This window comes from Stutzerimonas kunmingensis (assembly GCF_002929225.1).
Taxonomy (GTDB): domain Bacteria; phylum Pseudomonadota; class Gammaproteobacteria; order Pseudomonadales; family Pseudomonadaceae; genus Stutzerimonas.
The window spans coordinates 1-114,689 of the sequence record NZ_PISM01000014.1 but is presented as its reverse complement, the minus strand read 5'-3'; the positions used below and the strand labels follow the sequence as shown (position 1 = coordinate 114,689).

At 61.4% G+C, this 114,689-nt stretch carries 103 protein-coding genes, 3 tRNA genes and 2 pseudogenes (1 of these 108 running past the window's edge); 41 read left to right on the top strand and 67 right to left on the bottom strand.

The features are described 5' to 3' along the window. The 8 genes from sucC to sdhC form a co-directional block, all read right to left on the bottom strand. Window positions 1-789 carry the 5' portion of an ADP-forming succinate--CoA ligase subunit beta gene (gene sucC, locus CW305_RS07130; RefSeq protein WP_014820474.1) on the bottom strand. 378 nt of this gene lie to the left of the window's left edge, so the window shows 789 of its 1,167 coding nt (coding positions 1-789); it begins with the start codon at window positions 787-789; its stop codon lies off the left edge, out of view. A gap of 192 nt (window positions 790-981) precedes the next feature. Then, a complete protein-coding gene (gene lpdA / locus CW305_RS07125) occupies window positions 982-2,418 on the bottom strand; it encodes a dihydrolipoyl dehydrogenase (protein WP_045666740.1) in 1,437 nt (478 codons plus the stop codon). A gap of 95 nt (window positions 2,419-2,513) precedes the next feature. Beyond that, window positions 2,514-3,734: a 2-oxoglutarate dehydrogenase complex dihydrolipoyllysine-residue succinyltransferase gene (gene odhB / locus CW305_RS07120; RefSeq protein ID WP_014820476.1), complete on the bottom strand. Its 1,221-nt coding sequence runs from the start codon at window positions 3,732-3,734 to the stop codon at window positions 2,514-2,516. A 69-nt stretch (window positions 3,735-3,803) separates the two neighbouring features. Next, window positions 3,804-6,635, bottom strand: coding sequence for a 2-oxoglutarate dehydrogenase E1 component (locus CW305_RS07115; protein WP_014820477.1), 2,832 nt, complete (start codon window positions 6,633-6,635; stop codon window positions 3,804-3,806). A gap of 292 nt (window positions 6,636-6,927) precedes the next feature. Next, complete coding sequence (locus CW305_RS07110; RefSeq protein WP_003302396.1) at window positions 6,928-7,632, bottom strand: succinate dehydrogenase iron-sulfur subunit; 705 nt, start codon at window positions 7,630-7,632, stop codon at window positions 6,928-6,930. A gap of 10 nt (window positions 7,633-7,642) precedes the next feature. Beyond that, window positions 7,643-9,415: a succinate dehydrogenase flavoprotein subunit gene (gene sdhA, locus CW305_RS07105; RefSeq protein WP_014820478.1), complete on the bottom strand. Its 1,773-nt coding sequence runs from the start codon at window positions 9,413-9,415 to the stop codon at window positions 7,643-7,645. Between the two features lie 3 nt (window positions 9,416-9,418). Then, complete coding sequence (gene sdhD, locus CW305_RS07100) at window positions 9,419-9,787, bottom strand: succinate dehydrogenase, hydrophobic membrane anchor protein (RefSeq protein ID WP_014820479.1); 369 nt, start codon at window positions 9,785-9,787, stop codon at window positions 9,419-9,421. Continuing rightward, window positions 9,781-10,155 carry a succinate dehydrogenase, cytochrome b556 subunit gene (sdhC, locus tag CW305_RS07095; RefSeq protein WP_104097476.1) on the bottom strand — a complete coding sequence of 125 codons (375 nt, stop codon included), beginning with the start codon at window positions 10,153-10,155 and terminating at the stop codon, window positions 9,781-9,783. The genes sdhD and sdhC overlap by 7 nt, the downstream gene beginning before the upstream one ends. 360 nt (window positions 10,156-10,515) lie before the next feature. On the opposite strand from sdhC, the gene gltA reads away from it, so the two are divergent. Further along, entirely contained in the window at window positions 10,516-11,787 is a 1,272-nt protein-coding gene (gene gltA / locus CW305_RS07090) for a citrate synthase (protein WP_003294794.1), read from the top strand. Between the two features lie 252 nt (window positions 11,788-12,039). Here gltA and CW305_RS23685 read toward each other — a convergent pair whose 3' ends face one another. Beyond that, window positions 12,040-12,291 carry a hypothetical protein gene (locus CW305_RS23685; RefSeq protein WP_104097475.1) on the bottom strand — a complete coding sequence of 84 codons (252 nt, stop codon included), beginning with the start codon at window positions 12,289-12,291 and terminating at the stop codon, window positions 12,040-12,042. Between the two features lie 128 nt (window positions 12,292-12,419). Between CW305_RS23685 and CW305_RS07080 the strand changes: the two genes are divergently transcribed. Both CW305_RS07080 and ppnP read left to right on the top strand, forming a co-directional pair. Continuing rightward, window positions 12,420-12,761, top strand: a complete 342-nt coding sequence (locus CW305_RS07080) for a DMT family protein (RefSeq protein ID WP_104097850.1) — start codon at window positions 12,420-12,422, stop codon at window positions 12,759-12,761. Between the two features lie 77 nt (window positions 12,762-12,838). Next, window positions 12,839-13,120: a pyrimidine/purine nucleoside phosphorylase gene (gene ppnP / locus CW305_RS07075; RefSeq protein WP_003302386.1), complete on the top strand. Its 282-nt coding sequence runs from the start codon at window positions 12,839-12,841 to the stop codon at window positions 13,118-13,120. Between the two features lie 55 nt (window positions 13,121-13,175). On the opposite strand, the gene CW305_RS24035 is transcribed toward ppnP, so the two are convergent. From CW305_RS24035 to moaA, 10 genes and pseudogenes are all read right to left on the bottom strand, one after another. Next, window positions 13,176-13,469 (bottom strand): flagellar protein FliT, encoded by a 294-nt coding sequence (locus CW305_RS24035; protein ID WP_104097474.1) that lies wholly within the window; start codon window positions 13,467-13,469, stop codon window positions 13,176-13,178. 42 nt (window positions 13,470-13,511) lie between these two features. Continuing rightward, the gene (gene fliS, locus CW305_RS07065) at window positions 13,512-13,898 is read right to left on the bottom strand and encodes a flagellar export chaperone FliS (protein ID WP_104097473.1); all 387 of its coding nucleotides are present in this window, start codon (window positions 13,896-13,898) and stop codon (window positions 13,512-13,514) included. A 106-nt stretch (window positions 13,899-14,004) separates the two neighbouring features. Beyond that, window positions 14,005-15,480: a flagellar filament capping protein FliD gene (fliD, locus tag CW305_RS07060; RefSeq protein ID WP_104097472.1), complete on the bottom strand. Its 1,476-nt coding sequence runs from the start codon at window positions 15,478-15,480 to the stop codon at window positions 14,005-14,007. A 75-nt stretch (window positions 15,481-15,555) separates the two neighbouring features. After that, window positions 15,556-15,915, bottom strand: coding sequence for a flagellar protein FlaG (locus tag CW305_RS07055; RefSeq protein WP_104097471.1), 360 nt, complete (start codon window positions 15,913-15,915; stop codon window positions 15,556-15,558). A 74-nt stretch (window positions 15,916-15,989) separates the two neighbouring features. Continuing rightward, window positions 15,990-16,337: pseudogene (locus tag CW305_RS23960) on the bottom strand (flagellin); the annotation flags it as partial. Between the two features lie 597 nt (window positions 16,338-16,934). Next, window positions 16,935-17,867: pseudogene (locus CW305_RS23955) on the bottom strand (flagellin N-terminal helical domain-containing protein); the annotation flags it as partial. A gap of 402 nt (window positions 17,868-18,269) precedes the next feature. Further along, window positions 18,270-20,636, bottom strand: coding sequence for an NAD-dependent DNA ligase LigA (ligA, locus tag CW305_RS07045; RefSeq protein WP_104097470.1), 2,367 nt, complete (start codon window positions 20,634-20,636; stop codon window positions 18,270-18,272). Window positions 20,637-20,939: 303 nt separating this feature from the next. After that, window positions 20,940-21,761 carry a cell division protein ZipA gene (gene zipA / locus CW305_RS07040; protein WP_023446294.1) on the bottom strand — a complete coding sequence of 274 codons (822 nt, stop codon included), beginning with the start codon at window positions 21,759-21,761 and terminating at the stop codon, window positions 20,940-20,942. Between the two features lie 181 nt (window positions 21,762-21,942). Continuing rightward, complete coding sequence (smc, locus tag CW305_RS07035) at window positions 21,943-25,431, bottom strand: chromosome segregation protein SMC (protein ID WP_104097469.1); 3,489 nt, start codon at window positions 25,429-25,431, stop codon at window positions 21,943-21,945. 206 nt (window positions 25,432-25,637) lie between these two features. After that, window positions 25,638-26,633: a GTP 3',8-cyclase MoaA gene (gene moaA / locus CW305_RS07030; protein WP_023446296.1), complete on the bottom strand. Its 996-nt coding sequence runs from the start codon at window positions 26,631-26,633 to the stop codon at window positions 25,638-25,640. A 189-nt stretch (window positions 26,634-26,822) separates the two neighbouring features. Here moaA and CW305_RS07025 point away from each other — a divergent pair, with 189 nt between their 5' ends. Continuing rightward, window positions 26,823-27,674: an ion transporter gene (locus tag CW305_RS07025; RefSeq protein ID WP_104097468.1), complete on the top strand. Its 852-nt coding sequence runs from the start codon at window positions 26,823-26,825 to the stop codon at window positions 27,672-27,674. 121 nt (window positions 27,675-27,795) lie between these two features. Further along, window positions 27,796-28,209 (top strand): CopD family protein, encoded by a 414-nt coding sequence (locus CW305_RS07020; protein WP_104097467.1) that lies wholly within the window; start codon window positions 27,796-27,798, stop codon window positions 28,207-28,209. A 121-nt stretch (window positions 28,210-28,330) separates the two neighbouring features. On the opposite strand, the gene CW305_RS07015 is transcribed toward CW305_RS07020, so the two are convergent. After that, entirely contained in the window at window positions 28,331-28,807 is a 477-nt protein-coding gene (locus tag CW305_RS07015) for a DUF2231 domain-containing protein (protein WP_003285475.1), read from the bottom strand. Between the two features lie 147 nt (window positions 28,808-28,954). Here CW305_RS07015 and coxB point away from each other — a divergent pair, with 147 nt between their 5' ends. The 4 genes from coxB to CW305_RS06995 are packed head-to-tail and all read left to right on the top strand — an operon-like array spanning window position 28,955 to window position 33,568. Beyond that, window positions 28,955-29,845, top strand: a complete 891-nt coding sequence (gene coxB / locus CW305_RS07010; RefSeq protein WP_104097466.1) for a cytochrome c oxidase subunit II — start codon at window positions 28,955-28,957, stop codon at window positions 29,843-29,845. Continuing rightward, window positions 29,842-32,370, top strand: a complete 2,529-nt coding sequence (ctaD, locus tag CW305_RS07005; RefSeq protein WP_104097465.1) for a cytochrome c oxidase subunit I — start codon at window positions 29,842-29,844, stop codon at window positions 32,368-32,370. The genes coxB and ctaD overlap by 4 nt, the downstream gene beginning before the upstream one ends. Then, window positions 32,370-32,729, top strand: coding sequence for a hypothetical protein (locus CW305_RS07000; protein ID WP_041014116.1), 360 nt, complete (start codon window positions 32,370-32,372; stop codon window positions 32,727-32,729). Before ctaD ends, CW305_RS07000 begins: the two co-directional genes overlap by 1 nt. An 11-nt stretch (window positions 32,730-32,740) precedes the next feature. Then, a complete protein-coding gene (locus CW305_RS06995) occupies window positions 32,741-33,568 on the top strand; it encodes a cytochrome c oxidase assembly protein (RefSeq protein WP_104097464.1) in 828 nt (275 codons plus the stop codon). A 29-nt stretch (window positions 33,569-33,597) separates the two neighbouring features. On the opposite strand, the gene tusA is transcribed toward CW305_RS06995, so the two are convergent. Together tusA and rlmM are read right to left on the bottom strand one after the other, a co-directional pair. Further along, window positions 33,598-33,849, bottom strand: a complete 252-nt coding sequence (gene tusA / locus CW305_RS06990) for a sulfurtransferase TusA (RefSeq protein WP_014820499.1) — start codon at window positions 33,847-33,849, stop codon at window positions 33,598-33,600. Between the two features lie 65 nt (window positions 33,850-33,914). Continuing rightward, window positions 33,915-34,964 (bottom strand): 23S rRNA (cytidine(2498)-2'-O)-methyltransferase RlmM, encoded by a 1,050-nt coding sequence (gene rlmM / locus CW305_RS06985; protein ID WP_104097463.1) that lies wholly within the window; start codon window positions 34,962-34,964, stop codon window positions 33,915-33,917. A gap of 173 nt (window positions 34,965-35,137) precedes the next feature. Between rlmM and acnA the strand changes: the two genes are divergently transcribed. Next, on the top strand, window positions 35,138-37,813 hold the full coding sequence (gene acnA / locus CW305_RS06980) for an aconitate hydratase AcnA (RefSeq protein WP_104097462.1): 2,676 nt from the start codon (window positions 35,138-35,140) through the stop codon (window positions 37,811-37,813). 341 nt (window positions 37,814-38,154) lie between these two features. Further along, a complete protein-coding gene (locus CW305_RS06975; RefSeq protein WP_042922756.1) occupies window positions 38,155-39,723 on the top strand; it encodes a methyl-accepting chemotaxis protein in 1,569 nt (522 codons plus the stop codon). Between the two features lie 44 nt (window positions 39,724-39,767). On the opposite strand, the gene CW305_RS06970 is transcribed toward CW305_RS06975, so the two are convergent. Then, a complete protein-coding gene (locus CW305_RS06970; RefSeq protein ID WP_101275581.1) occupies window positions 39,768-40,460 on the bottom strand; it encodes an alpha/beta family hydrolase in 693 nt (230 codons plus the stop codon). A gap of 63 nt (window positions 40,461-40,523) precedes the next feature. On the opposite strand from CW305_RS06970, the gene ccoN (CW305_RS06965) reads away from it, so the two are divergent. The 12 genes from ccoN (CW305_RS06965) to CW305_RS06910 all read left to right on the top strand — a co-directional run bounded on the left by ccoN (CW305_RS06965) (window position 40,524) and on the right by CW305_RS06910 (window position 52,600). Then, complete coding sequence (gene ccoN, locus CW305_RS06965; protein WP_041014122.1) at window positions 40,524-41,948, top strand: cytochrome-c oxidase, cbb3-type subunit I; 1,425 nt, start codon at window positions 40,524-40,526, stop codon at window positions 41,946-41,948. Window positions 41,949-41,961: 13 nt separating this feature from the next. Then, the gene (ccoO, locus tag CW305_RS06960) at window positions 41,962-42,573 is read left to right on the top strand and encodes a cytochrome-c oxidase, cbb3-type subunit II (protein WP_044316406.1); all 612 of its coding nucleotides are present in this window, start codon (window positions 41,962-41,964) and stop codon (window positions 42,571-42,573) included. Window positions 42,574-42,667: 94 nt separating this feature from the next. Beyond that, entirely contained in the window at window positions 42,668-43,603 is a 936-nt protein-coding gene (gene ccoP / locus CW305_RS06955) for a cytochrome-c oxidase, cbb3-type subunit III (protein ID WP_044316407.1), read from the top strand. Between the two features lie 352 nt (window positions 43,604-43,955). Continuing rightward, window positions 43,956-45,383 (top strand): cytochrome-c oxidase, cbb3-type subunit I, encoded by a 1,428-nt coding sequence (gene ccoN / locus CW305_RS06950; RefSeq protein ID WP_104097461.1) that lies wholly within the window; start codon window positions 43,956-43,958, stop codon window positions 45,381-45,383. Between the two features lie 11 nt (window positions 45,384-45,394). Continuing rightward, the gene (gene ccoO, locus CW305_RS06945) at window positions 45,395-46,006 is read left to right on the top strand and encodes a cytochrome-c oxidase, cbb3-type subunit II (RefSeq protein ID WP_041014125.1); all 612 of its coding nucleotides are present in this window, start codon (window positions 45,395-45,397) and stop codon (window positions 46,004-46,006) included. A gap of 6 nt (window positions 46,007-46,012) precedes the next feature. After that, a complete protein-coding gene (locus CW305_RS06940) occupies window positions 46,013-46,198 on the top strand; it encodes a CcoQ/FixQ family Cbb3-type cytochrome c oxidase assembly chaperone (RefSeq protein WP_003301805.1) in 186 nt (61 codons plus the stop codon). After that, the gene (gene ccoP, locus CW305_RS06935) at window positions 46,199-47,116 is read left to right on the top strand and encodes a cytochrome-c oxidase, cbb3-type subunit III (RefSeq protein ID WP_023446314.1); all 918 of its coding nucleotides are present in this window, start codon (window positions 46,199-46,201) and stop codon (window positions 47,114-47,116) included. A 135-nt stretch (window positions 47,117-47,251) separates the two neighbouring features. After that, the gene (gene ccoG / locus CW305_RS06930) at window positions 47,252-48,664 is read left to right on the top strand and encodes a cytochrome c oxidase accessory protein CcoG (protein WP_044315940.1); all 1,413 of its coding nucleotides are present in this window, start codon (window positions 47,252-47,254) and stop codon (window positions 48,662-48,664) included. 12 nt (window positions 48,665-48,676) lie between these two features. Then, on the top strand, window positions 48,677-49,177 hold the full coding sequence (locus CW305_RS06925) for a FixH family protein (protein ID WP_044315939.1): 501 nt from the start codon (window positions 48,677-48,679) through the stop codon (window positions 49,175-49,177). A 7-nt stretch (window positions 49,178-49,184) separates the two neighbouring features. Beyond that, window positions 49,185-51,599 (top strand): heavy metal translocating P-type ATPase, encoded by a 2,415-nt coding sequence (locus CW305_RS06920; RefSeq protein WP_104097460.1) that lies wholly within the window; start codon window positions 49,185-49,187, stop codon window positions 51,597-51,599. Window positions 51,600-51,678: 79 nt separating this feature from the next. Beyond that, window positions 51,679-51,891, top strand: coding sequence for a cbb3-type cytochrome oxidase assembly protein CcoS (gene ccoS, locus CW305_RS06915; RefSeq protein WP_044314028.1), 213 nt, complete (start codon window positions 51,679-51,681; stop codon window positions 51,889-51,891). Further along, window positions 51,884-52,600, top strand: coding sequence for a sulfite exporter TauE/SafE family protein (locus tag CW305_RS06910; RefSeq protein ID WP_044314029.1), 717 nt, complete (start codon window positions 51,884-51,886; stop codon window positions 52,598-52,600). Before ccoS ends, CW305_RS06910 begins: the two co-directional genes overlap by 8 nt. An 18-nt stretch (window positions 52,601-52,618) precedes the next feature. Here the strand turns inward: CW305_RS06910 and nadE are convergent, their stop codons facing one another. Further along, window positions 52,619-53,446 carry an ammonia-dependent NAD(+) synthetase gene (nadE, locus tag CW305_RS06905; protein WP_014820515.1) on the bottom strand — a complete coding sequence of 276 codons (828 nt, stop codon included), beginning with the start codon at window positions 53,444-53,446 and terminating at the stop codon, window positions 52,619-52,621. A gap of 206 nt (window positions 53,447-53,652) precedes the next feature. On the opposite strand from nadE, the gene hemN reads away from it, so the two are divergent. From hemN to CW305_RS06885, 4 genes are all read left to right on the top strand, one after another. Beyond that, on the top strand, window positions 53,653-55,029 hold the full coding sequence (gene hemN, locus CW305_RS06900; RefSeq protein ID WP_104097459.1) for an oxygen-independent coproporphyrinogen III oxidase: 1,377 nt from the start codon (window positions 53,653-53,655) through the stop codon (window positions 55,027-55,029). A gap of 117 nt (window positions 55,030-55,146) precedes the next feature. Continuing rightward, window positions 55,147-55,881 (top strand): fumarate/nitrate reduction transcriptional regulator Fnr, encoded by a 735-nt coding sequence (gene fnr / locus CW305_RS06895; RefSeq protein WP_014820517.1) that lies wholly within the window; start codon window positions 55,147-55,149, stop codon window positions 55,879-55,881. Window positions 55,882-55,908: 27 nt separating this feature from the next. Continuing rightward, complete coding sequence (locus tag CW305_RS06890) at window positions 55,909-56,457, top strand: adenine phosphoribosyltransferase (protein WP_014820518.1); 549 nt, start codon at window positions 55,909-55,911, stop codon at window positions 56,455-56,457. Window positions 56,458-56,504: 47 nt separating this feature from the next. After that, window positions 56,505-57,107: an SCO family protein gene (locus CW305_RS06885; RefSeq protein ID WP_104097458.1), complete on the top strand. Its 603-nt coding sequence runs from the start codon at window positions 56,505-56,507 to the stop codon at window positions 57,105-57,107. Between the two features lie 28 nt (window positions 57,108-57,135). Here CW305_RS06885 and CW305_RS06880 read toward each other — a convergent pair whose 3' ends face one another. From CW305_RS06880 to pdxB, 8 genes are all read right to left on the bottom strand, one after another. Then, complete coding sequence (locus CW305_RS06880) at window positions 57,136-57,840, bottom strand: type 2 periplasmic-binding domain-containing protein (RefSeq protein ID WP_104097457.1); 705 nt, start codon at window positions 57,838-57,840, stop codon at window positions 57,136-57,138. A gap of 9 nt (window positions 57,841-57,849) precedes the next feature. Beyond that, window positions 57,850-58,623, bottom strand: coding sequence for an ABC transporter permease (locus tag CW305_RS06875; RefSeq protein ID WP_014820521.1), 774 nt, complete (start codon window positions 58,621-58,623; stop codon window positions 57,850-57,852). Next, the gene (locus CW305_RS06870) at window positions 58,620-59,366 is read right to left on the bottom strand and encodes an ABC transporter ATP-binding protein (RefSeq protein ID WP_104097456.1); all 747 of its coding nucleotides are present in this window, start codon (window positions 59,364-59,366) and stop codon (window positions 58,620-58,622) included. The genes CW305_RS06875 and CW305_RS06870 overlap by 4 nt, the downstream gene beginning before the upstream one ends. 103 nt (window positions 59,367-59,469) lie before the next feature. After that, on the bottom strand, window positions 59,470-60,459 hold the full coding sequence (locus CW305_RS06865) for an ABC transporter substrate-binding protein (RefSeq protein ID WP_014820523.1): 990 nt from the start codon (window positions 60,457-60,459) through the stop codon (window positions 59,470-59,472). A 145-nt stretch (window positions 60,460-60,604) separates the two neighbouring features. Beyond that, the gene (recR, locus tag CW305_RS06860) at window positions 60,605-61,204 is read right to left on the bottom strand and encodes a recombination mediator RecR (protein ID WP_014820524.1); all 600 of its coding nucleotides are present in this window, start codon (window positions 61,202-61,204) and stop codon (window positions 60,605-60,607) included. A gap of 162 nt (window positions 61,205-61,366) precedes the next feature. Further along, window positions 61,367-61,693 carry a YbaB/EbfC family nucleoid-associated protein gene (locus CW305_RS06855; RefSeq protein ID WP_003294866.1) on the bottom strand — a complete coding sequence of 109 codons (327 nt, stop codon included), beginning with the start codon at window positions 61,691-61,693 and terminating at the stop codon, window positions 61,367-61,369. 18 nt (window positions 61,694-61,711) lie between these two features. Next, window positions 61,712-63,724, bottom strand: a complete 2,013-nt coding sequence (gene dnaX, locus CW305_RS06850) for a DNA polymerase III subunit gamma/tau (RefSeq protein ID WP_104097455.1) — start codon at window positions 63,722-63,724, stop codon at window positions 61,712-61,714. Between the two features lie 88 nt (window positions 63,725-63,812). Beyond that, entirely contained in the window at window positions 63,813-64,958 is a 1,146-nt protein-coding gene (pdxB, locus tag CW305_RS06845; RefSeq protein WP_104097454.1) for a 4-phosphoerythronate dehydrogenase PdxB, read from the bottom strand. A gap of 121 nt (window positions 64,959-65,079) precedes the next feature. On the opposite strand from pdxB, the gene CW305_RS06840 reads away from it, so the two are divergent. Beyond that, window positions 65,080-66,474, top strand: coding sequence for an MATE family efflux transporter (locus CW305_RS06840; RefSeq protein ID WP_104097453.1), 1,395 nt, complete (start codon window positions 65,080-65,082; stop codon window positions 66,472-66,474). Between the two features lie 26 nt (window positions 66,475-66,500). Here the strand turns inward: CW305_RS06840 and CW305_RS06835 are convergent, their stop codons facing one another. From CW305_RS06835 to CW305_RS06815, 5 genes are all read right to left on the bottom strand, one after another. Continuing rightward, complete coding sequence (locus CW305_RS06835) at window positions 66,501-67,604, bottom strand: cyclic nucleotide-binding domain-containing protein (protein ID WP_041014193.1); 1,104 nt, start codon at window positions 67,602-67,604, stop codon at window positions 66,501-66,503. Between the two features lie 18 nt (window positions 67,605-67,622). Next, on the bottom strand, window positions 67,623-68,573 hold the full coding sequence (locus tag CW305_RS06830; protein ID WP_042922736.1) for a 1-aminocyclopropane-1-carboxylate deaminase/D-cysteine desulfhydrase: 951 nt from the start codon (window positions 68,571-68,573) through the stop codon (window positions 67,623-67,625). A gap of 5 nt (window positions 68,574-68,578) precedes the next feature. After that, window positions 68,579-69,937: a chromosome partitioning protein ParA gene (locus CW305_RS06825; RefSeq protein WP_104097452.1), complete on the bottom strand. Its 1,359-nt coding sequence runs from the start codon at window positions 69,935-69,937 to the stop codon at window positions 68,579-68,581. Window positions 69,938-70,133: 196 nt separating this feature from the next. After that, entirely contained in the window at window positions 70,134-70,556 is a 423-nt protein-coding gene (locus tag CW305_RS06820) for a nuclear transport factor 2 family protein (RefSeq protein ID WP_104097451.1), read from the bottom strand. 31 nt (window positions 70,557-70,587) lie between these two features. Next, window positions 70,588-72,618, bottom strand: coding sequence for an NADPH-dependent 2,4-dienoyl-CoA reductase (locus tag CW305_RS06815; protein WP_104097450.1), 2,031 nt, complete (start codon window positions 72,616-72,618; stop codon window positions 70,588-70,590). Between the two features lie 187 nt (window positions 72,619-72,805). Here CW305_RS06815 and CW305_RS06810 point away from each other — a divergent pair, with 187 nt between their 5' ends. Together CW305_RS06810 and CW305_RS06805 are read left to right on the top strand one after the other, a co-directional pair. Continuing rightward, entirely contained in the window at window positions 72,806-73,819 is a 1,014-nt protein-coding gene (locus tag CW305_RS06810; RefSeq protein ID WP_104097449.1) for a carbon-nitrogen hydrolase family protein, read from the top strand. Then, window positions 73,816-74,853, top strand: coding sequence for an AraC family transcriptional regulator (locus CW305_RS06805; protein WP_104097448.1), 1,038 nt, complete (start codon window positions 73,816-73,818; stop codon window positions 74,851-74,853). Before CW305_RS06810 ends, CW305_RS06805 begins: the two co-directional genes overlap by 4 nt. 284 nt (window positions 74,854-75,137) lie before the next feature. Here CW305_RS06805 and CW305_RS06800 read toward each other — a convergent pair whose 3' ends face one another. Genes CW305_RS06800 through CW305_RS06790 form a run of 3 tightly spaced genes read right to left on the bottom strand, consistent with a single transcriptional unit; the run spans window position 75,138 to window position 77,752 of the window. Beyond that, window positions 75,138-75,302 carry a DUF2474 domain-containing protein gene (locus CW305_RS06800; RefSeq protein WP_023446339.1) on the bottom strand — a complete coding sequence of 55 codons (165 nt, stop codon included), beginning with the start codon at window positions 75,300-75,302 and terminating at the stop codon, window positions 75,138-75,140. Beyond that, window positions 75,302-76,309 carry a cytochrome d ubiquinol oxidase subunit II gene (gene cydB, locus CW305_RS06795; RefSeq protein WP_104097447.1) on the bottom strand — a complete coding sequence of 336 codons (1,008 nt, stop codon included), beginning with the start codon at window positions 76,307-76,309 and terminating at the stop codon, window positions 75,302-75,304. Before cydB ends, CW305_RS06800 begins: the two co-directional genes overlap by 1 nt. Before the next feature lie 3 nt (window positions 76,310-76,312). Then, window positions 76,313-77,752 carry a cytochrome ubiquinol oxidase subunit I gene (locus tag CW305_RS06790; RefSeq protein ID WP_003301388.1) on the bottom strand — a complete coding sequence of 480 codons (1,440 nt, stop codon included), beginning with the start codon at window positions 77,750-77,752 and terminating at the stop codon, window positions 76,313-76,315. A gap of 200 nt (window positions 77,753-77,952) precedes the next feature. Between CW305_RS06790 and CW305_RS06785 the strand changes: the two genes are divergently transcribed. Together CW305_RS06785 and CW305_RS06780 are read left to right on the top strand one after the other, a co-directional pair. Continuing rightward, window positions 77,953-78,996 (top strand): M4 family metallopeptidase, encoded by a 1,044-nt coding sequence (locus CW305_RS06785; protein WP_104097446.1) that lies wholly within the window; start codon window positions 77,953-77,955, stop codon window positions 78,994-78,996. A 9-nt stretch (window positions 78,997-79,005) separates the two neighbouring features. Then, window positions 79,006-79,335, top strand: a complete 330-nt coding sequence (locus CW305_RS06780; RefSeq protein ID WP_014820538.1) for a protealysin inhibitor emfourin — start codon at window positions 79,006-79,008, stop codon at window positions 79,333-79,335. Here CW305_RS06780 and CW305_RS06775 read toward each other — a convergent pair. The 3 genes from CW305_RS06775 to wrbA all read right to left on the bottom strand — a co-directional run bounded on the left by CW305_RS06775 (window position 79,332) and on the right by wrbA (window position 83,603). Further along, the gene (locus CW305_RS06775) at window positions 79,332-81,467 is read right to left on the bottom strand and encodes a putative bifunctional diguanylate cyclase/phosphodiesterase (protein ID WP_104097445.1); all 2,136 of its coding nucleotides are present in this window, start codon (window positions 81,465-81,467) and stop codon (window positions 79,332-79,334) included. The genes CW305_RS06780 and CW305_RS06775 overlap by 4 nt on opposite strands. A gap of 283 nt (window positions 81,468-81,750) precedes the next feature. Continuing rightward, window positions 81,751-82,980: an MFS transporter gene (locus tag CW305_RS06770; protein WP_104097444.1), complete on the bottom strand. Its 1,230-nt coding sequence runs from the start codon at window positions 82,978-82,980 to the stop codon at window positions 81,751-81,753. Continuing rightward, window positions 82,977-83,603, bottom strand: a complete 627-nt coding sequence (wrbA, locus tag CW305_RS06765; RefSeq protein ID WP_104097443.1) for an NAD(P)H:quinone oxidoreductase — start codon at window positions 83,601-83,603, stop codon at window positions 82,977-82,979. Before wrbA ends, CW305_RS06770 begins: the two co-directional genes overlap by 4 nt. 101 nt (window positions 83,604-83,704) lie before the next feature. On the opposite strand from wrbA, the gene CW305_RS06760 reads away from it, so the two are divergent. Further along, window positions 83,705-84,613 (top strand): LysR family transcriptional regulator, encoded by a 909-nt coding sequence (locus tag CW305_RS06760; protein ID WP_104097442.1) that lies wholly within the window; start codon window positions 83,705-83,707, stop codon window positions 84,611-84,613. 103 nt (window positions 84,614-84,716) lie between these two features. Here CW305_RS06760 and CW305_RS06755 read toward each other — a convergent pair whose 3' ends face one another. Continuing rightward, window positions 84,717-85,763, bottom strand: a complete 1,047-nt coding sequence (locus tag CW305_RS06755) for a threonine aldolase family protein (RefSeq protein WP_104097441.1) — start codon at window positions 85,761-85,763, stop codon at window positions 84,717-84,719. Window positions 85,764-86,105: 342 nt separating this feature from the next. On the opposite strand from CW305_RS06755, the gene CW305_RS06750 reads away from it, so the two are divergent. Next, entirely contained in the window at window positions 86,106-86,942 is an 837-nt protein-coding gene (locus tag CW305_RS06750; RefSeq protein ID WP_104097440.1) for an isocitrate lyase/PEP mutase family protein, read from the top strand. A gap of 143 nt (window positions 86,943-87,085) precedes the next feature. Here CW305_RS06750 and CW305_RS06745 read toward each other — a convergent pair. Next, window positions 87,086-87,162, bottom strand: a tRNA-Asp gene (locus CW305_RS06745). 37 nt (window positions 87,163-87,199) lie between these two features. After that, window positions 87,200-87,275 (bottom strand) — tRNA-Val (locus tag CW305_RS06740). A 257-nt stretch (window positions 87,276-87,532) separates the two neighbouring features. Between CW305_RS06740 and CW305_RS06735 the strand changes: the two genes are divergently transcribed. Next, the gene (locus CW305_RS06735; protein WP_104097439.1) at window positions 87,533-88,177 is read left to right on the top strand and encodes a type II secretion system protein N; all 645 of its coding nucleotides are present in this window, start codon (window positions 87,533-87,535) and stop codon (window positions 88,175-88,177) included. A 3-nt stretch (window positions 88,178-88,180) separates the two neighbouring features. After that, window positions 88,181-90,118 carry a type II secretion system secretin GspD gene (gspD, locus tag CW305_RS06730; protein ID WP_014820546.1) on the top strand — a complete coding sequence of 646 codons (1,938 nt, stop codon included), beginning with the start codon at window positions 88,181-88,183 and terminating at the stop codon, window positions 90,116-90,118. A gap of 68 nt (window positions 90,119-90,186) precedes the next feature. Here gspD and CW305_RS06725 read toward each other — a convergent pair whose 3' ends face one another. The 14 genes from CW305_RS06725 to leuC form a co-directional block, all read right to left on the bottom strand. After that, entirely contained in the window at window positions 90,187-91,398 is a 1,212-nt protein-coding gene (locus tag CW305_RS06725; RefSeq protein WP_023446349.1) for an O-succinylhomoserine sulfhydrylase, read from the bottom strand. 48 nt (window positions 91,399-91,446) lie between these two features. Beyond that, the gene (gene purF / locus CW305_RS06720) at window positions 91,447-92,952 is read right to left on the bottom strand and encodes an amidophosphoribosyltransferase (RefSeq protein ID WP_023446350.1); all 1,506 of its coding nucleotides are present in this window, start codon (window positions 92,950-92,952) and stop codon (window positions 91,447-91,449) included. 71 nt (window positions 92,953-93,023) lie between these two features. Further along, a complete protein-coding gene (locus tag CW305_RS06715; protein ID WP_281257253.1) occupies window positions 93,024-93,569 on the bottom strand; it encodes a CvpA family protein in 546 nt (181 codons plus the stop codon). A gap of 98 nt (window positions 93,570-93,667) precedes the next feature. Beyond that, on the bottom strand, window positions 93,668-94,288 hold the full coding sequence (locus CW305_RS06710) for an SPOR domain-containing protein (RefSeq protein WP_041014212.1): 621 nt from the start codon (window positions 94,286-94,288) through the stop codon (window positions 93,668-93,670). Beyond that, window positions 94,289-95,575 (bottom strand): bifunctional tetrahydrofolate synthase/dihydrofolate synthase, encoded by a 1,287-nt coding sequence (gene folC, locus CW305_RS06705; protein WP_044315767.1) that lies wholly within the window; start codon window positions 95,573-95,575, stop codon window positions 94,289-94,291. Then, window positions 95,572-96,465 (bottom strand): acetyl-CoA carboxylase, carboxyltransferase subunit beta, encoded by an 894-nt coding sequence (accD, locus tag CW305_RS06700; RefSeq protein ID WP_104097438.1) that lies wholly within the window; start codon window positions 96,463-96,465, stop codon window positions 95,572-95,574. The genes folC and accD overlap by 4 nt, the downstream gene beginning before the upstream one ends. Before the next feature lie 203 nt (window positions 96,466-96,668). Next, entirely contained in the window at window positions 96,669-97,292 is a 624-nt protein-coding gene (locus tag CW305_RS06695) for a phosphoribosylanthranilate isomerase (RefSeq protein WP_014820552.1), read from the bottom strand. An 89-nt stretch (window positions 97,293-97,381) separates the two neighbouring features. Further along, window positions 97,382-98,209, bottom strand: a complete 828-nt coding sequence (truA, locus tag CW305_RS06690) for a tRNA pseudouridine(38-40) synthase TruA (protein WP_418643113.1) — start codon at window positions 98,207-98,209, stop codon at window positions 97,382-97,384. A 35-nt stretch (window positions 98,210-98,244) separates the two neighbouring features. Continuing rightward, window positions 98,245-100,995: a motility hub landmark protein FimV gene (locus CW305_RS06685; protein WP_104097436.1), complete on the bottom strand. Its 2,751-nt coding sequence runs from the start codon at window positions 100,993-100,995 to the stop codon at window positions 98,245-98,247. 144 nt (window positions 100,996-101,139) lie between these two features. Next, entirely contained in the window at window positions 101,140-102,150 is a 1,011-nt protein-coding gene (locus CW305_RS06680) for an aspartate-semialdehyde dehydrogenase (RefSeq protein WP_104097435.1), read from the bottom strand. Between the two features lie 135 nt (window positions 102,151-102,285). Further along, window positions 102,286-103,398, bottom strand: a complete 1,113-nt coding sequence (asd, locus tag CW305_RS06675) for an aspartate-semialdehyde dehydrogenase (RefSeq protein WP_003301359.1) — start codon at window positions 103,396-103,398, stop codon at window positions 102,286-102,288. A 54-nt stretch (window positions 103,399-103,452) separates the two neighbouring features. Beyond that, a complete protein-coding gene (gene leuB, locus CW305_RS06670) occupies window positions 103,453-104,535 on the bottom strand; it encodes a 3-isopropylmalate dehydrogenase (RefSeq protein ID WP_104097434.1) in 1,083 nt (360 codons plus the stop codon). A 96-nt stretch (window positions 104,536-104,631) separates the two neighbouring features. After that, window positions 104,632-105,279 (bottom strand): 3-isopropylmalate dehydratase small subunit, encoded by a 648-nt coding sequence (gene leuD, locus CW305_RS06665; RefSeq protein WP_104097433.1) that lies wholly within the window; start codon window positions 105,277-105,279, stop codon window positions 104,632-104,634. An 11-nt stretch (window positions 105,280-105,290) separates the two neighbouring features. Beyond that, the gene (leuC, locus tag CW305_RS06660; RefSeq protein ID WP_023446358.1) at window positions 105,291-106,718 is read right to left on the bottom strand and encodes a 3-isopropylmalate dehydratase large subunit; all 1,428 of its coding nucleotides are present in this window, start codon (window positions 106,716-106,718) and stop codon (window positions 105,291-105,293) included. Window positions 106,719-106,871: 153 nt separating this feature from the next. Between leuC and CW305_RS06655 the strand changes: the two genes are divergently transcribed. Then, window positions 106,872-107,747, top strand: a complete 876-nt coding sequence (locus tag CW305_RS06655) for a LysR family transcriptional regulator (RefSeq protein ID WP_003301352.1) — start codon at window positions 106,872-106,874, stop codon at window positions 107,745-107,747. A gap of 57 nt (window positions 107,748-107,804) precedes the next feature. Here the strand turns inward: CW305_RS06655 and CW305_RS06650 are convergent, their stop codons facing one another. Beyond that, window positions 107,805-108,251: an Hsp20 family protein gene (locus tag CW305_RS06650; protein WP_375664562.1), complete on the bottom strand. Its 447-nt coding sequence runs from the start codon at window positions 108,249-108,251 to the stop codon at window positions 107,805-107,807. A gap of 130 nt (window positions 108,252-108,381) precedes the next feature. On the opposite strand from CW305_RS06650, the gene CW305_RS06645 reads away from it, so the two are divergent. Next, window positions 108,382-109,128 carry an SDR family oxidoreductase gene (locus CW305_RS06645; protein WP_104097848.1) on the top strand — a complete coding sequence of 249 codons (747 nt, stop codon included), beginning with the start codon at window positions 108,382-108,384 and terminating at the stop codon, window positions 109,126-109,128. Window positions 109,129-109,133: 5 nt separating this feature from the next. Here the strand turns inward: CW305_RS06645 and CW305_RS06640 are convergent, their stop codons facing one another. The 3 genes from CW305_RS06640 to CW305_RS06630 all read right to left on the bottom strand — a co-directional run bounded on the left by CW305_RS06640 (window position 109,134) and on the right by CW305_RS06630 (window position 110,836). Continuing rightward, complete coding sequence (locus tag CW305_RS06640) at window positions 109,134-110,108, bottom strand: tRNA dihydrouridine synthase (protein ID WP_104097431.1); 975 nt, start codon at window positions 110,106-110,108, stop codon at window positions 109,134-109,136. Window positions 110,109-110,187: 79 nt separating this feature from the next. Continuing rightward, on the bottom strand, window positions 110,188-110,487 hold the full coding sequence (locus tag CW305_RS06635; protein ID WP_044315759.1) for a hypothetical protein: 300 nt from the start codon (window positions 110,485-110,487) through the stop codon (window positions 110,188-110,190). A 28-nt stretch (window positions 110,488-110,515) separates the two neighbouring features. After that, on the bottom strand, window positions 110,516-110,836 hold the full coding sequence (locus CW305_RS06630; RefSeq protein ID WP_104097430.1) for a hypothetical protein: 321 nt from the start codon (window positions 110,834-110,836) through the stop codon (window positions 110,516-110,518). A gap of 151 nt (window positions 110,837-110,987) precedes the next feature. Here CW305_RS06630 and CW305_RS06625 point away from each other — a divergent pair, with 151 nt between their 5' ends. Together CW305_RS06625 and CW305_RS06620 are read left to right on the top strand one after the other, a co-directional pair. Continuing rightward, window positions 110,988-111,170 carry a hypothetical protein gene (locus CW305_RS06625; RefSeq protein ID WP_104097429.1) on the top strand — a complete coding sequence of 61 codons (183 nt, stop codon included), beginning with the start codon at window positions 110,988-110,990 and terminating at the stop codon, window positions 111,168-111,170. Window positions 111,171-111,235: 65 nt separating this feature from the next. Further along, window positions 111,236-111,312: transfer RNA gene (locus CW305_RS06620), tRNA-Met, on the top strand. Window positions 111,313-111,375: 63 nt separating this feature from the next. On the opposite strand, the gene CW305_RS06615 is transcribed toward CW305_RS06620, so the two are convergent. Further along, complete coding sequence (locus tag CW305_RS06615; protein ID WP_000610830.1) at window positions 111,376-112,653, bottom strand: ISL3 family transposase; 1,278 nt, start codon at window positions 112,651-112,653, stop codon at window positions 111,376-111,378. A gap of 12 nt (window positions 112,654-112,665) precedes the next feature. Next, entirely contained in the window at window positions 112,666-113,700 is a 1,035-nt protein-coding gene (locus CW305_RS06610) for a permease (protein WP_000098298.1), read from the bottom strand. A gap of 111 nt (window positions 113,701-113,811) precedes the next feature. On the opposite strand from CW305_RS06610, the gene CW305_RS06605 reads away from it, so the two are divergent. After that, window positions 113,812-114,126, top strand: coding sequence for an ArsR/SmtB family transcription factor (locus CW305_RS06605; RefSeq protein ID WP_000349485.1), 315 nt, complete (start codon window positions 113,812-113,814; stop codon window positions 114,124-114,126). Between the two features lie 181 nt (window positions 114,127-114,307). Here CW305_RS06605 and CW305_RS06600 read toward each other — a convergent pair. Further along, window positions 114,308-114,689: ArsR/SmtB family transcription factor (locus CW305_RS06600; RefSeq protein WP_219819252.1), on the bottom strand; the 382-nt coding region annotated here is incomplete at its 5' end.

Genomic DNA, 114,689 nt, shown 5'->3' with positions numbered 1-114,689 from the left:
GACCATGCAGCCGATGTTGCCGTCGAGCGCTACGTAATTGAGCTCCCACTTGGCCGCATGGGCCTCGCGCGGATCATCCTGAGACGGATCGGCCATGTCGCGCAGTTTGGGTTGACGATAGATGGCGTTGCTGTCGATGTTGATCTTGGCGTCCAGGCAATGCAGGTTGCCGTCCTTCTTGATCACCAGCGGGTTCACTTCGAGCAGGGCCAGGTCATAGTCCTGGAACAGCTGGGCAAGGCCGACGAAGATATGGACGAACTGCTTGACCTGATCGCCCTTCAGGCCCAGCTGGAATGCCAGCTCGCGCGCCTGGAACGGCTGCGCGCCGACCAGCGGGTCGATGGTGGCCTTGAGGATTTTCTCAGGCGTGTCGTGAGCGACTTTTTCGATATCCACGCCACCTTCGGTGGAGGCCATGAACACGACCCGGCGACTGGCGCGATCAACCACGGCGCCCAGATAGAGTTCCTTGTCGATATCGGTGCAAGCCTCGACAAGGATCTTGCTGACTGGCTGACCATTGGCGTCGGTCTGATAGGTCACCAGGCGCTTGTCTAGCCACTGCTGGGCAAACGCCCGTGCTTCATCCTTGCTGCGAACCAGCTTTACGCCACCTGCCTTGCCACGTCCACCGGCATGCACCTGGGCTTTGACCACCCATTGCGTTCCACCGATCTTGTCGCAGGCTTCCGCTGCTTCCTTCGGGCTATCGACTGCGTAACCCTTGGACACGGGCAGACCGTATTCAGCGAACAGTTGTTTACCTTGGTACTCGTGAAGATTCATGCTTTCTACCGTCTGGTTTGGTATTGGCGCATTTACGGCACGACGAGCCGCCGTGCCCCCTCACAAGTCGCTGAAAACTATCTGCGAATTCACGATACCTCTCAGCGACCTGCAATCCTTTTCGAATCTGCAGTTTGCAAAAGGCCCGGCGTATCCGCAGATACGTCGGGCCCGGGTACAGCACGAAACCGATTAGCGCTTCTTGCGATTGGCGATGTGGATGGCGTGGCCATTCACTGCCAAGGCCGCTTCATGCAGCGCTTCGGACATCGTCGGGTGCGAGAACACCATCATGCCCAGATCTTCGGCACTGGTGCCGAATTCCATGCCGATCGCGCCTTGCTGAACCAGCTCGGCAGCGCTTGGGCCCATGACATGAACGCCCAGCACGCGGTCGGTCTTGGCATCGGCGATGACCTTGACCAGGCCAGCGGTGTCGTTGGCAGCCATGGCACGTCCGCTGGCAGCGAACGGGAAGGTACCGACGTTGACTTCAACGCCTTCAGCCTTGAGCGCCTGCTCGGACTTGCCGACCCATGCGATTTCCGGGTGAGTGTAGATGACCGACGGAATCAGGTCATAGTTCATCTGGGTCTTGTGACCAGCGATACGCTCGGCAACCATCACGCCCTCTTCCGAGGCCTTGTGGGCCAGCATGGCGCCGCGAACAACATCACCAATGGCGTAGACGCCAGGGACGCTGGTCGCGCAGTAGTCGTCAACGAAGATGAAACCGCGCTCATCCATATCGACACCAGCATCGGCAGCCAGCAGCTCGGAGGTGACCGGACGACGGCCAACTGCGACGATCAGCTTGTCGAAGGTCATCTGCTGCTCGCCTTCGGCGCTGGTGAAGTTGACGGTCACTTGATCGCCCTTCACTTCCGAACCGGTCAGACGAGCGCCCAGCAGAATCTTCAGACCCTGCTTGGAAAGAACCTTGAACGCTTCCTTGGAGATTTGCTCATCGGCAGCTGGCAGGAACTTTTCCATGGCTTCGATAACGGTCACTTCCGCGCCGAGGCGCGCCCAGACCGAACCCAGCTCGAGGCCGATCACGCCGGCACCGATGACGCCGAGCTTGCCCGGAACGCTCTGAAAGTCCAGTGCGCCGGTGGAATCGACGATGACGTTCTGATCGACCGGCGCCGGCGGAATGTTTACCGGAGTCGAGCCGGAGGCAAGGATGACGTTCTCGGCAGCCAAAGTCTGCACGTTGCCGTCCAGGCCGGTCACTTCAACCTGCTTGCCGGCCAGCAGCTTGCCGTGGCCTTCGAATACGGTCACACCGTTGGCCTTCAGCAGAGCCGAAACCCCACCGGTAAGGTTCTTAACGATCTGGTCCTTGCGCGCGACCATGGTCGGAACGTCCATGGCCACTTCGCCAGTGCTGATGCCATGAACCTTGAAGCTCTCGTGGGCTTCATGAAACTTGTAGGAGCTGTCCAGCAGCGCCTTGGAAGGAATGCAACCTACGTTCAGGCAGGTGCCGCCCAGAGCGGTCTTACCATCCTTGCCCTGGTATTTTTCGATACATGCGGTCTTCAGACCCAGCTGGGCTGCACGAATGGCGGCCACATAGCCGCCAGGGCCGGCACCGATGACGACGACGTCGAATTTCTGGCTCATTACGAATCCTCTTCAAAAGCAGCTAAAAGCCAAAGGCTGCAGGTAGCACGGCCGGCTTTCACCTGACCTGCCAGCTGCAGCCCGTGACGTTTCTATCAGATATCCAGCAGCAGACGGGCCGGGTCTTCCAGCAGGTCCTTCATGGTAACCAGGAAGGTCACCGCTTCCTTGCCGTCGATCAAGCGATGGTCATAGGACAGGGCCAGGTACATCATCGGCAGGATGACCACTTGACCGTTAACGGCCATCGGGCGTTCCTGGATCTTGTGCATACCGAGGATGGCGGTCTGAGGCGGGTTGACGATCGGCGTCGACAGCAGCGAACCAAACACACCACCATTGGAGATGGTGAAGGTGCCGCCAGTCATCTCTTCGATGGTCAGCTTGCCGGCCTTGGCCTTCTTGCCGAAGTTGTTGATGCCGCCTTCGATCTCGGCCAGGCTCATGTGCTCGGCGTTGCGCAGGACCGGAACCACCAGGCCCCGGTCGCTGGAAACGGCGACGCCGATATCCTGATAACCGTGGTAGACGATGTCATTGCCATCGATGGAAGCGTTGACGCCCGGCTGGCGCTTGAGTGCTTCGACCGCGGCCTTGACGAAGAAGGACATGAAGCCCAGGCGCACGCCGTTGTGAGTCTTCTCGAACAGGTCCTTGTACTTGGAACGCAGCTCCATGATCGGCTTCATGTTGACTTCGTTGAACGTAGTCAGCATCGCCATGGAGGATTGCGCTTCGACCAGACGCTCGGCGACCTTCGCACGCAGGCGGGTCATCGGAACGCGCTTCTCGACACGATCGCCTTCGGCGAAGATCGGAGCGGAGGCAGCTGGAGCAGCCGGCTTGGCAGCAGCAGCCGGAGCGGATTTCTTGGCTTCGACGGCGGCAACGACATCTTCCTTGGTCACACGACCATCTTTACCGGTACCGGCGATGCTGTTCGGATCGATGCCGTTCTCTTCGGCCATCTTGCGCGCAGCAGGAGCCAGGATTGGCTCTTCACCGGCGGTTGCGGCAGCAGCCGGGGCAGCAGCTTGAGCCGGGGCAGCAGCCGGCGCAGGTGCGGCGGCGGCAGTAGCACCAGCCTCCAGCTTGCCGAGCAGCTCGCCGCTCAGCACGGTGTCGCCTTCGTTCTTGACGATCTCGGTCAGCACGCCGTCAGCTTCGGCGAGCACTTCCATCACCACCTTGTCGGTTTCGATGTCGACGATCAGCTCATCACGCTTGACCGCGTCGCCCGGCTGCTTGTGCCAGGTGGCAACGGTGCCGTCGGCAACCGATTCCGGGAATGTAGGGGCTTTGATCTCGATAGCCATTATTCAGGGGTCCTATTGATTCGGTTTCTACATCGAGGCCGCGATATCGCGGCCCCTTGCACGAAATGGTTAAACGGTGAAGGCGTCCTGCAGCAGTTTTTCCTGCTGTTCGGCATGCATGGAGGCGTAACCGACCGCCGGCGCCGCTGAAGCATCACGACCCGCGTACTGAAGGAACAGTTCCTTCTTGTGTGCGGTGGCCACACGGCGCATGTGATGCTGGCTGCAGTACCAGGCACCCTGGTTCATCGGCTCTTCCTGGCACCAGACGATGTGTTTGAGATTCTGGTAAGGCGCGAGCGCTTCGGCCAGATCCTCTTCCGGGAACGGATACAGCTGCTCGATACGCACGATGGCGATATCTTCGCGGCCTTCGGCACGACGCTTGTCCAGCAGGTCATAGTAGACCTTGCCGCTACACATGATTACACGCTCGACCTTCGCCGGATCGATCGCGTCGACTTCCGGGATAACGGTCTGGAAGGAACCCTGGGTGAGCTCTTCCAGTGTCGAGGTCGCAAGCTTATGACGCAGCAGCGACTTGGGTGTCAGCGCAACTAGCGGCTTGCGCAGCGGGCGAATCGCCTGGCGACGCAGCATGTGGTAGACCTGCGCCGGAGTCGTCGGCACGCAAACCTGGATATTGTGCTCGGCGCACAGCTGCAGGTAACGCTCCAGACGAGCGGACGAGTGTTCCGGGCCCTGCCCCTCATAGCCATGTGGCAACAGCATGGTCAGGCCACACAGGCGACCCCACTTGTGCTCACCGCTGGTGATGAACTGGTCGATCACTACCTGGGCGCCATTGGCGAAGTCGCCGAACTGCGCTTCCCACACGACAAGCGCGTTGGGCATGGTGGTGGCGTAACCGTATTCGAAAGCCAGAACCGCTTCCTCGGAAAGGAACGAGTCGTACAGATCGAAACGCGGCTGACCTTCATAGAGGTGCTGCAGCGGAATGTAGGTACTGCCGTCCTTCTGGTTATGCAGCGCAGCATGGCGGTGCGAGAAGGTGCCGCGGCCGACGTCCTGACCGGAGATACGTACCGGGTGGCCTTCGAACAGCAGCGTGGCGTACGCCATGACTTCCGCGTAGCCCCAGTTGATGGTGAGCGCGCCCGCACCCATCTTCTGGCGATCTTCGAGAATCTTCGAGACCTGACGCTGCACCACGAAGCCTTCCGGCGTCTGCAGCAGCTTGTTGGACAGATCCTGCAAGGTCTTCAGATCGAAGCTGGTGTCATGACGGGCAGTCCAAGCATGACCCAGATACGGACGCCAGTCAACGAAGAGTTCTTTATTCGGCTCTTTGACCAGGCTCTTGACTACGTGCAGCCCATTGTCGAGCGCCGTACGGTACTCGTCGATCTTGGCCTGAACACGCTCGTCGTCCAGCACCTTGGACTGGATCAGCGAATCGGCGTACAGCTCACGAGTGGTGCGCTGCTTGGCGATCTTCTGATACATCAACGGCTGAGTGCCGCTCGGCTCGTCCGCCTCGTTGTGACCACGACGGCGGTAGCAGATCAGGTCGATGACGATGTCGCGCTTGAACTGCATCCGGTAGTCGACAGCGAGCTGGGTGACGAACAGCACCGCCTCGGGATCGTCTGCGTTCACATGGAAGATCGGCGCCTGGATCATCTTCGCCACATCGGTTGCGTACTCGGTGGAACGAGCATCTTCCTGCTTGTTGGTGGTGAAGCCGACCTGGTTGTTGACCACGATGCGAATGGTGCCACCCGTGCGATAAGCACGGGTCTGCGACATCTGGAAGGTTTCCATCACCACGCCCTGACCGGCGACAGCAGCATCGCCGTGGATGGTTACCGGAAGCACCTTGTCGCCGACCGGATCACAACGGCGATCCTGACGAGCCCGCACCGAACCCTCGACCACCGGGGAAACGATTTCGAGGTGGGACGGGTTGAACGCCATGGCCAGGTGAATTTCGCCACCCGGGGTCATCACGTTGGAGGAGAAGCCCTGGTGATATTTCACGTCACCTGAACTCAGGCCCTCGACCTTCTTGCCTTCGAACTCGTCGAAAAGGTCGCGCGGATTCTTGCCAAAGGTGTTGACCAGCACGTTCAGGCGGCCACGGTGGGCCATGCCGATTACGATTTCCTTAGTGCCATAAGAGCCAGAACGCTGGATGATCTCGTCAAGCAGCGGAATCAGGCTCTCGCCACCTTCGAGACCAAAACGCTTGGTGCCCGGATACTTGGTACCCAGGTACTTTTCCAGGCCTTCGGCGGCAGTCAGGCGCTCGAGCAGATGGCTCTTGATCTCCGGCGAGAAGTCCGGGCGGCCACGCACGCTTTCCAGGCGCTGAACGAACCAGCTGCGCTGCTCGGAATCGACGATGTGCATGTACTCGGCGCCGATGGTGCGGCAATAGGTTTCTTGCAGCGCCTGCAGGATTTCGCGCAGAGTACCTTGTCCGTTGACCATGGCCAGGTCGGCGGTGCGGAACACGGTGTCGAGGTCGGCGTCGGTCAGACCGTAGTTATTGATCGCCAGATCGGCAGGAACGGTGCGCTGTTGCAGGCCAAGCGGATCGAGCTGTGCTGCCTGATGGCCACGCACCCGATAGGCCTGGATCAGGCGCAGGACTTCGATCTGCTTCTTTTCGTGCTCACTGCTGACGCTACCTGCGGACACAGGCTGAGCACGACGCTGGTTCTTGCCCAGCAGGACGAAGTGGTCGCGAATAGTCGAGTGCGATACATCGGCTGAAGCGCTGCCACCGGAGGGCAACTTCTGGAAGTAAGTGCGCCACTCTTCGGGCACAGCGTTGGGATCGTGCAGGTAGAGCTCATAAAGCTCTTCCACATAGGCAGCGTTACCACCGGATAGGTGGGCACTGTCCCACATGCGCTGCATTACGCTTTCTTGCATGTCTGGTCACCTTCGATAAGGAGACACCACCAGCGTGGAAACCGCAGCATGACTTCCCAAGTTCTGAAGCAGCGACTCAGGTAAAGCCACTACGGACCGCGCAGATAGTTCCCGGGCACAAGCCGGGTGCTCCTGCTGGTCATCAAATTTTCAGAGTGGAATCCCGGCTTTGTGAGCTGGGATTCCTACTAAAACTACGGCGCCGAGCTTCAACTTCGGCGCTGCAGGTGTAACGGGTAACGCAATCCGGCCTTTCCAGGCTAGCGCATAACCTTTCGCGACCGGGGTGTCATCAGGTGCCGCTCTGCAGCAGCATGTTGCGTATGTGACCGATTGCCTTGGTAGGGTTCAATCCCTTCGGACAAACGTCAACGCAGTTCATGATACCGCGGCAGCGGAACACGCTGAACGGATCGTCCAAACCTGCCAGACGGTTCTCGGTTTCGGTGTCGCGGCTGTCGGCCAGGAAACGATAAGCCTGCAGCGACGCGGCCGGACCGAGGAACTTGTCCGGGTTCCACCAGAAGGACGGGCAGCTGGTCGAGCAGCAAGCGCACAGGATGCACTCGTACAGACCGTCCAGCTTCTCGCGATCTTCCGGACTTTGCAGACGTTCGATAGCCGGTGGCGGCGTATCGTTCATCAGATACGGACGCACTTTCTCGTACTGCTTGTAGAAGATGCTCATATCGACGGCCAAGTCACGAATAACTGGCAGACCGGGCAGCGGACGTACGACCAGCTTGTTGTTCTTGACCACGGCGGACAGCGGCGTGATGCAAGCCAGACCGTTCTTACCGTTGATGTTCATCCCATCGGAGCCACACACGCCTTCGCGGCAGGAGCGACGATAGGAGAAACCCTGATCCTGTTCCTTGATCAGAGCCAAGACGTCCAGAACCATCAGATCTTTACCATCGGTATTGACCTGAAAATCCTGCATGAACGGCTTTTCGTCCTGATCGGGGTTGTAGCGATAAACACTCACTTGCAACATATCGTCGACCTCAATAAGTCCGAACCTTGGGCTCGAATGCCGGAACGGTCTTCGGAGCGAAGTTCACGGCACGCTTGGCAACGCGCTTGTCACCCGGGAAGTACAGGGTGTGGCACAGCCAATTCTCGTCATCACGCTCTTCGAAATCTTCGCGAGCATGCGCGCCACGGGATTCCTTGCGGTTCTCCGCGGCAATAGCAGTAGCCTCGGCAACTTCCAGCAGGTTCTGCAGCTCGAGCGCTTCGATGCGCGCGGTGTTGAACGCCTGGCTCTTGTCCGAGATCTTGACATTGGCGATACGCTGACGCAGGTCCACCAGCTGAGCGATACCCTTCTGCATGTACTCGCCGGTACGGAATACACCGAAGTAGTTCTGCATGCAGTTCTGCAGTTCTTTGCGCAGCGGGGCGACGTCTTCACCAGTGGTGCGCTCGTTGAGACCGGCAAGACGGCTCAGGGCGACGTCCAGATCGGTTTCGCTGGCACCGCGATGTTCGATACCTTCCTTCAGCGCTTTCTCCAGGTGCAGACCTGCGGCGCGACCGAACACAACCAGATCCAGCAGCGAGTTGCCGCCCAGGCGGTTGGCGCCATGCACCGATACACAAGCCACTTCGCCTACCGCGAACAGGCCGTCGATGATGGTGTCGTTACCATTGGCGTCTTGAGTGATGGCCTGACCATGAATATTAGTGGCGATACCACCCATCATGTAGTGACAGGTCGGCACGACCGGTACCGGAGCGGTCACCGGATCGACATGCGCAAAGGTCTTCGACAGTTCACAGATGCCCGGCAGGCGGCTGTGCAGCACTTCTTCACCGAGGTGATCCAGCTTCAGCATCACGTGGTCGCCATCCGGGCCACAGCCATTGCCAGCCAGGATTTCCTTGACCATCGAGCGCGCAACGACGTCACGACCAGCCAAGTCTTTCGCATTAGGAGCATAGCGCTCCATGAAACGCTCGCCGTGCTTGTTGATCAGGTAGCCACCTTCACCACGGCAACCTTCGGTTACCAGCACACCCGCGCCGGCGATACCGGTCGGGTGGAACTGCCACATCTCGATGTCTTGAACCGGCACGCCTGCGCGCAGCGCCATGCCCACGCCGTCGCCGGTATTGATCAGAGCATTGGTGGTCGATGCATAGATGCGACCAGCACCACCAGTCGCAAGAACAGTGGCCTTCGAACGAATGTAAACGGTTTCACCGGTTTCGATGCAGATGGCGATAACACCAACGACCGCACCATCCTGGTTCTTAACCAGATCGACTGCATACCACTCATTGAGGAATACGGTGTCGTTCTTCAGGTTGCCCTGATAGAGGGTGTGCAGCAGTGCATGACCAGTACGGTCGGCGGCAGCGCAGGTACGAGCAGCCTGCCCGCCCTTGCCGAAATCCTTGGACTGACCACCGAACGGACGCTGATAGATACGACCCTGCTCGGTACGGGAAAAAGGCAGGCCCATGTGCTCGAGCTCGAACACAGCTTCCGGGCCGACGGAACACATGTACTCGATAGCGTCCTGGTCACCGATATAGTCGGAACCCTTGACGGTATCGTACATATGCCAGCGCCAGTCATCATTCGGATCGGCCGAAGCGATGGCGCAGGTGATGCCACCCTGAGCGGAAACGGTGTGCGAACGAGTCGGAAAAACCTTGGTGACCACAGCGGTCTTGTGACCGGACTGGGACAACTGCAGCGCCGCGCGCATACCGGCGCCACCGCCACCAACGATGATGGCGTCAAAAGAAAGCGTACGAATGTTAGCCATGAATCAGATACCCCAAAGAATCTGCACGCCCCAGACGAAGAAGGTGAACATGGCAATGCCACACACCGCCTGGAACAGGAAACGAACGCCGGTAGCCCACTTGCCGATCGCCATGTTGGTCAGGTAGTCAGTGGAAATCGTCCACATACCAACCCACGCGTGCACACTCAGGGCAACCAGCGCCAACAGGCTGAATATCCGCATCCAGTTGGCCGAAAACAGCTCATGCCACTGTGCATACTCCAAATCCGGGTTCGCAATCAGGTACCCAAGCAGGAACAGAAAATAAGCCGCAAGAACCACTGCAGAAACGCGCTGTGCCATCCAGTCGTACAGACCCGAGCGCGAAAAGTTGGTGACATTGGTTACCATATCCACACCCCCGCCAGAACGATCAGCACCGCCGACACGGCGATTACGATTTTCGAGCCCAGCTTGCCGCCTTCCAGCGTCTCGCAATGCCCAGTGTCCATGATCAGGTGACGCACACCCGCCACCAGGTGATACAGCAGTGCGGACAGCAACGCCCAGCTCACCAGCTTGGCCAGGGGACTGCTCAGATACGCACGAACATCCTCGAAGCCTTCTGGCGAAGACAGCGAGGTATCGAGCGCAAGCAGCAGCAAGGCGACACCGACGAACAGGATGACACCGGATACACGGTGGAGAATCGACGTGTAAGCAGTGATGGGGAGTTTTATTGTCCTAAGATCTAGGTTTACAGGTCGTTGGCTTTTCACGGCTTTTTTTCACACTTGAGAGCCCCAGAGCGCAGGGCAAAGTTGTTGGGAAGAGTACGCAGCAGTACCCGCTACCCACGAGTGACAACCTACAGAATACTGCCTGTAAGGCCCCTGCCGGTCGGTGTCCGAGTATAAACAGTTAGGTCACTAATGACAATGTGGTGAAGTGCCACTAAAGGCTGATAGCAGCCCCTATATAAATGCCGTAAACAGTGCACCCAAGCTGTACGCATCCCCCTGCAGAGCCCTCTACGGCATGGGTTCACGCAAATTGACTTTGCGATTTATCACTCTATAGTGATGCGGGCCCTGCGTGGGGGGCCATGATGATTCCAAGCACAAAACAGGAGGCCATACATGGCTGACAAGAAAGCGCAGTTGATCATCGAGGGCGCTGCCCCCGTCGAACTGCCCGTTTTAACCGGTACCGTAGGGCCTGATGTAATAGACGTACGAAGCCTGACCTCCACGGGTCACTTCACCTTCGATCCCGGCTTCATGTCGACCGCCTCTTGCGAGTCCAAGATCACCTACATCGACGGCGACAAGGGCATCCTGCTGCACCGCGGCTACCCGATCGAACAGCTGGCAGAGAAATCCGACTACCTGGAAACCTGCTACCTGCTGCTGAATGGCGAGCTGCCTACCGCCGAGCAGAAGGCACAGTTCGTCAGCACCGTGAAGAACCACACCATGGTTCACGAGCAGCTGAAGTCCTTCCTTAATGGCTTCCGTCGTGACGCTCACCCCATGGCCATCATGTGCGGCGTAGTCGGCGCACTCTCGGCCTTCTACCACGACTCCCTAGACATCAACGACCCGCACCATCGCGAGATTTCCGCGGTGCGCCTGGTCGCGAAGATGCCGACCATTGCTGCAATGGTCTACAAGTACTCGATCGGTCAGCCGCTGATGTATCCGCGCAACGATCTGAGCTACTCGGAAAACTTCCTGCACATGATGTTCAACACCCCGTGCGAGATCAAACCGATCAGCCCGGTGCTGGCCAAGGCAATGGATCGCATCTTCATCCTGCACGCCGACCATGAGCAGAACGCCTCGACTTCCACCGTACGCCTCGCCGGCTCCACCGGTGCCAACCCGTTCGCCTGTATCGCGGCCGGCATCGCCGCTCTGTGGGGACCGGCACACGGCGGCGCGAACGAAGCCGTACTCACCATGCTGGACGAGATCGGCGACGTATCGAACGTCGAGAAATTCCTGGCGAAGGCCAAGGACAAGAACGATCCGTTCAAGCTGATGGGCTTCGGGCATCGCGTCTACAAGAACTTCGACCCGCGCGCAAAGGTCATGAAGCAGACCTGCGACGAGGTGCTGGGCGAGCTGGGTATCAACGATCCGCAGCTGGATCTGGCGATGAAGCTGGAAGAGATTGCTCTCAACGATCCTTACTTCGCCGAGCGCAACCTTTATCCGAACGTGGACTTCTACTCGGGCATCATTCTCAAGGCTATCGGCATTCCGACCAGCATGTTCACCGTCATCTTTGCCTTGGCGCGTACTGTTGGCTGGATTTCCCACTGGAAGGAAATGATCGCCTCCGGCCAGAAGATCGGCCGCCCGCGTCAGCTGTATACCGGCCACACCAAGCGCGACCTGCCGCGTTAAGCGACAACCAGCGCAAAATAAGGCTGCCCTTGGGCAGCCTTTTTTATTCCCCCTGGGCCGACTGAATATTTATCCCTTCCATTCGATTCACCAAAGGTCGACACAGGTGAGCGATGGCCATCGAGCGCAATCAGCAATCTTCCGGCCTGACGTCATTGATCAGCTCTCAGCAGACATACCGGCGCAGCCAGCAACTCATAGCCCGACGAGCAGTTGAATACGCAATCTTGGACTAAACAAGCGCAGACTTGCCTACGCAGTCGCTTGCTCCAGCCAACCCAACAATCGAATCGCATCCTCCCTAGTTTCACCACAGCAAACAGGGTCCGCCGAAAAAGCCGAGCAGACAACCGGCCGCCGCGGATCGCCGAACAGCAAACAGAGAAAGTCAGCGCTTAATTGAATACAGCGCTCCCCAGCGCGCTTGCCATGAGGCATGCCAGGCATCGAGGAGCTAATGGAGGGCGCGATACAGCATGCACCGCAACCAGGGCGACAATCCATAAACTGCCACTCAGTGAAAAAACGGGCGCGATAATAATCCGGCCAAAGCAAAGACACCAGATGCGCCATTGCAGGCGACCGCAGGTGCAAATACGCTAGTGCGTCGCTATTTCGAGCCCACAGCCATCATGCCTGTCTGGTTGCAAACCGCCGTCCTACTCTGCTGCTCCAACCTCTTCATGACCTTCGCCTGGTACGGCCACCTGAAGAGCCTGAACGGCAAACCCTGGCTGATCGCCGCACTGATCAGCTGGGGCATCGCCTTCTTCGAATACATGCTGATGGTGCCGGCTAACCGCATCGGCTATACCGAGCTGTCGATCGGCCAGCTAAAGATCATGCAGGAGGTGATCACGCTGATGGTGTTCGTGCCCTTCAGCGTGTTGTACATGCAGCAGCCATTGAAGCTGGACTATCTATGGGCAGGGCTTTGCATGGTCGGAGCGGTCTACTTCATTTTTCGCAGCTAGCACTTCTGCCAGGTGACGCCAGGCCTGGCGCTTGGGCATACTGGCGACCCTTTTCCCGACCCTGCAAAGGAATCCAAATGTTCAAGGTCAATGAGTACTTCGATGGCACCGTCAAATCCATCGCCTTCGACATGACTGAAGGCCCGGCCACGATCGGCGTCATGGCGCCAGGTGAATACGAGTTCGGCACCGCCCAACTGGAAGTCATGCACGTAGTTGCCGGCAGCCTGGACGTGAAATTGCCGGGTAGCGATGCCTGGGAAACCTTCGCCAGCGGCAGCCAGTTCACCGTACCGGCGAACAGCAAGTTTCAGCTGAAGGTAAAGGTAGACACCGCCTATCTGTGCGAGTACCGCTAAGCATTACAAGCGCAAGGTGGAAAGTCTCCAGAGACGTTCCACCACTGAGCTGCTTTCAGCCGAGTGTCTTGTACGCTTGATCCGCCCGCCTCGACTGATTGAGCTGAGCCAACTCAGCAGCGACTCGCTCACGCTCCGCTCTCGCTGCCTGTTGTAGATCCGCATACAAACTAGACAAGGCGCCAACCTCATCGCGGAGCGCTGAATCACCCCAAGAATCCATCGCAACAATCTCTGCTACAAGCGCACGACAGCGAGGATCAAGCTCGCTGACTGCACCCCAATCACGGCGTGACAGCGCGTCATGGAGCTCGACCTGAAGCACCTTGAGGGAGCCGATAAGCGTCATAAAAATACCTTGGCCTGGGTGACGCGAGGGCTTAATTAGATCTTACGCGTATTGTGCGATGCCATCCCAGCCGGCCTTGACTTCCTGAAGCAAAGCCGCGACCTCTGTAAGCGCATCGGCATCATTGTTGCGGTTAGCTTCCGTCAGCCGCCTGATCATGTATTCATAGAGCCGGTCAAGATTCGCTGAAATCTCGCCGCCCACTTCATGATCAAGGGCCTCGCGCAAGCCACCAACGATGGAGATACTCTTGCCGATAAGCTCGCCCTTTTCGGCCAGCCGGCCAAATTGGATGGCACCCCTGGCCTGATATATGCGGTCTAGGCCGCCCTGCATGAGCATCTGTATCAAGCGATGGGGACTAGCCTCAGCAACCTGAGTCTGCACCCCAACACGTTGATACTGCTTCATTGCGGACATTGCGTTCATGGTGGGCTCCAAGCGTTTAGCGATACTGTTCAAGTTATCGACAAACAATCAAAGAGCTTTAGCAGCTTTTTCCAACACTTAAAGCAAAGCCTTGGCAGTCATCCGGTCAATCTTTCTGCGTAACAAACCCAGGCATGCTGTCAAAAAGCTGCGTGAGGCTATCGCTTGTGCGAGTAAGCTGGGCCACCAGGGTATCCATCGCATTGAACTGCTTATATAAGCGCTCTTCCAGCGCCGCAATCCGCTTTGTTAATTCCGCTTTCTGCGTGTCGACCTTATCGATAGTCCCCTGTAATGCATCCGTTCTGGACTCCAATATTCCGCCAGCATCGGTATAGGGCTTCAGCCGAGCACCTAAGCGGCTCGCTAATCCATTGTCCCCAGTAAAGTAGGCGGCGACTTCTTCGAAATTCGACGTAATCGCCTTGCTGACCTTGGCCGCGTCCATTTCGAGAGTGCCGTCTTTCTTGGTAGTGACGCCCATGTCAGCCAAGGCTCGCATCGCGCCCCCCCCCTGAGGCGATACCAGCTCTGATCGAATGGAGTTGATCAGCGAACGAACAGAGCTATCACCCACCAAAGCCCCGGTCACCGGCGCATCGGTTTCGGTAACCGTGGTGACCTTCGTCTCGGTATTTATAAAGTTCATCAAGGTGTTGTAGGCATCCACGAACTTTTTGACGTTGCCCTGCACTCCGGCCTCGTCGCGAGTAATCGTCACGCTACTGGTACCTTCAGACTTGAGCTCAAAACTGACGCCACTGACCACATCATCGACACTATTGCTCTCGCGGGTAACCGAAAGGCCATCGATTGTGAACTTCGCACTCTGCGCAACAGCAAGCGTCTTGGCCGAGCCCGGGCTAGCAATCTGGGCGTCATACGTGGCCTTGGCCTCGACATACTCCGGGTCTGTTTCTCCAGAGTAGTCAGCTAAATTAGGGGGGGCGCTATACGTTAATGCCCCGAGCGAAACGTTGCCTTCGGCAGGGTCGGCATCCGTCCCCACAACGGAAATGTCATTGCCATCCCCCGTCTTGCTGCTGCTCAACACAAGGCGAGAGCCCTGATCATCGGTGATGATGGTTGCGCTGACGCCCGCGCTTGCGCCTGCCTTGTTTATGGCATCACGAACGCCCGCCAGCGTGTTATTGGTCGAGTCGACGGTGACATCGAGCGCGGCCGAGCCTCCCACCTTGATGCTCAAGGTGCCGGCGTTCAGTTTGGTTTCATCATCAGCAGGCACGGCAGCCAAGGCGACCTTACTACTACTTGCCAGCTTTTCGACTTCCAGCTTATAGCTCCCCGCCACAGCGCTTTGGCTGGCCGTAGCGGTTACCACATTGCTTTCAGAAGAGGACGCCTTACGCGCTAAGAATGAAGAGGGGCTATTGAGAGCAGACAACGCCGTTTGAAAATTGCTGATGGCACCTTTCAACTGTCCTAGCGAGGTCAGCTGGGTAGTCGTCTTGGCTTCCAGCCGCTTCAGCTGACTTTCCTTCGGCGCCTGCTCGGCTGATGAAATGGCCTTAACCATCGCATCAATATCCATACCGGATCCGATGCCTGTGATACCTGCCATACGACACCTCGTCAAAAATATGCCTGAAAGCCAGGCTGAGCTGGCGATTCAGGAAGTCCATCCAATAATCGTGCCTTAGGCTTCAGCTTTGAACAGCAAACTACGCATGTCCTCAAGCCGCTCGGAAAGCCGTAAAAGATCTTCTGAAGGTATTTGGCGTATCAGCTTGCCCGACTCGCCATCCATGACCTTCACAACAACCTGCCCGCTAGCATCATCCACGCTGAAATCGAGATTACGCTGCAGGTCCTGCACGATGGTCTTGAACCTTTCCACTGCCGAGGTTGCACTCTCAGAAGCGGAAACCGATTTTTCATCGGTCTTAGCACCACCATCGACCGGCACAGTTTCAGCAGAAGCGCTAGGGCTCAGCGATGGCACTTCGCGCCGAAATGTATTTGGCTGCGACACAGAAGTGAGAGTTACCGTTTCCATATCTAATACCTCACAACGCAAAAAGGAGGAAGGAGCCTAAGCCCCATCCCCCTGTTAGCCAGACGGCTTTCGCCTTACTGGAGCAGCGACAGTACAGACTGCGGAAGCTGCTTGGCTTGGGCCAGGATCGCAGTACCGGCCTGTTGCAGCACCTGATTCTTCGACAGGTTGGCGGTTTCTGCAGCGTAATCGGTGTCCATGATCCGGCTGCGAGCAGCCGAGGCATTTTCCGAAATGTTCTGCAGGTTGTTGATGGTGTTATCAAAGCGATTCTGTACCGCACCGAGGTCAGCGCGCTGGGAATCGATGCCAGCCAGGGCGCTGTCGATAACGGCCAAGGCACGCTGGGCACCGTCGGCACTAGAAATATCGATATCGTTAACGTTTGAAAGCGCCGCCTTCGAACTTCCGAACAACTGCGAGGAGTTCGCGGTAGTTGCTGTATCCGCAGTCAAGGCACCGTCCGCCAAAGCAGCAGCCGCACCAAATGTGGTTACACCCGCAGTAGTAGATGCCAAAGAACGCTGGATTGCAGTACCGGCAGAAGCAGACACCGTGACTGTTGCCGAGGTGCTTAATTTAACACTATTCCCAGCAGGATCACTGATGAGTTCGACGCCCTCAAAACCTGCAGCTACCAACTTATCGTAAAACTTCTTCGCATTGGTGTTTTCACCGTCAACAGTACCACCTGCCACGAAATCTGCGGCAGCAAACGCGGCGGTTTTTCCATTTGAGTCAGTCAGTGTAAAGGCAGTGGTTGCCGAAGCTGCAGCAAAGTTAAAAATCGAAGTCGTCACACTTACCGCGTCAGTTTTGTTAGCGATCGCGAAGCTTGTAGGGGAGTTAAGCTGTAAGGCCCCCACTACCGTACCGCCAACCGGCGCGACACTAGAACTAGCAGCTTTAAAATTCCCGTCCGAGTCTTGAACATTCACTTTTAGGCTGGAAGCTGCTGCAAGAGCACCTGCTTGGTTCCTGATGGCCCCAAAAGACACGTTCTCGCCAGTGGCCGACTCAACTGTCAGCACGCCATCATTAAGGTTGGCCTTGATTCCAAGCTTAGCAGCGTTTGAATTCAATTGATTCGCAAGATCCTCCGTAGACGTTACCCCGATAAGATCGACACTCTCCGACCCGACCTTAACAGTAAAGTTAAGATTCTGGTCTGCACTGGTAACCCCTACCTCGGCCTTGAATACTGTACGAGCAGTTGCTGAAAGCCCAGATATTGCACCATCAAATTTAGTTGCCAGTTCTTTTGCGCTTTCACTGCCGGTCACGGTGATATCAGCACTTTGGCCATTACCAACGACTGAAAGCTTACCAGCACTAGTCAACTGAGGAGCCGTTCCAGCCGTCCCAAAGCCCGCAGGCACCGCCAAGTTATTGACCAACCCAGAAGTTACGGTTGTGCCGGCCTTGCTGCTGGTTTGGAATGATCCAATAGCATTTGCAGAAGCATTCTTGACAGTTACATCAATCGTCTCATATGCATTGGATCCTACTTGGAAGCTCGACGTGCCAAATGACCCGTCCATCAGCTTGCGCCCGCCGAATGTAGTAGTTTCCGCGATACGAGTAAGCTCAGTCTGCAGAGCAGATACTTCTTTTTGTAGCGCCGAGCGATCCGCATCACTGTTCGAGCCATTGGCGGATTGGATAGACAGGTCACGCATCCGCTGCAGAATATTGGTGGACTGCTGCAGCGCCCCTTCAGCGGTCTGAGCGAGGGAAATACCATCGTTAGCGTTACGCACAGCTACGTTCAAGCCGCTGATCTGATTGGTCAGACGGTTGGAGATCTGCAGGCCGGCGGCATCATCCTTTGCACTGTTGATGCGGCTACCGGTGGACAGGCGCTGCATGGAGGTGTTCAGGGCGTTGGACGTGTTGTTGATGTTGCGCTGGGTATTCAGCGACGGGATGTTTGTATTGACGGTAAGAGCCATGATGAGCCTCCAAGGGCGCTAGTTACTTTGGTTGCCTGAGCTTGCGACTCCGGGCCGGCTTGTGCCCAGGCACCCATTGAGTTCGCATTCGATTAGCTTATCGGCGCCGTTTGGGTTGGCTTTAGGGCAGATTTCGAACTTTTTCGTGAGCCCGGTGCCACTCCAACGCTACGCCAGCGCATCCATACTGCGGACTTGCTTGACTAGCTTTTCGGGTGAAGCGGGGAAAACTTTAGGGGATGGCTGAAGCCGTTTCCCTGACCTGGAGTCAAAGGGAGCTCGCTCACTGCTGGTGAGCTTTGCTAACGCATTCCCGGCGAAGGCCGCTCCCACCAATTCAGTGAAACATTTGGGGAGCGGGTATGACAGCGAGGCTCTCTGGGATGAGGCGTTGCTGACGTGCTATGAACCAAGCTGTGCGAGGTGCTCGAGGAATTGCGATTCGTCGAGCACCGTCACGCCGAGTTCGTTGGCTTTGGCAAGCTTCGAACCCGCGCCGGGCCCCGCCACCACACAGGACGTCTTGGCCGACACGGAACCGGCAACCTTGGCCCCCAACGCCTCCAGCCGCGCCTTGCCCTCGTCGCGGCTCATTGCTTCGAGCGTGCCGGTCAGCACCCAGGTCTGCCCGGCCAGCGGCAGACCTTCCGCGGACTTCCGTTCGCTCTCCCAATGCATACCGAATTCCCGCAATTGCGCTTCGATAGCGCGGGCGCGTTCGGTATTTTCAGGTTTGTCGAAGTAATCGCGCAGCGAGCGTGCGGCCTTTTCGGTAAGGCGTTCAACCTGGCGCAGATCGAGCCAGTCGGCGGCGATGATCGCGTTCAGGCTGCCGAAACGTTCTGCCAGGCGCTGGGCGCCGGTGCGGGCGATATAGGGGATATTGAGCCGGTCGAGCAGGTCCGCCAGCGTCGCGCAGGCGGCGAATTCAGGGTGAAGGACGCCCTCCTCCTGTGGTTCGACGCCGCGTTCGCGCAGCAGCGCGATGACCGTGCGGTTATGTTCGTCCTCGAAGAAGGTGTGGATCTCATGAGCGACTTCCAGGCCGACATCGGGCAGGTAAACAAGCACATCAGGCAGCGCGCGACCTATGCGATCCAAGGAGCCCAGCGCTCGTGCCAACAACTTGGCGGTTTCCTCGCCGACATCGGGTATGCCAAGGGCGTAGACGAAACGCGCGAGGCTTGGTTTGCGGCTGGCGTCGATGGCGTTAAGCAAGTTGCGCGTGGAAATCTCGGCGAACCCCTCCAGCTCAATGACCTGATCATGGGTCAGGCAGTAAAGATCCGCCGGCGATTTGATCAACCCCCTGTCGACCAGCTGCTCGACGATCTTGTCGCCCAGGCCGTCGATATCCATCGCTCGGCGCGATACGAAATGGATGATTGCCTGCTTAAGCTGAGCCTGGCAGGCCAGACGACCGACGCAACGGTAGATCGAGCCTTCGCTCACCGACTCACGGCCCTTGCTGCGCTTGATCAGCTGGGTGCGCTCCACGGCGGAACCGCACACCGGGCACTGCTCCGGCACATGCACGGCGCGCGCGTCGGCCGGGCGGCGTTCGGCGATTACGCCGAGAATCTGGGGAATCACGTCGCCTGCACGTCGCACGATCACCGTATCGCCGATCATCACGCCCAGGCGCGCCACTTCGTCCATGTTGTGCAGCGTCGCGTTGGAAACCGTAACGCCCGCCACCTGCACCGGCTTCAACCGGGCGACCGGGGTGATCGCGCCGGTACGGCCGACCTGGAACTCTACATCGAGCAGCTCGGTGATTTCTTCCCGCGCGGGAAACTTGTGTGCGATGGCCCAGCGCGGCTCCCGCGCACGGAAGCCCAGTTCACGCTGCTGCGCGACCGCGTTGACCTTGAACACCACACCGTCAATCTCATACGGCAGCGCGTCGCGCTTTTCACCGATGGCGTCGTAGTAAGCCCGGCATTCGGCCACGCCCCTGGCCAGTTTCAGCTCACGACTGATGGGCAGGCCCCAGCTTTTCAGCGCTTCGAGAATACCGATGTGCGTGCCCGGCAGCTCGCCGTCGCTACGTCCGACACCATATGCACACAGCTCAAGCGGACGACTTGCGGTGATCTTCGAATCCAGCTGGCGCAGGCTTCCAGCAGCGGCGTTGCGGGGATTGGCGAAGGGTTTGCCGCCGCTTTCCAGCTGCCGCGCATTCAGCGCTTCGAACCCCGCCTTGGGCATGTAGATTTCGCCGCGCACCTCAAGTACCGCAGGCCAGCCACTGCCATGCAGCTTCAATGGAATGTTGCGCACGGTGCGCACGTTGGCGCTGATGTCCTCACCCGTGCTGCCATCGCCCCGGGTGGCGCCGCGCACCAGATGGCCGTTCTCATAAAGCAGGCTGACCGCCAGGCCGTCCAGCTTGGGTTCGCAGCTGTACTCGACCACAGCGCCATCGCTGAACAGGTCGCCCGCCGGCAAATCCAGTCCTTCGCGCACACGACGATCGAAGTCGAGCAGATCCTGCTCATCGAAGGCGTTGCCCAGGCTCAGCATCGGCACTTCGTGGCGTACCTGACCGAATGCCGCGAGCGCCGCTCCTCCAACCCGCTGGGTTGGCGACTCAGGCGTCACCAGTTCCGGGTGCTCTGCTTCGAGCGCCTTGAGCTCGTTAAACAGGCGGTCGTACTCGGCGTCAGGAACGCTCGGCTCGTCGAGCACGTAGTAGCGATAATTGTGGGCGTCAATTTCGCCGCGCAGTTCGGCGATGCGCTCGGCGGCGGTTTGGGCGGAAGGCATAAGACGGAGCCGTGGCTGGGGCTGTGCTGATTCAGACCGTATCAGCGCGCCTTGGTTGATAGTGAGGCGTCGGATTCTAGCCGAATGCGCAATCGAAGGCAGGTTCGCGGCTTTGGCTAGTCGGAGGCTGGAAGCGCAGCGGGACGGCCTCAGCCATCCCGAATCAAACTGCTCACTGATGGACAGAGGCGGAGCGCGCCCGTCAATGGAATGCCTGCACTGGAGACAGGAGCATGAGACGGCGCGAGCAAGCCACGTCTGCTAACACACAACACCGGGCGCAAGGCCCGGTGCAAATATCACTCAACGCTGCTTGATGGTCATCTGCCGGCGCTCGAACTCGACGATGCGCTGGCGGTAGTGCTCGATGGTCTGGGCGGTGAGAACGCTGCGCTGGTCATCCTTCAGCTCGCCGTTGAGCTCCTGGGACAGCTTGCGCGCCGCAGCAACCATGACATCGAAGGCCTGCTTGGGATGGCGTGGGCCGGGCAGACCAAGGAAGAAGCTCACGGCCGGCGTGGTGAAGTGATCGATGTCGTCCAGATCGAAAGTACCAGGCTTGACGGCATTGGCCATGGAGAACAGCACCTCGCCATTGCCGGCCATGCTTTCGTGGCGATGGAAGATGTCCATTTCGCCGAAGCGCAGGCCACTCTCGAGAATGTTCTGCAGCAGCGCCGGACCACGGAAACCGTGAGGATCACGGCAAATGACGTTGATGACGAGTACTTCCTCGACGGGCGCCAGTTCCTTCTGCGGCTGGTCTTTCCCTTCCTCGTCATCACCAACAACCGGATCGAGCAGCGTCGGTACGGGCTCGTCGCTGTTGAGCTGGAGGTCGCCCTGAAAGGGTTCGTTCTGCCGGCGCTTCTTGCCGGACTCGCGCGCGCTCATCGTCGGCATGTCGCCCTCATCCAGAGAAGGCTCATGATCTCGATTAACCACGCGCGCCGGGCCTAGAAGCTCCGGAGAATCGTCGGCATCGGGAAGGTTGGAGAGGCTGCGGTCCAGCTTGAATTTCAGCTTGCCCTTGCCACCGCGCATGCGACGCCAGCCGTCGAACAGAATGCCGGCAATGACAATGATGCCGATGACGATCAGCCACTCGCGCAGACCGATATCCATTAATGCTTTAACCTCTGAATTCGATGATAAAGACGCAACGAGCAGTCACTTGGGACTGCTTCAAGCGCATCGCAAAAATTGTGCTCTAAGCTAGCACGACGAACGGTAACTTTGCACCGTGCGGTAGTTCTCTTTTTATAGCGTTCCTTGTATCAAAAATGCTCAAACACGCGGCTTAATCCTAGGCTTCGGCGAGTGCAACGGCCTGTTCGACGTCGACCGTCACCAGACGTGAGCAGCCCGGCTCATGCATGGTCACACCCATCAGCTGATCGGCCATTTCCATGGCGATCTTGTTGTGGGTGATGTAGATGAATTGCACTTTCTCCGACATCTCCTTCACCAAGCGCGCGTATCGACCGACGTTCGCATCATCCAGCGGTGCGTCAACTTCATCGAGCATGCAGAACGGCGCGGGGTTGAGCTGGAAGATGGCAAAAACCAGCGCCAACGCCGTCAACGCCTTTTCGCCACCGGAAAGCAGGTGAATGGTGCTGTTCTTCTTTCCGGGCGGACGCGCCATGATCGCCACCCCGGTATCGAGTAAATCTTCTCCGGTAAGTTCCAGATAGGCATTGCCGCCGCCGAACACTTTCGGGAAAAGCGCCTGTAGGCCACCGTTGATCTGATCGAAGGTCTCTTTGAAGCGGTTGCGAGTTTCCCGGTCGATCTTGCGGATGACGTTTTCCAGCGTATCCAGCGCCTCGACCAGATCATCGTTCTGCGCATCGAGGTAACGTTTGCGTTCCGATTGCTGCTGGTACTCATCGATCGCCGCGAGGTTGATCGGGCCCAGGCGCTGAATGCGCTGACCAAGGCGCTCCAGCTCCGCCTCCCAACTCGGCTCGTCTGCATCGGCAGGGAGTGTGCCAAGCACGCCATGCAGATCGTAGCCGTCCTCCTGCAGCTGGTCCTGCAACGCCTTGCGGCGGACGCTCAGCCCTTGCCAATCCAGCCTTTGCTGCTCCAGCTGCCCGCGTAGCAGCTGCGCTTGCTGCTCGGCCTGAGTGCGGCGTTTTTCGGCATCACGCAGCTCGCGGTCGGCGTCTTCCAGGGCCAGTCGCGCATGCTTGAGTTCGTCTTCGACACCCATGCGCCGCTCCAGCAGCTCTTCGAGCTTCATGCGCAGCTCTTCCAGCGGTGCCTCCCCCTCCTCCAGGTTCAGCGTCAGCTGCTCGCGGCGCTCGATGGCACGTTCGAATTGTTGCTCCAATCGTTCCAGCGCCTGCCGGGTGGACTCGTGCTGCGCCTTGAGTGAACCGACCCGCAACGCCAGCTGATGCGCCTGGTCCTTGTGCTGACGGGCATCCTGGCGAATGCGATCGAGGCGCTCGCGAATGCCGTCGCGACTGGCCAGCAATGTCTCGCGCTGCTCGGTGTCCTGGGCCATCGCATCCAGCGCGTCCTGTAGTTGCAGACGCGCCTCGCCGAGCTGTTCGGTCTCGATCTCGCGCTGTTCGTTCTGCTCGGAAAGCTCTTCATCCAGACGCTGGCGGCGCAGCGCCAACTGCTCGAGGCGCGCTTGCCCGGCAGATAGCTGCGCCTTGAGATCGCTATGGCTGCGAGCTTCCTCCTGCTGCCGACGACGCTGCTGCTCGCGCTCGTCTTCGAGACGGGCCTGATCGCTACGCAACTCAGCGATGCGCTCTTCAATTGCCGCCAGGGCGGTTTCACGCTCTTCGCGCTCTGCCTGTAACCGCTCCAGTTCCTGCCCGCGGGCGAGCACACCGGATTCGGCCTCGCTGGCGCGCCGCACCCGCAGAAAATGCCGACCGACCCAGTAGCCGTCGCGGCTTACCAGGCTTTCGCCATCGTTGAGACCCGAGCGCGCGGCCAGCGCCTGCTCCAGCGAATCGACCGGATGCACGTTGTCCAGCCAGGGCGACAGATCCAGAGCAGACTCGACCAGATCAAGCAAGCTACTAGCGCGGCGCGCACCGCCATTTGCAGGGCTGACCAACCGCAGGTCGCCCTGCTCGAAGCCCTCGAAGTCGATCGCCGCAAAATCATCCAGCAGCACGGCATGCAGATCGGCGCCCAGCACGGTTTCCACCGCCACTTCCCAACCGGGCTCGACACGCAGCCCTTCGGCGAGGCGTGGGCGCTTTTCCAACCCTTGCTCACGCAGCCACTCGCCGACACCTTTGCCGGGATCCATCGCCGCCTGCTGCAGCGCCTCCAGCGAGGCAATGCGGCCATTCAGACGCTGCAGATCACCCTGCGCCTGCTGCTGCGTCTGGGTCGCCTGCTGCAACGCTTCACGCAATTGCTCCAGGCGTTCATTGAGCGCATCGCCGGCCGCGGCGAGCGCTTCGAGATCGAGTTCACTGGCGGCAAGCTGCTCGCCCAGCTCGAGAATCGCCACATCTTCAGGATCGGTAACCAGCAGCGCACGTTCGTCATCCAGCCGACGTTGACGTTCGGCCAACCGTTCCAGACTCTGCTCCAGCTGCTGGATGCGCGACTGCTGGACCTCAGCCACGCGGCGTGGCTCAGCGCTGAGCTGATTGAAGCGTTCCCATTGTTCCTGCCAGCCCTGCATGGCCGCTTCAGCCTCTTCCAGCTGGACGGCAGATTCCTCCGCGGCGGCGCCGGAGAGCTCCTGCTCAGGCTCGAGCATCGCCAATTCCTCGCCGAGCGTGGCCAACAGCGTGCGGTCGTGACCGAGGTGTGATTCGGTCTCCAGACGCGCCTGCTCCGCCTCGCGCAGATCGTCCTGCAACTGACGCAGGCGCTGCTGGCCGTGCTGGATGCTTTGCTCGACCCGGGCGATATCGCCGCCAACCGAGTAGAAGCGACCCTGCACCTGGTTGAAGCGCTCGGACAGTTCGTGGTGGCCGTCACGCAGGCGTTCGATGCTCGCGTCGGCGTTGCGCTGCTCGGCGACCAGCGCTTCGAAGGCGACTTCCTGATCGCCAATGACCTGCTCGCGCTGGCCGACCTGCTCGTTCAAGGCCTGCCAGCGCAGTGCCGACAGCTGCGCCTTAAGCTGACGCTCTTCGGCCTTGTATTCCTGATATTTCTCCGCCGACTGCGCCTGACGGTGCAGACGTTCGAGCTGGCGTTCCAGCTCTTCGCGCAGGTCGGTCAGGCGAGCCAGGTTCTCGTGCGTCCGACGAATACGGTTCTCGGTTTCGCGCCGGCGCTCCTTGTACTTGGAGATGCCGGCCGCTTCCTCGATGAAGTTGCGCAGGTCCTCGGGCTTGGCCTCGATCAGTTTGGAGATCATGCCCTGCTCGATGATCGAGTAACTACGCGGCCCGAGCCCGGTGCCGAGGAAGATATCGGTAATATCGCGGCGCCGGCACTTCACGCCGTTGAGAAAGTAGGTGTTCTGCGAGTCGCGGGTGACGCGGCGGCGGATGGAAATTTCGGCGAAGGCTGCGTACTCACCGGTCAACGTGCCGTCGGAGTTATCGAAGATCAGCTCGATGCTCGCCTGGGTTACCGGCTTGCGCGTGTTCGAGCCATTGAAGATGACGTCCGTCATCGACTCGCCACGCAGGTTCTTAGCCGAGCTTTCGCCCATTACCCAGCGCACGGCGTCGATGATGTTGGATTTGCCGCAGCCGTTCGGCCCGACCACCGCCGCCATGTTGCTCGGAAAGCTGACCGTGGTGGGATCGACGAAGGATTTGAAGCCGGCGAGTTTGATGCTTTTCAGTCGCATGCGGCCTATCCGTGGCAGTCAGCGTGGGAACGAACAAGCGGGGTCGCCGTGAACATCGGAAATCCTGGCATCGAATGGGTACTGGCAAGAAGCCAGGGAGTTTATCACGCAGCCTGGCTCCGCTCGCAGCGTGGCGGCGCACAGAACGGTGTGGCAGGTGAAGGCATCAGAAGTGCAAGCGGCGCTCGGGCTGGAAAGACGATTCGTCAGCCGCCCGTCATGCTCATGAAGCGCACCACCTGAACCTGCTCATCAGTGCGGAAGTGATGTTTCTCCGGCTTGAGTTGCAGTGCGTCCACCAGCGCATTGCGCAGGCGTTCGCCATCGCCCGGATGCCGGCGCATCAGGCTTTTCAGATCCAGCGCACCCTCGTGGCCGAGGCATAGCACCAGCTTGCCTTCGGCAGTCACGCGGACGCGGTTGCAACTGCCGCAGAAGTTGTTGCTGTGGGGCGAAATGAAGCCGACCTGTGTTTCGCTGCCCGCTACCTGCCAGTAACGCGACGGGCCGCCGGTAGCGTGACTGCTGCGCACCAGGGTGTGCCGCGCCTCGATCCGTTCGCGCACTTCGTCACTCGAGCAGAAGGTGATCTGGCGCTGATGACTGGACACGCTGCCCAGCGGCATCTCCTCGATGAAGCTGATATCCAGGCCGCGCTCGATGGCGAACTCCACCAGATCGAGAATCTCGTCGTCGTTGCGCCCCTTCTGCACCACGCTGTTGAGCTTGATCCGCTTGAAGCCAGCAGCGCGTGCAGCCTCGATGCCTGCCAGTACCTGATCGAGGCGGTCACGGCGGGTCAGTTCGGCGAAACGGTCGCGCTTGAGCGAGTCGAGGCTGATGTTCAGGCGCTTCACGCCGGCATCACGCAGCGCCGGCGCCAGACTTGGCAGCTGTGAACCGTTGGTGGTGATGGCCAGGTCTTCGAGCTCGCTGCGCGCGCCCAGTTGCGCCAGCAGGCCGGTCAGACCCTTGCGCACCAACGGTTCGCCGCCGGTCACGCGAATGCGTTTGACACCGAGACTGATGAAGGCATCGGCCACGGCATAGAGCTCTTCGAGGGTAAGTATCTGCGCGCGGGGAGCGAAGACCATGTCTTCGCTCATGCAGTAGGTGCAGCGAAAATCGCAGCGATCGGTTACCGATAACCTCAGGTAGGTGATGCGCCGGCCGAACGGGTCGACCAACTGGGAATCGGGCATGGAACTCTCCAACTGCTGGCTGCGCCTGTATTCAGACTATGCGCTAAGCGCGAATCAGGCAAAGTGACGTTACCAACGGCGAGCGGTCCGCGCCACCGCTGGGCATGCAGCATCACGGTCGCAATGCTTTAATGGGCCGCTTTGGCAGGCGACCCGCTCGACCTGCAACCATGCGAGAGACCACGGCGAATGGATAACGACTCCTTGAAAGCGATGAGCTGGCGTGAACGGCTATACGTCATCATCTTTTTCATCAATACCCCAGCGGGAAAACGCTTCGATACCTGGCTGCTGGTGATCATCCTCGCCAGTCTGGTCGTGGTGATGTTCGACAGCATCGCCTCCTTCAATGAGCGCCACGGGGAGCTGCTGACCACTCTGGAATGGGGATTCACCACGATATTCGCCCTGGAATACCTGGTGCGCATCTACACCCACCCCGAGCCACGCAAATACATCTTCAGCTTCTACGGCGCGGTGGACCTGCTCTCGGTGCTGCCGGCCTTCATCGCCCTGCTGCTACCCGATGCGCAGTACCTGCTGGTGGTACGCATCGTCCGCATGCTGCGGATTTTCCGTGTACTCAAGCTCACGCCCTACCTAAGCCAGGCGAACTTCCTGCTGGTGGCGCTGCAGGGCAGCCGGCAGAAGATCATCGTCTTCCTCGTCAGCGTAACCACCCTGATCATCGTTTACGGCACGCTGATGTATGTGATCGAAGGGCCAGGCAATGGCTTCACCAGCATTCCGATAAGCATCTACTGGGCGGTGGTCACACTGACCACGGTCGGCTTCGGCGATATCGTTCCGCATACGCCGTTGGGCAAGGCGCTGGCGACGATGGTGATGATCACTGGTTATTCGATCATCGCCGTGCCGACCGGCATCTTCACCGCCGAGCTGGCGAATGCCATGCGCCAGGACAGCCTGCGCCACAGCTGCCCGACCTGCGACAAGCTCACCCATGAGCCCAATGCGGCCTTCTGCAGTCGCTGCGGCAGCCAGCTGTTCGAGCGACGCGAAGGCGAGGCGCGCGACTGACACGAGCCAACCGTCGCGCGGGCTGGGTTGCCGACCCGCTGCATCGCCAACGGCATGGCGAACTGCCCTGAAGCAGGGCTGTCACATCCTCTGACTCGCGTCAGGCAGGATGGAGACCGGCATGCCCTTGCTCAAACTGCTGCACTTCGCTGCCCTGCTCTGCTGGTGCGGCTCGCTGCTTTATCTCCCGGCGCTGATCGCGGCGGGCACCAAGCGTAGCGATCAGCTCTTCTACCGTGACCATGCACACCTCACCCGCATGGTCTTCACCCTCATCAGCACCCCGGCTGCGCTGCTGGCGATCGTCTCCGGCACGGCGCTGTTCCTGCGCGACGGCACGCTGGCAGGCTGGCTGATCATGAAGCTCACGGTGGTGACGGCGATGGCGCTCTGTCATGCGCTGTGCGGCGTTCTCGTCCTGCGCATCGAACGCGAGCCGGAGCGTGGCGTCACATACCAGTGCATCACCTTGGGCGTGATGGTGCCCGTGCTGATCGCCCTGACTCTGTGGCTGGTGCTGGCCAAGCCCTTCTGACCTCAAGGAACGACCGCCTCGCATGACCGACTCTCCGGCCCGATTCGTATACCCTCAGCGCCATTGCGCGGCGCAGCCCGGCAGGTCGCCAGGAGACGACTCGATCAGTTGCGACTCGCGCTTACGGCCCATCACCTTCAACGTCCACACCAACCGCGTGCTCGTAGACCAGGCGCCCGCCGAGAAAGGCCGCCAGCGAGATCAGCACGGCGGTCAGCAGCGACAGGTAGAGACCCCACATGGCATCGCCGTCACCGCGATCCATGCCCTGGTAGCGCAACAGCCAGTTCAGCGAGGCCAGGGAAAGCATCATCACCGCCAGGATCGCATGGCACCACGCGGTCACCTTGCGGCGAATCTGCTGCACGGTGACCAGATCAATCACGCCGGCGACGCTGGCGATCCAGCCGCCGATCGCACCCACACCGGAAAGCCAGAGGCCAGCGCGCCACCAGAATTCGTCAAGCGTCCACAGGTAGGCGAGATCCGCCGGCACCAGGCCGATCAACGCCGCGACGGGGAAGTGAATCATCATCGGGTGCAGCGGATGGCCGGCAATGGCGGCGTTGCTGTTGATCGACTCGCGTTCTGTGGCCATCCGGCCCTCCCAGGCACTGAAGTGAAACGGGCCGCCCAGTGGTCGAGACGAGGCGGCAACCCTTTCAAATGGACCACGCTGGCGCTGGCAGTTCCTTTACTCGCGGCCTGCGACGGTCCGCAATCGGCGCTTTCACCGGCCGGCCCGATGGCCCGCGACGTGGCGAACGTCTGGTGGGCGATGTTCGGCTTTTCCGTGGTGGTGCTGCTGGTAGTGAGCGCGCTGTGGATCTACGCGATGCTGCGCCGCCCGCGAACGCACACCGCCGAAGAAGCCAAACGGATCAATCGTCGCTGGATCATCGGCGGCGGCCTGATCCTGCCCACCGTCACCATCATCGCCCTGCTGGCGTTCGGCATTCCCACCGGGCGCGGCATGCTGCCACTGCCGCTCGAGGGCGAGCAGCCGCTGCGCATCCAGGTCATCGGCCACCAATGGTGGTGGGAGGTGCGCTACCCGGAAAGCGGGGTGGTGACGGCCAACCAATTCATCCTGCCGGTCGATCGCCCGGTGGACGTCGAGGTCACCAGCGCGGACGTGATCCACTCGTTCTGGGTGCCACGCCTGGGCGGCAAGCTGGACATGGTTCCCGGCCGGACCAACACCCTGCGTGTGCAGGCCGCGCAGAGCGGGATTTTCCGCGGGCAATGCTCGGAGTTCTGCGGCAGTCAGCATGCGCACATGATTCTGCACGTAGAGGCGCTGGAAGCTGACGCTTTTGCCAGCTGGATCGAGACCCGCCGTGAGCTGCAGCACCAGCCACCCAGCGGCGATGCCGGTCGCGTCTTCGCTGAGCGCTGCGGGCAATGCCACCGCGTCACTGGCGTCAGCGAGGGCAATCGCGCACCGGACCTGAGCGATCTCGCCACCCGTCCGAGCCTCGGCGCCGGCGTGATCGCCAACGATGCGGACGGCCTGCGCCGCTGGCTGAGCGATCACCAGAGCCTCAAGCACGGCAACGCCATGCCGCGGCACGACGACATTCCCGAAGAAACCCTCGGCCAGCTTGCCGACTGGCTGGAGACACTCGCTCCATGACACCGACCCCGAAGAGCGGCGCGCCCGCCACCGATCTCGACCAGTTGCAGGACCAGTTCAACGAGGTCTGGGGCAACCCCCGTGGTTGGCGTGCGCTGACCATCGTCAACCACACCAGCATCGGTCTGCGCTTTCTGGTCACCGGAGCCTTCTTCTTCCTCGTCGGCGGCCTGCTGGCGATGCTGATCCGCACCCAGCTCGCCCTCCCCGGCTACGAGCTAATGGAGCCGGACGTCTACAACCAGGTCTTCACCATGCACGGCACGGTGATGATGTTCCTCTTCGCGGTGCCGATGATGGAGGGGTTGGCGGTCTACCTGATCCCGAAGATGATCGGTGCCCGCGACCTGGTTTTCCCGCGCCTTTCCGCCCTGGGCTACTACTGCTACCTGTTCGGCGGGCTGATCCTGCTGTCGAGCATCTTTCTCGACGTCGCGCCCAAGGCCGGCTGGTTCATGTACACGCCGCTGTCCAGCTCGGCACATACGCCGGGGGTGAACTCGGATTTCTGGCTGCTGGGCATCACCTTCGTCGAAATTTCCGCGGTATCCGCCGGCGTCGAGCTGGTGGTATCGATCCTGCGCACCCGCACCAACGGCATGGCGCTGCACAAGATGCCGCTGTACGCCTGGTACATCCTGGTGATGGCGATGATGATCGTGGTCGGCTTTCCGCCGCTGATCCTCGGCTCCATCCTGCTGGAACTGGAACGCGCGGCCGGCATGCCGTTCTTCGATGTCGCCCGCGGTGGCGATCCGGTGCTCTGGCAGCACCTGTTCTGGCTGTTCGGTCACCCGGAGGTGTACATCATCTTCCTGCCCGGCGCCGGCATCGTCTCCACGCTGATTCCAGTGTTCTGCCAGCGCCCGCTGGTGGGCTACCGCTGGGTCGTGCTGGGCGTACTGACCACCGGCTTCATCAGCTTCGGACTCTGGGTGCACCACATGTTCACGGTGGGCATCCCGCAGCTGGCCACGGCGTTCTTCTCGGCGGCGAGCATGCTGGTGGCAATCCCCACCGGCGTGCAGGTTTTCGCCTGGCTGGCGACGCTCTGGCTCGGCAAACCGGTGTACAGAGTGCCAATGCTCTGGCTGGTGGGCTTTCTGATCGTCTTCGTCGCAGGCGGGCTGACCGGGGTGATGCTGGCGCTGGTGCCGTTCGACTGGCAGGTACACGACACCCATTTCGTCGTCGCGCACATGCACTACGTGCTGGTGGGCGGCATGTTGTTCCCGCTGATGGCCGGTCTGTACTACTGGCTGCCGCACTTCTCCGGGCGCATGCCGTCGGAAAAGCTCGGCCGCTGGGGCTTCTGGCTGTTCTTCATCGGCTTCAACGTGACCTTCATGATCATGCACTGGACGGGCCTGATCGGCATGCCTCGGCGTGTCTACACCTATGACACCGGCCTCGGCTGGGACATGCCCAACCTGGTGTCGTCGATCGGCAGCTTCATCATGGCGGCAGGCGTCGCCACTATCCTGCTGGACATCATCCTGCATTTCCGCTTCGGCATCCCGGCACCGGAGAATCCCTGGAAAGCCGATACCCTCGAGTGGGCCACCAGCCTGCCGCCCAGCGCGTACAACTTCGTCAGCCTGCCCGACGTGACGGACCGTCATCCGTTGTGGAAAGACCCGAACCTGCCCGACAGCATCGCCCGCGGCGAACATGCGCTGACGGTGATCGACCACGGTCGACGGGAGACCTGGGGCAGTGATCCGCTGACGGGCAAGGTCCGCGAGATCATTCATTTGCCTGGCAACAGCTGGCTGCCGTTCATTGCCTCGGTGTTCCTTGCGGTGCTCTGCCTGAGCCTGCTGAACAAAGCGTACATCCTCGCGATCATCGCCACCGTGGCAACGCTGATCGTGCTGCTGCGCTGGTCCTGGGAAAACGGCGCCCATCCTGCTGCCGCGCCGGACGCCCATACCCAACCGGGCGAGCCACCGCTGCACTCCCGTACGTTCGACGGCCCGGGCCTGTGGGGCATGGGCGTGACGCTGCTGGCCAATGGCGCGCTGTACCTTTCGCTGCTGTTCGGCTGGTTCTATCTGTGGACCGTGTCGCCGCAATGGCAGGTGCCGGACAGCGGGATGAATGGCTGGCTGATGCTGGCCAGCGCGTTGTTGCTGAGTGCCGGCACGCTCTGGTTGCACCGGCTGATCAAGCGTCTGCGCGCCGGTATGCATCGCGGGCTGATGGGGCAACTTGCCGTGTTGGCGATCGTCGCCTTCATTCAATCGGCGCTGCTGCTCTGGCTGATGCTGTCAGCCGGCCTGGCGCCGACCGAAACCGCCCACGATGCGGTGATCTTCGTGATGCTGGCGTACAACCTGATTCACTGCACGCTGGCAGCCGTGGTGACCGGACTGCAGGCGTGGCGGGTAGCCCTCGGTTACGTGGGCGACAAGGCGCCATACGAGCCCATCGTGGTCGAGCAGCTCTGGTACTACAACCTGGGTGTGCTGTGGGTCAGCTATGCGGCGATCGTGTTGTTCCCGGCGACCTGGGGGGGTGCCTGATGGCCTATGCACGCACGTCACCCTTTCACCCGGTGCAGATCCCGATCGGCCTGATCATCTGGAGCCTGTGGTTTGTCGCGATGTACGGTGGCCAGGCGGTGATCTGCAAGGTAAGCCCACCGGACCCCGCGGACGGGGTGTGGAACTGGCTGAACGGCAGCCTCGGCGTGCTGACCCTGCTTACCCTTGCACTACTGTTCTGGCTGGCGCGTTACTTCTGGCGCCTGTCGCGACCACCGCATGAGCTGAACGAGCGGCAGCAGTTCGTCACCAAGCTGGCTGCCGGTATTCACTTCATTGCCGCGCTGGCCACCCTGTTCGTCGGCATTCCGCTGCTGCAGATTCCGCCATGCCTGTAATCCGGCCGTCGATGCGCTGGACAGCCGCTGCAGCCTTGACCGCCATCTTCCTGCCGGTATCGGCGCAGGCCCATGGCCTTTTCGATGCCCACCTGCTGGACCGCGCGCCATTGCTGCTCACGGCGGTGCTGGTCGCGGCCGCCTGGCTGCTCTATGTGCTGGGCGCCCGCAAGGTACCGCCGCGGCGGAGCGAGGCCCTCTGCTTTCACAGCGCCATGCTGCTGGCGGTGTTCTCGGTTTTCGGCCCCATCGACGACTGGGCGGAAAGCAGCACCAGCTGGCACATGACCCAGCACATGCTGTTCATCATCGTGATCGCGCCGCTGTGGGCGATGGCCCGGCCGCTGCCGCAATGGCGCGGCGTCACCGGCCGCTTTGCCCAGCCGCTGTGGACCGGCATTCTGCGCGCCGGCCGCTACCCCACGCTGCTGGCGCTGCTGCATGGTGCGATCATCTGGATCTGGCACACGCCGAAGCTCTATGTGCTGGCGCTGGACAACCTCTGGTGGCACGCCTTCGAACATGCGTGCTTCCTGTTCACCGGTTGGCTGTTCTGGTGGTCGGTGCTGCGCGCCAATCCGAAGCAGGTGCCCCAGGCGTTGATGGCCGTGTTGCTGACGCTGATGCACACCGGCCTGCTGGGCGCCCTGCTAACCTTCGGCACCGTCTCGTTCTATGGCGAAGGTCGCTCGGTGGACGACCAGCAACTCGCCGGCCTGATTATGTGGGTACCCGGTGGGCTTATCTATCTGATCGGTGGCGGCTGGATCACCTGGCGCTGGCTGACCCGCATGTGGCGGCGCCAGCAAACGGGTGCGGCCCGAGAGGAGCTGGGCTGAGGCTGCGAACGAGCGTGCAGCCGCGTCGCTCACTCGCTCTTCTTACGAATCCAGTAGAGGTAGGTGCCAGCCGCTTCCTGCTGCTCGACCAGGTCATGGCCAAGAAAGATGCAGAACTTCGGAATATCTCGCTGGGTCGAGGGATCGGTCGCGATCACCTTGAGCAGCGCACCACCGGCCAGATCGCGCACCTTGTTGTGCAACATCATCACCGGCTCGGGGCAGTTCAGGCCGCTGGCATCGAGCACGGCATCGACGGACATTTCAGCTGATTGGGTCATCTTGGGCTCCGGAAAACTGGCGTGCATTGTTACGCATGCGCGCAGGCGGGTCATCCGCTGGCTGATCAGAGACGCCGCAGGTGGCAGGTCACCTCTTCGCGGTCGTGGTACAGCTGCTTGCAGCCGATGCTGGCCTTGACGCCGCGCGCGGCCAGGCCATCGGCGATGCGCTCCAGCAGCCGCTTGACCTCGGCGTAGCGCTGCTTCATCGGCAGCTTGAGGTTCACCACCGCCTCGCGGCACAGGCCCTCGCCGATCCAGGTTTCCAGCAGTGCAGCATTGCGCGCCGGCTTCTCGACGATGTCGCAGACCATCCAGTCCACCGGCCTTTTCGGGCGAAAGGTAAAGCCGTCGGCGCGAAAATGTTCCACCAGCCCGGAATCCATCAGGTCGGCGTTCATCGGCCCGTTGTCCACCGCGCTGACCTTGATATGCCGGTTGACCAGCTGCCAGGTCCAGCCGCCCGGCGCCGCGCCGAGATCGACTCCGGTCATGCCCGCCGCCAGCCGCGTATCCCACTGCTCTCGCGGGATGAAATGGTGCCAGGCCTCCTCCAGCTTGAGCGTCGAGCGGCTGGGTGCCTGGCGCGGAAACTTCAGGCGCGGGATGCCCATCGGCCACAGCGCACTGTTGTTCGCCTCGGCGATGCCGACGAATACTTCGCGACCGCTCTTGAACGTGAGCAGAAGGCGCGGCCCCTTGCCCTGCTCGTCGAGGCGCCCGGCCTTGACCAGCGCCTTGCGCAGCGGCGCCTCGAACTTGCGGCAGAAGTTGGAAAGCTCCTTGCCATCGTTGGTATCCAGCACCTCCAGCCACAGGCTGCTGCACACCGGGTAGTCCGCCAGGTGCGCCAGCAACACGCTGATGCGATCGGTTTCCGGAAGCTGCAGGTAGTCGCCACGTGCCCATTGCCGCGGAAAGATTAGCTCGGCGAAACGCAGCTTGCGCATCAGCCGCTCGGCGCCGCCACTTTCGCTGCAGATGAACTCCGCACAGGCGCTCTCTGGCCGTGCCTTGGCGTAGCCGGCCACGTCCAGGATGGCGGCGTGCTCGCTGATTTCCGCGCAGACCTCGCCCTCGAAACCAGGGCGGCAATGCAGCAGCAATGTGTTCATGTTAGAATCCTGTCAGCGGTCGGGCATGCGCCAAAGCCGCGCATCATAGCCGACCACGGGAACCCTCGCCCGCATGGCCCGGTCCAGTGCAGTAGCGAAACACCTGCCCTAGGGCTAGTTTCAAAGCTCGTTCATCAGCCAGCCCTCACCGTGTGGGCACAAGGAGATGAGGAATGCCTTCCCTGGATAGCCTGAAATGTCGCCGCAGCCTCGAGGTTGCCGGCAAGACCTACCACTACTACAGCCTTCCCGACGCAGCCGCCCAGCTGGGCGACATCAGCCGACTGCCCACCTCCCTGAAGGTGCTGCTGGAGAACCTGCTGCGCTGGGAAGACGACGTGACCGTACGCAGCGACGATCTCAGATCGCTGGTGAGCTGGCTGCAAACCCGCAGCTCGGACCAGGAAATCCAGTACCGCCCCGCCCGGGTGCTGATGCAGGACTTCACCGGCGTCCCGGCAGTAGTCGACCTCGCGGCCATGCGCGATGCCGTGGCCAGGGCCGGCGGTGATCCGCAGAAGATCAACCCGCTGTCGCCGGTGGACCTGGTGATCGACCACTCGGTGATGGTCGACCGCTTCGGCAGCGACCAGGCTTTCGAGCAGAACGTCGAGATCGAGATGCAGCGCAACGGCGAACGCTACGAGTTCCTGCGCTGGGGCCAGCAGGCCTTCGACAACTTCAGCGTGGTGCCGCCGGGTACCGGCATCTGCCACCAGGTCAACCTGGAATACCTCGGCCAGGTTGTCTGGACCCGCGAAGAGAACGGCGAAACCGTCGCCTACCCGGACACCCTGGTCGGCACCGATTCGCACACCACCATGATCAATGGCCTCGGCGTGCTCGGCTGGGGTGTCGGCGGCATCGAGGCCGAAGCGGCGATGCTCGGCCAACCGGTGTCGATGCTGATTCCCGAGGTGATCGGTTTCCGCCTCAGCGGCAAGCTCAACGAGGGCGTCACCGCCACCGACCTGGTGCTGACCGTGACGCAGATGCTGCGCAAGCACGGCGTGGTCGGCAAATTCGTCGAGTTCTACGGCCCGGGGCTGGATCACCTGCCGCTGGCCGACCGTGCCACCATCGGCAACATGGCGCCCGAGTACGGCGCTACCTGCGGCTTCTTCCCGGTCGACCAGATCACCATCGACTACCTGCGCCTGACCGGCCGCAACGAGGAGCGCATTGCCTTGGTCGAGGCCTACAGCAAGGCTCAGGGCATGTGGCGTGACAGCAATTCGCCGGACCCTGTGTTCACCGCTACCCTGGAGCTGGACCTGGCCCAGGTGCAGCCGTCCGTAGCCGGGCCCAAGCGCCCGCAGGACCGGGTCACGCTCGGCGATATCGGCGCCAACTTCGACCTGCTACTGGAAACCGGCGGGCGCAAGCAGCAGGCCGATACCGAGTTTGCGGTCGCCGGTGAACAGTTCCAGCTCAAGCACGGCGCGGTGGTGATCGCAGCCATCACCTCCTGCACCAATACCTCGAACCCGAACGTGCTGATGGCCGCCGGCCTGGTTGCGAAGAAGGCCATCGAGCGCGGCCTGCAACGCCAACCCTGGGTCAAAACCTCTCTGGCGCCCGGCTCGAAGGTGGTAACCGACTACCTCGAGCGCGCCGGCCTGACCCGCTATCTCGACGAACTCGGCTTCAACCTGGTGGGCTACGGCTGCACCACCTGCATCGGCAACTCCGGGCCGCTGCCGGATGCCATCGGCCAGGCGATCACCGATAACGATCTGATCGTTTCTTCCGTACTGTCTGGCAACCGTAACTTCGAAGGGCGCGTACATCCGTTGGTCAAGGCCAACTGGCTGGCCTCGCCGCCGCTGGTGGTCGCCTTTGCACTGGCCGGCACCACACGCATCGACATGGACCGCGAACCGCTGGGCTATGACGCGCAAAACCAGCCGGTGTACCTGAAGGACATCTGGCCGAGCAGCGCGGAAATCGCCGAAGCGGTGGCGAGCATCGATGGCCAGATGTTCCGCAGCCGTTATGCCGACGTGTTCAGCGGCGACGAGCACTGGCAGAAGATTCCGGTCAGCGCCGGAGATACCTACGCGTGGGACGCTGGCTCCAGCTACGTGCAGAACCCGCCCTACTTCGAGGATATCGGCCAGCCTCCGACCCCACCGGCAGATGTCGAAAACGCTCGCGTGCTGGCCTTGTTCGGCGACTCGATCACCACCGACCACATCTCACCGGCCGGCAATATCAAGGCCAGCTCACCGGCCGGCACCTATCTGCAGTCGCTGGGCGTGGCGCCGGAGGACTTCAACTCCTATGGTTCGCGGCGCGGCAACCATGAAGTGATGATGCGCGGCACTTTCGCCAATATCCGCATCAAGAACGAGATGCTCGGAGGGGAGGAAGGTGGCAACACGCTCTATCAGCCGAGTGGCGAGAAGCTCTCGATCTACGACGCCGCCATGCGCTACCAGGCCGAGGGCGTACCGCTGGTGGTGATCGCCGGCAAGGAATACGGCACCGGTTCCAGCCGTGACTGGGCGGCCAAGGGCACCAATCTGCTGGGCGTCAAGGCGGTGATCGCCGAGAGCTTCGAGCGCATCCATCGCTCCAACCTGATCGGCATGGGCGTGTTGGCGTTGCAGTTCGTCGGTGATCAGACGCGCCAGTCGCTGGGCCTGAACGGTACGGAGAAGTTGTCGATCCGCGGTCTAGGCGCCGATATCGCGCCGCGCCAGATGCTGACCGTGGATGTAGAGCGCGCCGATGGTTCGCGTGACTCGTTCCAGGTGCTGAGCCGCATCGATACGCTCAACGAGGTGCAGTACTTCAAGGCTGGCGGGATTCTGCACTACGTGCTGCGCCAGCTGATCGGGAGCTGAGCGAAACCGGAAACGCCGATGCGATTCCTTTCGCATCGGCGTCCGCCGGTCCTTCGGCGATTGGTTTCCAGCTGCCCTGACGTCCCTGCCCGCTGCCCGGCTCCCTGAGTTCGCTTCGCATAGCGAAGCACCGGACACGCACCGACAATGCCCAAAACCCGTTACAGAACCATTAAGCCATGGCTGCCGCTGGTCGCCTGTGCGCAGGAGAAGCTGATCCACGAATCAGCTTTGGCTCAAGAACGCCACTCTCCGGCCGACCAACTGGTCAGCCTGACCCATTAGAAAAACATAAGGTCGGGTGCGACACCCTACGATTCCTCTGCCAGGCGTGATAGTCGATGCGTAACAATCAACCCGTAACTCAGCGTGAATACGCGTTTCCTGATCAGCAACGCCTCATCTCGACCACCGACCTCAAAGGCCAGATCACCTACTGCAACGACATATTTGCCGAGGTCAGCGGCTTCGCTCGTGACGAACTGATTCGCGCGCCGCATAACCTGGTGCGCCATCCGGATGTGCCGCCGGCCGTGTTCGACCACATGTGGACGACCCTCAAGCAGGGCAAGCCATGGATGGGCATCGTCAAGAACCGGCGCAAGACCGGCGACCATTATTGGGTCAACGCCTACGTCACGCCCATTTTAGATCAGCAGCGCCAGGTGACGGGCTATGAGTCGGTGCGGACCAAACCGACCCGCGAGCAGATTCAGCGAGCCGAAGCCCTGTATGCACGCATCAATTCCGGCAAGTCCGGCGTGCCCCGCCGCGATACCTGGCTGCCCGTATTGAGCAAATGGCTGCCGTTTCTGGTCATCAGCCAGATAGGATTTCTGGTCGGGGCCAGCTTCGATCATGCATTGGGGTTCATCGCCGCCGCGCTGCTGGCCGTACCGTTCGGTCTGGTCGCGCTGCACTGGCAGCAACGTGGCATAAAGCGCCTGTTGCAGCTGGCGAGCGAGAGCACCAGTGACCCGCTCATCGCACGCATGTATACCGACAGCAGCGGGGTCGAAGCCCAGCTGGAAATGGCGATGCTCAGCCAGCATGCGCACCTGAAGACCTGCCTCACGCGCCTGCAGGACATGGCCGTGCAGTTGCAAGGGCAAGCCAAACAGGCCGACTCGCTGGCACAGAACTGTGCCAACGGCCTGGTGCAGCAGCATCAGGAAACCGAGCAGGTCGCAACGGCGATCAACGAGATGGCCGCGACGACGCAGGAAGTCGCCGGCAACGTCGCGCTGGCCGCCGACGCGACCCGAGAGGCCAGCCGCCTCACCGATCAGGGCCGTGCGGTCACTGCCGAGACACGCAAGGCCATTCAGCAGCTATCCGAATCCGTCGCCAAGACGGGCGAAGCGGTCAACCAACTGGCCAACGACAGCGAGGCGATCGGCAGCGTGGTCGATGTGATCAAGAGCATCGCCGACCAGACCAACCTGCTGGCACTCAACGCCGCGATCGAGGCTGCGCGTGCCGGTGAAAGTGGCCGCGGCTTCGCGGTGGTCGCCGACGAAGTCCGCCAGCTTGCCCAACGAACGGCCAGTGCCACGGGTGAGATCCATCAACTGATCGAGAAGCTTCAGTCGCAGGCGCGCCACGCCGTGCAGACCACCGAGGATGGCCGCGTGCATGCGACGCGCGGCGTCGATCAGGTGGTCCAGGCCGATCAGGCCCTCAGCGGGATCAATGAGGCGATGGGCAATATCATCGACATGACCACGCAGATCGCGTCCGCGACGGAGCAGCAGAGCGCGGTGGCCGACGAGATCAGCAACAACGTCAGCACCATCGCCCAGCTGGCCGAACAGACCACCGGTGACGCGCGCAGCTCTGCGCTGCTCAGCGAGGACCTCGCCGCCACGGCGCAAGGGCAGTACGCCCTGGTCGAGCGCTTCAACCGCTAGGAAAAGCCGCAGCCGGTATCGCTCGATCCGGCTGCAGGCAGCGCTCAGTGCGAGATCACACCCTGGAGAAACGCGGCAATCGCATCGGCAGTACTGTCGAGGTGCTGGTCGTGGCTCAGGCCCGAGCGTTTCAGCGGTTTGAGATCGTGATCGGCGGCGGCCAGCCAGTGCAGCGCAATCGCCGGGGATAGCGCGTACTGCTCCACCGTTTCATGATCACCCAAGGCGTCGCGCTCACCCTGGACAACCAGGGTCGGCGTCTGCAGCGTGGCGAGATGCGCCACCCGAGGCTTTTCCGGCTTGCCGGCGGCATAGAACGGATAACCCAGGCAGACCAGCGCGTCCGCGCCCAACTCATCGGCCAGCAAACTGGCCATTCGCCCCCCCATCGACTTGCCACCGATGGCCAGCGGTCCTGTGGCCTGCTGTCGCACCAGGGCATGGACTTCACGCCATTGGGCCAACAATTGAGCCTGTGGACTGGGCGGCCGCTTGCCTGCCCCGGCACGTCGCGCCGCCATGTAGGCGAACTCGAATCGGCAAACCGCTATCCCGCGCGCAGCAAGGCGCGCAGCCATTTGCTCCATGAACGGGCTGTCCATCGGTGCGCCTGCACCATGCGCCAGGATCAGGCTCACCCAGGCGCCGCCAGACGGCTGGTTCCACCTGACGAGATGCCCTTTGTCACTTTGTGTGTATTGATCCGTGTCAATACCGGCAGATTGCCCTTTCCCCATCCTTGCCCCGCTTTCTATTAGAAAGAAAAAAACTGCTCATTACCCGTGGATGGAAGCCCATACATGAACACAGCAACCAGTACCGCCTACAGTTACAAGGTGGTCCGCCAATTCGCCATCATGACGGTGGTGTGGGGAATCGTCGGGATGGGGCTCGGCGTTTTCATCGCAGCACAATTGGCCTGGCCATTTCTGAACCTTGACCTCCCCTGGACCAGTTTCGGTCGTCTACGTCCATTGCACACCAACGCGGTGATCTTCGCCTTCGGCGGCTGTGCTCTGTTCGCAACGTCCTACTACTCGGTACAGCGTACCTGTCAGACCACACTGTTCGCGCCGAAGTTGGCCGCGTTCACGTTCTGGGGCTGGCAGCTGGTCATCCTGCTCGCCGCGATCTCCCTGCCGCTGGGCTTCACCAGCTCCAAGGAATATGCGGAACTGGAGTGGCCGATCGACATCCTGATCACCATCGTCTGGGTGGCCTATGCGGTCGTCTTCTTCGGTACGCTGGCGACGCGCAAGGTCAAGCACATCTACGTCGGTAACTGGTTCTTCGGCGCCTTCATCCTGACCGTGGCCATTCTGCACATCGTCAACAACCTGGAAATTCCGGTCAGTGCGATGAAGTCCTACTCGCTGTATGCCGGTGCGACCGATGCGATGGTGCAATGGTGGTACGGCCACAACGCCGTGGGCTTCTTCCTCACCGCCGGCTTCCTCGGGATCATGTACTACTTCGTGCCGAAGCAGGCCGAACGTCCGGTGTATTCCTATCGCCTGTCGATCGTCCACTTCTGGGCACTGATCACCGTCTACATCTGGGCCGGTCCGCACCACCTGCACTACACCGCTCTGCCGGATTGGGCGCAGAGCCTGGGCATGGTGATGTCGCTGATTCTGCTGGCTCCGAGCTGGGGCGGCATGATCAACGGCATGATGACCCTCTCGGGCGCCTGGCACAAACTGCGCAGCGACCCGATCCTGCGCTTCCTGGTGGTTTCGCTGGCGTTCTACGGCATGTCGACCTTCGAAGGTCCGATGATGGCCATCAAGACCGTCAACGCCCTCTCGCACTACACCGACTGGACCATCGGCCACGTACACGCCGGCGCCCTCGGCTGGGTTGCCATGGTGTCCATCGGCGCGCTGTATCACCTGATTCCGAAGGTCTTCGGCCGCGCTCAGATGCACAGCGTCGCGCTGATCAACACCCACTTCTGGCTGGCCACCATCGGCACCGTGCTCTACATCGCCTCGATGTGGGTCAACGGTATCGCCCAGGGCCTGATGTGGCGCGCGATCAACGACGACGGCACGCTGACCTACTCCTTCGTCGAAGCACTGGAAGCCAGCCACCCCGGTTTCGTGGTGCGGATGATCGGTGGCGCGATCTTCTTCGCCGGCATGCTGGTGATGGCCTACAACACCTGGCGCACCGTGCAGGCTGCCAAGCCCGCCGAGTACGACGCTGCCGCGCAGATCGCCTGAGGAGCCTAGGTAAATGAAATCGCACGAGAAACTAGAAAAGAACGTCGGGCTGTTGACCCTGTTCATGATCCTGGCGGTGAGCATCGGCGGTCTGACCCAGATCGTCCCGCTGTTCTTCCAAGACGCCGTCAACGAGCCGGTCGAAGGCATGAAGCCTTACACCGCGCTGCAACTGGAAGGCCGCGATCTGTACATCCGCGAAGGCTGTGTCGGCTGCCACTCGCAGATGATCCGTCCGTTCCGCGCCGAAACCGAGCGTTACGGCCACTACTCGGTCGCTGGCGAAAGCGTCTATGACCATCCGTTCCTGTGGGGCTCCAAGCGTACCGGTCCGGACCTGGCCCGTGTCGGTGGCCGTTACTCCGATGACTGGCACCGCGCGCACCTGTACAACCCGCGCAACGTAGTGCCCGAGTCGAAGATGCCGTCCTACCCGTGGCTGGTCGAGAACACCCTCGACGGCAAGGACACCGCCAAGAAGATGTCGGCACTGCGCACCCTCGGTGTGCCGTACACCGAAGAGGACATCGCCGGCGCTCGCGACTCCGTCAATGGCAAGACCGAGATGGACGCCATGGTGGCCTATCTTCAGGTGCTCGGCACGGCTCTGACCAACAAGCGCTAATCGCACAGCCAAGAAAAATGACGGCTGGCTTCGCAGCCGTCAGGGACTTCAATCGCGGACAGCCAGAGTTGCTCGGGCTGTCCAGGAGTAGCACATGAGCACTTTCTGGAGTGGATACATCGCCCTGCTGACGCTGGGCACCATCGTCGCTCTGTTCTGGCTGATCTTCGCCACCCGCAAGGGCGAGTCGGCCGGCACCACGGACCAAACGATGGGTCATGCCTTCGACGGCATCGAGGAATACGACAACCCGCTGCCGCGCTGGTGGTTCCTGCTGTTCATCGGCACCCTGGTGTTCGGCATCCTTTACCTCGTGCTCTATCCGGGCCTGGGTAACTGGAAAGGCGTACTGCCCGGCTACGAGGGTGGCTGGACTCAGGAAAAGCAGTGGGAGCGCGAGGTCGCTCAGGCCGATGAAAAATACGGTCCGATCTTCGCCAAGTACGCTGCCATGTCGGTGGCAGAAGTCGCTCAGGACGAGCAAGCCGTGAAGATGGGTGCTCGCCTGTTCGCCAACTACTGCGCCATCTGCCATGGTTCCGATGCCAAGGGCTCCCTGGGCTTCCCGAACCTGGCTGACCATGACTGGCGCTGGGGTGGTGATGCAGCCTCGATCAAGACCAGCATCCTCAACGGCCGTATCGCAGCAATGCCGGCCTGGGGTCAGGCTATCGGCGAGGAAGGCGTGAAGAACGTGGCAGCCTTCGTCCGTAAGGAACTCGCTGGCCTGGCGCTGCCGGAAGGCACCGACGCTGATCTGGGCAAAGGCAAAGAGGTCTATGCACAGACCTGCTCCGTCTGCCACGGCCAGGGTGGAGAAGGTATGGCGGCACTGGGTGCGCCGAATCTCCAGCATGCCTCCGGCTGGATCTACGGCTCGAGCCTCGCCCAGCTGCAGCAGACCATCCGCCACGGCCGCAACGGCCAGATGCCTGCCCAGCAGCAGTACCTGGGCGACGACAAGGTTCACCTGCTCGCCGCCTACGTCTACAGCTTGTCGCAGAAACCGGAACAACTCGCCAAGCAGTAAGTCGTAAAAGGGCGGTACACTCGTACCGCCCTTCTCGCCTTGTCTTCAGGCAACTCTCGTCGCGCTGCGACCATCTGTCGCATCATCAGCCGACCGAAGACCTTCCCCGCCCGCCCACGCACTTCTAAGCTTTGCTTCCGACTCGCCGCACCACCTAGAAGCATAAGGCGAACTCGGTATTTCTAGCGCACCGGCCTGGTGCGAAACATCCCTGCGCAGCGCATGGAAAACGCTTTAAATCAGGGTTTTGGCCAGCAAAGAGAGCCCGGGCGTCGTTTGCATTGCCCCCATGCTTTCTCCATACTTGCCGCCGTTTTTGCCTTCGAAAATGCCATTAGCGTGGAAGCCTTGCATGAGCACAGCAATAAGTGAGACTGCTTATAACTATAAGGTGGTTCGCCAATTCGCCATCATGACGGTGGTATGGGGAATCATCGGGATGGGCCTGGGTGTTTTGATCGCCGCGCAGTTGGTGTGGCCCTCGCTCAACTTCGACCTGCCGTGGACGAGCTTCGGCCGTCTACGACCATTGCACACAAACGCGGTTATCTTCGCATTCGGTGGTTGCGCACTGTTTGCCACGTCCTATTACGTGGTTCAGCGCACTTGCCAGGCGCGTCTGTTCTCCGACGGACTCGCGGCCTTCACCTTCTGGGGTTGGCAGGCTGTGATCGTGCTTGCAGTCATCACGCTTCCACAGGGCTTCACCAGCTCCAAGGAATACGCGGAACTGGAGTGGCCGATCGACATCCTGCTCACGCTGGTGTGGGTGTCGTACATCGGCGTGTTCTTCGGCACGATCATGAAGCGCAAGGCCAAGCACATCTATGTGGGTAACTGGTTCTTCGGCGCGTTCATCCTGGTTACGGCGATGCTGCACATCGTCAACAACCTGGAAATCCCGGTGTCCTGGTTCAAGTCCTACTCGATCTATTCGGGTGCGACCGACGCGATGGTGCAATGGTGGTACGGCCACAACGCCGTGGGCTTCTTCCTGACCACCGGCTTCCTGGGCATGATGTATTACTTCGTGCCGAAGCAGGCCGAGCGCCCGGTGTATTCCTATCGCCTGTCGATCGTTCACTTCTGGGCGCTGATCACCCTTTATATCTGGGCCGGTCCGCACCACCTGCACTACACCGCCCTGCCGGACTGGGCACAAAGCCTGGGCATGGTGATGTCGATCATCCTGCTGGCTCCGAGCTGGGGCGGCATGATCAACGGCATGATGACCCTCTCGGGCGCCTGGCATAAGCTGCGCACCGATCCGATCCTGCGCTTCCTGGTGGTATCGCTGGCGTTCTACGGCATGTCGACCTTCGAAGGTCCGATGATGGCGATCAAGACCGTCAACGCCCTCTCGCACTACACCGACTGGACCATCGGCCACGTTCACGCCGGCGCCCTCGGCTGGGTTGCGATGATCACCATCGGCTCCATGTACCACCTGATCCCGAAAGTGTTCGGTCGCGAGCAGATGCACAGCATCGGCCTGATCAATGCGCACTTCTGGCTGGCCACCATCGGCACCGTGCTCTACATCGCCTCGATGTGGGTCAACGGCATCACCCAGGGTCTGATGTGGCGCGCAATCAACGAAGACGGCACGCTGACCTACTCCTTCGTCGAGGCACTGGAAGCTAGCCACCCCGGCTTCATCGTCCGTGCACTCGGCGGTGCCTTCTTCCTCGCCGGCATGCTGCTGATGGCCTACAACACCTGGCGCACTGTGCGTGCCGCCAAAGCAGCTCAGTACGACGCTGCTGCGCAGATCGCTTGAGGAACGGATAGATGAAGAATCACGAAGTACTCGAAAAGAACATTGGTCTGCTGACCCTGTTCATGATCCTGGCGGTGAGCATCGGTGGTCTGACCCAGATCGTCCCGCTGTTCTTCCAGGACGCCGTCAACGAGCCGGTCGAAGGCATGAAGCCCTACACCGCGCTGCAGCTGGAAGGCCGCGACCTGTACATCCGCGAAGGCTGCGTCGGCTGCCACTCGCAGATGGTGCGTCCGTTCCGCGCTGAAACCGAGCGTTACGGCCACTACTCGGTCGCCGGCGAAAGCGTCTATGACCATCCGTTCCTGTGGGGCTCCAAGCGTACCGGTCCGGACCTGGCCCGTGTCGGTGGCCGCTACTCCGATGACTGGCACCGCGCGCACCTGTACAACCCGCGCAACGTAGTGCCCGAATCGAAGATGCCGTCCTACCCGTGGCTGGTCGAGAACACCCTCGACGGCAAGGACACCGCCAAGAAGATGTCGGCACTGCGCACTCTCGGCGTGCCGTACACCGAAGAAGACATCGCCGGCGCCAAGGATGCCGTCCGTGGCAAGACCGAAATGGACGCCATGGTGGCTTACCTGCAAGTACTCGGCACTGCACTCACCAACAAACGGTAACGCATGATGGAAATCGGGACTCTTCGCGGCTTGGGCACAATTCTGGTATTCGTCGCCTTTATCGGCGTGGTGCTCTGGGCTTACAGCAGCAAACGCAAGAATAGCTTCGACGAAGCCGCCAACCTGCCCTTCGCGGACGACGAGACCGACGCCAAGAAGCGTGATGAAGAAGCTTCCAGGAGTAAGAAATAAATGACCTCGTTTTGGAGTTGGTACGTCACCCTGCTGAGCCTCGGCACCATTGCCGCGCTGGTCTGGCTGCTACTGGCAACTCGCAAGGGCCAACGCCCTGACAGCACTGAAGAAACCGTTGGCCATTCCTATGACGGTATCGAGGAATACGACAACCCGCTGCCGCGCTGGTGGTTCATGCTGTTCGTCGGCACCGTCATCTTCGCCCTCGGCTACCTGGTGCTGTACCCCGGCCTGGGCAACTGGAAAGGCATCCTGCCGGGCTATGAAGGTGGCTGGACTCAGGTCAAGGAATGGCAGCGCGAGATGGACAAGGCGGACGAGCAGTACGGTCCGCTTTTCGCCAAGTACGCCGCCATGCCTGTAGAGGAAGTCGCCAAGGATGCTCAGGCGTTGAAGATGGGCGGTCGCCTGTTCGCCTCCAACTGCTCGGTCTGCCACGGCTCCGATGCCAAGGGCGCCTACGGCTTCCCGAACCTGACCGACAACGATTGGCTGTGGGGCGGCGAGCCGGAAACCATCAAGACCACAATCCTGCACGGCCGCCAGGCGGCGATGCCGGCCTGGCGGGACGTGATCGGCGAAGAAGGCATCCGCAACGTTGCCGGCTATGTGCGCAGCCTGTCCGGTCGTGATACCCCAGAGGGTATCAGCGTCGACATTGAGCAGGGTCAAAAAATCTTCGCGACCAACTGTGTAGTCTGCCATGGACCGGAAGCCAAGGGCGTTGCAGCCATGGGCGCGCCGAACCTGACCGACAATGTCTGGCTATATGGTTCGAGCTTTGCCCAGATCCAGCAAACCCTTCGCTACGGTCGCAATGGCCGCATGCCGGCCCAGGAAGCAATCCTTGGCAACGACAAGGTGCACTTGCTGGCGGCTTACGTTTACAGCCTGTCGCAGCAGCCGGAGCAGTGATACACAGGGTCGGGGTGACGACCTGTCGCACCCGACCCCAACGCTCCGGGCGTACCATTCGCAGCTGGACAGAAAAATGATCCTGGTCGGCATGCATCGGCCAGGACACCCACCTTCCGCCGTGGTACGCACTCGATGACTGAGCAGATCCCCGTTCGTGATGTAACCCCCCCGTCCAAGGCCGGAGCGTCAGCAGACCTTTACGCCGCGCGTGAAAAGATCTACACCCGAGCCTTCAGCGGCTTGTTCCGCAACCTGCGACGTGTTGGCGGCGCAGTACTCTTCATCCTCTTCTTCGGGACCGTCTGGCTCAACTGGAACGGTCGTCAAGCCGTCTGGTGGGACCTGCCAGAGCGCAAATTCCACATCTTCGGGACAACGTTCTGGCCTCAGGATTTCATGCTGTTGTCGTGGCTGCTGATCATCTGCGCCTTCGGCCTGTTCTTCATCACCGTCTTCGCCGGCCGCGTCTGGTGCGGCTACACATGCCCGCAGAGCGTGTTCACCTGGGTATTCATGTGGGCCGAGAAGATCACCGAGGGTGATCGCAATCAGCGGATGAAGCTCGACAAGGCGCCGATGAGCGCCAACAAGTTCCTTCGCAAACTGGCCAAGCATGCCATCTGGCTCGCGGTCGGCATCCTCGTGGCGATCACCTTCGTCGGTTACTTCACCCCGATCCGCGATCTGGTGCCCGACCTGCTCACCCTGAACGTCAATGGCTGGACGGCATTCTGGATCGGCTTCTTCACCCTCGCCACCTACGGCAGTGCTGGCTACCTGCGTGAGCAGGTGTGCATCTACATGTGCCCGTACGCGCGCTTCCAGAGCGTGATGTTCGACAAGGACACCCTGATCGTTTCCTACGATCCGCGTCGCGGCGAGAAGCGCGGCCCGCGCAAGAAAGACGCCGACTACAAGGCAATGGGCCTTGGCGACTGCATCGACTGCACCATGTGCGTTCAGGTCTGTCCGACCGGCATCGACATCCGCGACGGCCTGCAGATCGAGTGCATCGGTTGCGCCGCCTGTATCGACGCCTGCGACGCCATCATGGACAAGATGAACTACCCGCGCGGCCTGATCAGCTATACCACCGAACACAATCTGTCCGGCCAGAAGACTCATCTGCTGCGCCCGCGCCTGATCGGTTACGCCGTCGCGCTCCTGGCCATGATGGGGCTGTTCTCCTACGCCGTGTATGATCGCCCGCTGGTAAAACTCGACGTGCTCAAGGATCGCGTGCTCTACCGCGAGAACGAGCAGGGCAATATCGAGAACGTCTACACCCTCAAGGTGATGAACAAGGCTCAGCAAGAACAGACCTTCGTGATCGAAGCTACCGGCCTCGACGGTCTGGTCTACGAAGGCCGTAGCGAGATTCGCGCCGAGGGCGGCGAGCTCGTCACGATCCCGGTCGAGTTGTCCATCGCCGCCGAGAAGCTGCCCTCGAGCACCAATGAAATCGTCTTCCACATTCGCTCGGTAGACGACGACTCGATAAACGACGATGCAGACAGCCGTTTCATCGGCCCGAGCATCCGCTAAGTAAGGTAATGCATGCGCTCTGATAACGAACAAACGCGTTGGTACACCCAGTTCTGGGCCTGGTTTGTCATCGCCATCCTGCTGAGCTCTGTGGTGCTGGGTCTGTCCCTGCTGACGTTGGCGATCAAGAATGCCGACACCCTGGTCGCGGACAACTATTACGACGCCGGCAAGGGCATCAACCAGTCGCTGGAGCGCGAGAAACTGGCAGAGCGCCTGGAGATGCAGGCACGCATCGCCCTCAATGATGAACGCGGCCTGGCCGAAGTGCAGCTGAGCGGCACAAGCCGCCCGCAACAACTGGTGCTTAACCTGATCTCTCCGACCCAGCCCGAGCGCGACCGCCGCATCATCCTGCAGCCGCAGGGTGATGGCATCTATCAGGGCCAGATGCAGGAATCGATCAGTGGCCGCCGCTTCATCGAGCTACTCGGTCGCGAAGGTGATCAGGACTGGCGCCTGTACGGGGAAAAAACCATCGAAACCGGCCGCGCCCTCGAACTGAAGCCTTGAGCTGCTGATGGCAAAGCCCCTCCCCTGCTACCACTGCGGCCTGCCGGTGCCAGCCGGCAGTCCGTTCCAGGCCCGCGTGCTGGGTGAGACGCGGGCCTTGTGCTGCCCAGGCTGCAAGGCCGTCGCTGAAGCCATCGTCAAGGGTGGGCTGGAGAGCTACTACCAGCACCGCAGCGACACCGCCGTCAACCCGCAGACTCTCCCTCAGGAACTGAGCGAAGAGATGGCGCTATACGACCGCGAGGACGTCCAACAGCCGTTCGTACAGCACCAGGGCGATCTGGCAAGCACTTCGCTGATGATCGAAGGGATCAGCTGCGCCGCCTGCGGCTGGCTGATCGAACGCCACTTGCGCAACCTGCACGGCGTGGCCGAGGCCAGCCTCAACCTGTCCAATCATCGCCTGAACGTACGCTGGAGCGACGCACAGCTGCCGCTCAGCGAGCTGCTCGGCGAGCTGCGACGGATCGGCTACGCAGCACACCCCTACCAGGCCGACCAGGCTGCCGAGCGCCTGGCCAGCGAGAACCGCCGTTCGCTGCGCCAGCTGGGCGTAGCCGGGCTGCTGTGGATGCAGGTAATGATGGCCACCATGGCCACCTGGCCCGAGTTCAACCTGGACCTGTCGGAGAGCTTCTTCGTCACCCTTCGCTGGACCGCCCTGCTGCTCACCACGCCGATCGTCTTCTACTGCTGCACCGACTTCTTCAAAGGAGCACTGCGCGATTTGCGCACCCGCCACCTGACCATGGACGTGTCGGTGTCGCTGGCGATCGGCGGTGCGTACGTCGCCGGCATCTGGTCCACCATCACCGGCCAGGGTGAACTCTATTTCGACGCGGTGGGCATGTTTGCCCTTTTCCTGCTGGCCGGGCGCTACCTGGAGCGGCGCGCGCGCGAACGCACCGCAGCCGCCACCGCACAACTGGTCAATTTGCTGCCTGCGTCCTGCCTGAGACTCGACGCAGACGGTCACAGCAATCGCATCCTGCTCAGCGAGCTGCAGCTCGGCGACCGCGTACTGGTGCAACCCGGTGCGTTGATTCCGGCAGACGGCCTCATCATCAGCGGTCAGTCCAGCGTCGATGAATCGGTACTGACCGGTGAGTACCTGCCCCTGCCCCGCGGCGTGGACGATGCAGTAACCGCTGGCACACTGAACGTCGAAGGCCCGCTGACCGTGGAAGTCCAGGCCTTGGGCGATGACACCCGTTTATCCGCCATTGTCCGCCTGCTGGAGCGTGCTCAGGCAGACAAACCGAAGCTTGCCGAGCTGGCCGACCGCGTCGCGCAGTGGTTCCTGCTGGTGGTGCTGCTGGTTGCAACCGTCGTCGGGGTGGTCTGGTGGCAGATCGATCCGCAACGCGCGTTCTGGATCGTTCTTGCATTGCTCGTCGCGACCTGCCCATGCGCGCTGTCGCTGGCGACACCCACAGCACTTACCACGGCCACCGGTACGCTGCACAAGCTCGGTCTGCTGCTGACCCGCGGGCATGTGCTCGAAGGCCTGAATCATATCGATACCGTGGTGTTCGACAAGACCGGTACCCTGACCGAGGGCCGCCTGACACTTAGCGCCGTGCACCCGCTCGGAGCTTTGAATGCCGATGCCTGCCTGGCGCTGGCCGCAGCCCTGGAGAACCGCTCCGAACACCCGATTGCCCGCGCCTTCGGACGTGCGCCGCTGGCGGCGGAATCGGTCGAAACGGTGCCGGGCCTGGGCCTGCAAGGCAACGTTGAAGGTCGCAACCTGCGGATCGGTCAGCCCAGCTTCGTCGCCGAAGGCTTCGCCCAACCGGCACCCGCCATTCCCGGCGACCAGGGGCAATGGCTGTTGTTGGGCGACGATCAAGGCCCGCTGGCCTGGTTGGTATTGGACGATCGGCTTCGCGACGATGCCCCGGCACTCCTCGAGGCCTGTCGCGCCCGTGGCTGGCAGACGCTACTGCTATCCGGTGACAGCTCACCGATGGTCGGCCAGATTGCCAGGGAACTGGGCATCGATGAGGCCGAAGGCGGCATGCCCCCTGCTGCCAAGCTCTCCCGATTGCAGGCATTGCAGGCCGCCGGACACCGGGTGCTAATGCTCGGCGACGGCGTCAACGACGTCCCGGTGCTTGCCGCAGCGGATATCAGCGTCGCTATGGGCTCGGCGACCGACCTGGCCAAGACCAGTGCTGATGCGGTGCTGCTATCCAACCGCCTAGGCAGCTTGGCGCAGGCATTCGACGTCGCACGCCGCAGCCGCCGCATCATCATCGAGAACCTGGCCTGGGCAAGCCTGTACAATGGCCTGATTCTGCCCTTCGCCGCCTTTGGCTGGGTCACCCCACTATGGGCCGCGCTGGGGATGTCGCTCAGCTCGCTGCTGGTGGTTTTGAACGCCTTGCGGCTGACACGTCAGCCGGCAAGTCACGGCTGAATCTGCTGCAACGCACGTCATTGGCGCAGCGGCGCACTTTACGCAGCTGAAGACTTCGCTTCGGATCCTGGAGGTCCTAATGGCCGCTCTGTACATCCTCATCCCTGTTGCCGTGGTCCTGGTGGCCGTCGCAATCTGGGTGTTCTTCTGGGCGGTGGACAGCGGGCAGTTCGACGATCTCGACGGACCGGCGCACAGCATCCTGTTCGACGACGACGAGCCGCGGAAGCCTTCCGCAGCCGATGCAGCGGAATCCTCGGAAGATCAGCCGGAGCAACGCAAAGGTGACTGAACTGCTGCCCCTGCTGCTGTCTGCACTGGTCTTGGGACTACTGGGTGGCGGCCATTGCCTCGGCATGTGCGGCGGCCTGATGGGTGCACTGACCATGGCCATTCCACCGGATCAGCACGGCAGGCGCCTGCGCCTCCTGGTCGCCTACAACCTCGGACGCGTATCAAGCTATGCCGTTGCCGGATTCCTGATCGGCCTGGCGGGCTTGGCCGTTGCCAACAGTCCAGCGGCCATGGCGTTACGAGTCGTCGCCGCACTTCTGCTGATCACCATGGGCCTGTACCTCGCCGGCTGGTGGAGCGGGCTGACACGCATCGAGTCGATAGGCCGCGGACTCTGGCGTCATATCCAGCCTATCGCTAGCAAATTCATGCCAGTAACGAGCGTTCCACGCGCCCTGATACTGGGGGCGCTGTGGGGCTGGCTACCGTGCGGCCTGGTCTATAGCACCCTGTTGTGGTCAGCCAGCCAGGGCGATGCACTGGATAGCGCTTTGCTGATGCTGGCGTTCGGCATCGGCACCTGGCCGGTGTTGCTTGCCACCGGCCTTGCTGCCGAGCGATTGACAGCGTTGCTGCGCAAGCGTGGCGTGCGCGTCGTCGGCGGGGTAATGGTGATTCTGTTCGGTATCTGGACGCTGCCAGGCCCTCATCAGCAGTGGCTGATGGGGCATAGCTCAGCGCCATCTCACGAGACACACGCGCACTAGCGGAAGGCTTGCGAGCGCTCAGGGCTCCTTGGGCAACTGGCGCTTGTGAGCAGTCTTGTCGTAGGTATCGATGATGATCCGGGCCGCCTCGTCCGGTACCGGCTTACCCTGCAGAAAATCATCGATGTTGCGGTAGCTGACACCATGAGCGGCCTCATCGGGCTTGCCAGGTGACAGCTCTTCGAGATCCGCGGTTGGCACCTTGTGCACCAACTGATCGGGAGCGCCCAATGCCGCGGCTATCTGCCGAACCTGACCCTTCACCAGACCCGCCAGTGGCGTCAGGTCGCACGCCCCATCACCGAACTTGGTGAAGAAGCCCATCACCGCCTCTGCCGCATGGTCGGTACCGATGACCAGGCCCTGGCGCGCGTTGGCGATCGTGTACTGAGCAACCATGCGCATCCGCGCCTTGGTATTGCCCAGCACAAAATCACGCTGCGCCGGGCTCAAAGGATCAAGCGCCTGCGTGGCGGCAGCCAGGCCCAGCACCGCGGTGCCGATGTTCACGGTGTGGCACTCGTCGGGCTTGATCGAATCCACCGCCAGCTGCGCTTCATGCTCGTCATGCTGCACCTGATAAGGCAGGCGCACGGCGATGAAGCGATAGTCGTCGCCTTCCCCTGCTTCGCGCATGCCGGCGACCGCCCGCTGGGCCAGCAGACCCGCCGTGGTCGAATCGACGCCACCACTGATCCCGAGCACCAAGGTCTTCAGGCCCGACTCGCGCAAGCAGGTCTGGATGAAGCTAACCCGACGATCAATCTCGGCCTGTACCGACTCCGGCCCGGTAAATGGTGCGCAGACGTTGAGCGCGGTTGCGATTTCCTGCTGGCGGCTGTGCATGAATCTCTCCTCTGGCGTTATGAAGGCGCTGCTGAAGCATAAGACGCTGATGTGATCATCTGACCGCCAATCAGCGCGATCCTTCCGGATGTCGGCGCCGATCTGGCCCAGCGCGCTAGGGTCGGATCAAGTTTGATACAGGTCAAGTCCGCCGCAATGCCCTGCCCCTAGAATCCAGCGACCGCCGTCATGACCGGGAACGCCACATGCTCGACTCCATTCGCTGGGATTCCGACCTGATCCGTCGCTACGATCAGGCCGGCCCGCGCTATACGTCGTACCCGACCGCGGCCCAGTTCAATGAAAAGGTCGGCTCGTTCGACCTGCTGCACGCATTGCGCGGCAGCCGCCAGGCGTCACGCCCGCTGTCGCTGTACGTTCATCTGCCATTCTGCGCCAACGCGTGCTACTACTGCGGCCGCAACAAGGTGGTGACCAACGACCGGACACGCGCACAGCCTTACCTGGAACGCCTTGAGAAAGAAATCGAGCTGATCACCTGCCACCTGGGCAAGGACCAGGTGGTCGAGCAGCTGCACTTTGGCGGCGGCACACCTACCTTTCTCAGCCATGATCAACTGCGTCGACTGATGGGCCATCTGCGCCAGCACTTCAACCTGCAGGACGATGATCATGGCGACTTCAGTATCGAGATCGACCCCCGGGAAGCGGATTGGCCAACCATCGGCCTGCTCCGCGAGCTAGGTTTCAACCGCATCAGCATCGGCGTGCAGGATCTGGACCCGGACGTTCAGCGCGCCATCAATCGCATGCAGACCCTGGAGCAAACACGCACCATCATCGAGGCGGCCCGCACGCTGCAGTACCACTCGCTGAGCATCGATCTGATATACGGCCTGCCGCTGCAGACGCCAGCACGCTTCGCCAGAACCGTTGAGGCGATCATTGACCTGCAGCCGGACCGGCTCTCGCTGTTCAACTATGCTCATCTGCCTGAGCAATACGCGCCGCAGCGCCGTATCAACGCCAACGACCTGCCGCCCCCCGCCGAAAAGCTGGCCATGCTGGAGCAGAGCATTCATTTGCTCACCGACGCGGGATACCGCTACATAGGCGTGGACCACTTCGCCCTGCCGGACGATGAACTGGCCATGGCGCAAGAAGATGGCAGCTTGCAGCGCAACTTCCAGGGCTACACCACCCATGGCCATTGCGATCTGTTGGGCCTCGGCGTTTCGGCCATCAGCCAGATCGGTGATCTCTACTGCCAGAACACCAGCGACATCGAACAATATCAATACCAACTGGATCAGCATCAGCTAGCCACCGCCAGAGGCTTACGCTGCAAACAGGATGACCATATCCGCCGCACCGTCATCCAGTCTCTGATCTGCGATTTCGAGCTGAGCTTCACGAAAATCGAGAGCGAGCATGACATCGAGTTCAGACAGTACTTCGCCGAAGCCTGGCCGATGCTCGAGCAGATGGCCGCTGATGGGATGATCGAGATCACCGAGAGCCATCTGCTGATTCAGCCTGCGGGCCGGCTACTGATTCGCTCGATATGCATGCTCTTCGACCACTATCTCCCCGAGCAGGTCAGCCAGGCCAGTCGCGCCTGATCTAGAGCGCCTCAGACTATCGTCCAAATCATTGCCTGCGACCCTTGAGCCGATTGGCCATCGCCGACGTCCTGAGTTAACCTTGCGCGCTATAACTAGGTTTCCAGGAAGCCCTCTATGTCCGAATCGATCAAGGTCCGTGCGCAGCGGCAAGCTCATTGCAAGGATTGCAGCCTGTCCGGGCTGTGCCTGCCCCTGTCGCTGAACATGCAGGACATGGACGCTTTGGACGACATCGTCAAACGCGGCCGCCCCCTGAAGAAAGGCGAAACCCTGTTCCGCCAGGGCGACGTGTTCAGTTCCGTATTCGCCGTACGCTCCGGCGCGTTGCGGACCTTCAGCGTTACCGATGGCGGCGAGGAGCAGATCACCGGCTTCCACCTGCCCAGCGAGCTGGTCGGTCTTTCCGGCATGGATACCGAAAGTTATCCAGTCACCGCGCAGGCATTGGAAACCACCTCGGTTTGCGAAATTCCCTTCGAACGACTCGACGAACTGAGCGTCCTGCTGCCGCAGCTGCGCCGCCAGCTCATGCGCATCATGAGCCGCGAAATCCGCGATGATCAGCAGATGATGTTGTTGCTGTCGAAAAAGACCGCCGATGAGCGCATCGCGACCTTCCTCATCAACCTTTCTGCACGCTTCAGCGCACGCGGCTTCTCGGCCAATCAGTTCCGCCTGCCGATGTCGCGCAACGAGATCGGCAATTACCTGGGGCTGGCAGTCGAGACCGTTTCCCGTGTATTCACCCGTTTTCAGCAGAGTGGCTTACTCGAGGCCGAGGGCAAGGAAGTACGCATTCTGGATTCCATCGGACTGTGCGCCCTAGCCGGCGGCGCAATGGATGTCTGAGTCAGCGCGTTTGGAGTAGCAGATCCGATGATCTTCGACGAGTTCAGCATCAAGACCCTGATCCGCCCGGTGCAGGACTTTCCCCGCCCGGGTGTGGTGTTTCGCGACATCACCCCGCTATTCCAGTCGCCAAAGGCGCTACGCATGGTGGCTGACAGCTTCATTCAGCGCTATGTGGAGGCCGACTTCACACATATCGGCGCGCTTGATGCACGAGGGTTCCTGGTCGGCTCGATTCTCGCCTATGAGCTGAACAAACCTCTGGTGCTGTTTCGCAAGCAGGGCAAGCTGCCGGCCGACGTGCTCTCGCAGGCCTACAGCACCGAATATGGCGAAGCGCATCTGGAGATTCACGCCGACAGCCTTTGCGAGGGCGATTCGGTGCTGTTGTTCGATGACCTGATTGCGACCGGCGGCACGCTGCTAGCCGCTGCACAGCTTGTGCGGCGCATGCGCGCGAGCATTCATGAGGCCGCTGCCATCATCGATTTGCCCGAACTGGGCGGATCGCAGAAACTTCAGGACATTGGCATTCCCACGTTCACTCTGACCGCCTTCGCCCTAAGCGACCGCTGACGGCGAATTCTCCGCGCCGCTGCTAGGTAAAGGATCTGCCCGTGTTAATGACGTTAAGGTGCAGTCTGCTTATCCTAGTTCTGGCCTGTACTCCTCCCGGGTTCGCACTCGATCGCGATGCACTGCTGGACCAGGCGAATATCCTGCTGCTGCCGCGTGAACGGCCCATTCCCCAGCTCGAGCTGATCGACCAGGACGGCCAGCCTTTTAGTACTTCGTCGCTGCAGGGGCGCTGGCACATCCTGTTCTTCGGCTTTACCGCCTGCCCCGACATCTGCCCGACCACGCTGAGCGACATGCGTCGGCTGCTCAGCCAGCTACCGCCCGAGACTCGCGAGCAGCTGCAGGTGGTATTGGTCAGCGCCGATCCCGCGCGCGATACGCCGGAACAACTCAAGGCCTACCTGAGCTACTACCGCGCCGGTTTCAGCGGCTTGACCGGCGACATGGAGCAACTGCTAAGGCTATCCAGGGCACTGGGTCTCCCTTTCGTTCCGGCGCGCGAAACAGAAGGCGACTACAGTGTCAGTCACAGCGGAAATCTGGCCTTGGTCGCACCGGATGGCAGCCTGCGCGGGCATATTCGTGCGCCGCTGAAACTGGAGGGCTTGCAGCGGATGCTGCCGCAGATACTCGAGAACGAACGCTGAACCTGGCCATCGAAGCCGAATTACCGAATCAGTGGCAGTCCAGGGTATCGGCCAACACATATGCCTGAAACGCCACCTCATCGACCCATTGCTGGGTCAGCCCCGCCAACCGCCCTTCTGCTGACCATTGCGCCAAGAGCGCGTTGATCTGCTGCTGCAGGTTAGCGTCATCGGCGACCGTCAGGCTTAGCTGCCACCCGGCATCGAAAAGCGACGGTAACAGGTGCTTGTAGCGCCGCCACTCGGGCAAGGTGGCGATCTCCGTCAGCAGCACATCATCTTCGACAACCGCAGCGCACTCACCAAGCTTGAGTCCGATCAGCGCATGCGCCGCGCTCGGATATTCCCGAGGCACCGCCGCGAAGCGCTCGCTAAGCAACGCTCCATATGGACTCGCGTGATTGACGCAAACCGTCTGCCCCTGAAGATCGGACCAGGCAAGCAACTCACCTTCCGTCGCGCTTAGCGCGGCAGGCACAGCATGATAGTAAGTGGCCGGGCCGACCCGATCGCCTGCGACCAGGCGCACTTCAGCGTCATCTGCGCTGACCACGGAAGACCCGGAACGCCCAAGCGCTTCGGCCAATTGCTCGATCAGCGCCGACTCGAAACTCTCCGTTTCGCTGCTGGACAACACCCGATGTTCGGGCAGTTGCACCCGCAACGACTCGGCCATCGCCGCGACCGGCATCAACAGAACGAGCCATATGGCAATGCGCGAAGGAACAGACATGCAATGGCCTCAGACGTACTGATAGCGAAGCATCCGCTGCTTGAACTTCTCCAGTACAACCTGATCGATCAGCGTGGCGAGAATGGCGATGACCAGAATGTTCATCATCACGCCAACCATGTCAGCAATCTCGCCCGAGTACGCGAGCGAACGCCCGAGCCCCTGGCCGAAACCAATCAGCATCTCGGCGGAGATCAGTGCACGCCAGGCGTTACCGAAGGCCAGCTGCGCGCCGGTGATCAACTCTGGCATCACGGCGGGCAGATAAACGCGGCGCAGCAGCTGCCAGCGCGAGGCACCCATCACCCGCGCCGCGGCGACGTGCACCGGCTGCACGCTCTCGGTGGCATTCATCACCGACAGCGCCATCGGGAAGAACGCGGCCAGGGCGACCACCACGATGATCGGCAGATTGCCGAAACCCATCACGATCAGAAACAACGGCACCCAGGCGATCGACGGAATCGACTGCAGAATGACGATGGCCGAGCGCAGGATCTCGCGAAAGAAGAACAGTACCCCACCCACCAGGCCGAAACCGATACCGAACAGCAGCGCGAAGCTGTAGCCGCTGCCGAGGCGACTCATACTGCCGTAAAGCCCTTCGCGGAACTCTGGCTCCTGGATAGTGCTGAACAGACGCTCGAAGACGGTCGGGATACCTGGCATCAGAAAGGCCGGCAAACTCCATGCTGCGGCCTGCCAGATCAGAAGAATGAACAGGATGGCCAGAACGACCGCGAGGTACTTCTTTGGGCCAGTAAGACGGCGAGCCTGACTCATGGATGCGCTACCTCCGTCTTGATACCCAGCAGACTGAGAATTTCCTTACGCTCGGCAGCGAAGTCGGACAGGTCGTGGCTCTTCTCGCAATGGGTGAAGTTGAAGGTTTTCAGCACGCGAGTCGGCCGCGCGCTGAACACCAGAACGTGATCGGCCAGGTAAAGGGCCTCATCGACATCATGGGTGACCAACAGCACCGTCGGCTGATGCTCCTCGATCAGCTCACGCAACACGTCCTGCAATGCCATTCGGGTCAGGGCATCGAGGGCGCCAAACGGCTCGTCCAGCAACAGCACCTCGGGTTTGGCGATGAATGCACGGGCGAGGGCCGTGCGTTGGCGCATGCCGCCGGAAACCTGGTGCGGATAGTAATGCTCGAATCCATTGAGGCCGACACGCTCGAGCCAGGCCTGCGCCTGTACGAACGCGCTGGCCTTGGCGACGCCCTGCAGTTCCAGCGCCATGGCAACGTTGCCCTGCAGGCTGAGCCAGGGATAGAGGGCATGCTCCTGGAACACCAGCGTACGTCGGGGGCTCGGCTCGGTGATCGGCTTTTCGTCAGCAAGCACCCGGCCCGCACTGGGCTTCTCCAGCCCGGCAACCAGATGCAGCAGGGTCGACTTGCCGCAACCCGAAGGTCCAACCAGAGCCACCAGCTCACCCTGGGCGAACTCACCGCTGAAGCCCTTGATGACTTCGAGCTGCCCGAAGCGCTTGTCTACTTCTTCAAACCTGAGTTGCATAAAAATTCGCAAATCCAGAAACGAAATTGCCCGGCAATGCGGGCGATGCAAACGGCCCGGCACAAAGGCCGGGCCCGTGTAGTTTCAAACCAGAGTCAAGCGATCAGAGTTCGCGAGCTTCCTGCCAGGACAGATCGACGATGGCACTGGTGTCGAACGGCTTGCCATCGCGGGTCTTCAGCGAACCGAGCTCCTGCAGAATGTCCGCCAGCTCCTGGATGCGCGCCAGATCGTCCTTGCCAAGCTTGGCGCTGAAGGTCTGGGTCCCGATCGCCTCCTCAATGACAACCTCGCGAGCGAGCTCACCACGCTTGAGCGTCTTCAGCGTCGGCTCGGCGATGAAGTAGTCGGCGATCAGCTTGGCTGCCTCGGCAGGCTGCTTGTCGAGCATTTCGATGGCATCGCGCTGGGCGTCCAGCGACTTCCAGACGGCATCCTTGCGCTTGGCCAGGGTATCGCCGGAGGTGATCACCACCATGCACGGGAATGGCCACACTTCACCGATCTCGTAGACCTGCTGAACCGGGGCAACCAGCTGCGCGATGCGATCATACGGCTCGAACAGGAACGCCGCATCGACACGCCCGGACACCAGCGACTGCACCGCAACGGCCGGGCTGACACCCATGATGTTGACGTCGCTCGGCTTGAGTTCGGCATTCTTCAAGGTCACGCCACGCAGCACTGCATCAGCGGTGCTCCCCTCTTTCTGCGAAGCGAGGATCTTGCCCTTCAGGTCGGCAACCTTCTCGATACCCGAACCCTCAAGCGCCACGATGGAGTGGTAGCCCTGCTGAGCGCCACCGACCACCTTGAGGTCAGCACCTTTGGAGGCCCAGGCCACCGCATTGGTAAAGCCGAGGACGCCGGTATCCAACTGCCCGCCGACGATCGCCTTGATCAGGTCGGTACCGGAACTGAACTCGATCAGCTCGACGTCAAGGCCATGCTTCTTATACAGACCGGCCTCGTGTGCAACCATGGCCTGGGCATCGTCCATCACACGGATGTAGCCAACCTTGAACTTCTCCTGCGCCTGAGCAAACGCGCTCAGCAGCAGCAGAGCTGGAACCAGCCAATGCTTTGCTTTCATTTCGACCTCGATTCGGATAGCCAGTACATATAACCAGAACGAAGGACTATATTCGTTTTAGTTATCTAATGTTGATGGCTTAGAACTTTACCTGAATCACCCAGAAAACTGCACTACCGAGGTGGCATATCGTCAGTACTTTGGGTTATAGGCGGATTGTCTTGCGGCCGGCCAGTGCGTGGGCCAGGGTTCCGCCGTCGACCAGGTCCAGCTCGCCGCCCAGTGGAACGCCGTGAGCGATTCGGCTGATGGTCAGCCCCTTTGGAATCAGCATCTGCGCGATGTAATGCGCCGTTGCCTCGCCTTCCACCGTCGGGTTTGTCGCGAGAATGACTTCAGTGAACGCACCATCTGCAACACGCGCCAGAAGCTCGGGAATGCCGATCGCTTCAGGGCCCAAACCATCGAGCGGCGACAGATGCCCCTTGAGCACGAAGTAGCGCCCGCGAAAGCCCGTCTGCTCGACGGCGAAAACGTCCACCGGGCTCTGCACCACGCAGAGTAGCGAATCGTCGCGTCGCGGGTCGGCGCATTGCGGGCACAGGTCGTCTTCGGTAAGGGTACGACACTGCCGGCAGTAGCCGACCCCTTCCATCGCTTTGCTCAGCGCTTGCGCCAGGCGTAAGCCGCCGCTGCGATCCCGCTCCAGTAGCTGCAACGCCATGCGCTGTGCAGTTTTCTGGCCCACGCCGGGAAGAATGCGCAGGGCGTCGATGAGTTGGCGGATCAGGGGACTGAAGCTCATAAATTAAGCGTCGCTATGCAAAGGGGCAGCACAGTGCCAGGGGTTCAGGCAGGCGGTTTGCCGGACCAGAGGCAAGAAAGCGGGACATCGGAGTCTACTGCGCGTAAATGACGATGCCCCGCCTCGAGTGGCGCGCCCATGCGCGCCGACTGGCCGTTCGAGTTAGAAAGGCATCTTGAAGCCTGGCGGAAGCTGCATGCCGGCGGTCATGCCGGCCATCTTGTCCTGGCTGTTCTGCTCGATCTTGCGTACTGCGTCATTGACGGCGGCAGCGATCAGGTCTTCCAGGATTTCCTTGTCTTCCTGCATCAGGCTGTCGTCGAGGCTGACCCGCTTGACGTCATGGCGACCGTTCATCACCACGCTGACCAGCCCGGCGCCAGACTGGCCCGTCACCTCGGCGTTCGCCAGTTCCTCCTGCATCTTCTGCATTTTTTCCTGCATCTGCTGCGCCTGCTTCATCAGGCCGGCCATGCCACCTTTCATCATGGGAATCACCTCAATTAATCAGGTTTCGGAGTGTTCTACGGGTTCGATGGTGCCTTCGCGGATCACAGCGGCGAACTGCTGCATGAGCTGCCGGACCAGGGGATCTGCGTGAATCGACTGTTCCGCGGCACGCTGCCGCTCGGCACGGCGACGCTGGGCGGCCTGCGCAGGCGTTTCCTGCTCCGGCTTCTGCAGCACGATCTCGAGCTGTAGCGTACGCCCGTGGTATTGATTCAGGGCGTCGTTGAGTCGCCGCTGTTGCGTGGGGTTGAATAGTGCGCTCTGCGCAGGATCGAGATGCATCAGCCAACGATCGCCTTCCACGGCGATCAACGTACAGTTGGCGGCAATGCTGCCGGTAAGACCGGACAAGCCGAGCTTGAGATAAAGCTCCAGCCACTCGGCAGCCAGCCCGGTCGCAGGCTCTACCGCAGGCAGTGGCTCGACGGGCTCCGGCTCATCCCTTGAGTGTTCCAGTTCGTCCAGATAGGCCTCGGCCTGGTTCTCGACCTCGAAGTAGTCCTCGTCCGTCAGCGGCGGTTCGTCATCATCCGGCTCTTCGACCTGTACCACGGACGCCACGTGATCGGCAGCGCCGTCCACCGGTACAGGTTCGGGTAAAACGGCATCAGCCTCGACCGCGACGGGCGGTACGTCAGGCGGCTCATTCCACGGCACATCGATGACAGGCGCGGCCTGCGGCGCTTCCACCACATGAGTGGCGACCGGGGTCACTGCCGAGGGCGTGGGAGCCGGCACGTTCACTGGCATGGTAACGGCCGGCGCAACGGGAGCGGGCTCTGGCGCAGCTGCTACGGCAATCGCAGCGGATGGAGAGGACGACACGCCAGCGGGAGCGGAATCGGCCACCGCTGCGGGCTTGGAATCAGCTGTGGCCGGGCTGATTCCCAGTGTCTTTAGCGGTGTTCGCGGTGCGCCATCACTGCCTGCAGGACGAAATGCCAGCATGCGCAGCAGCACCATTTCGAAACCGCTGCGAGGATCAGGCGCCAGCGGCAGATCGCGCCGGCCGATCAATCCCATCTGATAGTAGAACTGCACATCTTCGGCCGGTAGCGCCTGAGCCAACGCCAGCACGCGATCACGATCGCCCTGGCCATTGTCCACTGCCTCCGGCAGCGCCTGGGCGATGGCGACGCGGTGCAGCACATTGAGGATTTCGGCCAGCACGCCAGCCCAGTCCGGCCCCTGCTCCGCCAAGTGGCGAACGGCCTCGAGCAACGCTCTGGCATCGCCATCAAGCAATGCCTGCAGCACACCATAGACCTGACCATGATCGAGGGTGCCGAGCATGGCGCGCACATCGGCGGCCAGCACCTTGCCTTCACCGAAGGCGATCGCCTGATCGGTCAGGCTCATCGCATCGCGCATCGAGCCATCGGCGGCACGCCCCAGCAGCCACAACGCATCGTCTTCGAAGGGAACGTTCTCGACGCCCAGCACATGAGTGAGGTGCTCGACCACCCGCTCGGGCGGCATGTTCTTCAGGGAGAATTGCAGGCAGCGCGAGAGGATGGTGACCGGCAGTTTTTGCGGATCGGTGGTCGCCAGCAGGAACTTGACGTGGGGCGGCGGCTCCTCGAGGGTCTTGAGCAGCGCATTGAATGAGTGCGACGAGAGCATGTGCACTTCGTCGATCAGGTAAACCTTGTAGCGCCCGCGGCTCGGCGCGTACTGCACGTTGTCCAGCAGCTCGCGGGTGTCTTCGACCTTGGTACGGCTCGCGGCGTCCACCTCGATCAGATCGACGAAGCGCCCCTCGTCGATTTCCCGGCATACCGAACACACACCGCAGGGCGTCGAGCTGACCCCGGTTTCACAGTTCAGGCACTTGGCAATGATCCGCGCAATGGTCGTCTTGCCCACGCCTCGCGTGCCGGTGAACAGGTAAGCGTGGTGCAGGCGCTGGTTGTCCAGCGCGTTGATCAGGGCCTTGAGCACATGCGTCTGGCCGACCATTTCGCGGAACGAGCGCGGACGCCATTTTCGTGCAAGAACCTGATAACTCATAACACCATCGCGGGGGGACAAGGCAGAGGACGGGTAATGCTAGCGGAGCAGGATGGAAATTGCATCCGGGCTGCACTCGAACCGCCGGCTAGCCCAGCAATCGCGCACCAAGCGCCTCGATTATCGTATCCAGCGCCGGGTTGTGCCCGCCGATCCGCACCTTGAGGCCATCGATCTCGCGCCTCGGCGGATACTGTTTGCGCAGCAGATCGAACCCGGCCCGACGCTGCGCCTCATCGCCAAGCAGGCTGCGGCGGAAGTCAGCATCGTCGCGACGCGGATCGTAGACCGCCCGGCACAGTGTGGCCAGCATCTCGGCGGGCTCTGCGGAGGATGCAAACGCCAGCTCGGTGAGTGCCGGGCCGGGCATCAGCTGCGCCAGTTCGATAGCCGGCTCGACACCACGCGCCGCGCAAAGCGCCGCGTATATCTGCGCCGTACCGCGCAGCTTGCCGTCCAGGCTGTACCCGGCGATGTGCGGCGTAGCGATACGGCACAAGCCGGCCAGGGCGACGTCGACCTGAGGCTCGCCTTCCCAGACATCCAGCACGGCCTCCAGGTCCGGCCGCTGCAATAGCAGGTCGCGCAGCGCGGCATTGTCCACCACAGCACCCCGACTGGCATTGATCAGCCAGGTACCGGGTCGCAACCTCGACAGTCGCGCCTGATCGAACAGGTGAAAGGTCGGCCAGTCGCCCCCCAGGGTCAGCGGCGTGTGCAGGCTGATCACATCGCACTCCGCGAGGATCTCATCCAGCGAGACGAAATCGCCTGCCTCGCGGACCTGCCGCGGTGGATCGCAGACGCGCACGTCCCAGCCAAGCCCGCGCAGCACTTCGAGCAGCCGCCCGCCCACCTCACCGGCACCGACCACGCCGAAACGCCGCCGGGCCAGCGCTTCACCGCGCACCTCCGACAGCGCGAGCAAGCTGCCCAGCACATAGTCGACCACGCCCCGCGCGTTGCACCCCGGTGCGCTGGCCCACTCGATGCCGGCCTGCTCGAAATAATCAAGATCCAAATGATCGGTGCCTATCGTGCAGGTCCCGACGAATCGCACTGCGCTGCCTTCCAGCATCTCGCGGTCGACCCGCGTCACCGAGCGAATCAGCAGCACGTCGACATTCTCCAGCGCGGCTCGATTGATGCTGCGGCCGGGCATGCGGCGAATCTCGCCGAAACCGGCAAAGAACTCATCGACCAGCGGAATGTTTTCATCGGCGAGGATATGCATTGCACGGCTCCGGTGAGGGGGACCACATTCTAGACGGCTTGCCACTGCTTTGCCGCCTTCCTGAGCGTAGCCACGCGGCGTAGACTAGCGCGCTTCTTGTATACAACCGGAACGCCCAGTAATGCCCACTGAGCTCAGACTCAGACGGGTCCGCCTCGAATTGCGCACCCTCTTTGCCCTTGCCCTACCCATGATGATCGCCCAGCTGGCCAGCACGGCGATGGGTTTCGTCGATACCGTTATGGCCGGACGCGTAAGCCCGCAGGACCTGGCCGCCGTCGCGCTAGGCAACTCGATCTGGGTGCCGGTCTATCTGCTCGTCTGCGGAATCACCCTGGCGACCACGCCGAACGTCGCGCAGCGCTTCGGCGCAGGACGGCATGGCGAAATCGGCCCGCTGGTTCGCCAGGCGTTGTGGATGGGCGGCGGCATCGGTGTGCTCAGTGCATCATTGATGTGGAACGCGGAGCCCGTCCTGCACCTGATGCGTGTCGAACCGGCCCTGGTCGAGCCGACCATGGACTACCTGCGCGCTGTCGCCTGCGGATTTCCCGCTGTCGCGCTGTATCAAGTGCTGCGCTGTTTCAGCGACGGGCTGGGCCATCCGCGGCCAAGCATGGTGATCGGTATCCTCGGCCTGCTGCTGAACATTCCGCTGAACTATGTGTTCATCTACGGCAAGTTCGGCGTGCCGGCGATGGGCGGCGTCGGTTGCGGCGTTTCCACGGCATTGGTGATGCTGTTCATGTTGGTGGCGATGAGCGTCTGGGTTAAGCGCGCACCGGCCTATCAGGCCAGTCAGCTGTTTTCTCACTTCGAATGGCCACGCTGGCCGATGCTGCGTCATCTGCTTTCGGTCGGCGTACCAATCGGGGTCGCGGTGTTTGCCGAGGCCAGCATCTTCTCGGTGATCGCCCTGCTGATCGGCGCCCTCGGGGCAACGGTCGTCGCCGGTCACCAGATCGCACTGAACTTCACGTCGCTGATCTTCATGATTCCACTGTCGCTGGGTATGGCGGTGACCGTGCGCATTGGTCAGGAGCTGGGCCGCAACGCTCCACGCGACGCTCGCTTTGTCGCCGGCGTCGGGATCGGCGCCGCCCTGGTATATGCCTGCTTTTCCGCCAGCGCCATGCTGCTGTTCAGCGAGCAGATCGCGCGGATCTATACCCCTGATCCGGCCGTGGTCGCCGTCGCTGCCAGCCTGTTCCTCTACGCCGCGCTGTTCCAGTTCTCCGATGTGGTTCAGGTCACGGCTGCTGGCGCGTTGCGCGGCTATCAGGACACCCGCATGACGATGGTCTACACCCTCTTCGCCTACTGGGGGATCGGTTTGCCGTTGGGCTATCTGCTCGGCCTGACCGACCACCTCGGCGCCGCCAGTGGGCCTGCCGGTCTATGGCAAGGCCTGATCGCCGGCCTGAGCTGCGCAGCTCTATTGCTCAGCGTGCGCCTGGCCCGCAGCGCCCGACGCGAGATTCGTCTGCACACTGCGCTTCGCAGGGCGGCCGTCTGACAAAGGTCGGGATGGGGCAGCGCGGATCATAGGCTGCGTTCGATTCGGCCGTCGGAGCGCGCCAGGTAACCCGTGCCACACTCCCAAAGCAGCGCAGCGCGGTCCTCGGTACCAAGTGCGTCGAGTCCACCACGCAGCGCATAGGCGGTGAAGCCGAGCTGCGTCAGTAGGAACACCGCGTTGGCGCTGCGCTTGCCGCTTTCGCAATAGCAAAGGTAGGGCCGCTGCGGGTCCAGCAAACGGGTTTTCAAACGCAGCAGGTGCAGCGGCATGTGCAGCGCCTGCATGGCATGGCCCTGCTCGTAATCATCAAGCAGACGCACATCCAGCCACTGCGCACCGCAGGCCAGCAGATCAGCCACGCCATCCAGATCGACTTCGCCAACCACCGGTGCCTTGAGCAGCTCGAGAAAGTCCGCCCGCGCCAGGCGGAGCACCCGACCGTCCTCAACCATCGCGACACTGGCATTACGCGGTCGCTCCTCGAGCAGCGCCTCTTCACCGAAACAGGCTCCGGGTTCCAGCTCGGCCAACAGCTGCTCACCGCTGCCGGCGGCCTTCAGGACCTGCGCGCCGCCGCTCTTGAGGAAATAGCAGCAATCGCCGGCTTCCCCTTCGCGTAGCAGGGTTTGCCCGGCGGATACCTCGATCTCAACGAGGCGGCTGAGCATGCTGCGAATATTTGCCGGTGGAACCTGGGCGAACAGCGGACTCTCCAGCAGGCGCTCCAGCCACTCGCCGTCCTCGCCCTCCATCGACAGCTGCAGCAGCACATCTTGCAGGGCTTGGCGCCAGGACAGCAGGCGCTCCAACTCCGCGCTGTCCACCGTCAGCAGCTGGCAGTCATCCAGCGCCCTCGCCTCCAGCAGGCGGCCCGCAGCAAGACTGTGTAGAGCAGCCGATGTGCCCGCCACCAGCCGCGTTTGCTGCCCGTCGTGATCGGTCAACAGCAGGCTGCCCGACATCAGGTAATGACGTTTCGAACTCAGCTCATCAACAAGGTCGAGCAACTGCCCAGGCGCAAGCGCGAGCGGCACTATGCGCACGCGAAGCTCCCACAACTGGCGTGGCGACAAGCCATTGAGCGGGACCAGATTACGCAGCTGATCGGGGTGCAGCGGTTTGTTCATCCGACAAAATCCAAACGTCTATCCGTCAATCAGCTTCTGCAGCTGGCCCTGAGCAGCACGGCGCCCTTGCAGTCCACCGGTATGGACGAATATCAGCCGCGTGCCGGCGGGAAAATAACCGCGCTCGACATAAAGGCGCAATGCCATCATGGTCTTTGCAGTGTATATCGGATCGAGCGGCACGCCACCCTGGCGCTCGGTATCGAGAATGAACTGCGCCAACTCCCTGTCGAAGCGACCAAATCCGCCACGACTGGCGTCCAGCAGTTCATAGCCGCTGGACGCCACGCCGGCTTGCGCGAGCAAGTTGGCCACGCCGGCATCGACGGCGTGGGAAGGTGGTCCTGCCAGCGCGCCGAACACCCGATGCCTACCTGCCTCGCCGATGACCAGCCCCGCCAGCGTCGTCCCAGTGCCGGCGGCCAGCCAGAGCGCGTCGTAGTCCTTCCAGCCGAGCGAGGCGAGCGCGGACTCCACTCTCGGAACGAGTCCGGCGCACCCCAGGGCACCGGGCAAACCGCCGCCACCTTCAGGGATGCAGTAGAAACCAGGATATCGCGCTCGCCACGGCGTCCAGAAGGTAGGCAGATTGCGCTCCCGGTACCCTGCGTAGCCGAGCCAATGCAGCTGCATGCCCCAGCCACGTAAATCGGCGACCGTTGGCGTTACCTGCTCATGGCCGCGCAGCAGGCCGACAGTAGGCAGGCCGAGTCGGCGGCCGGCTGCAGCCAGCGCATGCAGATGATTGGAGTGCGGGCCGCCGAGACTGATCAGCCCCGGCGCAGCGACAGAACGCGCTGCATCGAGATGCTTTACCAATTTGAACCACTTGTTGCCGGACAGCTCGGGATCCAGCAGATCGAGCCGCAGCACCGCAACCTCGACCCCGCTGCGCGCGAGCCAGTCCAATGACAGCGGCTGCAGGATCAGCGGAGCATCGAAGCCGAGATCGGATTGAACGGAGGACAAACCGCTCAGCTGCCGGTGCGCTGCCGGTCTTCCTTGCGGTGCCGGGCGCAGCAGTTGGATTCGCCGATCACGAAGCGACTCGGCGCATCGATCTTGTCCAGGGGCATCGCGCAACGCTCACCGCTGGAAAGCGCCGCGACGCAGGCCGGCTTCTGATAATGCTCCAGCCACTGTCGGTACTGCTCCTCGGAGACAAAGCACTTGGCAGCCGCATAAGCCAGAGGATTGGCGCGGTAGCGGGCCAGGTCCTGCAATGCGATCGTCAGATGCCCGGCACCCGGGTGGTAGGCCATGAACACGACCCCTTGTCGAGACAGTTCCTCCAGCACCCGGTCACCGCTGTGGCGCAGCGTTTCGCACTCGGCCTTGAGCCGCTGGATTTCCTCTTCCAGCTGTGCATCCAGTTCGTTGCGGTAGGCCAGCTCGACATCGCGGATCGCCACCTGCTCCTTGTACTCCGCAATCGCCGCCGCGATACGGGCCTGGGCTTCATGCTCGAACTGCTCCCGGGCGGCGCCGATCTCAACCCGACCGCTGACCTCCAGCGTACGCAGCTGCTTGCTCATTTCCTCACGCGCTTTCTGGAAACTCTCGCCCTGGGCGGTCATCTGCGCATGCAGGCTGGCGTTCAGCTCGGTCTGCTGTTGCAATTTCTGCTGCAGCGTGCGGATCTCCTCCTGCAGTGCCTTGCGTTCCTTCTCCGCGGCAGCCGTGAGCTTGAGCGCGTCTTCTTCGCGCAGACGCTCGAGGTTGGTAATGCGTTGGCGCTGTTGCTTGATCAGCAGCGCAGCCTTCTGCCGCTGTTCACGCTCATGGCTTTCGGAACGTTTCGCAGCTGCGTCCTTGCCGGCCTCGGCTGCATACCAGGTGTCTTCGGCGACCATCTGCAGACGTTCCGCAGGTACGGCCTGAGGCGTCTCCTCTTCGACCAGCAGGCCGAGCTGGTTGCGCTTGATGGTCTCGCGCAACACAACCAGATCATTGCGTTCGGGACCGACCTTGGGGTCCCACATGTGCATCTGGTGCCAGGAGACCGGGCACTGGCTGCGGCAGGCCAGGCGAATCGGTCCGGCCCCCATGTCCGGACCACGCCCGGTACGCTCGGCCAACTGACGCAGGGGAATGTTCCAACCGGCGTCGGCAGAGCCGTCATCATTGAAGTCGAGACAGAAAAACACCGCGGCGCGCACCTGCAGCCGCGGATTGATCATTACGTAGACAGCATGCATCTGGCGGTCTGCGAACTCGGGTAGAGCGACCACCCCATCCAGCACCGCTTCGAATTCGGGATACAGCATTTCCTTGCAGATGGAGCCCTCATTGAAGAACAGGACGGCTTCGACCATCTGCGGTTTGTTCTGCATGCTCGATTTCCTTTATCGCCCGCAACTGCGAGCCAGCGATTAGCGGAACGAGCGGCCATCCGATGCCGTCGTCCCGTTGGTGCCGCAAGTTTAGGGGAAATGCTCGCGCAGGCAATGTGACTGGGTTGGCAGGGAGTCGCCGCATCGGACGCCGTTCGACCAGATGCCCAGCGGATTTGCGATGAGCTTAGCTAAATCACTTGCCGCGGTAGGCAGCGAGACGTCGCTTCATCTCGTCGCCCAAGGCCTGCAAGCCACTCATGGGCCGGATCATGACCTCGAATTCGACAATCTTCCCTTCGTCATCGAAGCGGATCATGTCGATGCCCTTGAGCTCACGGGCACCCACCCGGGCGCTGAACTCGAGGACTACATCCGCACCCTGGGCGCTGGCCAGCTCACGGTGGTAGCGGAAGTCCTCGAAAACCTGCAGCACGGTGTTGAGTATCAGGTTCACCGTCGCTGCCCCCTCATACGGCGTGTGAGCCATCGGCGAGCGAAACACCGCCTGCGGATGCAGCAGCTCCGGCAGCCGGCTCAGGTCTCGCTCAGCGATCATTCGGTGCCAGGCCTGCAGGCTATTGGCAGCGCCCGGTTGCAGCGCGATTGCAGTTTCCATGCGTGATCCTCTTTGCGGATGTGCCGATGGCCTAGAGCGCCGCAGCCAGGCGACAGCCCTGATTGATCGCGCGCTTGGCGTCCAGTTCGGCGGCGACGTCGGCGCCACCAATCAGATGCACCCGCGCGCCGGCGGCTTCAAGGCCTTCCTGCAGCTCACGCAACGGCTCCTGCCCGGCGCAGAGAATCACCGTATCCACCGGCAGTACCTGCGACTCGCCTTCGCCCACGCGGATGTGCAGACCGGCGTCATCGATCTGCAGGTACTCCACCGAATTGAGCATCTGCACGTGCTTGTTCTTCAGTCCGGTACGGTGGATCCAGCCAGTGGTCTTGCCCAGCCCGTTACCCACCTTGGACTTCTTGCGCTGCAGCAGATAGACCTGACGCTTGGGCGCATGCGGAGCCGGCTGGATGCCGGCGATACCGCCGCGCACCGACAGCCCGAGATCGATACCCCACTCCTTCCAGAAGGCTTCACGATCCAGGCTGGTGGATTCGCCGTCGTGGGTGATGTATTCCGACACGTCGAAGCCGATACCGCCTGCGCCGATCACCGCGACGCGCTGGCCGACCGGCTTGCGCTCCAGAATCGCATCCAGGTAGCCAATCACCTTCGGATGGTCGACCCCCGGAATTGCCGGCACTCGCGGCGCGATCCCGGTCGCCAGGATGATCTCGTCGAAGCCACCGGCCAGCAGCGCTTCCACCGTCGCGCGGGTGTTCAGACGAACCTCGACTCCGGTTTCTTCGAGGCGGTTCTTGAAGTAGCGCAGGGTTTCGTAGAACTCCTCCTTGCCCGGCACCCGCTTGGCAACATTGAATTGCCCGCCGATTTCGGCGGACGAATCGAACAGCGTCACCTCGTGACCGCGCTCGGCTGCGATGGTCGCAGCGGCGAGCCCCGCAGGCCCGGCACCGACGACGGCGATCTTCTTCACCACGGTAGTGGGGATGTAGTTCAGCTCGGTTTCGTAGCAGGCACGTGGATTGACCAGGCAGGTGGTCAGCTTGCCGCTGAAGGTGTGGTCCAGACAGGCCTGGTTGCAGCCGATGCAGGTGTTGATGCGCTCGCTGTGACCGGCGGCGGCCTTGTTGACGAACTCCGGATCGGCGAGGAACGGCCGCGCCATGGAGACCATGTCCGCATCGCCCTCGGCCAGCACCTGTTCGGCGACCTCCGGGGTATTGATCCGGTTGGTGGTGATCAGCGGAATGCTTACCTCGCCACGCAGCTTCGCGGTCACCTTGGTGAACGCGGCGCGTGGCACCTTGGTGGCGATGGTCGGAATCCGCGCCTCGTGCCAACCGATGCCGGTATTGATCAGCGTGGCGCCCGCCTGCTCGATGGCCTTGGCCAGCTGCACCACCTCTTCCCAGACACTGCCGCCTTCGATGAGGTCGAGCATCGACAGGCGATAGATGATGATGAAGTCGCTGCCCACCGCTTCGCGCACGCGGCGCACGATCTCCACCGGCAAGCGCATGCGATTCTCGTAGCTGCCACCCCAGCGATCGGTGCGGTGGTTGGTGTGCGCCACCAGGAACTGATTGATGAAGTAGCCTTCCGAACCCATGATCTCGACGCCGTCATAACCGGCTTGCTGGGCCAGGCTTGCGCAGTTGACGAAGTCGCGGATCTGCTTCTCGATGCCCTCCTCGTCCAGTTCGCGCGGGGTGAACGGATTGATCGGCGCCTGGATAGCGCTCGGCGCCACCAGCTGCGGGCTGTAGGCGTAACGCCCGGCATGCAGGATCTGCATGCAGATCTTGCCGCCAGCTTCGTGAACCGCCTGGGTAACGATCTTGTGCTCTTCGGCCTCCTCCGGCGTGGACAGCTTGGCCGCCCCGGCGCGCACCGAGCCTTCCTCATTGGGGCCAACGCCACCGGTGACGATCAGGCCGACGCCGCCGCGAGCGCGCTCGGCGAAGAATGCCGCCATCCGCTCGAAGCCGTTGGGCATTTCCTCCAGGCCCGTGTGCATGGAGCCCATCAGGGTACGGTTGCGCAAGGTGGTAAAGCCCAGATCGAGCGGAGCCAGCAGTTTCGGGAAAGCGGTCATCGAAGCATCCTCATCATGACGAGTGCCGAGCCTCATGGGGCTACGGTCGGTATGCAGCGACGATAAACAGCGAAGGTGCTGCACTCAATGATCCAAAGTGACAACTTTTTGATCCTTCTGCGCAAAAAGCTTGGCAACAGGCGCCGCGTTACCTACGCTGACGCAATCCCTCACTGCCCTGCCTCACATGCGCACCTCAATCAATATCGTGCTGTTGCTCGTCCTCGGGGCAGCCTCATTTGCCGTCTACCTCGACTGGACGCAAGACCGTCGTAGCGGCCCACTGCTGTCCGATCTGCGTACGCTACCCATCGAAAACCACGGGCAAGTCGGAAGCGCAGGCAACCTGCTGGGCATCGAGACCCGGCTGCAGCCAGCCGACTATCAGAGCCGCGAGCGGCTGCAACTCAAGTTTCGCACCTACCTCAAGCAGGCGGCCGAAGCCGGAATGCTCAGCGAGCGAACCGTCGTGGTGCTCCCCGAACACGTTGGCACTGGCCTGTTCGCCCTGGGCGAGAAGCCGGAAGTGCAGCAGGCCCGCACCCTGCGCGATGCGATGCAGTGGATGGCGCTCAGCAATCCCGGCAGCTATCTGCGCGCACTGCCGGATAATCAGGGCGACGATCGGCGTACCGGTGCGGTGTTGCGGCTCAAGGCCCGACAGATGGCAGAGGAATACCAGAACGTCTTCGGCGGCCTCGCCAGAGAGTTCGGCGTTACCTTGGTGGCTGGCTCGATCGTGCTGCCGGAGCCCTATCTGGAGAACGATCAGCTGATGATCGGCGATGGCCCGCTGCGCCAGGTAAGCCTGACCTTTGACGGTCGCGGCAAGCCCCTCGGAACGCTGCAGTACAAGCAGGCGTTGAGCCGTTACGAACGCCGCTACAGCGTTGCCCCCATCCCCGAGCGTCGACGGCTGATTGAAACACCGGCGGGCTCGCTGGCAGTGCTGCTGGGCTGCGATGCCTACCTCGAGCAACCGCCTGCCGAAGCGAAACTGCTGGCTGTACCCGGCGCGCTGGCAGATCCGCAGGCGAGCTGTGGCAGTACACATTCCGACGCGCTCAGCGCAAGACCGCACATGGCCGTGCATACGCTCGCCTTGCCCTGGAATCTACTCGGCTCGCCGCGCCGCCCGGCGCCCCCGGGCCACGGCGTCCCGGTCCAGGTACGCAATCAATGGCTCGGCAGCACCCCATGAATGCGCAACGGGTGCGCCTGGGCGATCTGTCGGTCGGTTTTCTGCACAGCCTCAACGATGCGTTGCAGCTGTACGGCCATGACCCTCAGCCGCTTTTGCTGGCCTACGGACTGGATGGCGAGCGGCTCGCTGAGCCGCATGCCCGCCTCTCGATCCCCCGTTACATGCGGCTCGGGCATGCGGCCATCCAGCTGGCTGGCGATCCCGCTCTGGGCCTGGAGATGGGCCGCCTGCGCAAGCCCGGGCACCTCGGCCTCGCCGGGCTGACCGCCGCTCAGGCGCCCACCGTGCGCGAAGCGGCACGGGCGCTGATCCGCTACGAGGCGCTGTATGCATCCAACTACCGCGGCAGTTCGAGTTTTCACGAAGATGCGTCAGGCGCCTGGCTGCGCTTCTATTCCATCAGCCCTTACAACGCCTACAACCGCTTCGTCGTCGATACGGTGCTCGCCAGCTGGATCTCGCAGCTCGGCCGCTTGAGCGGACAGCCGCTGGTGCCGATGGCGATCCACATCGAGTTCGAAGCCCCTGACTATGCCTCGCGCTACGACGAGCAGTTCGGCCGGCCGGTAATCTTCAGCGCCGAAGCGAATCAGCTGCAGCTGGATCAGCGCAGCCTGGCGTTGCGCAACCCGGATCATTGCCCCGGCACCTGGCGGCATCTGCTGGAGCTGTGTGAAGCCGAACTGGAACGGCGCACCCGCACCCGCAGTCTGCGCGAGCGGGTCGCACAGATTCTCGGGCCGATGCTCAAGGGCCAGGAGCCGGACCTGCAACAGATCGCTGCACGTCTGCAAATGCCGGCCTGGACACTGCGACGCAAGCTGGCCGAGGAAGACAGCAGCTATCGCGCGATCCTCAACGACACCCGCCGCGACCTGGCGATGGCCTACATTCGCGACACCGAATCCGCTTTCGGCGAGATCGCCTGGCTGCTTGGTTTTTCCTCAGCCGAAGCGTTTCAGCGTGCCTTCAAGCGCTGGAGCGGGCAGACGCCGGGAGACTATCGCCGGGCGCAGCGGCGCGGCGCGTGAACGGCGCATACGCGAGCGGCGCTCAGAGTTCGACCGCATCCTCGGCACAGTCCGGGTGATCCTGCTCAGCGGCATGCCATTCCAGTAGTTCGTCCTGGTAGTCGTCCATCGCTAGATTCCTCAATTGTCGGCGGTTGCCCAAGGCCTGATGCCTGTCTGTGCATCAAGGTTCATGCCAGCAGGCTACAACCGGCAAATGAAGGAATCGTGACGTGCTTCGAGTCCCGCCCGCGGCCAGATCACGGGGCATGCGCGAGCGGTACGCCCCAAAGCGGGGCGCGCCTTCAGGGTGAAGACAGGCCCGCCGCATTCATGGCCAGACGCAGCAGCCAGGCAACGATGCCGAGCGCCAGCACGCTTCCACTCCAGATCAGCACCAACCAGCTCATGCGCTGCCAGAGCGGCCGCTGCTCAGGCTGTGCAGGCGGCTTGTTATCCAGATCAGCCATCAGTGATACCCATCCTCCGCACTGACCTTGCCGCGGAACACGTAATAGCTCCACGCCGTGTACATCAGGATCAACGGCAGAATGAGCAGCGCCCCGACCAGGGTGAAGCCCTGGCTCTGTGGCGGTGCCGCAGCCTCCCAGATGCTCACCGACGGAGGGATGATGTTCGGCCACAGGCTGATGCCCAGCCCGCTGTAGCCGAGGAAGATCAGCGCCAGCGTGAGCAGGAAAGGCATGTAGTTGGCGTAGCGCTGAATCGAGCGCAGCAGCCCGAACGCACAGAGCAACACCAACACCGGAACCGGCATGAAATACAGCAGGTTGGGCATGCTGAACCAGCGCTCGGCGATATCCGGATGGGTCAGCGGCGTCCACAGGCTGACGATGCCGGTAACCACCAGCACCGCCCACACCAGCGGAATGCCGATGTCGTGCATCCGCCGTTGCAGGTCGCCGGCGGTGCGCATCATCAGCCAGGTACAGCCGAGCAGCGCATAGGCAACGATCAGCGCCAGTCCGCAGAACAGCGAGAACGGCGTCAACCAGTCCAGCGCCCCGCCGGCATAGGCCCGATCCTCGACCGGCAACCCGCTGATGAATGCACCAAGCACCACGCCCTGGAAGAAGGTTGCGACCAGCGAGCCGCCGATAAAGGCCTTGTCCCAGACATGCTGGCGCTCGCGGACCACCTTGAAGCGAAATTCGAACGCCACGCCGCGGAAGATCAGCCCCATCAGCATGAAGATGATCGGCAGATAGAGCGCCGACAGCACCACCGAATAGGCCAGCGGAAACGCGGCGAACAGCCCGGCACCGCCGAGTACCAGCCAGGTCTCGTTGCCGTCCCAGATCGGCGCGACGGTGTTCATCATCACGTCGCGCTCCGAGGCGTCCTGCACAAAGGGAAAGAGGATGCCGACGCCGAGATCGAAACCGTCCATCACCACGTACATCATGATGCCGAAGATGATGATCACCGCCCAGATCAGTGAAAGATCGATACCCATGGCTCAGTTCCTCTCGCCCAGTTGATCGCTTTGTCCCTCGGGAAGGGCTTCGTCCGCCGCGGAGATCGGTCGCATCGGCGTGCGCGCCTCGCCTGGCCCACCAGTACCTTTCTCGCGCCCTTCGCTGATCACCGGGCCTTTGCGCACCAGGCGCAGGACGTACACCATGCCCACCCCGAACACGGCGAAGTAGACGACCACGAACATCGCCAGAGTGAGCCCCAGCTGGCCGGCGCCGTGATTGGATACGGCATCGGCGGTGCGCATCAGGCCGTAGATCACCCAGGGCTGACGCCCGATCTCGGTGGTGTACCAGCCAGCCAAGATGGCGATCAGCCCGGAAGGCCCCATCAGCAACACCAGCCGCAGGAACGCGCGCGAGCTGTACATCCGGTCGCCCCGCCGCAACAGCAGACTCCAGATACCGGTGACGATCATCAGCAGGCCGAGCGCGACCATGATGCGGAACGTCCAGAACACGATCGTCGAGTTCGGCCGGTCCTCGGGCGGGAAGTCCTTCAGCGCCGGAATCGGTTCGGTCAGGCTGTGATTGAGGATCAGGCTGGCTAGGTAGGGAATCTCGATCTTGTAGCGCGTTTCCTCGGCCTCCATGTCCGGCCAGCCGAACAGCAACAGCGGCGTCGGCCCGCCTTCGGAGTTGTCCCAGTGCCCTTCCATCGCGGCGATCTTCGCCGGCTGATATTCGAGGGTGTTCAGCCCATGGAAATCGCCGATCACCGCCTGCACCGGTGCCACCAAGAGGGCCATCCACATGGCCATCGAGAGCATCTTGCGGATCGCCGGGTTGTCCTTGCCGCGCAACAGCTGCCAGGCCGCCGACGCGCCGACGAAGAACGCCGTGGCGAGGAATGCGGCGACCGCCATGTGCGCCAGTCGATAAGGGAACGACGGGTTGAAGATGATCGCCAGCCAGTCCACCGGCACCACGATGCCGTCGATGATCTCGTGCCCCTGCGGCGTGTGCATCCAGCTGTTGGACGCCAGAATCCAGAAGGTCGAGATCAGCGTGCCCACGGCCACCATGAGCGTGGAAAAGAAATGCAGGCGTTCGCCAACCCGATTCCAGCCGAACAGCATGACCCCGAGGAAACCCGCCTCCAGGAAGAACGCGGTCAGCACCTCATAGGCCAGCAGCGGCCCGGTGACGCTGCCGGCGAACTCGGAGTAGGCACTCCAGTTGGTGCCGAACTGGTACGCCATGACGATTCCCGACACCACACCCATGCCGAAATTGACCGCGAATATCTTCAGCCAGAAGTGGTACAGGTCGCGATAGACCTCCTGCCGGGTCTTCAGCCAGAGCCCCTCGAGCACGGCGAGAAAGCTGGCGAGCCCGATGGTGATCGCCGGGAAGATGATGTGAAAGGTGATGGTGAAAGCGAACTGGACGCGCGCCAGCTCTAGTGCTTCCAATCCGAACATGGGCAACAACTCCTCGTCAAATGAGCGCCCGCGTCGTCGATGACGGTAAAAACGGGGTCCAGCACAAGTGACAGCAGAACGCGCCAAGGGTGCGCCGCGGGAGCCGCGCCATCTCGTCGCGCCCTCTGGATCGGCGGTCGAACCATCGCGTTCCAGCGGTCTATGCTGGTCGTAGCCGCGTCAGCCTTGGAGTACCGCCGGTGCCGATTCACACCTTCATCCCGCCATACATTCTCGACCGCATCATCGACCGCGGGTCGCCCTACCAGCGCGGCTGCGCTCAACAGACGTTGCACCACGTGCAGAGCCTGCTGCCCAACCCCGGCCCACCACGACCCACAGCCATCGCCGAGCTTGGCGAGCTGCGCACGCCCGGCCACCCACAACGACGAATCCATGACGCCGAGCAGCAGATGCAGCTGCCGGGCAACCTGCGACGTCGCGAAGGTCAGCCGGCCTCCGGAGACGCCGCGGTGGACGAAGCCTACGACGCGCTCGGCGCGACCTACACATTCTTCTGGCAGGTTTTCCAGCGCGACTCGATCGATGACCTGGGGATGCCGTTGATCGGCACCGTGCACTACGGCCAGGGCTACGAGAACGCCTTCTGGAACGGCGAGCAGATGGTGTTCGGCGATGGCGACGGTGAGCTGTTCCAGCGCTTCACCCGCTCGCTGGACGTGGTCGCCCACGAACTGACCCACGGCCTGATCGAGAGCGAAGCCGGGCTTGTCTATTTCAACCAGCCAGGAGCGCTCAACGAATCAGTGTCGGACGTGTTCGGCGTGCTGACCAAACAGCACGCGCTCGGCCAGACCGCGGCGGAGGCCGACTGGCTGGTCGGCGCCGAGCTGCTGACCGACAAGGTCAACGGCGTCGCCCTGCGTTCCATGGCCAACCCGGGCAGCGCCTACGACGATCCGCTGCTCGGTCGCGACCCGCAGCCTGCGCACATGCGCGACTTCATCGAGACCCGCGACGACAACGGTGGCGTGCATCTCAACTCCGGCATTCCCAACCGCGCCTTCTACCTCGCGGCCATGGCGCTGGGTGGTTACGCCTGGGAGCAGGCCGGACGAATCTGGTACGCCACCATCTGTGATCCACAACTGCCCAATGATGCGGACTTCGCAACCTTCGCCGGTGTGACGCTGAACCACGCGGCGCAGCTGTTCGGTCGTCAGTCGCCTCAAGTTCAGGCGCTGTATGAAGTCTGGACGTCAGTGGGCGTAGCACTGCGCTGAGGAGGCAGGATGAAGATGCCAGCACTGGGACCGGAAACCTCGTTGCGCGTATCGCGCCAGGGCGGTTTCGTCGCGGCGCCAAGCCTGGCGCGACCCCGGCAGATCGAATTCGCCGACTGCGACGCAGAGCAGCGCCGCGGCCTCTGCTCGGTGGTCGAACGCTGCCTGCCGGTCGCCAGCAAGAACGTCGGTGCCGGCGATCAGCGCTTCTTCCGGGTCGAACTGCACTACCGACGCGAGGACACCGACGCCGAACTGATCCTGCAGATCGCCGAGGACCGAGCGCCACAGGAACTGATGCAGCTCTGGCAGAACGGCGCCATCCCCGGCGACAGCTAGAAGCGGATCACGCCGCCGTCCGCAAGCAATGCGGTGATCTGCGCCGCCGGCAGCGGGCGTGAGAGCAGGTAGCCCTGGAACTCGTCGCAACCGTTGCGACGCAGGAAATCGAACTGCGCGGCGTTCTCGACCCCTTCGGCCACCACCGTCTTGTGCAGGCTCTTGCCCAGCGAAATGGCGGCACGAGCGATCATCGCCACTTCCTCCTCCTGTTCGAGTCCGGTGACCAGCGATCGATCGATCTTGATGATGTCCAGCGGAAAACGCCGCAGATAGCTGAGCGCCGAGTAGCCGGTACCGAAATCGTCCATCGCCAAGCGAAAGCCCCGCGCCTTGAACTCGGCCAGGATGGAAACCGCACGGGTGCCGTCTCCGAGGAATACCGTTTCGGTGATTTCCAGCTCCACCTGGGTCGGCGGCAGCCCTATTTCGTCGAGCACCGCGAGGATGCGTTCGACCACATCGTCGCCAAGAAACAGCAGCGGTGACAGGTTCACCGCAATCAGCAGCGGCGTGCCGCGTCCCTCGTTCCATTGCCGCGCATCGGTGAAGGCGCGACGCAGGATGGCCAGGGTCAGCGGCATGATCAGCCCGCTCTCCTCCGCCACCGGGATGAAGCGATCCGGCCCTATCACCCCCAGCTCCGCGTGGGTCCAGCGCGCCAGCGCCTCGACACCGACAATCTGCCGCGTCGCATCGACCTTCGGCTGGTAGTGCACCGACAACTCGTTGCGCTCCAGCGCCACGCGCATGGCGGCCTCGAGATTCAGACGCTCATCGGCGATCCGGTTGAGATCGTGGGTGAAGAACTGGAAATTGTTGCGCCCACGCTTCTTCGCCGCGTACATGGCGATATCGGCGTGTTTGAGCAAGCTTTGCGCATCCTCGCCGTCGTCGGGGAACATCGCCACACCCAGGCTGGCGCCGACCTGAAACTCGCGACCGGCGAGCATGACCGGCCGGCGGATTTCGTTCAGCACACGCTCCAATAACGAGATCACTGTGCTGATGCGGTAGTGATCGCTGAGCACCAGCACGAATTCATCCCCACCGACCCGCGCCACGGTGTCGGAGCTGCGCAGACTACCGGCCAGCCGCGCCGCAATACTCTTGAGCAGCTCGTCACCAGCGACATGCCCGAGACCGTCGTTGATGAACTTGAAGTTGTCCAGGTCGATGAATACCAGCGTCAGGTAGTAGCCCAGGCGAGCCGCACGGGCCAGGCCCTGCTCGATGCGGTCGTTGAGCAGGATGCGATTGGGCAGGCCGGTCAGCAGATCATGGTTGGCCTGACGTTCGAGCTGCTGCTGATAATGCTTGCGCTCGGAGATGTCCTGCACGGTGCCTTCGTAGCAGATGAACTCGCCGCTGGCGCCTCGCACCACGTGCGCGTTCTCGGATATCCAGATGCGTGTGCCGTCGCGCCGATAGACCTCAGACTCGAAGTTGAGCACCTCGCCCTGTTGCTCCATCAGCTGGCAGAACACTTCGCGACGCCCACCCTCGACGTACAGGCGACGCTCTATGTCAGCGAGATCGGCCACCAGCTCGGATGCACTGTCGTATCCGTAAATGCGCGCCAACGCAGGATTCGCGGCCAGATAGCGGCCATCGCGGGTGGACTGGAAAATGCCCTCCGAAGCGTTCTCGAAGATGCTGCGATAACGCAGTTCGGCCTGCTCCAGCGCTTCGAGCACTGCCTTCTGGGCGGTGATGTCCTCGATGAAGCCCTCCACCACGATCTCGCCCTGCTCATCGGGCACCGCGACGCCGCGCTCGATGACCCATTTGAGGTTCCCCGCGGCGGTGCGGATCCGGTAATGCACGGTGAATCGCCCCATTCCGGCGACAGCATTATCGATGCAGCGGCGGACGCGAAGCCGGTCATCCGGATGGGTGATCCGGCCCCATGAGATGCCGTTGTCGTCGACCAGATCCGCAGCACTGTAGCCGCACAAGCCTTGCGAGCCCTGACTGACGAAGATCATCGTCCAGGGCGCGTCGTTGCGGCAGCGGTAGGCCATGCCTTCGAGGTTGTTGACCAGCGTGTCGAGCACACGCGAGCGGTCCAGCACCTCACAGGTGAGCAGACTGCTCCGGCGGTTGGTTCTGGCAGAGAGTTCTTGGGTCATTGATCTGGGCTTGAAGTGGTTATCCTGCATGACCCGGAGCCGCGACAATGTTGAGGCTGCCGCCCGGAGGTCTGCAGGAAAGGCAGAAAACCTATGCGCAGCAAGAAACGCTCCATGGATGGCACATGGCCACCCTTCGAGCCCTCGTCCCGCCTCCGGCCAGGAACCGCGCACCATAATGTGACGTACCGGTCACAGCCGAGCCCCATTTCAGGGCACCGGATCGCCTCATCCTGTTCTGCCATGGTGTCTGCTATCCAAGCGCGGCTCGGCACGCATCGGATCAGCACTGGACGTCGCCGCTTCTGGAACGCTCAGGGCTACCCTCCTTCGCCGGCTCGCTGCGCTGCAGTGCTGCTGGCAAAAGAAGCGCAGTCACGCCAGCGGCCAGCGCCGCAAGCAACACGACCGGGCCGGCGGCGCTCCAACCGAAAGCCGCGGTCACGCCGCCGACCACTACCGGGCCTAGCAGTTGTCCCAGATTGCTGCCCTGCATCATCAGGCCGACAGCAATTGGAACGAGGAAAGTCTCCCGCGCAGCCAACGGTGCGGATGCCAGCAGCGTGGCCGGGATCAACCCACCCACGGCTGAAAACAGCAGGCACAGCAGGAAGGTCGCCTGCGGTTCGAACCAACCCAGGAATATGCCTATCCCGGACGCCCCCATGACGCCGCTGGCAAACAGGATCAGCGAACCACGCCCGGCGCCGCGCGTGAGCAGATAGCCAGCAGCAAGGTTGCCGCTGACATTGACCACACTGGCCAGTGCGCTCAACAGCCCCGCACTCCGATATGAGATATCCATACGCTCCATCAGCAGAACCGGCAGAAAGCTGAACAGGGCGAAGAACATCAGGCTGTACAGCGCGAAACCAACCGCCAGCAAAACGCTGGCTCGGGAAAACAGCACGCGCCGAATATTTCCCAGTAGCCGTCCGGGTATGCCAGACGAAACGCCAGCGGGTATGCAGCAGCCCACCGCCACCGCGGCGATTACCGCCACCGCCGAACCCGTCCACCACAATCCCTGCCATGTCTGGAACAGCGGCCCGGCGACCATGGCCAGCGCCATCCCGCTCGGCATGAAGCAACTCCACAGCGAGAAGGCGCTGTCCCGCGCAGCGCCGGTCGTCAGGCGTTCCAGAATCGCCGGCCCGGCGACGATGATGAGCAGGAATCCGAGTCCTTCCAGCAGCCGGGAAATCAGCAGCAGCGCGAATGACGGCGCGGCGGCGCCCGCGACGCCGGCAACCGCGGTTACCCCGAGCCCCAGCAGCAGGGACCGCCGATCTCCGACTGCTGCCACCACCGCACCGGCCGCCGCACCCCCAAGCAAGCCGAGCACCGCGAATATGCCGGTCAGCCAGCCGGCCTCGGCGAGATCGACCCCAAGGTCCGCCTGTAGCAACGGCGTGGCAATGGCAGCCTTGCCCAAGTGCAAAGCCGCCACGATCCCGCAGCCGAGCACGATCCAGACGACCAGCCTCGCGCGGAGCTGCCGGGCGACATTCATTCCGGCACCCCGACCGGGTTGGCGGCGAGTGCGGCGGCCACGCGAGCGACGTGCCTGCCTTGGTAACGGGCGCCCTGCAGTTCATTTTCGCTCGGCTGGCGGTCACCGCCGCTGCCGTCATCGGCCAGTGTCGAGGCGCCATAGGGCGTGCCACCGGTTATGGCATCCATCCGCAGCTGCCCCTTGAAGCTGTACGGCAGCCCGACCACAACCATCCCCAGATGAAGCAGTACGGTGTGCGTCGCGAGAATCGTGCTTTCCTGGCCCCCGTGCTGGCTGCCGGTCGAGGTGAACACGCTGCCCACCTTGCCGACCAGCCGGTCCTCGGCCCATAGCCCGCCACATCGATCGAGGAAGTTCTTCATCTGCGCGGCCATGTTGCCGAAACGCGTCGGCGTGCCGATCACGATGGCGTCGTAGTTCGGCAGTTCCGCCACGGTCGCCGTATCCGCGGGCTGGTCCATCTTGTACCCCGCATTCTGCGCGACCTCTTGCGGAACGAGTTCGGGCACCCGTTTGACGTCTGCCAACGCGCCCGCTTCGCGTGCGCCCTCGGCGACGGCATCGGCAAGTGCTTCGACATGCCCATAGGATGAGTAATAGAGCACCAGTACGTTCGTCATTGCTGCAGTCCTCCAATGGCATTGACTGGAGCCAGGCTAATGACTAAAAACGCTCTCGCAGAGTGATTAAATTTCGATCAACTCGATCTATGGAGCAGATCATGCTCGATGGCATGACACTGGATCAGATTCGTACGTTCGTAACTGTGGCCGACAGCGGCAGCTTTCGATCCGGCGCGGCACGGCTGCTACGCGTGCAATCGGCCATCAGCCATGCCATCGCGAACCTGGAGACGGAACTGGGCCTGCAGCTGTTTGATCGCAGCGGCTACCGCCCCGTCCTCACTCAGGAAGGTCAGGCACTGCTGGCCCACGCACGCGACATCCTACTGCGCGCCGACGCCATGCGTGCTCGGGCGCGGGCGCTGGGTGCGGGTGTCGAGCTGGAACTGACCCTGGTGGTGGATACGCTGTTTCCGATCGAATCGGTGGCGCTCGCCATTACCCGGGCCAGCGTCGAATTTCCTTCCACCAGCTTTCGCCTGGAGTCACAGGCCCTGGGCGGCCCCATCGCAGCGCTGGATGAGAGTCGCTGCACGCTCGCGATCATCGTCGGCGAGGATTTTCGCAATCCCCGGCTGGCGCTGGAGGCGATTGGCTCGATTGCGCAGATTGCCGTCGTACGCAGCGATCATCCGCTGGCCGAACTCGGCAGCAGTGCGCCACTCGGCGTGCCGGATCTCGCCGGCCATCTGCAGATCGTGCTTGCCGATCCCACGCCACTCTCCGAGGGCCGCTCATTCGGCGTTCTGTCGCCCTTCACCTGTTGGGTGAATACCCAGGAAGCGAAGGTCGCACTGATTCGCGCCGGACTCGGCTGGGGACGGCTCCCGGCATGGCTGGTTGAGGAGGATCTGGCTTCAGCGCGACTGGCGCGCGTCGCCATTCCCGACCTTGGTAGAAACAGCGGGGTGCAATCCGAAGCCTACCTGGCGCACCGGCTGGATGAGCCACTCGGGCCTGTGGCACAGGCGTTCCGCCGCGCCTTGCTCGAGCAAGCCAGCATCTAACCTCACGACAGTGCTCGTCCAACCTTATCCAAATGAGCAGCGCTCAGTAGCCGCTGCCCGCGTATTGCCGAGGCCACTTCGCGAGCGGGCACATCGTCGGCAGCTACAGGGCGTCGGTTACGGCCGCGCGTATGTCATCGGCCAGCTGGCGTACCCGCGCTTCGCTGGTGTCCCACGAGCACATGAAGCGCGCACCGCCGACGCCGATGAAGGTGTAGAACATCCAGCCGCGGTTCCTGAGCGCCTCCAGTGCCGATGGCGGCAGGCTGACGAAGACGCCATTGGCCTGCACCGGAAACATCAACTCGACGCCAGGCAACGGTTGAATCAACTCGGCCAGCAGCTGGGCACAACGGTTGGCGTGTTCGGCGTACCTGAGCCAGGCGCCGTTTTCCAGAAGCCCGACCCACGGTGCCGACAGAAATCGCATCTTGGAGGCAAGCTGGCCAGCCTGCTTGCAGCGGTACTCGAAATCGGTGGCCAGTTCGCGATTGAAGAACAGGATGGCCTCACCGACCGCCATGCCGTTCTTGGTGCCACCGAAACAGAGCACATCGACGCCGGCTTTCCAGCTCAGTTCGGCGGGCGACATGCCCAGGTGAGCGCAGGCATTGGCAAAGCGCGCGCCGTCCATGTGCAGGTGCAGCCCGAGGTCCTTGCAGGTGTCGCTGATGGCACGCAGCTCGGCGGACTGGTAGACGGTACCGACTTCCGTGGCCTGGGTCAGGCTGACCACGCGTGGCTTGGGGTAATGGATGTCCTTGCGCTTCAGCGCGATCTCGCGAATGGCAGCAGGCGTCAGCTTGCCCTGCTCGGTCCTGCCGAGCAGCAGCTTGGAGCCGTTGGAGAAGAACTCCGGCGCGCCGCATTCGTCCGTCTCGACGTGGGCGATGTCGGCGCAGATCACGCTGTGGTAGCTCTGGCAAAGGGACGACAACGCCAGGGAATTGGCCGCTGTACCGTTGAAGGCGAAGAACACCTCGCAGTCGGTCTCGAACAGTGCGCGGAAGTGATCAGCCGCGCGGGCTGTCCATTGGTCGTCGCCGTACGCCCTGTCGTGGCCTTGGTTCGCCCTCGCCATGGCTTCCCAGGCTTCAGGGCAGATGCCGGAATAGTTGTCGCTGGCAAATTGCTGCTTGTCGGTCGTCATCAAATCCTCGTTATGGCATTGCCGGGCGGTTGGTGGCTGCACGTTACGCTGTAGAAGCCCGGACACGCGAGCGCAAACGGAGTGTCAGGCGAGCATGTACGGGGTGATGCCGGCGCCGCCCCGCCCTCGTCAGCCTCCACGCAACGTCTTAGCACAGCGAAGCGCCCAGCGCGGATATCACGGCGGCACATTTCACGGTCGCCCACAGGGAAATTCAGTAACGCTGTGGCACCCTGCAGCGCGTGTTCTGAAAACCACGGCACGCTGAATCCCATCTAGTCTTTGACGACGCGCGGCGGCGAATGCGTCGTGCCCCACCCATCTCACCAACCAGGAGGGTTCATGGTCCATCCCAGCGTGTCGCAAAAACGTGCCGCTTTTCGTGCGCTGCACCAGTCGGGCTGCTTCGTCCTGCCCAACCCCTGGGATGCCGGCAGTGCGAGCGTCCTCGCAAGTCTCGGTTTCAAGGCGTTGGCGACGACCAGCTCCGGCTACGCCTGGTCGTGCGCCCGCGCCGACGGACAGATGCCGCGGGACGAGGTCCTGGCCCATATGCGCTACATGGTCCAAGCCACCCATCTGCCGGTGAACGCCGATTTCGAGAGTGGCTACGCCGATACGCCCGAAGGCGTGGCCGAAAGCGTGCACATGGCGGTCGGAACCGGCGTCGCGGGTATTTCCATCGAGGACTCCACAGGAGACCCGCGCGAGCCGTTGCGCGAGCTTGCCGAGGCCACCGAACGAATGTGCGCCGCGCGTGAGGCGATCGACGCTACCGGAGGCGAAACACTGCTGATTGGCCGCGCCGAGAACTTCTTCGTCGATCGGCCTGATCTCGACGACACCCTTGCACGCCTGAAAGCCTATGCCGATGCAGGCGCCGACTGCCTGTACGCACCAGGCCTGAGAACCCGCGAGCAGATCAGCGCCGTCATCGAGGCAGTCTCGCCAAAGCCGGTCAATGTACTGATTGGCTGGAACAGCGACCTGACCGTACAGGACCTCGCCGACCTAGGCGTCAGACGCATCAGTGTCGGCGGCGCCTTGGCACGCGCGGCATGGGCCGGCTTTCTGCAGGCGGCTCGGTCAATCGCCGAGCATGGACGATTCGATGGTTTTGCCAACGCAGCCTCTGGAGCGGAGCGCGACGCGCTGTTTGGCAAATGCGAGAGGCCATAGGATTCCGCCGAAACGGGTCGCCCACGGGCGATTGGATAGTGCAGGATTCACCAATCACATCGCTATTCGACAGGCACAAAAAAAGCTGCCCTTGGGCAGCTTCTCTTGTCTCATCACTTCTAAAGGAAGTGAGCAGAGGGATATGGCGCAGCGGACGGGACTCGAACCCGCGACCCCCGGCGTGACAGGCCGGTATTCTAACCGACTGAACTACCGCTGCGCGTCGGCCGGACTTTCGTCCGAAATCTCACAAAGGTTGGTGGCTGATGACGGGATCGAACCGCCGACCCCCTGCGTGTGATGCAGGTGCTCTCCCAGCTGAGCTAATCAGCCGATCGCCTTGCGAGGCGCGCAATTTACTCAGCCCCCTACGCTAAGTCAACAATAACATTGAATTTTTTTTATGGAACCGTGGTCAACAGGAGCTGCCGCGTCACTTTGTAACCTTGGTCCTGCACCATCGATTCGCCAAGAGCACCTGTAAATTCGCTGCGGCGTCCGCGAAAGTGTTCTAAAAGTGCTGTATCGCCTGACAGAGGCAACCCGCGTACTAGGGAACCGAACAACAAAAGCGCCACGGAGTATTTCGCTTGCCACTGCCGGGAAAACTGGACAACTACCGCCGCTACGTCCCACTCATCATCAGTACCGTGCCGCTCTGCGTGTTCGCGCTCTACCTCGCGATGCAGATCGAGCAATGGATGAACCTGTCTCGCGCCCCTACCCCCACCGACGTCTATGAACAACAAGCCGGCAATCTGGGTCAGCCCGATATGCAGCGGCTGGAAATACTGTTCGGCTCGGCGGCCCCTTCTGACTCCTACGCGCCCACCGCAGCTGCCAGCGGCTTTACCCTGCGCGGCAGCTTCGTGCACATGGATCCGCAGCGCTCCAGCGCCATTGTTCAAGTCGACGGGCAGCCGCCACGGCTCTACTGGCAGGGCGAAGAGCTGGCCAGTGGCGTCAGTCTGCATCAGGTCTACCCTGATCGCGTGGAGCTGGCGCGCAACGGCGCCGTCGAAGTGCTGCATTTTCCTCAGGTACGCTCGCCTAGCTACATTCCCGAGGAGATGACCGAAGCGCCCTATCAGGATCAACCACCCTATGCCGAGCCACCGGACGAGGAGACGCAGCTGATGCAGCAGCAGATGGACGCCTTGCGTCAGCAGCTGGAAGAAGCCGTCAACCAACCCGATGCCGCCCCCGCCAACGATCAGCCCACGGAAGACAATTGACCGATGCCGAAGCCTTTTTCGCGCCCGTTGCTTGCCCTGCTCGCCACCGGCCTGCTGGCCGCCCCTCTGCCTTTGCTTGCCGTCGAACCCGGTATCGAGCCAAGCCCCAATCAACAGGACGGCTGGACCATCAATCTCAAGGACGCGGATATCCGCGCCTTCATCGATCAGATCAGCCAGCTCAGCGGACAGACGTTCATCGTCGATCCGCGAGTGAAGGGGCAAGTCAGCGTGGTATCCAATGCCACGCTGTCGCTGAGCGAGGTGTATCAGCTGTTCCTCTCGGTCATGGCGACGCACGGGTTCAGCGTGCTGACCCAGGGCGATGTCGCCCGAGTAGTTCCGAACGCTGAGGCCAAGGCCGAAGCGGGCAGCGGGCCTACCGGCGGCGACCAACTGGAAACACGGGTGATCCAGGTGCAGCACACTTCCGCGGCCGAACTGATACCCCTGATCCGCCCGCTTGTCCCACAGTTCGGCCATCTTGCTGCGGTGTCGTCGGCCAATGCACTGATCATCAGTGATCGCAGCGCCAATATCGCGCGCATTGAGGACCTGGTGCGCCAGCTCGATCGCGCTGAGAGCAACGATTACGCCGTGCTCAATCTGCAGCACGGCTGGGCGATGGATATCGCTGAAGTGCTGCGCAACTCGCTGATGCGTGGTGATGCGAAAACCACCTCCGGCGTGCAGATCATCGCCGATTCACGCACCAACCGATTGATCTTCATTGGCCCCAGCGAGGCCCGAGGCAAGCTGGCGGCACTGGCCCAATCGCTCGACACGCCAACCACGCGTTCGGCCAACACGCGCGTTATCCGTTTGCGCCACAACGATGCGAAATCCCTGGCCGAGACCCTGGGTGATATTTCCGAAGGTCTGAAAAACCCCGAAAGCGGCGAATCCGCCACCACTGCCCGACCGCAAAACATCCTCATCCGCGCCGACGAAAGCCTGAACGCGCTAGTCCTTCTCGCTGATCCAGAGCTGATCGGCACTCTGGAAAGCATCGTTCGCCAGCTGGATGTTCCCCGCGCACAGGTCATGGTCGAAGCGGCTATCGTCGAGGTTTCCGGCGACATCACCGACGCCCTCGGCGTGCAATGGGCGGTCGACGCGCGCGGAGGCACTGGTGGAGCCGGTGGCGTCAGCTTTGGCAACACCGGTATTTCGGTCGGCAGCGTGCTCAATGCCATCAACGAGAACGAGATCCCGGAGAACCTGCCCGACGGCGCGATCATAGGCGTTGGAACTCGCAGTTTCGGCGCGCTGATTACCGCACTGTCGTCCAACAGCAAGAGCAATCTGCTGTCGACGCCGAGCCTGCTGACGCTGGATAACCAGGAAGCTGAGATTCTTGTCGGCCAGAACGTCCCGTTCCAGACGGGCTCCTACACCACCGATGCGGCGGGCGCGAACAACCCCTTCACCACCATCGAGCGCCAGGACATCGGGGTGACCCTCAAGGTGACTCCGCACATCAACGAAGGCGCCACGCTACGCCTGCAGATCGAGCAGGAGATCTCCTCGATAGCGCCCAGCGCCAGCCTGACGGCCCAGGCGGTGGACCTGGTGACCAACAAGCGCGCCATCAAAAGTACCATCCTTGCCGAAGATGGCCAGGTCATCGTGCTTGGCGGCCTGATTCAGGACGACGTCACCCGCACCAACGCCAAGGTGCCGCTACTCGGAGACATTCCGTTTCTGGGTGCCCTATTCCGCTCGACTCAGGAAACCCACGTCAAACGCAACCTGATGGTGTTTCTGCGACCTACGGTCATTCGCGACCGTGCCGGCCTGGCGGCTCTTTCCGGGAAGAAATACAGCGATATTCGGGTCATCGAAACGGATTCGGCCAGCCCGAGCATCCTGCCGGCGAATCCCGCGCAGCTGTTCGACGGACGGGGCGAGCCCGCACCGGCTATCGATCTGCGTCAGTGAAAAAAGGACACAAGCGTTCGTGCCCGACCTGCTTGGGCAGGCCGGGCACGGCATCCTGATGAGTTGATCTAGAGCGCTGCGAGACCGCGAGCCAGATCGGCCTTGAGGTCAGCGACATCTTCCAGCCCCACCGCTACCCGAATCAGACTGTCCGAAATGCCTGCGGTCGCGCGATCCTCGGCGGACAGCCGACCATGTGTGGTCGAGCCTGGATGGGTAATGGTGGTCTTGCTATCGCCCAAATTGGCCGTAATCGAGATCAGTCGAGTCGCATCGATGAAGCGCCAGGCGGCCTCCTTGCCTCCAGCAACCTCGAAGCTCACCACCGCACCGAACCCCTTCTGCTGACGCTTGGCCAGCTCGTGCTGTGGATGGCTGGACAAACCCGCATAGTAGACGCGCTGGATACCGGGTTGCTCCTCGAGCCATTCGGCAAGCTCCTGAGCGCTGGCACAGTGCGCCTGCATGCGCAGCCGCAACGTTTCCAATCCCTTGAGGAAGACCCAGGCATTGAACGGACTGAGCGTCGGGCCGGCGGTACGCAGAAATCCGACCAGTTCCTTCATCTGCTCGCTGCGACCTGCAATCACACCGCCCAGGCAACGGCCCTGGCCATCGATGTACTTGGTCGCGGAATGAATGACGATATCGGCACCCTGTGCCAGCGGCTGCTGCAATACCGGTGTGCAGAAGCAGTTGTCGACGGCCAACATCGCGCCCTTGGCGTGGCAAAGCTGCGCCAGTGCGGCAATGTCCACCAACTCTGCCAAGGGATTGGATGGCGATTCGACGAACACCAGCTTGGTGTTCTCCTTGAACGCGGACTCCCAGGCGGCAAAATCGGTGAGCGGCACATAGTCGACCTGCACACCGAAACGCTTGAAGTACTTCTCGAACAAGGAAACGGTGGCGCCGAATACGCTGCGCGAGACCAGCACGTGATCGCCTGCCGAGCACAGGCTCATCACGGTGGCGAGGATGGCCGCCATGCCGGATGCCGTGGCGACCGCCTGCTCTGCGCCCTCGAGCGCCGCCATACGCTCCTCGAACGCACGGACGGTGGGATTGGTGTAACGCGAATAGACATTGCCCGGCACGTCACCGGCGAAGCGCGCCGCAGCATCGGCGGCACTGCGAAACACGTAACTGGAAGTGAAGAACAGCGGCTCACCGTGTTCGGCTTCCGGTGTGCGCCGTTGCCCGGCGCGTACCGCAAGCGTATCGAGCCCGACGCCTTGAAGATCGCTGTCCAGCCGTCCGGCATCCCATTCAGTCGTCATAGCTCTTACCTCGGCCGCGGGCAGCCGAGGCTGCCACGCCGGCATGAATCAGTTGTTGTAGAGATCGATGATGGCGCTGACCGCGTTCGTCTTGACCTTGCTCAGATCATTGCGCGCCTGCTCGATCTTGTGCAGATAGGCTTCGTCGATATCACCGGTGATGTAATTGCCGTCGAAAACTGCACAGTCAAAGTTGTCGATCTTGACTTTGCCGCCACCAACGGCGTCGACGAGGTCTTCCAGATCCTGGTAGATCAGCCAGTCGGCACCGATCAGCTCGGCGACCTCTTCGGTGGTGCGGTTGTGCGCGATCAGCTCGTGGGCACTGGGCATGTCGATGCCATACACGTTCGGATAGCGGACCGCCGGCGCAGCGGAACAGAAGTAGACGTTCTTCGCCCCTGCCTCGCGCGCCATCTGAATGATCTGCTTGCAGGTGGTGCCGCGCACGATGGAGTCATCCACCAGCATCACGTTCTTGCCACGGAACTCGAGATCGATGGCATTGAGCTTCTGCCGTACCGATTTCTTCCGCGCGGCCTGGCCGGGCATGATGAAAGTACGACCGATGTAGCGGTTCTTGACGAAGCCTTCGCGGAACTTCACACCGAGGCGATTGGCCAGCTCCAGCGCAGCGGTACGGCTGGTGTCGGGAATCGGGATGACCACGTCGATATCGTGCTCTGGACACTCGCGCAGGATCTTGTCCGCCAGCTTCTCACCCATGCGCAGCCGAGCCTTGTAAACCGAGACACCATCCATCAGGGAGTCGGAACGCGCCAGGTAAACGTACTCGAAGATGCAGGGTGCAAGTTTCGGCGCATCCGCGCACTGGCGGGTGAAGAGCTTGCCGTCAGCCGTGATGTAAACCGCTTCGCCCGGCGCCAGGTCGCGAATCAGGGTAAAGCCGAGCACGTCGAGCGATACGCTTTCGGAGGCGATCATGTACTCGACGCCTTCGTCGGTATGGCGCTGGCCGAACACGATCGGGCGAATCGCATTGGGGTCGCGGAAGCCGACGATGCCGTAACCGGTGACCATCGCCACTACCGCGTAGCCACCGCGGCAGCGCTCGTGAACCTTGCTCACCGCGGCGAAGACGTCCTCCTCGGTCGGCTGCAGCTTGCCGCGCACGGCAAGTTCGTGGGCGAACACGTTGAGCAGCACTTCCGAGTCGGAGCTGGTATTCACATGGCGCAGATCCGACTCGTAGATCTCCTTGGTCAGCTGATCGACATTGGTCAGGTTGCCGTTGTGCGCCAGGGTAATGCCGTAAGGCGAGTTGACGTAGAACGGCTGTGCCTCGGCGGAACTGGAGCTACCCGCGGTGGGGTAACGGATGTGGCCGATCCCCATGTTGCCGACCAGGCGCTGCATATGGCGCTGCTGAAAGACGTCGCGAACCAGGCCGTTATCCTTGCGCAGAAACAGCCGGCCGTCATGGCTCGTGACGATACCGGCTGCATCCTGGCCGCGGTGCTGCAGTACGGTAAGCGCGTCATACAGCGCCTGATTGACGTTCGACTTACCGACGATGCCGACAATGCCACACATGCAAGGAACCTCTCAGTTATTACAGGCAGACCGGATACGACGGCAGGCCGAGCATCCGTAGAAAAAGGGACTCAACCGGGCGGGTTGAGTGATCCGGCGAACCACTGGCCGCTGAAGCCTAGAATGAGGTTCTTTGACCAGTCGGCGATCAGGAGAAAGTGCGGCAATAACGTCGACTCGCGCCACCAGAGGTCCTGCTCGACCGGAGCCAGGCTCAGCAACCCTGCAAGCACCACCACCAATAGACCACCCCGTGCCGCACCAAACACCATGCCGAGAAAGCGATCGGTGCCGGACAACCCCGTCACTCTGATCAGCTCGCCGATCAGAAAATTAACCAGTGCTCCTACCAGCAAGGTAGCCACGAACAGCAACGCGCAGGCTGCGATGACTTGCGCCGAGGGCGTGCTGATGTATTCCGCGAGATGGTGGGACAACGCACCACCGAACATCCATGCGACCACACCGGCAACGATCCAGGTAACCAGCGAAAGCGCTTCCTTCACGAAACCACGCTTCAAGCTGATCAGGCTCGATACTGCAATGATGGCGATGATGGCCCAATCGACCCAGGTGAATGCCACGATGTCTTCTGCAATGGGGAAAAGGCGGCGCATTTTAGCAGAGCAGGAGCGCCAGGAATACGCGCTGACTACCCGACGGCAACTCCGCAGCCGGGGCCTGTCGTCAGTACCCCGGCCAGCGCTTCAACGATTCAGCTTCCTTCCGGCTTGAAACGAACGACGAAGCCATCGAGTTTCTGCTGGCGCTGCAACACATCGCGAAGCCGATTCGCTTCGCTGCGCTCCACCAGCGGTCCGACGAAGACGCGATTCATACCATCCGCAGTGCGGATGTAGGCGTTGTAGCCCTGCGAACGCAAGGTCTGCTGCAGGCTTTCGGCGCTGGCGCGATTGGACAGGCTGGCGAGTTGGATCGACCAGCTGACCGGCAGGTTGTCGTTATCGAGCCGTGGCTCGACTTTCGCCGCCTGCGGCTGGTCCACCGGCGGCTGCGCAGCTGGCGCAGGCTCGCTCGGAGCGACCGGCTCGATCGGCTCCGAAGCCTGCTCACCGACGGGTGATGCCGCTTCTTCCTCGGCACCTTCCTCGATGATCTCGAAACCTTCGGGCTCCGACGCCGGCTCTGGCACTTCGACCTCCTGCATCTCGATTTCAGCCGGTGCCGGTGCAGCAGGGATGGTGGGCGCATCGACGGTGACGTGGCGCAGATCGTCCTCACGATTGAACAGCATCGGCACGAATATGACCGCCAGCGCAATCAACACCAGAGCGCCAACCATACGCTGCAGCAATCCCTTATCCAGCATCGCCATTCAACTCTCCCCCGCCCGTTGTTCCAGCCAGTCAAGCGCCGCCGCCACGCAGTAGAACGATCCGAAAACCACTACTTCATCATCGGCTTCGGCCTTCGCGCATTGAGCATCGAGCGCCTGCTCGAAGCTGGCATACTGGCTGACCGACGCGCCCCGCTCAAGCAGCGCTGCAGCCAATTGTGTAGCTGATTGCGTTCGCGGCGTAGGCAGTGGAGCGACGGCCCAATCAGCGATGCACGAGGACATCGCTTCGAGCACACCGTTGAGATCCTTATCCACCAGCAGACCAAAAACAGCCAAGCGACGACCATCTACTGGCCGCTGCTCAAGGCGTTGCGCGAGGTAGCTTGCAGCATGAGGATTATGTCCAACGTCCAGCAACAGCGCGATCTCGCGGCCGCGCCAGCTAATCTGCCGACTATCGAGGCGCCCTACAACGCGTGTCCGCTGAAGCGCCGCGGACAACGCCGCCGGCTCCCATGGCAAGGCAAGCGTGGCATAGGCTTGCAGGGCAAGTGCAGCATTCTCCATCGGCAATGACAGCAGCGGCAGGTCATGCAGCTCCAACGGCTCACCGCCAGGCCCGACGCCCCGCCAATGCCAGGAGTGGGGATCAAGCGCCAGGTCGAAATCTCTTCCGCGCAGAAACAGCGGTGATTTCAGGGACTCTGCGTGCTCAAGCAATGGCCCCGGAACATCCAGATCGCCACAAAGCGCGGGGACTCCGTCGCGCATGATCCCGGCCTTTTCATACGCAACGCTGTCGCGGGTATCACCCAGCCAATCTGCATGATCGAGTCCGATATTGGTGATCACCGCCAGATCCGCGTCAATGACGTTGACGGCATCGAGACGACCACCAAGACCGACTTCCAGTACCACGGCGTCGAGCCCGCTCCGCTCGAACAGCCAGAAGGCTGCAAGTGTGCCCATTTCGAAATAGGTCAGCGAGACCTCGCCTCGCGCCGCCTCCACCGCGGAAAAAGCCTGGCAAAGCTGGTCATCGCTGGCCTGGTGCCCGTCGAACTGAACGCGCTCGTTGTAACGCAGAAGATGCGGCGAGCTGTAGCTACCGACCTTGTACCCCTGACTGCTCAACAGAGCAGCGATGAACGCGCAGGTAGAGCCTTTGCCATTCGTACCCGTGACGGTAATCACCAGCGGAGCCGGCCGTGTCAGACCAAGCCGCCCCACCACCGCTCGGACCCTGTCCAGGCCCATGTCTATGGCAGTGGGATGCAGCTGCTCAAGATAGGCGAGCCAGTCGGCCAGACTCCGACCGGTCATGCAGTAGCCGTTACCTGGGCGGGTTCCATCGGGCTTGGCAATTTCTGCATCTGGGCCAGCAAGCGCGACAAGCGAGTACGCAGTTCGGAGCGATGAATGATCAAATCGATAGCACCATGGTCCAGCAGGAACTCGCTGCGCTGGAAGCCTTCCGGCAGTTTTTCTCGTACGGTCTGCTCGATCACTCGCGGGCCGGCGAAGCCGATCAATGCCTTGGGCTCGGCGACGATCACATCACCAAGCATCGCCAGACTCGCAGACACACCTCCGTAGACCGGATCGGTCAGTACGGAGATAAACGGCAGGCCCTCTTCACGCATGCGGGCCAGCACGGCGGAAGTCTTTGCCATCTGCATCAGGGAGATCAGAGCTTCCTGCATCCGGGCACCGCCTGACGCGGAGAAGCACACCAGCGGGCAACGCTTTTCAAGAGCAACATTGGCGGCCCGCACGAAACGTTCGCCAACGATTGCTCCCATGGAGCCACCCATGAACGAGAATTCGAATGCACAAGCCACGACCGGGATGTTGACGACCTTTCCGCTCATTGCGATCAGCGCATCTTTCTCACCGGTCTGCTTCTGTGCTGCAGAAAGGCGATCCTTGTACTTCTTGCTATCACGGAACTTCAGGCGGTCGACCGGCTCCAGCTCGGCAGCGATCTCTTCGCGGCCCTCGGCATCGAGGAAGATATCGAGCCGGCTACGGGCATCGATGCGCATGTGATGCTGGCACTTGGGGCAAACATCGAGCGTCTTTTCCAGCTCAGGGCGGTATAGAACCGCCTCGCAAGAGGGGCACTTGTGCCAAAGGCCTTCGGGGACCGAGCTCTTTTGCGTCTCCGACCGCATGATCGAAGGGATCAGTTTGTCTACCAGCCAGTTGCTCATGCTCTTGTTCTCCAAAGCTTCAGTCCCGAGCGCACTCGCGCTGCAGGCAGATTCATTGTTGCGACCACGCGTATCAGGCGCTCTTGGTCGCGTGAGCGATGCGCCTATCGGCGCAGTCGCGAAACTCCGACTCCTTCAGGCAAGGAATCACGCTACTGGTCTCACCAGCGACTCGTTACTGGACGGCAAAGGCTGCCCAGGCGTCACATAGCCGATCGAACCCGACCGACAAAGGCCATCACCTTGGAAGCATCCTTGACGCCCTTGCTCGCCTCCACCCCGCCGCTGACATCCACTGCGTACGGACGAACCTGGGCAATGGCTTGCTGAACGTTCTCGGCGGTCAGTCCACCTGCCAGAATCAGCGGCTTGGCCAGCGCCGCCGGGATCAGCGACCAATCGAAGCGTTCGCCCGTCCCACCCGGCACCCCTGCCACGAAAGTATCCAAAAGGATGCCGCTGGCATTCGCATAACGCGCAACTTGAGCCTCGATATCCTCGCCGTTCCCTACCCGTAGCGCCTTGAACCACGGCCGATGAAACCCCTCGCACTGCGCCGGTGTTTCATCGCCGTGAAACTGCAGCATGTCCAGCGGAACGGCGTCGAGTATCTCGTTGATCTCGCAGCGGCTGGCGTTGACGAACAGGCCTACCGTCGTGACAAACGGTGGCAATGCCGCGACGATCTCACGTGCCTGCCGCACATCGACGGCACGCGGACTCTTGGCATAGAAAACCAGGCCGATGGCATCGGCGCCCGCCTTGGCTGCTGTCAAGGCGTCGTCGACACGAGTGATCCCGCATATTTTGCTGCGAACGACTGACAACGGATGCTACCTGCCAAAAAGGAAACCGGATGGTAACAAAAGACCTGCCACCTGCAAGCGAATAGGCAAAACGGCTCCTGCCTAATTCATTAGCGACGAACGTCCGGCAAACCCGACAGGAAGTGCGGACCGAGATAGCGCTTCGGCAGCTCGAACTCTTCGGGATAATCGACTTCGATGAGATAGAGCCCGTACGGGTGCGCTGTCACTCCGCCCGTTCGGCGCACACGAGACTCCAGCACTTGCGCAGCCCATTCCACTGGCCGCTCACCCGCACCAATGGTCATCAGAACGCCAGCGAAGTTGCGCACCATATGATGCAGAAAGGCATTGGCCCGAACATCTATGACGATCAGCCGGCCGTGCTCCAGCAGCTCCAGGTGATGAATGGTTTTGATCGGCGACTTGGCCTGACACTGCCTGGCCCGGAAGGCACTGAAATCATGTGTTCCCACGAACGCCGTGGCAGCGGCACGCATACGCTCGATATCGAGTGGGCGATGGTTCCAGGTAACCTCTTCGGCCATGTGCGCCGGCCGTATCTGATCGTTGTAGATCACATAGCGATAACGGCGAGCCATCGCGCTGAAGCGCGCATCGAAATGACGCGGCATCTCCTTCGCCCAGGTGACGCTGATGTCGGATGGCAGGTTCATGTTCGCACCCATCACCCATGCGTGCATGGTTCGCGAGACCGGCGTATCGAAGTGCACGACCTGCCCGCTGGCATGGACCAATGCGTCTGTGCGACCTGCACAGCTCAGCGTGACGGAGTGACCACCCGCCACTTTGGTCAACGCGGTTTCGAGTGACTCCTGAATGGATCGCACACCGGCGCGCTGACGCTGAAATCCGCGATAGCGCGATCCCTTGTATTCGACGCCAAGCGCGATCCTGGAAACGCCGACGGCAGCCATTTCGGCTGCCGTTTGGGGTACTGCTTGGGTCATGATCAGGCTAGTTTGGCGAGCATTTCTCGCGCCTCTTGCTGCTGGACATCGCTACCCTCGGAAATCACTTCATCCAAGATGTCGCGTGCACCTTCAGCGTCGCCCATGTCGATATAGGCTCTGGCGAGATCCAGCTTGGTGGTAGTTTCGTCGGTGTCGGAGAAGAAATCGAAGTCGTCCTCCCCACCGCCGTCGGCGTCAGTCGTAGCCAAGTTGTCAGCAGGAGCAGTGGCCGGCTCCTCCAGTTCCTTGGACAGATCATCCAGATCAGCCTCCACCTCGTTCAGCTTGTCGGCAAAGGTTTCCGGTTGCGCCTCAAACTCGGGCTCATCCAGCGAAATATCGAACCCTTCGGGCAAATCGTCGCTCGGATTCGCTACAGGCTCCGACAGTTCGAAATCGAGATCATCACTTTCAAACGCGGCAGGACCTTCAACCGGCTCCTCGTCGAGATTGAGCGAAAACTCTGTGGGGGCTTGCTCCGCTCCTTTGTCGCTGTCCAGATCGAACGAGAAATCGGAAAGATCGTTCTGCTCGGCCTCTTGCGCAGACTTATCTTCTGCGAGATCGAAGGAGAAATCGCTGGCTGCAGGCGAGGCCTCACGCTCGGTAACCGGCTCATCCAGCGTCAGGTCGTCGAAGTCCAAAGAGTCGTCCGCAGGTGCAGCCGGACGCTCCTCGTTCAGATCGATGTCCAGGTCATCCAGGCTGAGGTCGAATGCATCGTCCAGATCCTGCCCTGCCGCCGGCGCGGCCGGCTCGTCGAGCTGCAGATCATCAAGGTCGAGGCTGTCCATGTCCATATGAGTGGCGGCGACAGCTGCCGAGCCTCCGATCGCCGCGGCCATGGCGGGATACTTGTACTTCAGCTGCTCGACTTCGGTGGTAGCGCCGCCGATTTCACGTAGTTCAGCTTCTTCACGGGCGAAGCCATCGCGATTGCCAAGCTCCGCATACACTTCCATCAGCTTCAGCCGCAGATCGCTCCGCTGAGGCTCGTCATTAAGCGCATTTTGTAGCAGTTCTGCAGCCTGATTGAAGCGGCCGTAAGCGATGTAGATGTCCGCCTCGGCCAATGCATCACCTGTAGTGGAAGTCAGCTCATCCGACGCAGTCGGAGCGTCGGCATGGAAGGAAGTCGGTTCAAGTTGATGCTCCTGGCCCAAATCGACGTACGCCGGCGATTCCACTCGCAGATCGTCGACCGTGTCATCCGCCATCAGACTTTCCTGCAGCTCCGCCTCTTTCATCGCATTGCGGCGCGAAAGAGCCATCAGACCCAGCAGTAAGAGCAACAGGGCACTACCGCCGACGACACCGAGCAGCAAAGTGTTGGACAGCAGATCGTCAATCAGGCTCTTGGGCTCAGGCTCAACAACAGGTGCGACCGGTTTCGCTGGGCTGGCTGGCTTTGCAGCAGGCTTGGACGCCGCAGACTGCTCGGCCGGTGGCGGAGCAACGACTGGAGCAGGTTCCTGCCGGGTATCAACAGCAGAACCAGCCTGGGTGTCACCGCCATCGCGGGCCGGCTCTTGCGTGCTATCTTCAGTTGCCTGGGGCTCTGTTTTTGCGGCAGCAGGCTGGCTGGCGTTGGCGTCCAGCGCCGGGGCCTGGCCTTCGGCACCGACCTGGGCCTGCAGCTTGGCAAGCTGGTCATCCTTGAGCTGCATAAGCCGTTGCAGCTTTTCCAGCTGCCCCTGTAGATCATTCAGACGATCCTTGAGGTCGTCGTTCTCACGACGGCTGGAGTCCAGACTCTCCTGGGTCACCGCCAGCTTGTCACGCAAGGCCTGGCCGCCTTCGGCAGACCCGGTGTCGGAGCCGGCAGTTTCCTTGCCTGCATCAGCCGCCACCAGGCGGAGGCTGTCACGAGACTCGCTACGCGACGGTGCTGCTCCAGCTTCAGTACGACGGGTCGCGTCCAGTTGGCGAGCGCCTGCAACCGCGCCACCACTACCCTGACGCCATGCCGCGTTCTGCTCCGCGACCTGAGCGATCGCTTCGGCCTGAGAGCGAGTCGATATCTGCTCGGCATCCGGCAGACGGAGTACCTGTCCGCTCTTCATCCGGTTGATATTGCCGCCGATGAAAGCATCAGGATTGAGATCCTGAATCGCCAGCATCGCCTGATGAACCGTTCCATTGCGACGATTAAGCTCCGCGATCTCCCAGAGAGTATCGCGCGCGGAAGTCTTGTATTCGCTACCACCGCTCTGCGGGGCGCTTACCGGCTGAACTGGGGTCGAGCGCGTTGTAGACGGACGAGCTGGCGCAGAGCGTACTGGCTCTACTGTTCGGGACGGCGCGGAAATGGGCAACTGCGGTGCTGCGGCCGCTGCCGTTTCCGGTGAATAGAGTGGCGGATCGAGCAGCAGGGTGTACTCACGGAGCAGGCGCCCACTGGGCCAGAGCACCTCAACGAGAAAATTGAGATAGGGTTCGCGTACCGGCTTGCTGGACGAAACCTGAATGACGCTCTTTCCGTTCGGACGCAGTACTGGAGTGAATTTCAGGTCCGTCAGAAAGTACTGGCGATCAATACCGGCGCGATTGAATTCTTCGAGCGAGGCCAATACCGGGATCACCTCCCCGGGCGCCAGGCTGTTTGCATCCAGCAGCTCGATTTCCGCGATCAGCGGTTGATTCAATGACGACTGAAGCGTGACCTCTCCCAACCCAAGCGCGTGGGCCATTTCTGTAGTCAGCGCGGTAGCAGCCGCGATTGCCAGCACCAGATTGCGAACCCGAACCATTATTTAATCCCTTGTTTATCTTTTTCTCGAACTACGAGAGGGTCTTATGTCACTGCCCGCGCCACCTGGCGGTGGCTCCCCATCAGCGATAAGCCGTTCAGCGCATCGGCTAGAAATATTCTTTGAATTACCAGTAAGTATCTTTTACAGATAGTCTTTTATCAACAACTCACCAGACTGCACAGCGTTTAGTGCCGCGCCTTTTCGCACGTTATCAGACACAATCCACAAATTGACTTCCCGTGGATCGCAGATGCCTCGACGAAGTCTTCCAACATAGATCGCCTCCTGCCCGACTGCGTCACCAACCGCTGTCGGATAGTCATCCGACTCCACCAGCTCAACCCCTGGCGCCGCGTCGAGAGCCGCAGACAGCGCTGGCATATCGGCCTCGACGCCACCCTGCAACGAGACGATGAGGCTCTCTCCGAAGAACACCGGAGCTTGAACGAACGTAACAGAGACGGCGAGTTCAGGCATATCCAGGAGCTGACGAAGCTCTTCAACCAGACGCCGTTCCTGCGCTCCATATCCTTGCGCGTCGACCGCCTCGGCTTGTGCGAGCATATTGAAAGCCATCTGCCGGCCGAATATTCGGGGCTCCAAAGGGCGCGCATTGAGCAATTCGGATGTCTGCCGGGCAAGCTCCTTCACGCCCGCCGCACCACGACTTGATACCGGCAAACAGGCCGTAACAGTCACGCGATGCAAATCCAGCTGTTGCTGGATCGGCTTCAATGCGATGGCCAGAGCGACCGCTTCAGGCAGTGGACTGGCAATGGCGCGCTGATCGGGCAACGAATCGAGCAGCCCGCCGTTAACCTCTGGCACCACGCAAAGCTGCTGCTTGACGGGACTCGAGCCTGACAGATCGACGATTCGGCAGCCTGCCGCTACTGCCTTGACGTGACACTCGCTCACCAATTCCGAAGCACCGACCAGAAACACCAGCTGCGCCCGATTGAAGTCGAAGCGATCCGCCTCGCCTACACGCAGATTCCGGCCCTTGAATGGCACCGTGTGCCCGACATCCTCGCTATCACCCAACAGATACAGCTCGGCAACCGGAAACGTCCGCTCCTCGAGCACCTCGACCAGTGCTTCGCCTACCAGGCTGACCGCACCTACGACCGCAACACCGACACCTGTGGGCATCGTCACCTCCACGCACTAAGGACCGGCACTGTAGCGAAATGGCAGACCACTGCAACCAGTGCCGCCGAGCGGCACATCGCATAAACGAAAACGCCGCGAACAAGTCGCGGCGTCTGGCACTTCATCGAGAGCGCATCAACGCTCCAGCAGGATACGCAACATGCGCCGCAGCGGCTCCGCGGCGCCCCACAGCAGCTGGTCGCCCACGGTGAACGCGCCCAGGTAGTGCGAGCCCATGTTGAGCTTGCGCAGACGGCCGACCGGCACGCTTAGCGTTCCGGTGACTGCGGCCGGACTCAGCTCCTGCATGCTGGCATCACGATGATTCGGCACCAGCTTGACCCAGGGATTGTGCTGGCTGATCAGCCCTTCGATATCGGAGATCGGCACATCCTTGTTCAGCTTGATGGTCAGCGCCTGGCTGTGGCAACGCATGGCACCCACGCGCACGCAGATGCCGTCAACCGGGATCGGACTCTTGAATCGACCAAGGATCTTGTTGGTCTCAGCCTGCGCCTTCCACTCTTCGCGGCTCTGCCCATTCGGCAACTCCTTGTCGATGTAAGGAATCAGGCTGCCGGCCAGCGGCACGCCGAAATTGTCGACCGGGAATGCTTCGCTACGCTGGGTTTCAGCCACCTTACGGTCGATATCCAGGATCGCGCTGGCGGGATTGGCCAGATCATCGGCCACGGCCGCATTGATTGCACCCATCTGCTTGATCAATTCGCGCATGTTCTGCGCGCCGGCGCCGGAGGCTGCCTGATAGGTCATCGCGCTCATCCACTCGACCAGACCGGCCTCGAACAGACCGCCAAGGCCCATCAGCGCCAGGCTGACGGTGCAGTTGCCGCCGATGTAGTTCTTGGTGCCGGCATCCAGTTGCTGGTCGATCACGCGACGGTTCACCGGATCGAGCACGATCACCGCATCGTCCTGCATACGCAGCGAGGACGCCGCGTCGATCCAGTAGCCCTGCCAGCCCGCTTCACGCAGCTTGGGGAAGACTTCATTGGTGTAGTCGCCGCCCTGACAGGTCAGGATCACATCGAGGCCTTTCAGCTCGTCGATGCTGTAGGCGTCCTTCAGCGCAGCGGTTTCCTTGCCAATATCGGGGCCCTGGCCGCCGACATTGGAAGTGGTGAAGAACACGGGCTCGATCAGGTCGAAATCCCGCTCTTCCAGCATCCGCTGCATGAGCACGGAACCGACCATACCGCGCCAACCGATCAGACCTACACGTTTCATCGCAACTACACCTATAGAAAAAGTGGCCCGCGCAGATTAAGGCGGGCCAGAAGATTACAACTTCGCGAGGGCCGCGACTACTGCATCGCCCATCGCCTGAGTACCGACCTTGGTGCAGCCTTCCGACCAGATATCACCGGTACGCAGGCCCTGATCGAGCACATCACTCACCGCCTGCTCGATGGCATCGGCTGCCGCTACCTGATTGAAGCTGTAACGCAGCATCATCGAAACGGACAGGATGGTCGCCAACGGATTTGCGATGCCCTGGCCAGCGATATCCGGCGCTGAACCGTGGCATGGCTCGTACATGCCCTTGTTGCCCGCATCCAGCGAGGCGGACGGCAGCATGCCAATGGAACCGGTCAGCATCGATGCCTCGTCGGAGAGGATGTCGCCAAACATGTTGTCGGTGACGATCACGTCAAACTGCTTCGGTGCGCGCACCAGCTGCATCGCCGCATTGTCGACGTACATGTGGCTCAGCTCGATCTCGGGATAGTCCTTGGCCACTTCCTCGACCACAGCACGCCACAGCTGGCTGGACGCCAGCACGTTGGCCTTGTCCACCGAACAGAGCTTCTTGTTGCGCACCATCGCCATGTCGAAGCCGACCTTGGCGATGCGACGGATTTCGCTTTCACTGTACGGCAGCGTGTCGTACGCCATGCGCTCACCGTTCTCCAGCACCTTGCTTTCGCGCGGCTTGCCGAAATAGATGCCGCCGGTCAACTCGCGAACGATGAGGATATCCAGACCGGCCACGATCTCATGCTTCAGCGACGAGGCATCGGCCAGTTGCGGGTAGAGCAGTGCCGGACGCAGGTTACCGAACAGCCCCAGCTCGGAGCGAATCTTCAGCAGACCGCGCTCGGGACGAATGGCCGGATCGATCTTGTCCCACTTCGGACCTCCCACCGCGCCAAGCAGAATGGCATCGGCAGCACGTGCACGCGCAAGGGTTTCGTCGGCCAGCGGCACGCCATATTTGTCGACCGCTGCGCCACCCAACTCGTCATAGCTCAGCTCGAAGTCCAGTTGGAACTTGTCATTGGCCAGCTGCAGAACCTTGACCGCCTCGGCCATGATCTCCGGGCCGATACCATCACCGGGCAGAACCAGAATCTGTTTACTCATCACATTCCTCGATTTTCACTTGGGTGGACGCCGTTGTGTTCATCCACCGAAACCCTGCAAGTGGATGGATGACGCATCATCCACCCTGCCCTTATCTCACTTGATGGCGCCGAACAGCCATGGCTGGCTCTGCTGGTGACGGGTCTCAAACGCCTTGATCGCGTCCGCGTCTTGCAGCGTCAGGCCGATATCGTCGAGGCCGTTGAGCAGGCAGTGCTTGCGGAAGGCATCGACTTCAAAGTCGTACTGCTTGCCGTCCGGGCGTGTCACGACCTGGGCAGCGAGGTCCACGGTCAGCTGGTAGCCTTCGTTGGCTTCGGCCTGTGCGAACAGTTCATCGACTTCCTCTTCCTTCAGCACGATCGGCAGCAGGCCGTTCTTGAAGCTGTTGTTGTAGAAAATATCGGCAAAGCTCGGCGCGATGATCGTACGGAAACCGTACTCCTCCAAGGCCCACGGCGCGTGCTCGCGGGAGGAGCCGCAGCCGAAGTTCTCACGCGCCAGCAGCACGCTGGCGCCCTGGTAGCGCGGGAAGTTCAGCACGAAGTCCTTGTTCACCGGACGCTGCGAGCAATCCTGATTCGGCTGGCCGACGTCCAGGTAGCGCCACTCATCGAACAGATTAGGGCCAAAGCCGGTGCGCTTGATGGACTTGAGAAACTGCTTCGGAATGATCTGATCGGTATCGACGTTGGCACGATCCAGCGGACAGACCAGGCCGTTGTGTTGGGTAAAGGCTTTCATCCGTTATCTCCTCAGGCCTGGACCAGTTCGCGTACATCGATGAAATGGCCGGTTACCGCCGCAGCGGCCGCCATGGCCGGGCTGACCAGGTGTGTGCGTCCACCAGCGCCCTGACGCCCCTCGAAGTTGCGGTTGGAAGTCGAGGCGCAATGCTCGCCGCTGCCCAGCTTGTCGGGGTTCATCGCCAGGCACATGGAGCAACCTGGCTCGCGCCACTCGAAGCCAGCCTCGACGAAGATCTTGTCCAACCCTTCAGCCTCGGCCTGCTGCTTCACCAGGCCGGACCCCGGCACAACCATCGCCTGCTTGACGTTCGCCGCCACCTTGCGTCCCTTGGCGACCTCAGCTGCGGCACGCAGATCCTCGATCCGCGAGTTGGTGCAGGAACCAATGAACACGCGATCCAGCTTGATATCGGTGATCGGCTGGTTGGCCGCCAGGCCCATGTACTTCAGCGCACGAACGATGGAATCGCGCTTGACCGGGTCGGCTTCGGCGGCGGGGTCCGGCACGCTCTGATCGACAGCCAGCACCATTTCCGGCGAAGTGCCCCAGCTGACCTGCGGCTTGATGTCCTCGGCTTTGAGCTCGACGACGGTGTCGAACACCGCGTCGACATCGGAGACCAGGCCTTTCCACAGCTCGACCGCCTTGTCCCAGTCGTCGCCCTTCGGCGCGAACGGACGCCCTTCGACGTAGGCGATGGTCTTTTCATCCACCGCCACCATGCCTACGCGGGCACCGGCTTCGATGGACATGTTGCAGATAGTCATGCGCCCTTCCATGGACAGATCGCGAATCGCGCTGCCGGCGAATTCCAGGGCATGGCCGTTACCGCCAGCGGTGCCAATCTTGCCGATCACCGCCAGCACGATGTCCTTCGCGGTGACGCCGAACGGCAGCTTGCCTTCGACGCGCACCTGCATGTTCTTCATCTTCTTGGCGACCAGGCACTGGGTGGCGAGCACGTGCTCGACCTCGGAAGTGCCGATGCCATGGGCCAGCGCGCCGAAGGCGCCGTGGGTGGAGGTATGCGAGTCACCGCACACCACGGTCATGCCGGGCAATGTCGCGCCCTGCTCCGGACCGATGACGTGGACGATGCCCTGACGCACGTCGTTCATCTTGAATTCGAGGATGCCGAAATCGTCGCAGTTCTCGTCCAGCGTCTGCACCTGGATGCGCGAGACCTCATCAGCGATGGCTTCCAGCCCGCCCTGACGCTCGCCCTTGGTGGTCGGCACGTTGTGGTCCGGCGTGGCGATATTGGCGTCGATGCGCCATGGCTTGCGATTGGCCAGACGCAGACCTTCGAACGCTTGTGGCGAAGTCACTTCATGCAGGATGTGGCGGTCGATGTAGATCAGCGACGAACCATCGTCGCGACGTTTCACCTCGTGCATTTCCCAGAGCTTGTCGTAGAGCGTCTTGCCGGCCATCGGACTTTTCCTCATCTGCTTTCTATGCGGGGCGAATAGCCCTTGCGCTTATGGGGACGATGCTAGGGACTTGCATTCAATTACTCAAATTCATATTTTTCATCCAAAGCATTCCCCTCAGGAATGCTCATTACCACCGGATAGAGATCGTTCATGGACCTGGCCAACCTCAATGCCTTTATCGCCATCGCGGAAACGGGCAGTTTTTCGTTGGCTGCGGAGCGCCTGCATCTTACCCAGCCTGCAGTCAGCAAACGCATCGCCGCATTGGAGTCGCAGCTGGACGTGCGCCTGTTCGACCGGCTCGGCCGCGAGATAGGCCTGACCGAGGCAGGAAGAGCCCTGCTGCCGCGGGCTTATCAGATTTTGAATGTACTGGACGACACCCGCCGCGCCTTGACCAACCTCAACGGCGACATTGGCGGCCGGCTGAGCCTGGCGACCAGCCATCACATCGGCCTGCACCGCCTGCCGCCATTGCTGCGCGCGTTCACCCGCGCTTATCCGCAGGTCAGCCTGGATATCCGTTTTCTCGATTCGGAAGTCGCCTACGACGAAGTGCTGCATGGCCGCGCCGAACTGGCGGTCATCACCCTGGCGCCGCAGACGGCCGAGCCGGTCCGGGCAATGAAGGTATGGGACGACCCGCTGGATTTCGTTGTCGCGCCCGAGCACCCGCTGGCGGGCAAGGCGGATATTCGTCTGGCCGATGTCGCCGGCCATCCTGCCGTCTTTCCCGGCGGCAACACCTTCACTCACCACATCGCCCAGCGACTGTTCGAGCGTGAGGGCCTGACGCCCAATATCACCATGAGCACCAACTATATGGAGACCATCAAGATGATGGTCTCCATCGGCATTGCCTGGAGCGTGTTACCGCGCAGCATGCTCGACGAACAGGTGGTCAGCCTGCCTCTACCAGGCATTCAGCTGACCCGGCAACTTGGCTACATCGTGCACAGGGAACGCACCCTGTCCAATGCGGCCAGAGCCTTCATGGCGCTGCTGGATGCTGAACGCGGTGACTAACCAGACGAGACAACTACAAGAAAGGGCGCCCTATGGCGCCCTTCTCTCCCTTGCAGATCAACCCTCCAGCGCGGGCCGCTGATCGGCATTGATCGGGATGCGCTTGGGCTTAGCCTCTTCCGGCACCACGCGCACCAGGTCGATGTTGAGCAGGCCACTGTTCAGCGCAGCGCCTTTCACCTCGATGTGGTCGGCTAGCCGGAACGACAACTTGAACGCCCGCTGAGCGATACCCTGATGCAGATAGGTGACATTCTCGGCCTCTCTTTCGCGCCGCCCGCCACTGATGGTCAGCACACTGCGCTCGACCTGCAGATCGAGGTCGGACTCCTCGAAGCCGGCGGCTGCGACCACGATTCGATACTGGTCGTCACCGTGTTTCTCGATGTTATAGGGTGGATACGAGCTGCCGGTGTCGTTGCGCAGCGCGGACTCGAACAGGTCATTGAAACGATCGAAGCCCACGGATTGCCGGAACAGAGGGGCCATGGGAAACGAACTCATGATAAACCTCCTGAAATCAGCGAGTTGAAACTGGCGGGACCCGACTTCGGCATCCCGCTGAGCCCTAGATAGGAACCGTTATGCAGATTTCAAGGCACAGAAAATGAGCCTGCTGACGAGAGGTAACACCATGTCCAGAGTCATACTGATCACAGGTGCCAGTCGTGGTATCGGCGCCGCCACTGCCCGGCTGGCGGCCCACCAGGGCTACGCACTGTGCCTCAACTATCACCAACGCGAAGACGCGGTGAAACAGGTGCTCGAACAGGTCCACGCTGCGGGCGTATCGGCAATCACGGTCAAGGCTGATGTCGCTGACGAGGGTCAGGTGGTGCAGATGTTCGAGATGATTGATCGCGAGTTCGGCCGCCTCGATGTGCTGGTCAACAACGCCGGCATGCTCGAACAGCAGATGCGCCTGGAGCAGATGGACGCCGCCCGCTGGACGCGCGTGCTCGGTGCCAATGTCATCGGCAGCTTTCTATGCGCGCGCGAGGCGATCAAGCGCATGTCCAATCAGCATGGCGGCCAGGGTGGTTCGATCATCAACCTGTCCTCGATCGCCGCGCGACTTGGCGCGCCTGGGGAGTACATCGACTATGCCGCGGCCAAGGGCGCCATCGACAGCATGACGGTTGGGCTGGCCAGGGAAGTGGCCGGCGAAGGCATTCGGGTGAATGCGGTACGACCCGGCGTGATCGATACCGAGATTCACGCCAGCGGCGGCGAGCCGGATCGCATCGAGCGGGTCAAGGCAAGCGTGCCCATGGGGCGCGGCGGGAAAGCCGAGGAAGTTGCCGAAGCCATACTCTGGCTCGCCAGCGAGCACGCCAGCTATACCACCGGCGCGTTGCTGGACGTCAGCGGCGGACGCTGATCGGCCTAACCCAGCGCCGCCACCGGAATACCGACGGTTTCGACCCCGAGCATCGCGTCGATCCGCGCGCAATCGTTCTCCCGGCGCAGGGCGGCGAACAGCGCCACCGCCTCGGGGTAGTTGCGCGTAAGCAAGGCCAGCCACTGCTTCAGTCTGCCGGGCGCATAGCGTGGTGCGATCTTGCCCCGCGCCTGCTGCCAGAAGTCCACCAGCGTGGGTTGAAACTCTGCCCAGCTCATCTCGGCGATGCCTTGCCCCTGTTCAGCGGCGGCGATCTGCCGTGCCAGGTCTGGCCGCGAAACCAGGCCGCGGCCCAACATGATATTCTCCGCGCCGCTGACCTCTCGACAGCGACGCCAGTCTTCCAGCGACCAGATATCGCCGTTGGCGTATACCGGCACCACGACGACCTCCTGCACGCGAGCCACCCATTCCCAATGCGCCGGCGGCTTGTAGCCTTCGACCTTCGTTCGCGCATGCACCACCAACTGCTCTGCCCCGCCGTCCACCAGCGCCCGAGCGCAATCGAGTGCACCGTCCGGGCTGTCGAAACCCAGGCGCATCTTGGCGGTGACCGGGATGTGCGCCGGCACAGTTCGCCGTACCTCACAGAGGATGGCGTGCAGCAAATCAGGCTCCCTGAGCAGGATGGCCCCACCGCGCGATTTGTTTACCGTCTTGGCCGGGCAGCCGAAATTCAGATCGATAGCAGGCGCACCCAGTGAGCAGGCATAGGCAGCGTTATCAGCCAGACAGGCAGGATCGGAGCCCAGTAATTGAACGCGCACAGGGGTTCCGGCGCGAGTAACGGCGCCAGCCTGCAATTCGGGTGCAAGTTTGCGAAAGCTGCTTTGCGGCAGCAGACGATCAGAGACTCGGATGAACTCGGTGACGCACCAGTCGACACCACCCATCCGAGTCAGAACGTCGCGAAGGATTTCGTCGACCAGCCCCTCCATGGGCGCCAAAGCGATCTGCATACCAAGCCAATAGATGTTGAAAGTTGGGCATTGTACGGATGCCTGACTCCTTTATGAATGTTGCGTGGCCGGTAGCGGGCTATTCTTCGATGGTCCCACCAATGGTGTCGGTTCCCGTGGTAGCACCCATGCCGCCTGTGGTTCCGGTATTACCCGTTCCCATGGTGCCCAGGTCACTGCCCTGCTGCGCCTTGTGGTCCCGACTGTCATGGCCTTCCGACTTTTCGCTGTGCTGGTCGGAACGCTCGCTCGATTCAACTGAGCTTTCGTTTGCAGCTCCCGGACGACGGGTGTCATCGGCGTTCTCCGCCGAACCGGCGTACGCCCCCGCAGAACCCGCCAGAAGCAATACTGTTACCGCTGTGAGTGCCCGATTCATGGCTACCTCCTATCGATGAACGACTGCGTTAATCACTACGTCTTTCCAATTTGGGACGGCGACGGTGCTCCATGTCGGTCTCATTGCCACCATGGCCGGGTTCGGCCGTGTCGTCGTACTGCTCCGCCGCTGGCTTCTTGGAGGATGCGTCACCTGCCTCAGACTGGACCTGGTCATCCTCCAGATAGTCGATACCGCCGCCAATGCCCATCGAGCCATTGCCGGCGGCGCCGCGATCCGCCGCGCCCGTGTTCTGAGCCAACGGGATGTCAGCGAACGGTAGTTCCAGATCCTGCGCGCTGACTGTTAAAGCAAGCGCTGCAACCAGCACACCAAGCTGAATACGCATGTCCGACACCTCCGCTTCATCCACTTGATACTTAGGCAGCGGCGATTCCAAGGAGTGCGCTGGCGAGCGACCGATGGCATGCCGGAACCGCTTTCAGCGCGCGGGGTCACAACCACAAGGACGAATATTGGATTCAAAGAGGAAGCTCCAGATGGAACCTGCGCTGATACTCCTGATGATGATCCTGGGTTGGCTGTCGGTAGCGCTCTCCATGCTCTGGGGCATGATGAGGATCGCTCGTCGCCATCACCCGCCGCAGGCTCACCCGGCAATCAAACAGTGTCTGCCACACCAGACAGGCGCTCCCGGCACCCTGCCCTCATGGCACGCCTGACCGGTATTTCCATCTGATTTCAAATAAACCCGTGACAGCCGCGTTTAAAGCTGTAGAATGCGCGTCGCGGGATGGAGCAGTCTGGTAGCTCGTCGGGCTCATAACCCGAAGGTCGTCGGTTCAAATCCGGCTCCCGCAACCAATTTAGGGTATACGGATTTAATGGTTGATGGGGCACCTTTACCCCACCAACCTGATACCACCCTCAGATGGTTGATAGATCGACTCCGTAGTTGAGTTCCTCTGCGAAGTCCGGCAGTCCGTAACCGATGGTTTTCTTGTAGAAAGGAGAGACCTTCGCAGTCGGTGCCTTCTTCTTGTGCTTCGTGGTGTAGAGCATTCGTGCCCGCATCACCTCGAAGGAGTAACCGCGCCCTTCACGGTTCTTGTCCTTGGCCAGTCGGTTGATGGACTCCGTGTAAGCGTTGGTGACGGGCATGTCCGTCTCGAAGTAGGTCATGGTCTCTTCGCGCCAGTTTCCCACTGCCCTGACCAGATCGCTCCAGACTTCCTTTTGGCCCTTCGGGATGGTGGCTATCCACTCGTCCAGGGCGGCTTCTGCCTGGAGCCGTGTGGTGGCGTCCCAGATGCCGTAGAAGCGCTCCTTGTGCTCGTAGGCGGCCAGCAGTTGCGGGAACGCGCCTGTCCAGGTCTCCATGATGAGGCGCTCCCGGTCTGAGACTTCGTGAGCGCGTTTCAGCAGGATTTTCCGGTCTCCCTTGAGAGTCCGGCTCTGGGACGGTTTCAGCTCCTTTCTGAGGCCCTTGCGCACTCTCTCTAGGGCATCGTTGGCCATGCGCACCACATGGAACTTATCGACCACGATACGGGCCTGGGGCAGCACAGCCTTGACCGCTGCCCGGTAGGGGTTCCACATGTCCATGCTGACGATCTCGACCTTCTGCCGGTCTTTCAGCTTCATCAGGTAGTTGGTCACCACGTCCTGGCGGCGGGTGGCCAGCAGGTCGAGCAGGGTTCGCTCCTCAATGTTGGTCAGAATGCAGCGGTAGCGCTTGTTCAGGTATAGCTCGTCAATGCCCAGGATGCGGGGCGTCTCGAAGCGGTGCCAGCGCCCCAGGAACTCGGCGCGGGCGTTGAAGATGTCGCGCACCGTCTTCTCGTCCAGGCCGGTCTGTGCCGCCACAAAGGTGTAGGGGTGGTTGAAGGATTCCTTCTCCACGTACTCATGCAGCCGCAGTGTCATACGGAATCCGTCCACCATCTCCGGTAGCTGGGGCCTGAATGTTGTCTTGCAGGCCCGGCAGGTGTATCGGCGGCGGACCACCCAGAGAGTGACCCGCTTGCCGTGGATGGGCAGATCACGATAGGGAACGTCACGCTTGCCGAACCGCACGAACTCACCCTGCACGCCGCACCCCTCGCAGGCTACTGGTGTAGGTGCTTCAAGCCGAAAATGTATGTCTTCATTCTGCTCATCAGAATCCACCAACTGGTACCCAGGAAGGCTTAACGAATTAATCATCTCCCGCCTTGATCAGAAAAACAGGTAGGTGGCGTAACCGGCAATCATCGCCATAGCAAAAATGACTGCTAAAAACGCCGCTAAAAGCTTCAGCGTGAACAAAGAGCGCAACAGAATGAGCTCAGTCAGGCTGGCTCCGGCACTGCCGATGATCAACGCTAGCACCGTCCCGGCACCCACGCCTTTGGCCATCAGAGCCGCTGCCAGAGGTATGACGGCTTCAGCGCGAATATACAACGGCACGCCGATGACAGCGGCAACTGGAATGGCAAAGGGATTATCTGGGCCTGCATACTGCTCCAATAAGTCAGTGGGCATGAAACCATAGATCACGCTGCCAATCGCAATACCGATGAGCAGGTAAGGCAACACATCGATAAAGTCCGACCAAGCTTCCCGCCACACACCACTGTACTTCCCTTCTTTCTTAACCGTGACAGTGGGTTGACTGTCACAGCATTCGCTAGACGTAGAGACTGTTGTCTTCCTATCAGCCCCGCAAGAAGCCGTCTTCGGAGTGGTGTCGCAGCTGTTGGTGCCGCAACTCGATGCGGTCGATGTAGCACTGCACGGGCTTGCTGATGAACTACATCCACTGCTCTCTTGTGTCGCCGTCCGGCGCACATAACGCTCGAAGCCAAGCGTGTGAAGCAGCCATCCGGCACCTACCGCGACCACCAAAGCGGCGAGCACATAGATAGCAGTAAGTGTCCATCCAAACGTGGCAACCAGCAGGCCGACGACGATAGGATTCAGCAACGGAGATGAGAAAAGAAACACCATCATCGGCCCAAAACCGGCCCGTGCCCGAATCAACCCTTTCAACATGGGGATAGTCGAGCAACTACAGAAGGGCGTTATAGCTCCTAAACCAGCAGCAAGAAAATAGCCTCGCTTCCCACTGGAAGTCAGTAACGCTTCCACCTTGGATGGTGGGATGTGACGTTGAAGAACTCCGACCAGCAAGCTAATGCCAATGAATAAAACCGATAGCTCGATAGCGAGAAAGGCGAACATGCCTAGAGCGTCTTGGAGTTGAGATGACATTCAATATTACTCCTATATTTCTAGTATTGTCGAAATGATGTACGCAGCCTACTTGCGTTTATCCGACCTGTCAACTATAATTCTAGAAACATCGAATTATTGGGGCGTGCTATGGATCACGAAAAGGTTGCAGCCAGCTTAGCTGAGCTAGGGAATAGTCACCGACTGTCCGTGTTCCGCTTTCTGGTCAAAGCTGGCCATGATGGGGCTTCGGTCGGAGATATCCAGAAGGGGCTGGGTATTCCTGCTTCGACGCTATCACATCACCTTGCGCGCATGGCCAAGGTAGGGCTGATCCGGCAGGAGAAACATAGCCGCACGATTGTCTGTATACCCGAGTATGGGCACCTAGAGAATTTGATCGGTTTCTTACAAGAGGAATGTTGTGCAGGTGTCCGGATTGCGCATGAACCAGAACCGCTTTGACGCTTGCCCAGCTCTCGCTGTCCTCCCTAGTCAGCATCGCTATGAAGACTCAGGCGAAGGTGGAAACAGAAAATTGGCAGTAGAGTAGGCTGAAGAGGATCAATCAGATAATCCGCTGAGAAAGATTTTCTTCTTTACATCTTTGGCATTTTATCAACCAGAAATTCCGGATACCCTGTTTTTATTTATTCAAGTCCATAATATTTAGCCATTCAGCGTTTTCTTGACCTATAACGCAGTCTCCATTTTTTCGCATATTGAGCCTAAGATTACAGCGTTTTATTTCTTCTTTGAACTCTTCTGAAGGTATCAACTGAATAGTTTTTAAGAGTTGGTTATAGAATTCAGAATCATCGGTTTTCAATGTATAAAAAACCCACTTTCCTTCACGACTTGCCGAGACTATACCTGCTTTTAAAAGAATTTTTAAGTGACGAGAAACATTGTAGTGTGACTCTCCCAGGACATCCATACCCTCACTAACACAAATTCTTTGATCTATATATGACATTAACCAGACTAATCTTAATCTATTAGGCTCAGATAGAGCCTTCATAATATCA

Coding starts and splice junctions, on each gene's coding strand:
- lpdA (WP_045666740.1), bottom strand. CDS start 2,418: ATGAGCCAGAAATTCGACGTCGTCGTCATCGGTGCCGGCCCTGGCGGC.
- odhB (WP_014820476.1), bottom strand. CDS start 3,734: ATGGCTATCGAGATCAAAGCCCCTACATTCCCGGAATCGGTTGCCGAC.
- CW305_RS07115 (WP_014820477.1), bottom strand. CDS start 6,635: ATGCAAGAAAGCGTAATGCAGCGCATGTGGGACAGTGCCCACCTATCC.
- CW305_RS07110 (WP_003302396.1), bottom strand. CDS start 7,632: ATGTTGCAAGTGAGTGTTTATCGCTACAACCCCGATCAGGACGAAAAG.
- sdhA (WP_014820478.1), bottom strand. CDS start 9,415: ATGGCTAACATTCGTACGCTTTCTTTTGACGCCATCATCGTTGGTGGC.
- sdhD (WP_014820479.1), bottom strand. CDS start 9,787: ATGGTAACCAATGTCACCAACTTTTCGCGCTCGGGTCTGTACGACTGG.
- gltA (WP_003294794.1), top strand. CDS start 10,516: ATGGCTGACAAGAAAGCGCAGTTGATCATCGAGGGCGCTGCCCCCGTC.
- CW305_RS23685 (WP_104097475.1), bottom strand. CDS start 12,291: ATGGATTGTCGCCCTGGTTGCGGTGCATGCTGTATCGCGCCCTCCATT.
- CW305_RS07080 (WP_104097850.1), top strand. CDS start 12,420: ATGCCTGTCTGGTTGCAAACCGCCGTCCTACTCTGCTGCTCCAACCTC.
- ppnP (WP_003302386.1), top strand. CDS start 12,839: ATGTTCAAGGTCAATGAGTACTTCGATGGCACCGTCAAATCCATCGCC.
- CW305_RS24035 (WP_104097474.1), bottom strand. CDS start 13,469: ATGACGCTTATCGGCTCCCTCAAGGTGCTTCAGGTCGAGCTCCATGAC.
- fliS (WP_104097473.1), bottom strand. CDS start 13,898: ATGAACGCAATGTCCGCAATGAAGCAGTATCAACGTGTTGGGGTGCAG.
- fliD (WP_104097472.1), bottom strand. CDS start 15,480: ATGGCAGGTATCACAGGCATCGGATCCGGTATGGATATTGATGCGATG.
- CW305_RS07055 (WP_104097471.1), bottom strand. CDS start 15,915: ATGGAAACGGTAACTCTCACTTCTGTGTCGCAGCCAAATACATTTCGG.
- ligA (WP_104097470.1), bottom strand. CDS start 20,636: ATGCCTTCCGCCCAAACCGCCGCCGAGCGCATCGCCGAACTGCGCGGC.
- zipA (WP_023446294.1), bottom strand. CDS start 21,761: ATGGATATCGGTCTGCGCGAGTGGCTGATCGTCATCGGCATCATTGTC.
- smc (WP_104097469.1), bottom strand. CDS start 25,431: ATGCGACTGAAAAGCATCAAACTCGCCGGCTTCAAATCCTTCGTCGAT.
- moaA (WP_023446296.1), bottom strand. CDS start 26,633: ATGCCCGATTCCCAGTTGGTCGACCCGTTCGGCCGGCGCATCACCTAC.
- CW305_RS07025 (WP_104097468.1), top strand. CDS start 26,823: ATGGATAACGACTCCTTGAAAGCGATGAGCTGGCGTGAACGGCTATAC.
- CW305_RS07020 (WP_104097467.1), top strand. CDS start 27,796: ATGCCCTTGCTCAAACTGCTGCACTTCGCTGCCCTGCTCTGCTGGTGC.
- CW305_RS07015 (WP_003285475.1), bottom strand. CDS start 28,807: ATGGCCACAGAACGCGAGTCGATCAACAGCAACGCCGCCATTGCCGGC.
- coxB (WP_104097466.1), top strand. CDS start 28,955: ATGGCCCGCGACGTGGCGAACGTCTGGTGGGCGATGTTCGGCTTTTCC.
- ctaD (WP_104097465.1), top strand. CDS start 29,842: ATGACACCGACCCCGAAGAGCGGCGCGCCCGCCACCGATCTCGACCAG.
- CW305_RS07000 (WP_041014116.1), top strand. CDS start 32,370: ATGGCCTATGCACGCACGTCACCCTTTCACCCGGTGCAGATCCCGATC.
- CW305_RS06995 (WP_104097464.1), top strand. CDS start 32,741: ATGCGCTGGACAGCCGCTGCAGCCTTGACCGCCATCTTCCTGCCGGTA.
- tusA (WP_014820499.1), bottom strand. CDS start 33,849: ATGACCCAATCAGCTGAAATGTCCGTCGATGCCGTGCTCGATGCCAGC.
- rlmM (WP_104097463.1), bottom strand. CDS start 34,964: ATGAACACATTGCTGCTGCATTGCCGCCCTGGTTTCGAGGGCGAGGTC.
- acnA (WP_104097462.1), top strand. CDS start 35,138: ATGCCTTCCCTGGATAGCCTGAAATGTCGCCGCAGCCTCGAGGTTGCC.
- CW305_RS06975 (WP_042922756.1), top strand. CDS start 38,155: ATGCGTAACAATCAACCCGTAACTCAGCGTGAATACGCGTTTCCTGAT.
- CW305_RS06970 (WP_101275581.1), bottom strand. CDS start 40,460: ATGGGGAAAGGGCAATCTGCCGGTATTGACACGGATCAATACACACAA.
- ccoN (WP_041014122.1), top strand. CDS start 40,524: ATGAACACAGCAACCAGTACCGCCTACAGTTACAAGGTGGTCCGCCAA.
- ccoO (WP_044316406.1), top strand. CDS start 41,962: ATGAAATCGCACGAGAAACTAGAAAAGAACGTCGGGCTGTTGACCCTG.
- ccoP (WP_044316407.1), top strand. CDS start 42,668: ATGAGCACTTTCTGGAGTGGATACATCGCCCTGCTGACGCTGGGCACC.
- ccoN (WP_104097461.1), top strand. CDS start 43,956: ATGAGCACAGCAATAAGTGAGACTGCTTATAACTATAAGGTGGTTCGC.
- ccoO (WP_041014125.1), top strand. CDS start 45,395: ATGAAGAATCACGAAGTACTCGAAAAGAACATTGGTCTGCTGACCCTG.
- CW305_RS06940 (WP_003301805.1), top strand. CDS start 46,013: ATGGAAATCGGGACTCTTCGCGGCTTGGGCACAATTCTGGTATTCGTC.
- ccoP (WP_023446314.1), top strand. CDS start 46,199: ATGACCTCGTTTTGGAGTTGGTACGTCACCCTGCTGAGCCTCGGCACC.
- ccoG (WP_044315940.1), top strand. CDS start 47,252: ATGACTGAGCAGATCCCCGTTCGTGATGTAACCCCCCCGTCCAAGGCC.
- CW305_RS06925 (WP_044315939.1), top strand. CDS start 48,677: ATGCGCTCTGATAACGAACAAACGCGTTGGTACACCCAGTTCTGGGCC.
- CW305_RS06920 (WP_104097460.1), top strand. CDS start 49,185: ATGGCAAAGCCCCTCCCCTGCTACCACTGCGGCCTGCCGGTGCCAGCC.
- ccoS (WP_044314028.1), top strand. CDS start 51,679: ATGGCCGCTCTGTACATCCTCATCCCTGTTGCCGTGGTCCTGGTGGCC.
- nadE (WP_014820515.1), bottom strand. CDS start 53,446: ATGCACAGCCGCCAGCAGGAAATCGCAACCGCGCTCAACGTCTGCGCA.
- hemN (WP_104097459.1), top strand. CDS start 53,653: ATGCTCGACTCCATTCGCTGGGATTCCGACCTGATCCGTCGCTACGAT.
- fnr (WP_014820517.1), top strand. CDS start 55,147: ATGTCCGAATCGATCAAGGTCCGTGCGCAGCGGCAAGCTCATTGCAAG.
- CW305_RS06890 (WP_014820518.1), top strand. CDS start 55,909: ATGATCTTCGACGAGTTCAGCATCAAGACCCTGATCCGCCCGGTGCAG.
- CW305_RS06885 (WP_104097458.1), top strand. CDS start 56,505: ATGACGTTAAGGTGCAGTCTGCTTATCCTAGTTCTGGCCTGTACTCCT.
- CW305_RS06880 (WP_104097457.1), bottom strand. CDS start 57,840: ATGTCTGTTCCTTCGCGCATTGCCATATGGCTCGTTCTGTTGATGCCG.
- CW305_RS06875 (WP_014820521.1), bottom strand. CDS start 58,623: ATGAGTCAGGCTCGCCGTCTTACTGGCCCAAAGAAGTACCTCGCGGTC.
- CW305_RS06870 (WP_104097456.1), bottom strand. CDS start 59,366: ATGCAACTCAGGTTTGAAGAAGTAGACAAGCGCTTCGGGCAGCTCGAA.
- CW305_RS06865 (WP_014820523.1), bottom strand. CDS start 60,459: ATGAAAGCAAAGCATTGGCTGGTTCCAGCTCTGCTGCTGCTGAGCGCG.
- recR (WP_014820524.1), bottom strand. CDS start 61,204: ATGAGCTTCAGTCCCCTGATCCGCCAACTCATCGACGCCCTGCGCATT.
- CW305_RS06855 (WP_003294866.1), bottom strand. CDS start 61,693: ATGATGAAAGGTGGCATGGCCGGCCTGATGAAGCAGGCGCAGCAGATG.
- dnaX (WP_104097455.1), bottom strand. CDS start 63,724: ATGAGTTATCAGGTTCTTGCACGAAAATGGCGTCCGCGCTCGTTCCGC.
- pdxB (WP_104097454.1), bottom strand. CDS start 64,958: ATGCATATCCTCGCCGATGAAAACATTCCGCTGGTCGATGAGTTCTTT.
- CW305_RS06840 (WP_104097453.1), top strand. CDS start 65,080: ATGCCCACTGAGCTCAGACTCAGACGGGTCCGCCTCGAATTGCGCACC.
- CW305_RS06835 (WP_041014193.1), bottom strand. CDS start 67,604: ATGAACAAACCGCTGCACCCCGATCAGCTGCGTAATCTGGTCCCGCTC.
- CW305_RS06825 (WP_104097452.1), bottom strand. CDS start 69,937: ATGCAGAACAAACCGCAGATGGTCGAAGCCGTCCTGTTCTTCAATGAG.
- CW305_RS06820 (WP_104097451.1), bottom strand. CDS start 70,556: ATGGAAACTGCAATCGCGCTGCAACCGGGCGCTGCCAATAGCCTGCAG.
- CW305_RS06815 (WP_104097450.1), bottom strand. CDS start 72,618: ATGACCGCTTTCCCGAAACTGCTGGCTCCGCTCGATCTGGGCTTTACC.
- CW305_RS06810 (WP_104097449.1), top strand. CDS start 72,806: ATGCGCACCTCAATCAATATCGTGCTGTTGCTCGTCCTCGGGGCAGCC.
- CW305_RS06805 (WP_104097448.1), top strand. CDS start 73,816: ATGAATGCGCAACGGGTGCGCCTGGGCGATCTGTCGGTCGGTTTTCTG.
- CW305_RS06800 (WP_023446339.1), bottom strand. CDS start 75,302: ATGGCTGATCTGGATAACAAGCCGCCTGCACAGCCTGAGCAGCGGCCG.
- cydB (WP_104097447.1), bottom strand. CDS start 76,309: ATGGGTATCGATCTTTCACTGATCTGGGCGGTGATCATCATCTTCGGC.
- CW305_RS06790 (WP_003301388.1), bottom strand. CDS start 77,752: ATGTTCGGATTGGAAGCACTAGAGCTGGCGCGCGTCCAGTTCGCTTTC.
- CW305_RS06780 (WP_014820538.1), top strand. CDS start 79,006: ATGAAGATGCCAGCACTGGGACCGGAAACCTCGTTGCGCGTATCGCGC.
- CW305_RS06775 (WP_104097445.1), bottom strand. CDS start 81,467: ATGACCCAAGAACTCTCTGCCAGAACCAACCGCCGGAGCAGTCTGCTC.
- CW305_RS06770 (WP_104097444.1), bottom strand. CDS start 82,980: ATGAATGTCGCCCGGCAGCTCCGCGCGAGGCTGGTCGTCTGGATCGTG.
- wrbA (WP_104097443.1), bottom strand. CDS start 83,603: ATGACGAACGTACTGGTGCTCTATTACTCATCCTATGGGCATGTCGAA.
- CW305_RS06760 (WP_104097442.1), top strand. CDS start 83,705: ATGCTCGATGGCATGACACTGGATCAGATTCGTACGTTCGTAACTGTG.
- CW305_RS06755 (WP_104097441.1), bottom strand. CDS start 85,763: ATGACGACCGACAAGCAGCAATTTGCCAGCGACAACTATTCCGGCATC.
- CW305_RS06750 (WP_104097440.1), top strand. CDS start 86,106: ATGGTCCATCCCAGCGTGTCGCAAAAACGTGCCGCTTTTCGTGCGCTG.
- gspD (WP_014820546.1), top strand. CDS start 88,181: ATGCCGAAGCCTTTTTCGCGCCCGTTGCTTGCCCTGCTCGCCACCGGC.
- CW305_RS06725 (WP_023446349.1), bottom strand. CDS start 91,398: ATGACGACTGAATGGGATGCCGGACGGCTGGACAGCGATCTTCAAGGC.
- purF (WP_023446350.1), bottom strand. CDS start 92,952: ATGTGTGGCATTGTCGGCATCGTCGGTAAGTCGAACGTCAATCAGGCG.
- CW305_RS06715 (WP_281257253.1), bottom strand. CDS start 93,569: ATGCGCCGCCTTTTCCCCATTGCAGAAGACATCGTGGCATTCACCTGG.
- CW305_RS06710 (WP_041014212.1), bottom strand. CDS start 94,288: ATGGCGATGCTGGATAAGGGATTGCTGCAGCGTATGGTTGGCGCTCTG.
- folC (WP_044315767.1), bottom strand. CDS start 95,575: ATGACCGGTCGGAGTCTGGCCGACTGGCTCGCCTATCTTGAGCAGCTG.
- accD (WP_104097438.1), bottom strand. CDS start 96,465: ATGAGCAACTGGCTGGTAGACAAACTGATCCCTTCGATCATGCGGTCG.
- truA (WP_418643113.1), bottom strand. CDS start 98,209: ATGGCTGCCGTCGGCGTTTCCAGGATCGCGCTTGGCGTCGAATACAAG.
- CW305_RS06685 (WP_104097436.1), bottom strand. CDS start 100,995: ATGGTTCGGGTTCGCAATCTGGTGCTGGCAATCGCGGCTGCTACCGCG.
- CW305_RS06680 (WP_104097435.1), bottom strand. CDS start 102,150: ATGCCCACAGGTGTCGGTGTTGCGGTCGTAGGTGCGGTCAGCCTGGTA.
- asd (WP_003301359.1), bottom strand. CDS start 103,398: ATGAAACGTGTAGGTCTGATCGGTTGGCGCGGTATGGTCGGTTCCGTG.
- leuB (WP_104097434.1), bottom strand. CDS start 104,535: ATGAGTAAACAGATTCTGGTTCTGCCCGGTGATGGTATCGGCCCGGAG.
- leuD (WP_104097433.1), bottom strand. CDS start 105,279: ATGAAAGCCTTTACCCAACACAACGGCCTGGTCTGTCCGCTGGATCGT.
- leuC (WP_023446358.1), bottom strand. CDS start 106,718: ATGGCCGGCAAGACGCTCTACGACAAGCTCTGGGAAATGCACGAGGTG.
- CW305_RS06655 (WP_003301352.1), top strand. CDS start 106,872: ATGGACCTGGCCAACCTCAATGCCTTTATCGCCATCGCGGAAACGGGC.
- CW305_RS06650 (WP_375664562.1), bottom strand. CDS start 108,251: ATGAGTTCGTTTCCCATGGCCCCTCTGTTCCGGCAATCCGTGGGCTTC.
- CW305_RS06645 (WP_104097848.1), top strand. CDS start 108,382: ATGTCCAGAGTCATACTGATCACAGGTGCCAGTCGTGGTATCGGCGCC.
- CW305_RS06640 (WP_104097431.1), bottom strand. CDS start 110,108: ATGCAGATCGCTTTGGCGCCCATGGAGGGGCTGGTCGACGAAATCCTT.
- CW305_RS06635 (WP_044315759.1), bottom strand. CDS start 110,487: ATGAATCGGGCACTCACAGCGGTAACAGTATTGCTTCTGGCGGGTTCT.
- CW305_RS06630 (WP_104097430.1), bottom strand. CDS start 110,836: ATGCGTATTCAGCTTGGTGTGCTGGTTGCAGCGCTTGCTTTAACAGTC.
- CW305_RS06625 (WP_104097429.1), top strand. CDS start 110,988: ATGGAACCTGCGCTGATACTCCTGATGATGATCCTGGGTTGGCTGTCG.
- CW305_RS06615 (WP_000610830.1), bottom strand. CDS start 112,653: ATGATTAATTCGTTAAGCCTTCCTGGGTACCAGTTGGTGGATTCTGAT.
- CW305_RS06610 (WP_000098298.1), bottom strand. CDS start 113,700: ATGTCATCTCAACTCCAAGACGCTCTAGGCATGTTCGCCTTTCTCGCT.
- CW305_RS06605 (WP_000349485.1), top strand. CDS start 113,812: ATGGATCACGAAAAGGTTGCAGCCAGCTTAGCTGAGCTAGGGAATAGT.